At 71.9% G+C, this 113,112-nt stretch carries 105 protein-coding genes and 5 pseudogenes (1 of these 110 only partly in view); 42 read left to right on the plus strand and 68 right to left on the minus strand.

The window, feature by feature from the left end; genetic code table 11:
• The 9 genes from IE207_RS24570 to IE207_RS24610 form a co-directional block, all read left to right on the plus strand.
• A partial coding sequence (locus tag IE207_RS24570) for a zinc-binding dehydrogenase (RefSeq protein ID WP_190186473.1) occupies window positions 1-423 on the plus strand: 423 nt, incomplete at its 5' end.
• 45 nt (window positions 424-468) lie between these two features.
• Complete coding sequence (locus IE207_RS24575; RefSeq protein ID WP_190186474.1) at window positions 469-2,520, plus strand: ethylmalonyl-CoA mutase; 2,052 nt, start codon at window positions 469-471, stop codon at window positions 2,518-2,520.
• Entirely contained in the window at window positions 2,517-3,491 is a 975-nt protein-coding gene (locus IE207_RS24580) for an HpcH/HpaI aldolase/citrate lyase family protein (protein WP_190186475.1), read from the plus strand. The genes IE207_RS24575 and IE207_RS24580 overlap by 4 nt, the downstream gene beginning before the upstream one ends.
• Before the next feature lie 16 nt (window positions 3,492-3,507).
• Window positions 3,508-4,020, plus strand: coding sequence for a MaoC family dehydratase (locus IE207_RS24585; RefSeq protein WP_190186476.1), 513 nt, complete (start codon window positions 3,508-3,510; stop codon window positions 4,018-4,020).
• Window positions 4,021-4,025: 5 nt separating this feature from the next.
• On the plus strand, window positions 4,026-5,231 hold the full coding sequence (locus tag IE207_RS24590) for an acyl-CoA dehydrogenase family protein (protein WP_136212901.1): 1,206 nt from the start codon (window positions 4,026-4,028) through the stop codon (window positions 5,229-5,231).
• A 185-nt stretch (window positions 5,232-5,416) separates the two neighbouring features.
• A complete protein-coding gene (locus tag IE207_RS24595; protein ID WP_136212902.1) occupies window positions 5,417-6,073 on the plus strand; it encodes a phosphatidylserine decarboxylase in 657 nt (218 codons plus the stop codon).
• 25 nt (window positions 6,074-6,098) lie between these two features.
• Window positions 6,099-6,917, plus strand: a complete 819-nt coding sequence (gene pssA / locus IE207_RS24600; RefSeq protein ID WP_190186623.1) for a CDP-diacylglycerol--serine O-phosphatidyltransferase — start codon at window positions 6,099-6,101, stop codon at window positions 6,915-6,917.
• Window positions 6,918-7,198: 281 nt separating this feature from the next.
• A complete protein-coding gene (locus IE207_RS24605) occupies window positions 7,199-8,680 on the plus strand; it encodes an AlkA N-terminal domain-containing protein (RefSeq protein ID WP_190186477.1) in 1,482 nt (493 codons plus the stop codon).
• 15 nt (window positions 8,681-8,695) lie between these two features.
• Window positions 8,696-9,211 carry a methylated-DNA--[protein]-cysteine S-methyltransferase gene (locus IE207_RS24610; protein ID WP_190186478.1) on the plus strand — a complete coding sequence of 172 codons (516 nt, stop codon included), beginning with the start codon at window positions 8,696-8,698 and terminating at the stop codon, window positions 9,209-9,211.
• Window positions 9,212-9,243: 32 nt separating this feature from the next.
• On the opposite strand, the gene IE207_RS24615 is transcribed toward IE207_RS24610, so the two are convergent.
• A complete protein-coding gene (locus IE207_RS24615; RefSeq protein ID WP_190186479.1) occupies window positions 9,244-9,672 on the minus strand; it encodes a hypothetical protein in 429 nt (142 codons plus the stop codon).
• A gap of 45 nt (window positions 9,673-9,717) precedes the next feature.
• Window positions 9,718-10,218, minus strand: coding sequence for an NUDIX domain-containing protein (locus tag IE207_RS24620; RefSeq protein WP_190186480.1), 501 nt, complete (start codon window positions 10,216-10,218; stop codon window positions 9,718-9,720).
• 256 nt (window positions 10,219-10,474) lie between these two features.
• On the opposite strand from IE207_RS24620, the gene IE207_RS24625 reads away from it, so the two are divergent.
• Together IE207_RS24625 and IE207_RS24630 are read left to right on the plus strand one after the other, a co-directional pair.
• A complete protein-coding gene (locus IE207_RS24625; protein WP_190186481.1) occupies window positions 10,475-11,623 on the plus strand; it encodes a glycerate kinase in 1,149 nt (382 codons plus the stop codon).
• A gap of 109 nt (window positions 11,624-11,732) precedes the next feature.
• The gene (locus tag IE207_RS24630; RefSeq protein ID WP_190186482.1) at window positions 11,733-12,257 is read left to right on the plus strand and encodes a GNAT family N-acetyltransferase; all 525 of its coding nucleotides are present in this window, start codon (window positions 11,733-11,735) and stop codon (window positions 12,255-12,257) included.
• A 92-nt stretch (window positions 12,258-12,349) separates the two neighbouring features.
• Here IE207_RS24630 and IE207_RS24635 read toward each other — a convergent pair whose 3' ends face one another.
• Complete coding sequence (locus tag IE207_RS24635) at window positions 12,350-12,955, minus strand: cysteine hydrolase family protein (protein WP_190186483.1); 606 nt, start codon at window positions 12,953-12,955, stop codon at window positions 12,350-12,352.
• Window positions 12,956-13,065: 110 nt separating this feature from the next.
• Between IE207_RS24635 and IE207_RS24640 the strand changes: the two genes are divergently transcribed.
• A complete protein-coding gene (locus IE207_RS24640; RefSeq protein ID WP_190186484.1) occupies window positions 13,066-14,052 on the plus strand; it encodes a GlxA family transcriptional regulator in 987 nt (328 codons plus the stop codon).
• Window positions 14,049-16,841: a SpoIIE family protein phosphatase gene (locus tag IE207_RS24645; RefSeq protein ID WP_190186485.1), complete on the plus strand. Its 2,793-nt coding sequence runs from the start codon at window positions 14,049-14,051 to the stop codon at window positions 16,839-16,841. The genes IE207_RS24640 and IE207_RS24645 overlap by 4 nt, the downstream gene beginning before the upstream one ends.
• Window positions 16,842-16,878: 37 nt before the next feature.
• On the opposite strand, the gene IE207_RS24650 is transcribed toward IE207_RS24645, so the two are convergent.
• The 11 genes and pseudogenes from IE207_RS24650 to IE207_RS34190 all read right to left on the minus strand — a co-directional run.
• A complete protein-coding gene (locus IE207_RS24650) occupies window positions 16,879-18,921 on the minus strand; it encodes a SpoIIE family protein phosphatase (protein WP_373304763.1) in 2,043 nt (680 codons plus the stop codon).
• A 136-nt stretch (window positions 18,922-19,057) separates the two neighbouring features.
• A complete protein-coding gene (locus IE207_RS24655) occupies window positions 19,058-19,540 on the minus strand; it encodes a DUF3574 domain-containing protein (RefSeq protein ID WP_190186487.1) in 483 nt (160 codons plus the stop codon).
• A gap of 72 nt (window positions 19,541-19,612) precedes the next feature.
• Window positions 19,613-20,581: an NsdA family TPR-like regulatory protein gene (locus tag IE207_RS24660; RefSeq protein ID WP_229873945.1), complete on the minus strand. Its 969-nt coding sequence runs from the start codon at window positions 20,579-20,581 to the stop codon at window positions 19,613-19,615.
• The gene (locus tag IE207_RS24665) at window positions 20,578-21,792 is read right to left on the minus strand and encodes an MAB_1171c family putative transporter (protein WP_190186488.1); all 1,215 of its coding nucleotides are present in this window, start codon (window positions 21,790-21,792) and stop codon (window positions 20,578-20,580) included. Before IE207_RS24665 ends, IE207_RS24660 begins: the two co-directional genes overlap by 4 nt.
• The gene (locus IE207_RS24670; protein WP_190186489.1) at window positions 21,789-22,277 is read right to left on the minus strand and encodes a hypothetical protein; all 489 of its coding nucleotides are present in this window, start codon (window positions 22,275-22,277) and stop codon (window positions 21,789-21,791) included. The genes IE207_RS24665 and IE207_RS24670 overlap by 4 nt, the downstream gene beginning before the upstream one ends.
• 339 nt (window positions 22,278-22,616) lie before the next feature.
• On the minus strand, window positions 22,617-23,129 hold the full coding sequence (locus tag IE207_RS24675; protein WP_190186490.1) for an O-acetyl-ADP-ribose deacetylase: 513 nt from the start codon (window positions 23,127-23,129) through the stop codon (window positions 22,617-22,619).
• Window positions 23,129-24,547: a phytoene desaturase family protein gene (locus tag IE207_RS24680; RefSeq protein ID WP_190186491.1), complete on the minus strand. Its 1,419-nt coding sequence runs from the start codon at window positions 24,545-24,547 to the stop codon at window positions 23,129-23,131. The genes IE207_RS24675 and IE207_RS24680 overlap by 1 nt, the downstream gene beginning before the upstream one ends.
• A gap of 91 nt (window positions 24,548-24,638) precedes the next feature.
• On the minus strand, window positions 24,639-25,463 hold the full coding sequence (locus IE207_RS24685) for an inositol monophosphatase family protein (RefSeq protein WP_190186492.1): 825 nt from the start codon (window positions 25,461-25,463) through the stop codon (window positions 24,639-24,641).
• Window positions 25,464-25,560: 97 nt separating this feature from the next.
• Window positions 25,561-27,588 (minus strand): prolyl oligopeptidase family serine peptidase, encoded by a 2,028-nt coding sequence (locus IE207_RS24690; RefSeq protein ID WP_190186493.1) that lies wholly within the window; start codon window positions 27,586-27,588, stop codon window positions 25,561-25,563.
• A gap of 115 nt (window positions 27,589-27,703) precedes the next feature.
• Window positions 27,704-28,765, minus strand: coding sequence for an enoyl-CoA hydratase/isomerase family protein (locus tag IE207_RS24695; RefSeq protein ID WP_190186494.1), 1,062 nt, complete (start codon window positions 28,763-28,765; stop codon window positions 27,704-27,706).
• Window positions 28,762-28,893: pseudogene (locus IE207_RS34190) on the minus strand (acyl-CoA dehydrogenase); the annotation flags it as partial. The pseudogene IE207_RS34190 and the gene IE207_RS24695, both read right to left, overlap by 4 nt.
• 53 nt (window positions 28,894-28,946) lie before the next feature.
• Between IE207_RS34190 and tsaD the strand changes: the two are divergent.
• Window positions 28,947-30,017: a tRNA (adenosine(37)-N6)-threonylcarbamoyltransferase complex transferase subunit TsaD gene (gene tsaD / locus IE207_RS24700; RefSeq protein ID WP_373304764.1), complete on the plus strand. Its 1,071-nt coding sequence runs from the start codon at window positions 28,947-28,949 to the stop codon at window positions 30,015-30,017.
• 55 nt (window positions 30,018-30,072) lie between these two features.
• Here the strand turns inward: tsaD and IE207_RS33415 are convergent.
• The 3 genes and pseudogenes from IE207_RS33415 to IE207_RS24710 all read right to left on the minus strand — a co-directional run.
• Window positions 30,073-30,317: pseudogene (locus IE207_RS33415) on the minus strand (TIGR03842 family LLM class F420-dependent oxidoreductase); the annotation flags it as partial.
• Between the two features lie 176 nt (window positions 30,318-30,493).
• Window positions 30,494-31,924, minus strand: coding sequence for a DUF2252 domain-containing protein (locus IE207_RS24705; RefSeq protein ID WP_190186495.1), 1,431 nt, complete (start codon window positions 31,922-31,924; stop codon window positions 30,494-30,496).
• A gap of 88 nt (window positions 31,925-32,012) precedes the next feature.
• Window positions 32,013-32,219: pseudogene (locus tag IE207_RS24710) on the minus strand (carboxymuconolactone decarboxylase); the annotation flags it as partial.
• Window positions 32,220-32,453: 234 nt separating this feature from the next.
• Between IE207_RS24710 and IE207_RS24715 the strand changes: the two are divergent.
• From IE207_RS24715 to IE207_RS24740, 6 genes are all read left to right on the plus strand, one after another.
• Window positions 32,454-33,800 carry an MFS transporter gene (locus IE207_RS24715; RefSeq protein WP_229873971.1) on the plus strand — a complete coding sequence of 449 codons (1,347 nt, stop codon included), beginning with the start codon at window positions 32,454-32,456 and terminating at the stop codon, window positions 33,798-33,800.
• A 38-nt stretch (window positions 33,801-33,838) separates the two neighbouring features.
• Window positions 33,839-34,141: an amphi-Trp domain-containing protein gene (locus IE207_RS24720; RefSeq protein WP_190186496.1), complete on the plus strand. Its 303-nt coding sequence runs from the start codon at window positions 33,839-33,841 to the stop codon at window positions 34,139-34,141.
• 4 nt (window positions 34,142-34,145) lie between these two features.
• On the plus strand, window positions 34,146-34,661 hold the full coding sequence (locus IE207_RS24725; protein ID WP_190186497.1) for a hypothetical protein: 516 nt from the start codon (window positions 34,146-34,148) through the stop codon (window positions 34,659-34,661).
• A 114-nt stretch (window positions 34,662-34,775) separates the two neighbouring features.
• A complete protein-coding gene (locus IE207_RS24730; protein WP_190186498.1) occupies window positions 34,776-35,111 on the plus strand; it encodes a hypothetical protein in 336 nt (111 codons plus the stop codon).
• Between the two features lie 80 nt (window positions 35,112-35,191).
• Window positions 35,192-36,283 carry a carboxylate-amine ligase gene (locus tag IE207_RS24735; protein ID WP_190186499.1) on the plus strand — a complete coding sequence of 364 codons (1,092 nt, stop codon included), beginning with the start codon at window positions 35,192-35,194 and terminating at the stop codon, window positions 36,281-36,283.
• A gap of 85 nt (window positions 36,284-36,368) precedes the next feature.
• Window positions 36,369-36,689, plus strand: coding sequence for an SHOCT domain-containing protein (locus IE207_RS24740; protein WP_190186500.1), 321 nt, complete (start codon window positions 36,369-36,371; stop codon window positions 36,687-36,689).
• 28 nt (window positions 36,690-36,717) lie between these two features.
• Here the strand turns inward: IE207_RS24740 and IE207_RS24745 are convergent, their stop codons facing one another.
• The 13 genes from IE207_RS24745 to IE207_RS24805 all read right to left on the minus strand — a co-directional run bounded on the left by IE207_RS24745 (window position 36,718) and on the right by IE207_RS24805 (window position 52,283).
• On the minus strand, window positions 36,718-37,182 hold the full coding sequence (locus IE207_RS24745) for a DUF6325 family protein (RefSeq protein ID WP_190186501.1): 465 nt from the start codon (window positions 37,180-37,182) through the stop codon (window positions 36,718-36,720).
• A gap of 109 nt (window positions 37,183-37,291) precedes the next feature.
• Window positions 37,292-37,975 (minus strand): GAP family protein, encoded by a 684-nt coding sequence (locus IE207_RS24750; RefSeq protein ID WP_190186502.1) that lies wholly within the window; start codon window positions 37,973-37,975, stop codon window positions 37,292-37,294.
• 26 nt (window positions 37,976-38,001) lie between these two features.
• Window positions 38,002-39,864 (minus strand): glycoside hydrolase family 15 protein, encoded by a 1,863-nt coding sequence (locus tag IE207_RS24755; protein ID WP_190186503.1) that lies wholly within the window; start codon window positions 39,862-39,864, stop codon window positions 38,002-38,004.
• 38 nt (window positions 39,865-39,902) lie between these two features.
• On the minus strand, window positions 39,903-40,319 hold the full coding sequence (locus IE207_RS24760; protein WP_190186504.1) for an SHOCT domain-containing protein: 417 nt from the start codon (window positions 40,317-40,319) through the stop codon (window positions 39,903-39,905).
• A gap of 61 nt (window positions 40,320-40,380) precedes the next feature.
• Window positions 40,381-41,214, minus strand: a complete 834-nt coding sequence (locus IE207_RS24765) for a class II glutamine amidotransferase (RefSeq protein WP_190186505.1) — start codon at window positions 41,212-41,214, stop codon at window positions 40,381-40,383.
• Window positions 41,215-41,339: 125 nt separating this feature from the next.
• Window positions 41,340-42,554 carry a hypothetical protein gene (locus IE207_RS24770; protein ID WP_229873946.1) on the minus strand — a complete coding sequence of 405 codons (1,215 nt, stop codon included), beginning with the start codon at window positions 42,552-42,554 and terminating at the stop codon, window positions 41,340-41,342.
• 745 nt (window positions 42,555-43,299) lie between these two features.
• A complete protein-coding gene (locus tag IE207_RS24775; RefSeq protein WP_190186506.1) occupies window positions 43,300-44,643 on the minus strand; it encodes a diacylglycerol/lipid kinase family protein in 1,344 nt (447 codons plus the stop codon).
• Window positions 44,644-44,988: 345 nt separating this feature from the next.
• On the minus strand, window positions 44,989-46,005 hold the full coding sequence (locus tag IE207_RS24780) for a TIGR03842 family LLM class F420-dependent oxidoreductase (protein WP_190186507.1): 1,017 nt from the start codon (window positions 46,003-46,005) through the stop codon (window positions 44,989-44,991).
• 49 nt (window positions 46,006-46,054) lie between these two features.
• Window positions 46,055-47,443: a dihydropyrimidinase gene (hydA, locus tag IE207_RS24785; protein WP_190186508.1), complete on the minus strand. Its 1,389-nt coding sequence runs from the start codon at window positions 47,441-47,443 to the stop codon at window positions 46,055-46,057.
• Window positions 47,444-47,535: 92 nt separating this feature from the next.
• Window positions 47,536-48,831 (minus strand): aspartate aminotransferase family protein, encoded by a 1,296-nt coding sequence (locus tag IE207_RS24790; RefSeq protein ID WP_229873947.1) that lies wholly within the window; start codon window positions 48,829-48,831, stop codon window positions 47,536-47,538.
• Window positions 48,828-49,670 (minus strand): nitrilase-related carbon-nitrogen hydrolase, encoded by an 843-nt coding sequence (locus IE207_RS24795; RefSeq protein ID WP_190186509.1) that lies wholly within the window; start codon window positions 49,668-49,670, stop codon window positions 48,828-48,830. Before IE207_RS24795 ends, IE207_RS24790 begins: the two co-directional genes overlap by 4 nt.
• 177 nt (window positions 49,671-49,847) lie before the next feature.
• On the minus strand, window positions 49,848-50,351 hold the full coding sequence (locus IE207_RS24800; protein ID WP_190186510.1) for a hypothetical protein: 504 nt from the start codon (window positions 50,349-50,351) through the stop codon (window positions 49,848-49,850).
• Between the two features lie 1,551 nt (window positions 50,352-51,902).
• Window positions 51,903-52,283, minus strand: coding sequence for a PPOX class F420-dependent oxidoreductase (locus tag IE207_RS24805; RefSeq protein WP_190186511.1), 381 nt, complete (start codon window positions 52,281-52,283; stop codon window positions 51,903-51,905).
• A gap of 52 nt (window positions 52,284-52,335) precedes the next feature.
• Here IE207_RS24805 and IE207_RS24810 point away from each other — a divergent pair.
• A pseudogene (locus IE207_RS24810) lies at window positions 52,336-52,849 on the plus strand (transposase); the annotation flags it as partial.
• Between the two features lie 160 nt (window positions 52,850-53,009).
• Window positions 53,010-54,125, plus strand: a complete 1,116-nt coding sequence (locus IE207_RS24815; RefSeq protein ID WP_190186512.1) for an agmatinase family protein — start codon at window positions 53,010-53,012, stop codon at window positions 54,123-54,125.
• 372 nt (window positions 54,126-54,497) lie between these two features.
• On the opposite strand, the gene IE207_RS34195 is transcribed toward IE207_RS24815, so the two are convergent.
• From IE207_RS34195 to IE207_RS24825, 3 genes and pseudogenes are all read right to left on the minus strand, one after another.
• On the minus strand, window positions 54,498-54,566 hold the full coding sequence (locus IE207_RS34195; RefSeq protein WP_373304766.1) for a hypothetical protein: 69 nt from the start codon (window positions 54,564-54,566) through the stop codon (window positions 54,498-54,500).
• 31 nt (window positions 54,567-54,597) lie between these two features.
• A pseudogene (locus IE207_RS24820) lies at window positions 54,598-55,240 on the minus strand (transposase).
• A gap of 70 nt (window positions 55,241-55,310) precedes the next feature.
• Window positions 55,311-55,562 carry a helix-turn-helix domain-containing protein gene (locus IE207_RS24825; protein WP_190186513.1) on the minus strand — a complete coding sequence of 84 codons (252 nt, stop codon included), beginning with the start codon at window positions 55,560-55,562 and terminating at the stop codon, window positions 55,311-55,313.
• A 64-nt stretch (window positions 55,563-55,626) separates the two neighbouring features.
• Between IE207_RS24825 and map the strand changes: the two genes are divergently transcribed.
• On the plus strand, window positions 55,627-56,394 hold the full coding sequence (gene map / locus IE207_RS24830) for a type I methionyl aminopeptidase (protein WP_190186514.1): 768 nt from the start codon (window positions 55,627-55,629) through the stop codon (window positions 56,392-56,394).
• 8 nt (window positions 56,395-56,402) lie between these two features.
• Here the strand turns inward: map and ggt are convergent, their stop codons facing one another.
• A complete protein-coding gene (ggt, locus tag IE207_RS24835) occupies window positions 56,403-58,208 on the minus strand; it encodes a gamma-glutamyltransferase (RefSeq protein WP_190186515.1) in 1,806 nt (601 codons plus the stop codon).
• A gap of 113 nt (window positions 58,209-58,321) precedes the next feature.
• Between ggt and IE207_RS24840 the strand changes: the two genes are divergently transcribed.
• Entirely contained in the window at window positions 58,322-59,047 is a 726-nt protein-coding gene (locus tag IE207_RS24840) for a hypothetical protein (protein WP_190186516.1), read from the plus strand.
• Here the strand turns inward: IE207_RS24840 and IE207_RS24845 are convergent.
• Entirely contained in the window at window positions 59,007-60,299 is a 1,293-nt protein-coding gene (locus tag IE207_RS24845; protein ID WP_190186517.1) for a cytochrome P450, read from the minus strand. The two genes, IE207_RS24840 and IE207_RS24845, sit on opposite strands and share 41 nt — an antisense overlap.
• A gap of 355 nt (window positions 60,300-60,654) precedes the next feature.
• On the opposite strand from IE207_RS24845, the gene IE207_RS24850 reads away from it, so the two are divergent.
• Window positions 60,655-60,846, plus strand: coding sequence for a DUF1059 domain-containing protein (locus IE207_RS24850; protein ID WP_190186518.1), 192 nt, complete (start codon window positions 60,655-60,657; stop codon window positions 60,844-60,846).
• A 12-nt stretch (window positions 60,847-60,858) separates the two neighbouring features.
• Here IE207_RS24850 and murJ read toward each other — a convergent pair whose 3' ends face one another.
• On the minus strand, window positions 60,859-62,529 hold the full coding sequence (gene murJ, locus IE207_RS24855) for a murein biosynthesis integral membrane protein MurJ (protein ID WP_229873948.1): 1,671 nt from the start codon (window positions 62,527-62,529) through the stop codon (window positions 60,859-60,861).
• Between the two features lie 194 nt (window positions 62,530-62,723).
• Between murJ and IE207_RS24860 the strand changes: the two genes are divergently transcribed.
• Entirely contained in the window at window positions 62,724-64,322 is a 1,599-nt protein-coding gene (locus tag IE207_RS24860) for a CocE/NonD family hydrolase (protein ID WP_190186519.1), read from the plus strand.
• A 35-nt stretch (window positions 64,323-64,357) separates the two neighbouring features.
• Here the strand turns inward: IE207_RS24860 and IE207_RS24865 are convergent, their stop codons facing one another.
• The 12 genes from IE207_RS24865 to IE207_RS24920 form a co-directional block, all read right to left on the minus strand.
• A complete protein-coding gene (locus IE207_RS24865; RefSeq protein WP_190186520.1) occupies window positions 64,358-65,245 on the minus strand; it encodes an amino acid ABC transporter permease in 888 nt (295 codons plus the stop codon).
• On the minus strand, window positions 65,242-65,886 hold the full coding sequence (locus IE207_RS24870; RefSeq protein ID WP_190186521.1) for an amino acid ABC transporter permease: 645 nt from the start codon (window positions 65,884-65,886) through the stop codon (window positions 65,242-65,244). The genes IE207_RS24865 and IE207_RS24870 overlap by 4 nt, the downstream gene beginning before the upstream one ends.
• A gap of 17 nt (window positions 65,887-65,903) precedes the next feature.
• Entirely contained in the window at window positions 65,904-66,833 is a 930-nt protein-coding gene (locus tag IE207_RS24875; RefSeq protein ID WP_229873949.1) for a glutamate ABC transporter substrate-binding protein, read from the minus strand.
• A 12-nt stretch (window positions 66,834-66,845) separates the two neighbouring features.
• Window positions 66,846-67,589 carry an amino acid ABC transporter ATP-binding protein gene (locus IE207_RS24880; protein ID WP_190186522.1) on the minus strand — a complete coding sequence of 248 codons (744 nt, stop codon included), beginning with the start codon at window positions 67,587-67,589 and terminating at the stop codon, window positions 66,846-66,848.
• A 105-nt stretch (window positions 67,590-67,694) separates the two neighbouring features.
• Window positions 67,695-68,135 carry a DUF6278 family protein gene (locus tag IE207_RS24885; RefSeq protein ID WP_190186523.1) on the minus strand — a complete coding sequence of 147 codons (441 nt, stop codon included), beginning with the start codon at window positions 68,133-68,135 and terminating at the stop codon, window positions 67,695-67,697.
• Between the two features lie 71 nt (window positions 68,136-68,206).
• Entirely contained in the window at window positions 68,207-68,986 is a 780-nt protein-coding gene (locus IE207_RS24890) for an exodeoxyribonuclease III (protein WP_190186524.1), read from the minus strand.
• A 30-nt stretch (window positions 68,987-69,016) separates the two neighbouring features.
• Window positions 69,017-69,649 carry an MBL fold metallo-hydrolase gene (locus IE207_RS24895; protein WP_190186525.1) on the minus strand — a complete coding sequence of 211 codons (633 nt, stop codon included), beginning with the start codon at window positions 69,647-69,649 and terminating at the stop codon, window positions 69,017-69,019.
• A gap of 77 nt (window positions 69,650-69,726) precedes the next feature.
• Window positions 69,727-70,320: a hypothetical protein gene (locus tag IE207_RS24900; protein ID WP_229873950.1), complete on the minus strand. Its 594-nt coding sequence runs from the start codon at window positions 70,318-70,320 to the stop codon at window positions 69,727-69,729.
• Window positions 70,317-71,489, minus strand: coding sequence for an ROK family glucokinase (locus IE207_RS24905; protein ID WP_190186526.1), 1,173 nt, complete (start codon window positions 71,487-71,489; stop codon window positions 70,317-70,319). Before IE207_RS24905 ends, IE207_RS24900 begins: the two co-directional genes overlap by 4 nt.
• The gene (locus IE207_RS24910) at window positions 71,486-72,388 is read right to left on the minus strand and encodes an ATP-binding cassette domain-containing protein (protein WP_229873951.1); all 903 of its coding nucleotides are present in this window, start codon (window positions 72,386-72,388) and stop codon (window positions 71,486-71,488) included. The genes IE207_RS24905 and IE207_RS24910 overlap by 4 nt, the downstream gene beginning before the upstream one ends.
• Window positions 72,358-73,389, minus strand: a complete 1,032-nt coding sequence (locus IE207_RS24915) for an ABC transporter permease (protein ID WP_190186527.1) — start codon at window positions 73,387-73,389, stop codon at window positions 72,358-72,360. The genes IE207_RS24910 and IE207_RS24915 overlap by 31 nt, the downstream gene beginning before the upstream one ends.
• Window positions 73,386-74,396 carry a sugar ABC transporter substrate-binding protein gene (locus IE207_RS24920; protein ID WP_190186528.1) on the minus strand — a complete coding sequence of 337 codons (1,011 nt, stop codon included), beginning with the start codon at window positions 74,394-74,396 and terminating at the stop codon, window positions 73,386-73,388. The genes IE207_RS24915 and IE207_RS24920 overlap by 4 nt, the downstream gene beginning before the upstream one ends.
• A gap of 207 nt (window positions 74,397-74,603) precedes the next feature.
• Here IE207_RS24920 and IE207_RS24925 point away from each other — a divergent pair, with 207 nt between their 5' ends.
• Window positions 74,604-75,608 (plus strand): Gfo/Idh/MocA family protein, encoded by a 1,005-nt coding sequence (locus tag IE207_RS24925; RefSeq protein WP_190186529.1) that lies wholly within the window; start codon window positions 74,604-74,606, stop codon window positions 75,606-75,608.
• 85 nt (window positions 75,609-75,693) lie between these two features.
• Here IE207_RS24925 and IE207_RS24930 read toward each other — a convergent pair whose 3' ends face one another.
• From IE207_RS24930 to allB, 5 genes are all read right to left on the minus strand, one after another.
• The gene (locus IE207_RS24930; protein ID WP_190186530.1) at window positions 75,694-76,884 is read right to left on the minus strand and encodes a cytochrome P450 family protein; all 1,191 of its coding nucleotides are present in this window, start codon (window positions 76,882-76,884) and stop codon (window positions 75,694-75,696) included.
• A 55-nt stretch (window positions 76,885-76,939) separates the two neighbouring features.
• The gene (locus tag IE207_RS24935; RefSeq protein ID WP_190186531.1) at window positions 76,940-77,854 is read right to left on the minus strand and encodes a DMT family transporter; all 915 of its coding nucleotides are present in this window, start codon (window positions 77,852-77,854) and stop codon (window positions 76,940-76,942) included.
• A gap of 154 nt (window positions 77,855-78,008) precedes the next feature.
• Window positions 78,009-78,626: a dihydrofolate reductase family protein gene (locus IE207_RS24940; RefSeq protein ID WP_190186532.1), complete on the minus strand. Its 618-nt coding sequence runs from the start codon at window positions 78,624-78,626 to the stop codon at window positions 78,009-78,011.
• A gap of 568 nt (window positions 78,627-79,194) precedes the next feature.
• Entirely contained in the window at window positions 79,195-80,322 is a 1,128-nt protein-coding gene (gene alc, locus IE207_RS24945) for an allantoicase (protein ID WP_190186533.1), read from the minus strand.
• A 3-nt stretch (window positions 80,323-80,325) separates the two neighbouring features.
• On the minus strand, window positions 80,326-81,666 hold the full coding sequence (gene allB, locus IE207_RS24950) for an allantoinase AllB (RefSeq protein ID WP_190186534.1): 1,341 nt from the start codon (window positions 81,664-81,666) through the stop codon (window positions 80,326-80,328).
• 328 nt (window positions 81,667-81,994) lie between these two features.
• Between allB and IE207_RS24955 the strand changes: the two genes are divergently transcribed.
• Window positions 81,995-82,798, plus strand: a complete 804-nt coding sequence (locus tag IE207_RS24955) for an IclR family transcriptional regulator (protein ID WP_190186535.1) — start codon at window positions 81,995-81,997, stop codon at window positions 82,796-82,798.
• Window positions 82,799-82,871: 73 nt separating this feature from the next.
• On the opposite strand, the gene IE207_RS24960 is transcribed toward IE207_RS24955, so the two are convergent.
• Complete coding sequence (locus tag IE207_RS24960; RefSeq protein ID WP_190186536.1) at window positions 82,872-83,555, minus strand: ABC transporter ATP-binding protein; 684 nt, start codon at window positions 83,553-83,555, stop codon at window positions 82,872-82,874.
• Entirely contained in the window at window positions 83,552-84,637 is a 1,086-nt protein-coding gene (locus IE207_RS24965) for an ABC transporter permease (RefSeq protein ID WP_190186537.1), read from the minus strand. Before IE207_RS24965 ends, IE207_RS24960 begins: the two co-directional genes overlap by 4 nt.
• A gap of 134 nt (window positions 84,638-84,771) precedes the next feature.
• Between IE207_RS24965 and IE207_RS24970 the strand changes: the two genes are divergently transcribed.
• Window positions 84,772-86,001, plus strand: a complete 1,230-nt coding sequence (locus tag IE207_RS24970) for a sensor histidine kinase (protein ID WP_190186538.1) — start codon at window positions 84,772-84,774, stop codon at window positions 85,999-86,001.
• Window positions 86,001-86,630, plus strand: coding sequence for a response regulator (locus tag IE207_RS24975; RefSeq protein ID WP_190186539.1), 630 nt, complete (start codon window positions 86,001-86,003; stop codon window positions 86,628-86,630). Before IE207_RS24970 ends, IE207_RS24975 begins: the two co-directional genes overlap by 1 nt.
• Before the next feature lie 8 nt (window positions 86,631-86,638).
• Here the strand turns inward: IE207_RS24975 and yczR are convergent, their stop codons facing one another.
• The gene (gene yczR / locus IE207_RS24980; RefSeq protein WP_190186540.1) at window positions 86,639-88,126 is read right to left on the minus strand and encodes a MocR-like transcription factor YczR; all 1,488 of its coding nucleotides are present in this window, start codon (window positions 88,124-88,126) and stop codon (window positions 86,639-86,641) included.
• A gap of 87 nt (window positions 88,127-88,213) precedes the next feature.
• Here yczR and IE207_RS24985 point away from each other — a divergent pair, with 87 nt between their 5' ends.
• The 5 genes from IE207_RS24985 (at window position 88,214) to IE207_RS25005 (ending at window position 93,130) form a co-directional block, all read left to right on the plus strand.
• Window positions 88,214-88,459, plus strand: coding sequence for a hypothetical protein (locus tag IE207_RS24985; RefSeq protein WP_190186541.1), 246 nt, complete (start codon window positions 88,214-88,216; stop codon window positions 88,457-88,459).
• Entirely contained in the window at window positions 88,408-89,037 is a 630-nt protein-coding gene (locus IE207_RS24990) for a nucleotidyltransferase family protein (protein ID WP_190186542.1), read from the plus strand. Before IE207_RS24985 ends, IE207_RS24990 begins: the two co-directional genes overlap by 52 nt.
• A gap of 261 nt (window positions 89,038-89,298) precedes the next feature.
• Complete coding sequence (aceB, locus tag IE207_RS24995) at window positions 89,299-90,927, plus strand: malate synthase A (protein WP_190186543.1); 1,629 nt, start codon at window positions 89,299-89,301, stop codon at window positions 90,925-90,927.
• Between the two features lie 304 nt (window positions 90,928-91,231).
• Window positions 91,232-92,422, plus strand: a complete 1,191-nt coding sequence (locus IE207_RS25000) for a GDSL-type esterase/lipase family protein (RefSeq protein ID WP_229873952.1) — start codon at window positions 91,232-91,234, stop codon at window positions 92,420-92,422.
• A 75-nt stretch (window positions 92,423-92,497) separates the two neighbouring features.
• Window positions 92,498-93,130 (plus strand): ATP-binding protein, encoded by a 633-nt coding sequence (locus IE207_RS25005; protein WP_190186544.1) that lies wholly within the window; start codon window positions 92,498-92,500, stop codon window positions 93,128-93,130.
• Here the strand turns inward: IE207_RS25005 and IE207_RS25010 are convergent.
• A complete protein-coding gene (locus tag IE207_RS25010; protein WP_190186545.1) occupies window positions 93,078-94,190 on the minus strand; it encodes a saccharopine dehydrogenase in 1,113 nt (370 codons plus the stop codon). The two genes, IE207_RS25005 and IE207_RS25010, sit on opposite strands and share 53 nt — an antisense overlap.
• Before the next feature lie 121 nt (window positions 94,191-94,311).
• Window positions 94,312-96,342: an ATP-binding protein gene (locus tag IE207_RS25015; protein WP_190186546.1), complete on the minus strand. Its 2,031-nt coding sequence runs from the start codon at window positions 96,340-96,342 to the stop codon at window positions 94,312-94,314.
• 128 nt (window positions 96,343-96,470) lie between these two features.
• On the opposite strand from IE207_RS25015, the gene IE207_RS25020 reads away from it, so the two are divergent.
• Entirely contained in the window at window positions 96,471-97,544 is a 1,074-nt protein-coding gene (locus IE207_RS25020) for an Lrp/AsnC family transcriptional regulator (protein WP_190186547.1), read from the plus strand.
• 126 nt (window positions 97,545-97,670) lie between these two features.
• Here the strand turns inward: IE207_RS25020 and IE207_RS25025 are convergent, their stop codons facing one another.
• From IE207_RS25025 to IE207_RS25055, 7 genes are all read right to left on the minus strand, one after another.
• Window positions 97,671-99,062: a nucleobase:cation symporter-2 family protein gene (locus tag IE207_RS25025; protein ID WP_190186634.1), complete on the minus strand. Its 1,392-nt coding sequence runs from the start codon at window positions 99,060-99,062 to the stop codon at window positions 97,671-97,673.
• A 286-nt stretch (window positions 99,063-99,348) separates the two neighbouring features.
• On the minus strand, window positions 99,349-100,752 hold the full coding sequence (locus IE207_RS25030; RefSeq protein WP_190186548.1) for an 8-oxoguanine deaminase: 1,404 nt from the start codon (window positions 100,750-100,752) through the stop codon (window positions 99,349-99,351).
• A gap of 188 nt (window positions 100,753-100,940) precedes the next feature.
• Complete coding sequence (pucL, locus tag IE207_RS25035) at window positions 100,941-101,864, minus strand: factor-independent urate hydroxylase (RefSeq protein ID WP_190186549.1); 924 nt, start codon at window positions 101,862-101,864, stop codon at window positions 100,941-100,943.
• A gap of 5 nt (window positions 101,865-101,869) precedes the next feature.
• A complete protein-coding gene (gene uraH / locus IE207_RS25040; protein WP_190186550.1) occupies window positions 101,870-102,289 on the minus strand; it encodes a hydroxyisourate hydrolase in 420 nt (139 codons plus the stop codon).
• Window positions 102,286-102,798: a 2-oxo-4-hydroxy-4-carboxy-5-ureidoimidazoline decarboxylase gene (gene uraD / locus IE207_RS25045; protein WP_190186551.1), complete on the minus strand. Its 513-nt coding sequence runs from the start codon at window positions 102,796-102,798 to the stop codon at window positions 102,286-102,288. Before uraD ends, uraH begins: the two co-directional genes overlap by 4 nt.
• 156 nt (window positions 102,799-102,954) lie before the next feature.
• Window positions 102,955-103,353 carry a helix-turn-helix domain-containing protein gene (locus IE207_RS25050; protein WP_190186552.1) on the minus strand — a complete coding sequence of 133 codons (399 nt, stop codon included), beginning with the start codon at window positions 103,351-103,353 and terminating at the stop codon, window positions 102,955-102,957.
• Entirely contained in the window at window positions 103,350-103,604 is a 255-nt protein-coding gene (locus IE207_RS25055) for a hypothetical protein (protein WP_190186553.1), read from the minus strand. The genes IE207_RS25050 and IE207_RS25055 overlap by 4 nt, the downstream gene beginning before the upstream one ends.
• A gap of 126 nt (window positions 103,605-103,730) precedes the next feature.
• Here IE207_RS25055 and IE207_RS25060 point away from each other — a divergent pair, with 126 nt between their 5' ends.
• The 3 genes from IE207_RS25060 to IE207_RS25070 all read left to right on the plus strand — a co-directional run bounded on the left by IE207_RS25060 (window position 103,731) and on the right by IE207_RS25070 (window position 107,212).
• Complete coding sequence (locus IE207_RS25060) at window positions 103,731-104,564, plus strand: TIM barrel protein (protein WP_190186554.1); 834 nt, start codon at window positions 103,731-103,733, stop codon at window positions 104,562-104,564.
• A gap of 75 nt (window positions 104,565-104,639) precedes the next feature.
• A complete protein-coding gene (locus IE207_RS25065) occupies window positions 104,640-105,539 on the plus strand; it encodes a 2-hydroxy-3-oxopropionate reductase (RefSeq protein ID WP_190186555.1) in 900 nt (299 codons plus the stop codon).
• A gap of 215 nt (window positions 105,540-105,754) precedes the next feature.
• Window positions 105,755-107,212 (plus strand): catalase, encoded by a 1,458-nt coding sequence (locus IE207_RS25070; protein ID WP_190186556.1) that lies wholly within the window; start codon window positions 105,755-105,757, stop codon window positions 107,210-107,212.
• A gap of 344 nt (window positions 107,213-107,556) precedes the next feature.
• Here the strand turns inward: IE207_RS25070 and IE207_RS25075 are convergent, their stop codons facing one another.
• On the minus strand, window positions 107,557-107,790 hold the full coding sequence (locus tag IE207_RS25075) for a hypothetical protein (RefSeq protein ID WP_190186557.1): 234 nt from the start codon (window positions 107,788-107,790) through the stop codon (window positions 107,557-107,559).
• 65 nt (window positions 107,791-107,855) lie between these two features.
• On the opposite strand from IE207_RS25075, the gene IE207_RS25080 reads away from it, so the two are divergent.
• A complete protein-coding gene (locus IE207_RS25080) occupies window positions 107,856-108,467 on the plus strand; it encodes a TetR/AcrR family transcriptional regulator C-terminal domain-containing protein (RefSeq protein WP_190186558.1) in 612 nt (203 codons plus the stop codon).
• Between the two features lie 105 nt (window positions 108,468-108,572).
• Here the strand turns inward: IE207_RS25080 and gcl are convergent, their stop codons facing one another.
• Window positions 108,573-110,351, minus strand: a complete 1,779-nt coding sequence (gene gcl / locus IE207_RS25085; protein WP_190186635.1) for a glyoxylate carboligase — start codon at window positions 110,349-110,351, stop codon at window positions 108,573-108,575.
• Between the two features lie 267 nt (window positions 110,352-110,618).
• Here gcl and IE207_RS25090 point away from each other — a divergent pair, with 267 nt between their 5' ends.
• Both IE207_RS25090 and IE207_RS25095 read left to right on the plus strand, forming a co-directional pair.
• Window positions 110,619-111,419 (plus strand): hypothetical protein, encoded by an 801-nt coding sequence (locus tag IE207_RS25090; protein WP_190186559.1) that lies wholly within the window; start codon window positions 110,619-110,621, stop codon window positions 111,417-111,419.
• 45 nt (window positions 111,420-111,464) lie between these two features.
• Window positions 111,465-111,953, plus strand: coding sequence for a glutathione peroxidase (locus IE207_RS25095; RefSeq protein ID WP_190186560.1), 489 nt, complete (start codon window positions 111,465-111,467; stop codon window positions 111,951-111,953).
• 55 nt (window positions 111,954-112,008) lie between these two features.
• Here IE207_RS25095 and IE207_RS25100 read toward each other — a convergent pair whose 3' ends face one another.
• Window positions 112,009-113,112 carry the 3' portion of an AMP-binding protein gene (locus tag IE207_RS25100; RefSeq protein ID WP_190186561.1) on the minus strand. The gene runs 576 nt beyond the window's last position, so only the last 1,104 of its 1,680 coding nucleotides appear in the window; the start codon falls outside the window, past its right edge — the gene reads right to left on this strand; it ends in the stop codon at window positions 112,009-112,011.

Genomic DNA, 113,112 nt, shown 5'->3' on the forward strand with positions numbered 1-113,112 from the left:
ACCGGCGGCGAGGACATCGACATCGTCTTCGAACACCCCGGCCGCGAGACCTTCGGCGCGTCGGTCTACGTCACCCGCAAGGGCGGCACCATCACCACCTGCGCCTCCACCTCCGGCTACATGCACGAGTACGACAACCGCTACCTGTGGATGTCCCTCAAGCGCATCATCGGCTCCCACTTCGCCAACTACCGCGAGGCCTGGGAAGCCAACCGCCTCATCGCCAAGGGCAAGATCCACCCCACCCTGTCGAAGGTCTACTCGCTGGAGGACACCGGCCAGGCCGCCTACGACGTCCACCGCAACCTCCACCAGGGCAAGGTCGGCGTCCTCGCCCTCGCCCCCGAGGAAGGCCTGGGCGTGCGCGACCACGAGATGCGGGCCGAGCACCTGGACGCCATCAACCGCTTCCGCAACATCTGACCGCCGACCCGTCCGATCGTTCAAGGGCCAAAGGGACAGCCTGAGATGACAGAGCGCCAGAAAGACCGACCGTGGCTCATGCGGACGTACGCCGGCCACTCCACGGCCGAGGCGTCCAACGAGCTGTACCGCCGCAACCTCGCCAAGGGCCAGACCGGCCTGTCGGTCGCGTTCGACCTGCCGACGCAGACCGGCTACGACCCGGACCACATCCTCGCCCGCGGCGAGGTGGGCCGGGTCGGGGTCCCGGTCTCCCATCTGGGCGACATGCGGCGGCTGTTCCAGGACATCCCCCTGGAGCAGATGAACACCTCGATGACGATCAACGCCACCGCCATGTGGTTGCTGGCGCTCTACCAGGTGGCCGCCGAGGAGCAAGGGGCGGACGTCTCCAAGCTCCAGGGCACCACCCAGAACGACATCGTCAAGGAGTACCTCTCGCGCGGGACGCACGTCTTCCCGCCCGGGCCCTCGCTCCGCCTGACGACGGACATGATCGCGTACACGGTCAACCACATCCCGAAGTGGAACCCGATCAACATCTGCTCGTACCACCTCCAGGAGGCCGGGGCGACCCCGGTCCAGGAGATCTCGTACGCGATGTCCACCGCGATCGCCGTCCTGGACTCGGTGCGCGACTCCGGGCAGGTCCCGGAGGAACGTTTCGGTGAGGTGGTCGCCCGTATCTCCTTCTTCGTGAACGCGGGCGTCCGCTTCATCGAGGAGATGTGCAAGATGCGCGCCTTCGGCCGGATCTGGGACCAGGTCACCCGCGAGCGCTACGGCATCGAGGACGCCAAGCAGCGGCGCTTCCGGTACGGCGTCCAGGTCAACTCCCTCGGGCTGACCGAGGCGCAGCCGGAGAACAACGTCCAGCGCATCGTGCTGGAGATGCTGGCGGTCACCCTCTCCAAGGACGCCCGCGCCCGCGCGGTGCAGCTGCCGGCCTGGAACGAGGCGCTGGGCCTGCCCCGGCCCTGGGACCAGCAGTGGTCGCTGCGCATCCAGCAGGTCCTCGCGCACGAGAGCGACCTGCTGGAGTACGAGGACATCTTCGCCGGCTCCCACGTCATCGAGGCCAAGGTCGAGTCCCTGGTGGCCGAGTGCCTGGAGGAGATCGACCGGATCCAGGAGATGGGCGGCGCGATGGCCGCCGTCGAGTCGGGGTACCTCAAGTCCCAGCTCGTCTCCTCGCACGCCGAGCGGCGCGCCCGGATCGAGGCCGGCGAGGACAAGATCGTCGGCGTCAACTGCTTCCAGCAGACGGAGGAGAACCCGCTCACCGCCGACCTGGACGGCGCCATCATGACGGTGGACGGGGCCGTGGAGGCGCAGATCGTCGAGCGCATCGGCCGCTGGCGCGCCGAGCGGCAGGAGTCCTCGGACCGGCAGGGCGGCGGCGACCCGTTCGTCTTCCCGACGGTGATGCAGGCCCTGGACCGGCTCAAGGAGGCCGCTGCCGGGACCGAGAACCTGATGGAGGCCACCTTGGAGTGCGCCCGCGCCGGTGTCACCACCGGGGAGTGGGCGAACGCGCTGCGCGAGGTGTTCGGCGAGTTCCGCGCGCCGACCGGCGTCTCCTCGGCCCCGGTGGCCGTCACCGCCGAGGAGGGCACCCCGATGGCCCTCGTCCGCGAGAAGGTCGCCCGTACGGCCGAGGAGCTGGGCTCCGGGCGGCTGCGCCTGCTGGTCGGCAAGCCCGGCCTGGACGGGCACTCCAACGGCGCGGAGCAGATCGCGGTGCGGGCCCGTGACGCCGGCTTCGAGGTGGTCTACCAGGGCATCCGGCTGACGCCGGAGGAGATCTCCTCCGCCGCGCTGGCCGAGGACGTGCACTGCGTGGGACTGTCCATCCTGTCCGGCTCGCACTGCGCGCTCGTCCCCGACGTACTGGAACGCCTGCGCCTGGCGGGGGCGGGTGACATACCCGTCATCGTGGGCGGCATCATCCCCAACGCCGACGCGGTGACACTGAAAGCCGCCGGAGTGGCCGCCGTGTTCACACCCAAGGACTTCGGCATCACGGAGATCATCGGCCGTATCGTCGACGAGATCCGCAAAGCGAACAAGCTCGACCCCATGGAGGTTCCCGCATGACCACGCCCGCTTCCCCGGTGAACCGGCTGCGGCCGCGCCGCTCCTGCCTCGCGGTGCCGGGTTCGAACCCGCGTTTCCTGGAGAAGGCCCAGGGCCTGCCGGCCGACCAGGTCTTCCTCGACCTGGAGGACGCCTGCGCCCCCCTCGCCAAGGAGGGCGCGCGCCACACGATCGTGGACGCGCTGAACAACGGCGACTGGACCGGCAAGACCCGTGTGGTGCGCGTCAACGACTGGACCACCCACTGGACGTACCGTGACGTCATCACGGTCGTCGAGGGCGCCGGCCAGAACCTCGACTGCATCATGCTGCCGAAGGTGCAGGACGCCCAGCAGGTCGTGGCGCTCGACCTGCTGCTGACGCAGATCGAGAAGACCATGGGCTTCGAGGTCGGCAAGATCGGCATCGAGGCGCAGATCGAGAACGCCAAGGGCCTGGTGAACGTCGACGCGATCGCCGGCGCCTCGCCCCGGCTGGAGACCATCATCTTCGGCCCGGCCGACTTCATGGCCTCCATCAACATGAAGTCCCTGGTCGTGGGGATGCAGCCGCCCGGCTACCCGGCGGACGCCTACCACTACATCCTGATGCGGATCCTGATGGCGGCCCGCATGCACGACCTCCAGGCGATCGACGGCCCCTTCCTGCAGATCCGCGACGTCGACGCGTACCGCGAGGTCGCCGGGCGCGCCGCGGCCCTCGGTTTCGACGGCAAGTGGGTGCTGCACCCCGGCCAGGTCGACGCGGCGAACGAGGTCTTCTCCCCGTCCCAGGAGGACTACGACCACGCCGAGATGATCCTCGACGCGTACGACTGGTGCACTTCCGAGGCCGGCGGCAAGAAGGGCTCGGCGATGCTCGGCGACGAGATGATCGACGAGGCCAGCCGCAAGATGGCCCTGGTCATCGCGGGCAAGGGCCGCGCCGCCGGTATGCAGCGCACCACCAAGTTCGAGATCCCCGCCAACTAGAAGGGCCCTGAGCACCATGCAGTTCGGACGCACGTACGAGGAGTTCGAGGTCGGGGCCGTCTACAAGCACTGGCCCGGGAAGACGGTCACGGAGTACGACGACCACCTCTTCTGCCTGCTGACCATGAACCACCACCCGCTCCACATGGACAGCAATTACGCCGAGAACACCACCGACTTCGGCAAGAACGTGGTCGTCGGCAACTACATCTACTCGCTGCTGCTCGGCATGTCGGTCCCCGACGTCTCGGGGAAGGCCATCGCCAACCTGGAGATCGAGTCGCTGCGCCACGTGGCGCCGACCTTCCACGGCGACACCATCTACGGCGAGACCACGGTCCTCGACAAGACCCCCTCGAAGTCGAAGAACGACCGCGGGATCGTCTACGTGGAGACCAAGGGCTACAACCAGGACGGCACCCTCGTCTGCGTCTTCCGGCGCAAGGTGATGGTCCCGACGGAGACGTACATCAAGGAGCGCGGCGGCGAGCAGCCCGGGCGCCCGCAGCTCAAGGAACAGGGGAAGTAAGAGCCATGACCCGACTTGCCCAGACCGCCGGCCTCAACGAGGTCCAGCGCGAGATCCTCAAGACGGTCCGCGAGTTCGTCGACAAGGAGATCATCCCGGTCGCGACCGAGCTGGAGCACCGCGACGAGTACCCGCAGCAGATCGTCGACGGTCTCAAGGAACTCGGCCTGTTCGGCCTGATGATCCCGGAGGAGTACGGCGGTCTGGGTGAGTCGCTGCTCACCTACGCGCTGTGCGTCGAGGAGATAGCGCGCGGCTGGATGTCCGTCTCGGGCATCATCAACACCCACTTCATCGTGGCGTACATGCTCAAGCAGCACGGTACGCAGGAACAGAAGGACCACTTCCTGCCGCGCATGGCGCTGGGCGAGGTCCGCGGCGCGTTCTCGATGTCCGAGCCGGGCCTGGGCTCGGACGTGTCGGCCATCACGTCCAAGGCGGTGAAGGACGGTGACGAGTACGTCCTGAACGGCCAGAAGATGTGGCTCACGAATGGCGGCACGTCCACGCTGGTGGCCGTTCTCGTCCGGAGTGACGAAGGACACCCTGAGGGCACCGCCCCCCACAAGTCGATGACGACGTTCCTGGTCGAGAAGGAGCCCGGCTTCGGTGAGGTCCGTCCGGGCCTGACCATCCCGGGCAAGATCGACAAGATGGGCTACAAGGGCGTCGACACGACCGAGCTCATCATGGACGGACTGCGCATTCCGGCCAATCGCGTCCTCGGCGGCCAGACGGGCCGAGGGTTTTACCAAATGATGGACGGGGTCGAGGTCGGCCGCGTGAACGTGGCGGCGCGTGGCTGTGGTGTCGCTCAGCGTGCGTTCGAGCTGGGTGTCTCCTATGCCCAGCAACGTCACACTTTCGGTAAGGCGATCGCCGAGCACCAGGCCATCCAGTTCAAGCTGGCCGAGATGGCTACCAAGGTCGAAGCCGCCCATGCGATGATGGTCAATGCAGCACGCAAAAAGGACTCCGGGGAACGAAACGACCTCGAAGCGGGGATGGCGAAATACCTCGCCTCCGAGTACTGCAAGGAGGTGGTGGAGGACGCCTTCCGCATCCATGGCGGCTACGGATTCTCGAAGGAGTACGAGATCGAGCGCCTCTACCGGGAAGCCCCCATGCTGCTGATCGGTGAAGGTACCGCCGAGATCCAGAAAATGATCATCGGGCGACGCCTGCTCGAGGAGTACCGACTCCAGGGCTGAAAGTCCCTTTTGCGGCGGATCGCCAGAAGATTTTCCGCACGAGGATCACTGCCAGTCACTGGCCGACGGTCATCGACTCGGCTTCTGGCTTGCCCAGTTGTTGCGTGCAACCGATAGCATTCCAGTAAAGCCGCCGTCCCGTCCCCCCGTTTGCGGCGCGGCATCACCCGCTACGAAGGTCATCCATGCCCCACAGCCAAACCTCTGCACCTCGCGTCGGCCTCCTCGGTGGACGCCTCGCGCGCGGAGCATCGCCGTGGCTCCTGCCGACCGTCGCCACCGCGGCGCTCAGCCTCACCCGGGCCCGCAAGTCCGGACGCTGGGCCGCGGCGGCCGTGCCCGCCACCGCTCTCGCGGCGGGCATGCTGTGGTTCTTCCGCGACCCCGAGCGCGAAATCGCCCAGGGCCGCGTCATCTCGCCCGCCGACGGCGTGGTGCAGAGCATCATGCCGTGGAAGGACGGGCGCACTCGCGTCGCGATCTTCATGAGCCCCCTGAACGTCCACGTCAACCGTGCGCCGCTGGCCGGCACGGTGACGTCCGTGGAGCACATCCCCGGCGGGTTCGTCCCGGCGTTCAACAAGGAGAGCGAGAACAACGAGCGCGTCGTCTGGCACTTCGACACCGAGCTCGGCGACATCGAGATGGTGCAGATCGCCGGTGCCGTCGCGCGTCGCATCGTCCCCTACCTGCCGGCCGGCACCAAGGTGGAGCAGGGCGAACGCATCGGTCTGATCCGCTTCGGCTCGCGCGTCGACATCTACCTCCCCGAGGGCGTCGAGGTCGCGGTCGAGGTCGGTCAGGCCACCACCGCGGGGGTGACCCGAATTGACCGTGACTGACCCCGAGACTCCCGCCACGGGCTGGGTGCCCGAAGCCAAGGACGAGGACGCGGACGCGGAAGACATGCCGCTCTCCCTGCGGCTGTCGATAGCGGACACCCTCACCCTCGGCAACGCGACCTGCGGATTCATGGCGGTGTACTTCACCACCACCGGGATCCTCATCCCGCACCTCACCGGCAGCGGCGAGTCGGGCATGGCCCGGCACAGCGCGGCGACCGCGGTGATACTGATGCTGCTCGCGGCGGTCTTCGACCTCTTCGACGGCATCGTGGCCCGCAAGCTGCGCAGCTCGCCGATGGGCGCGGAGCTGGACAACCTGTCGGACCTGATCAGCTTCGGGCTGGCGCCGGCGTACTTCGTGCTGGTGTACGGCATGGTCGCGGATGACGCGCACCAGAAGATGTCGGCGCTGGCGGCGATCGTGGTCCTCCTCGCCGTCGTCCTGCGCCTGGCGAGATTCAGCTGCGTGACCATGAAGGACGGCATGTTCCAGGGCATGCCGAGCCCCTTCGGAGCGCTGACGGTCGTGTCCGTCGTGCTGCTGGGGCTCCCCTTCATCCCGACGCTGCTGGCGATCATCGGGGTGGCGTGGCTGATGGTGAGCCGCGTCGAGTACCCCAAGCCGCGGGGTGTCCTCGCGGTGGCGATGCTCAGTTGGATCGTCGGGGCGATGGGGCTGCTGGCGGCCTGGGCGTTCGACGCCCCGGGCGGTCAGCTGCTGCTCCAGACGGGGTGCGCGTTGCAGATCGCCTTGGCGGCGACGATCCCGCTGTTCGCGACGACCCGTCGCGCGAACACATTCCGGCACAACCGGCGCGAGGCGCGGGCCGCCACGCGCTGACGCCGGCCGCAGTTTCGGTGAAGGGCCCCCGGGCGCCGTCAAGGCCCCGGGGGCCCTTCCGCGTCCCGCACGCCGCGAAGCTGCGGGCGCCGAGGGGCCGGGCTGAGCCCGCGCCCCCCGTGGCTCAGCCACCGGCGGGGCTACGCCCGGGGGCCCGCCCTCCGGCCCGGCGGCGTCGTGGGCGGCAGCCGCCGGCCCGGCGCCGCGCGCCCGGTGGGGCCCGTACGCTTGATGTCGGAAAACTGCCAGCCACGGCACAGGGCGGACGGGATGCTGGAGGCATGTACACCGACACCGACCGCTGCGTCAGGGCCGTGCAGTCGAAGGACGCCCGCTTCGACGGGTGGTTCTTCACCGCCGTCCTGACCACGCGGATCTACTGCCGGCCCAGCTGTCCCGCCGTGCCGCCCAAGGTCGAGAACATGACCTTCCTGCCCAGCGCCGCCGCCTGCCAGCAGGCCGGGTTCCGGGCCTGCAAACGATGCCGGCCCGACACCAGTCCCGGCTCCCCCGAGTGGAACGCCCGCGCCGACGCCGTCGCCCGGGCCATGCGGCTCATCCAGGACGGCGTGGTCGACCGCGAAGGCGTACCGGGGCTGGCCACCCGGCTCGGGTACTCCACGCGGCAGGTCGAGCGGCAGCTCAATGCCGAGCTCGGCGCCGGCCCGCTCGCCCTCGCCCGGGCGCAGCGCGCGCAGACCGCCCGGCTGCTCATCGAGACCTCCGCCCTCCCCATGGGCGACGTCGCCTTCGCCGCCGGGTTCGCCTCCATCCGCGCCTTCAACGACACCGTCCGCGAGGTGTTCGCCCTCTCCCCGAGCGAGCTGCGCACCCGCTCCGCCCGGGCCCACCGCGATCAGCCCCGGATCCCCGGCTCGATCAGTCTGCGGCTCCCCTTCCGGGCACCCCTCAACCCGGACAACCTCTTCGGCCACCTCGCCGCGACCGCCGTCCCCGGGGTCGAGGAGTGGCGCGACGGCGCGTACCGCCGGACGCTGCGGCTCCCCTACGGCACCGGCGTGGTCGCACTCGCCCCGCGGCCCGACCACATCGCCTGCCAGCTCGCCCTGACCGACCTGCGGGACCTCACCATCGCCATCAGCCGCTGTCGCCGGCTGCTGGACCTCGACGCCGATCCCGAGGCCGTCGACGAGCAGCTCCGCTCGGACCCGGTGCTGGCCCCGCTCGTCGACAAGGCCCCGGGGCGCCGGGTTCCCCGTACCGTCGACGCGGCGGAGTTCGCCGTACGGGCCGTGCTCGGCCAGCAGGTGTCGACCGCTGCGGCCCGTACGCATGCGGCCCGGCTGGTCAGCGCGCACGGCGAGCCGGTCGCGGACCCCGACCCCGAGGGCGGGCTGACGCACCTGTTCCCGTCCGCGCAGGCCCTGGCCGCGCTGGATCCGCAGGCGCTCGCCCTGCCCCGCAGCCGCCGCGCGACCCTCACCACCTTGGTGTCGGCGCTCGCGGACGGCTCCCTCCCGCTGGGCGTCGACAGCGACTGGGAGGCGGCCCGCGCGCAGCTGGCCGCGCTGCCCGGCTTCGGCCCGTGGACCACCGAGGTCATCGCGATGCGGGCCCTCGGCGACCCGGATGCCTTCCTCCCCTCCGACCTCGGGGTCCGCCGGGCGGCCGCGGGGCTCGGGCTGCCGTCCACGCCGGCCGCGCTCACGGCGCGGGCGGCCGGCTGGCGGCCCTGGCGCGCGTACGCCGTCCAGTACCTGTGGGCCACCGACGGCCACCTCATCAACCACCTGCCCGTCTGAGGAGTACGACCCGCCATGAACAGCAGCAGCAAGCAGCACGCCGTCGTCGACAGCCCCTACGGCCCGCTCACCCTCGTCGCCACGGACGGCGTTCTCAGCGGCCTCTACATGACCGGCCAGCGGCACCGTCCGCTGGAGGAGTCCTTCGGCGAGCGGGTCTCGCCCGCCGAAGAGCCCTTCCCCGACGTCGTGCGCCAGTTGACGGCGTACTTCGCCGGGGAGCTCACCGAATTCACCGTTCCCGTGCGGCTGGAGGGCACCGCGTTCCAGCGCAGCGTGTGGGAACAGCTCGTGCGCATCCCCTACGGACGGACGTGGTCCTACGGTGAACTCGCCGCGAGGCTCGGCAAGCCGGGGGCGTCCCGGGCCGTGGGCCTGGCCAACGGCAAGAACCCGGTCGGCATCATCGTCCCGTGCCACCGGGTGATCGGCGCCTCGGGTTCGATGACCGGCTACGGCGGCGGTGTCGAGCGCAAGGTCCGGCTGCTGGCCTTCGAGGCCGGCGAGCGGGCCCTCACGGACGGCGTCTAGTGCTGTGGCCGGGAACCTTCCCGGTCACAGCACTAGATGACCGCGAGCGGCACCAGCAGCGCGAACCCGGCGCCCGCCTCGACGGCGTAGCCGTACAGCGAGGGGTGCTGGACGGGGGCGGCGAGCAGGACCACGCTCCGCTGGTCGGCCGCCGCCGCCACCCATTCCTTGTCGGCGCCGAGTTTGCCCTGGTACCAGCCCTCGCAGCTGCCGGGGCCGGTGACGGCGAGGAGGTCGTCCTCACGCCGGTAGAAGGCCTGCCAGTCGGTCGCCGGGGTCGACCAGGCCTCGAAGTCGGCGAACTCGGCCCAGCCGCCGTCGCGTATCGCGCCGTCGAACATCCAGACCGGCGTCCCGTCGGGGGTGACCTCGCCACTGGTCTGCTCGTCGGTGGTGAAGTGGACCATGGGGAGGGCGTCCGGTCCGTCGGCCGTGCTCGGCCAGGCGTACATCGTGATCATGCGCTGCATTCTGTCCTGGTCGAAGTAGGCCTCGGATAACCGGCGTTACGCGTCCGCCGGGCGGCGGCCGTTCTCCAGCTCGACGGTGCTCCCGCCCGACTCCAGGACCCGGTAGGCCTCTTGGACCCGGCGGCCGAGCGAACCGAGGAGGTACGTGGTCACCTCGGCGGGCGCGACCAGCTTCCAGGAGAGGAGCTCCTCTTCCTGGAGCCTGATGGAGGCGAGCTGTCCGGCGTCGAGCACACCGCCGTCGTAGAGGTACGCGACCAGCGGGGGACGGCCCGCGTCGACGCTCCAGTCCACGGCGAGCAGCCGGCCGAGCGGCTGGTCGATGCCGATCTCCTCGGCGCTCTCGCGCCGGGCGGCGGTCCGCGGCGACTCGTTCCGGTCGGACTCGATGGTGCCGCCCGGCAGGGCCCACCCGTCGCGGTAGTTGGGCTCGACGAGGAGCACCCGGCCCTCGGCGTCCCGGAAGAGGGCGGCTGCGCCCGCCAGCACCCGGGGCAGGCTCGCTATGTAGGTGGCGTAGTCATCCGTGGTGGTCACGCCGCCACCCTACCCAGACGCCCCGGGCCGCGTGGATCATGCCTCCGGCATGGCGGGACGCGCCGTACGCGCCGTCTCGCCCTGTGGACTGCGCGAGGCGTGCCACCTCGGGCGACCGGCCCGGATCAAGCCCTATGTACCCGTTTGGGGGCATAGGGCGCCCGGTGTGTCCCAGGCCACCCATGGGCATAGGAGGATCCTCCGGATAGGCTCATGGCGGCGCGACTGCACTGTTCGATAGCAAGGGATTAGCAAGGTGACGGACGGAGCAGTAACTGAGACCGCGCGCGTGCTCATCGCCGCGGACAAATTCAAGGGCTCGCTCACGGCCGTACAGGTCGCGGAGCGGGTGACGGCCGGCCTTCGCAGGGCCGTACCGGGCGTGGAGATCGAGACCCTCCCCGTCGCGGACGGTGGCGACGGTACGGTCGCGGCCGCCGTAGCGGCCGGTTTCGAACGCCGTGAGGTACGGGTCACCGGACCCCTCGGCGACCAGGTCACGGCCGCTTTCGCGCTGCGCGGGGCGACCGCCGTGGTCGAGATGGCGGAGGCTTCCGGGCTCCAGCTGCTGCCCCAGGGCGTCTTCGCGCCGCTGACCGCGACCACGTACGGCTCGGGCGAGCTGCTCAAGGCCGCGCTGGACGCGGGCGCGCGCTCGATCGTCTTCGGCGTGGGCGGCAGTGCGACCACGGACGGCGGCGCGGGCATGCTCGCCGCCCTCGGCGCCGTGTTCCTGGACGCGAACGGTGAACCGGTCGGTCCGGGCGGCGGCGCCCTGGCCTCCCTGGCCTCGGCGGACCTGTCCGGCATCGACCCGCGCTTCGCGGACGTGGACTTCGTCCTGGCGAGCGACGTGGACAACCCGCTGACGGGCCCGAAGGGCGCTCCGGCGGTGTACGGACCGCAGAAGGGCGCCTCCCCCGAGGACGTGGCGACGCTGGACGCGGCGCTGGCGCACTTCGCGGTGGTCCTGGAGAAGGCGATCGGCGCGAAGGCCGCCGAGTGCGCGCTGCTGCCGGGCGCCGGCGGCGCGGGCGGCATCGGCTACGGGGCGCTGCTGCTCGGGGCCACGTTCCGTCCCGGGATCGAGCTGATGCTGGAGGTGCTGGGCTTCGCGCCGGCGCTGGAGCGGGCCACGCTGGTCATCACCGGCGAGGGGTCGCTGGACGAGCAGACCCTGCACGGCAAGGCCCCGGCCGGTGTCGCGGCGGCGGCGAGGGCGGCGGGCAAGGAGGTCGTGGCGGTGTGCGGCCGGCTGCTGCTGGAGCAGGAGGCGCTGCGGGCTGCCGGGATCCGGCGGGCGTACCCGCTGACGGAGATCGAGCCCGACCCGGCGAAGTGCATCGCGAACGCCGGTCCGCTGCTGGAGCAGGTGGCGGCCAACATCGCGGCCGAGGTGCTCTGAGGAGTCAGGACACGCGCAGAGGGCCGGTCCCGGTGGGCCGGCCCTCTGCCCTGTCCCGGCGGGGGAAATCCGGGCGCGGCCGGGGGGTCGGCAGTGGTAAGGAGGGCACATGGAGGACCCGAGCACCGAACCGAGCACGGACACGATCCGGACCCCCCGTCTGCTGCTGTGCCCGCTCGATCCGGCCGGGGCGGCCCGGATCATCACCGGCAGGCCCGGTCCGGCGGAGCGCTGGGGGCCCGGGTATCCGGACGACGGGGACCGGGCGGGTGCGGAACGGTTCCTGCGGGTCGTGGCGGAGCAGGGTGACCCCGCTCCGTTCGGGGCCTACGAGATCCAGCTCCGCGCCGACGGGCAGACCGTCGGCGGGGCCGGTTTCCACGGCCCCGCCGACGCCCGCGGGCGGGTCACCGTCGGCTACGGACTGATCCCGGCCGCGCGGGGGCACGGATACGCCGCGGAAGCCCTGCGCGGGCTGCTGGAGCATGCCCGGCGACACGGGGCGCGCGGGGTGGACGGTGACACGGACCTGGCCAACAGCGCCTCCCAGCGGGTCATGGCCGCCGCGGGGATGCGGTGCGTGCGCGAGGACGGGCGGCTGCGGTACTACGCGGTGAGCTGGCCCGCGCGGTGACCCGGACCCCGCCGTGCCCCGCACCCCGCGATGACCCGGGGCCCCACCGTGAGGGGGCTCACGGGCGGACCGGCACCCCCGGGGAACCCCGGCTACGCCGGGAGCCGGGTCCTGGCCGCCGCGAGCACGAGAGCGGTGGTGACGACGCGGGCGAAGCCTCCGCCGTGGAGGTTGACGGCGGTGGCGCCGGCCAGTTCGTCGGCGCTCAGGCGGGTGCCGCCGGGTCCCGCGAGGTCGAAGGTGTGCGTGGCGTCCAGGGGGACGAGGACGTCGTAGCCGAGGTTCCCGGCCATCCGGGCGGTGGTCTCGACGCACATGTTGGTCTGGATCCCGGCGACGACGAGCTGGCCGATGCCCTGGGCGGTGAGCCACTCGGCCAGGTCGGGGGTGCCGTAGAAGGAGGAGTTCACCGTCTTGGTGATGTGCAGCGCGGCCGCGTCCCGGCGCTCCTCGACGAAGTCCTGGAAGGCGTAGCCGGGCTCGTCGGCGGCCAGGACGGAGCCGGGGTTGCGCGAGGCGTGCTGGACGAGCACCAGCGGGCGCCCGGACTCCTGCCAAGCGTCCATCAGGGCGGCCGCGTTGGCCTCGAAGGCGGGGTTGTTGCGCGGCCCCCAGAAGGTCGCGTCGTCGAAGCCCTTCTGGACGTCGATGACCAGCAGGGCACTGTTCGGGGCGATCTCGATCTCGTTCGTCGTCATGACCCCATCGTTTCCCGGCCCACCGCGGTACGACAGGGCCGCCGACGCCCCGGACCGATGGGATCCTGCCAGCTTGGCAGTCATGGGCGCGACTCTGCGAGGATTGCGGCATGCAGCGCGTCGCGATCGTCGTCCAGTCCGGCATCCGGGCCTTCGACCTGGCCGTGATCACCGAGGTCTGGGGTCCCGACCGCAGCCGCTCCGGGGTCCCGCCCTTCGAACTGCGCCGCTGCGCGCCGACGCCCGGACCGGTGGCACTGCCCGGCGGGCTCACCCTCACGCCCGACCGGGGCCTCGACTGGCTCACCGAGGCCGATCTGGTCGTCGTCCCGGCGCTCGCGGAGCCGGACGATCCGAGCCCCCCGGCCGTGCTGGCCGCCCTGCGCGAGGCCCACGCACGCGGCGTGCCGGTCGCCGCCCTGTGCGCCGGGGCGTTCGTCCTGGCCGAGGCGGGGCTGCTGGAGGGCCGGCGGGCGGTGACGCACTGGTGGCTGGCCCCGCGGCTGGCCGCCCGCTACCCCGGGATCCTGGTCGAGGAGGCCCCTCTGTACGTGGAGGACGCGGGGGTGTGGACCTCCGCCGGGGTGGCCTCCGGCATCGACCTGTGCCTGCACCTGGTGCGCGAGGCACACGGCTCGGAGGCCGCCGCGGCGATCGCCCGCTCCATGGTGACGGGCCCGTTCCGCACCGGGGACCACGCCCAGTACCTCGACCGGCCCACCCCGGCCGCCGACCGGACCGCCGAGGCGCTGGCAGCCGTACGGGAGCGGGCGCTGCGACGGCTGCACGAACCGCTGGACGTGGCCACCCTGGCCCGCTGGGCGGGGATGTCGCCGCGCTCCTTCGCCCGGCACTTCGCCGCCGCCACGGGCACCACCCCGCACAAGTGGCTGCTCGGCCACCGCCTCGACGCGGCCCGCCGGCTCCTGGAGCGCACCGACCATCCGGTCCCGGAAGTGGCCCGCCGGACGGGGTTCGCCAGCGAAGTCACCTTCCGCCAGCACTTCACCGCGTACGTCGGCCAGAGCCCGCGCGCGTACCGCGCGGCGGCCGCCGCCATTCCAAATCACCGCGACAGTGTTAGAAATGGCTCATGACCGGACGTTCGGGTCGACCCAGGGAATCGCCGCCGGCGGGCCGGCCCCCGGGCCTGCTCGCGCGCTTCGCCCACGTCCCCGGGAGCGTCGCCGGCCAGGTGTTCCTCCTCCAGGCCGTCATCGTGCTGGTGCTGATCACCGCCGCGACGCTGGCGCTGGTGTTCCAGGCCCGGTACGACAGCAGCCGTGACGCCCGCAATCGTTCCCTCGCTGCCGCCGAGGCCTTCGCCCATGCGCCCGGTCTGCCGGCCGCCCTGCGCTCGCCGAACCCCACGGCCGTGCTCCAGCCCCTGGCCGATGCGGCGCGCCGGGCCTCCGGCGTCGACTTCATCGCCGTGTTGGACACGAAAGGCATCCGCTACACCGACGCCCGGCCCGACCTCATCGGCAAGCGCGCCACCGGTGACCTCTCGCGCGCCGTCCACGGGGCGCCCTTCACCGAGACGTTCAAGGGCGCCCCCAGCGACGCGGTGCGCGCGGTGGTCCCCGTACGCGACGCCTCGGGGGCCGTCGTCGGGCTCGTCTCCACCGGCATCGAGGTCGCGAACGTCGGCGAGGCGGTCGGCAACCAACTCCCCCTGCTGCTCGGCTCGGCGGTCGGCGCCCTGCTGCTGGGCACCGGCGGGGCGGCCCTGGTCAGCCGCAGGCTGCGGCGCCAGACCCGGGGTCTGGGCGAAGCGGAGATGTCCCGGATGAACGAGCACCACGAGGCAGTCCTGCACGCGGTGCGCGAGGGGGTCCTCATCATCGGCGCGGACCAACGGCTGGTGCTCGCCAACGACGAGGCGCGCCGGCTGCTGAACCTGCCGCCCGACGCCGAACAGCGGCACGTCACCGACCTCGGTCTGGACCCCCGCACGGCGGACCTGCTCGTCTCCGGGCGGATCGTGACGGACGAGGTCCACCTGTCGGGGGACCGCCTGCTCGCCGTCAACGTGCGTCCCACCAAGCCGTACCGGGGCATGCCCTCGGGCAGCGTCATGACGCTGCGCGATTCCACCGAGCTGGCCGCGCTCTCCGGCCGCGCCGAGGTGGCCCGCGGACGGCTCCAGTTGCTGTACGACGCGGGGGTACGGATCGGCACCACCCTGGACGTGGTGCGCACCGCCGAGGAGCTGTCGGAGGTCGCCGTTCCGCGCTTCGCGGACTTCGTCACCGTGGAGCTGCTGGAACCGGTGCTGCGCGGCGAGGAACCGTCCGCGCTGTCCGGGGTGTACACCGAGATGCGCCGGGCGGCCATGAGCGGGGTGCGCACCGACCAGCCGTTGCAGCCGGTCGGGGAGATCATCCGGTTCGTGGTGGCGACCGCGCCGATGGCCTCGGCGCTGGCCGCCGGACGGGCGGTGCTGGCGGCGGACCTGAACACCGCTTTCGGCTGGCGGGCGCAGGACCCCGAGGGCACCCGGCTGGCCCTGGAGTACGGGCTGCACTCGCTGATCTCGGTACCGCTCCAGGCCCGTGGCGTGGTGCTGGGCATGGCCAACTTCTGGCGGGCCGACACCCCGGACCCCTTCGACGAGGAGGACCTGTCCTTCGCCGAGGAGCTGGGGGCGCGCGCCGCCGTCTCGATCGACAACGCCCGCCGCTTCACCCGGGAGCACGCCACCGCCGTGACGCTCCAGCGCAGCCTGCTGCCCCGGGTGCTGCCCGAGCTGAGCGCGGTGGACGTCGCGTTCCGGTACCTGCCCGCGCAGGCGGGGGTGGGCGGCGACTGGTTCGACGTGATCCCGCTGACGGGCGCCCGGGTGGCCCTGGTCGTCGGCGACGTCGTCGGGCACGGGGTGCACGCCGCGGCGACGATGGGCCGGCTGCGCACCGCCGTGCACAACTTCTCGACCCTGGACCTGCCGCCGGACGAGCTGCTGGGCCACCTGGACGAGCTGATCGACCGGATCGACCGCGACGAGACCGGCTCCGCCGAGGACACCGGGGACGGCGGCGACGACCCGGCCGGCGTCACCGGCGCGACGTGCCTGTACGCGGTCTACGACCCGGTCTCCGGACGCTGCTCGGTGGCGAGCGCGGGTCACCCCGGCCCGGCGCTGGTCCACCCCGACGGCCGGGTGGAGTTCCCCGAGCTGCCGACGGGGCTGCCGCTGGGCGTGGGCGGCATGCCCTTCGAGACGGCCGAGTTGCGGCTGCCGGAGGGCAGTCGGCTCGCGCTCTTCACCGACGGGCTGCTGGAGGACCGCGACCGCGACATCGACACCGGCCTGGACCTGCTCAAGGGGGCGCTGTCGACGACCGGACGCAGTCCCGAGCAGGCCTGTTCGGACGTGCTGTCGGCGCTGCTGTTCCCCTCGCCCAGCGACGACATCGCGCTGCTGATCGCCGACACCCGGCGGCTGGACGCGGACCACATCGCGGAGTGGGAGGTGCCGGATGACCCGGTGGCCGTCTCCCGGGTGCGCAATGCCGGTTCGGCGCAGCTCCAGGCGTGGGGTCTGGAGGACGTCGCCTTCACCGCGGAACTGATCCTCAGCGAGCTGGTCACCAACGCCATCCGGTACGGGTCCGAGCCCATCAGGGTGCGGCTGCTGCGCGACCGCACCCTGATCTGCGAGGTGTCCGACGGCAGCAGCACCTCCCCGCACCTGCGGTACGCGGCCTCCACCGACGAGGGCGGTCGCGGCCTGTTCCTCGTCGCGCAGTACGCGGAACGCTGGGGCACCCGGTACACCGAGCGGGGGAAGGTCATCTGGGCGGAGCTGCCGCTGACGGACGGCGGCGCGGAGCCGCTGGCGGCGCTCACCCTGGACCTGGACGAACTGGAGGGGCTGGCCTGGTGACAGGGGCCTGACGGCGGCCGAGCCTCGCGGGAGGGGCTCAGGGGGCCTCCGTGCGGGCCAGGAGCACCGCCACGTCGTCCTGCGGAGCCGTCGGCAGGAGCCGCTCCAGGATCTCGTCGCACAGCTGCTCCAGCGGCCGCGCCGGCTGCCCGAGGGCCTGCGCCAGCTGGTCCAGCCCCTGGTCGAGGTCCCGGTGGCGGGCTTCGATCAGCCCGTCCGTGTAGAGCGCCAGGAGGCTGCCGGGCGGCAGCGGCACCTCCTCGGTACGGAAGTCCGTGCCGCCCGCTCCGAGCGGTGTCCCGGGCGGGCCGTCGAGGAAGGTCACCTTCCCGGTGGCGCCGACCACCGCGGGCGGCGGGTGCCCGGCCCGGGCGATCAGGCAGCCGCCGGCCGCCGGGTCGTGGACGGCGTAGACGCAGGTCGCCATCTCGTTCTCACCGAGATCGGCCACCGTGGCGTCCAGCGACCGCAGCATCCACTCGGGCGGTACGTCGTGGCGGGCGAGCGTCCGTACGGCCGTACGGAGCTGGCCCATGACGGCCGCCGCGTGGATGCCGTGGCCCATCACGTCCCCGATGACCAGTCCGGTCCGGCCCCGGGGCAGCTGGATGACGTCGAACCAGTCGCCGCCGACGTCGTGCGCGCTGGCGGGCAGGTATCGGCCGGTCAGTTCCAGGCCGTCGACCCGGGGTACGGCGCTGTTGGTGAGGCTGCGCTGGAGGGTGAGCGCCGCCCGCCGCTGGGCGGTGTACATGCGGGCGTTGTCGATGTTGAGCGCCGCGCGCGCCACCAGCTCGTCGACCAGGACGCAGTCCTGCGCGTCGAAGGGCTCGCGCTCGCCCAGCCGGGTCACGGTGACCGCGCCGAGGACCGTGCCGCGCGCCACCAGCGGGACCAGCCGCGCCGACCCGAGGCCGGCCAGGTACCTGCGCAGGGGGTCGGCGCGCGGGTCGGTGATGAGTGCGGGGACGTCGTTCGCGTACAGGTTCATGGGCCGGCCTTCGGCGATGACCCGTTCGTAGACGGTCCCGGCGGGGATCTTGAAGGTCTGGCCGGGGGCGAGGGCGGCGGTCGGCGCGGACGGGTCGGGAAAGGTGACGGCGAGCCGGCGCAGCACGCCCCGGTTGGAGAAGGCGGCGTCGTCGGGGCCGAGGACGGCTTCCAGCAGCTGCACGTCGGCGGAGTCGGCGAGCTGCGGAACGAGCAGGTCCACGATCTCCCGGGCGGTCTGGTCGAGGTCCAGCGTCGTCCCGATGCGGGTGCCGGCCTCGGCGAGCAGGGCGAAGCGGGTACGGGCCCGCTCGGCCTCCAGCTGCGCCCGCTGGCCGTCGGTGATGTCGATGAGGGAGGCGATCACGCCGAGGGGGCGGCCGCCCGGGTCGAGCAGCGGGGCGTACGAGCATGACCAGGTCCGGTCGTGGTCGGGGTCGGCGGGGGTGCGGCCGGTGCGGCGGACGTCGACGACGGGGGTGCCTCGCTCCAGCACCTGTCGCATCATCGCCTCCAGCGCGACGGCGTTGACGCCAGGCACCACCTCGGTGAGCCGTTTGCCCAGGTGGGCGGCGGCCGGGACACCGTTCATCCGGGCCAGCGCGTCATTGACCCGCAGGAAGCGCAGGTCGGGGCCGAGGGTGGCGAGCCCGATCGGCGACTGGGTGAACAGGCTCTGGAGGGCGGCGAGGGAGTCCCGCATGTGGAGGACCTCGGAGGTCTCCACGGCGACGAGCATGGCGCCCGGACGGCCCTGCGGGTCGATGGCGGGCACGATCCACATCTCCATCGTGACGCGGTGCCCGTCGCGGTGGCGTACCGGCAGCGTCCCGACGACGGTCTCGCCCGCCTGGACGCGGCGGGTCAGGTCGGCGGCGAGCTCGCGGTTGGCGTCGGGGACGAGGACGGCGTTACCGGGCCGGCCGATGATCTCCTCGGGGCGGTGGCCGAGCAGGTCCTGGGCGGCCAGCGACCACTGCACGACCCGGCCGTCGGCGTCTTCGCGCCACAGGGCGATCGGCAGCAGCTCCCGCAGTACGCCCGCGTACCCGACGACGCCCGGCGGCTGATCGGGGACCTCGCTCGTCAACCGGTATCTTTCCAACGCACCGACCTCACCCCGGGTGGGCCTGTTTCCTACCGATTCACCCTAGCCGAGTGCCCGGCGCCGGGCGCTGCGGTCGCCGTGCGGCGGACGGCCCGGGCGGGCCGCCCGCCGGGGCGGGTCAGAAGTCGACCTGGACGCGGGCGTCGGCGCGGCCCACGGACTCCAGCTCCCACATCGCGCAGTAGAGGTTGCGGATGTACTCGATGTCCGTGTCCCGGGCGCGCGCCTCCGTCACGGGGTAGAGCACGGTCAGCTCGTACGACTTCTCGCGGTTGATGTCACCGTCCTTGTCCCTCCATTGGCCGCGCCCTTCCTGGAGGGTCAGGCCGGCCGGGAAGCGGGGGGTGACGACGTCGGCGATGAACTTGTTGAACTGCTCGTCGGTGATGGGCGGCTTGCCGTCGTGCCGGCCGGTGCCGAAGTACAGGCTGGTGGAGACGTACGGTCTGCCCCGTTCCGCGGCTCCGTCCTGGTGGACCGCCGAGGCGGCGGCGGGTGGCTGGAAGGTGGCGTTGGACGCCGGGCTCGCGGAGGCGAAGAACAGCACGGCCGCCGTGAGTACGGCGGCGGCCGCGGGCAGCGATATACGTATGGGGCGCATGGGGTCCCTATCTGTGGCAGTGGTCTTGGGGGGGTGGTGTCTCGGGGGAGTCCCGGGTCCGGCCCGGGCGGGCTACGGGGTGCGCGCGGGTTCGGGACCCGGCAGGTGCTCCTGCAGGAAGACCGCCGCGTCCCGCAGCCCTGCGGGGACGCGGGGTGCCCGGCGCAGGAGGCGGACCGTCCCCCCGAGCGACCCGGCCGTCCGGGCGGAGCCGATGCGGGCGGCGCGGGGGGCGAGGTCGGTGATCAGGTCCTCCGCCTCGCGCCAGGCCCCGGCGCGGGCCAGGGCCCCGAGGAGTTCCGCGGCGAACAGGTGGCGGTAGGAGGGGCCGGGGGCCGTGGCCGCCCGGTGCAGGAGGGGCAGGGCCCGGTCCCACTGGCGCAGCCGGGCCAGTACCCAGCCCTGGTGGCCGGTCAGCTCGGCCTGGTCGATCCACCACGCCCAGTGCGGGTCATGGCGGGACACACCGTCCAGGAAGCGGCTCTGGGCCCGGGAGATCAGCTCCAGGGGCTCGCGGTGGGCGCCGAGCAGGGCGGTCGCGTGTGCCTGGCGGATCAGGACGAGACTGCTGACGCGGGCGGGCAACGGGCGAGCTCCGGCGACGCGCGAGACGGTCTCCAGGGCGGCGCGGGCGTGCCCGGTGTGGGTCTGGAGCATGCTGTGGTTCAGCCGGACCAGCCGGGCGGTCCAGCGGTCGCCGCAGAGTCCGGCGAGGGCCAGCGCGCGGGCGTTGGCCCGGTGCGCGTGCCGGTGGAGGCCCGCGTCGAAGAGGATCCAGCCGATCACCTCGGACAGCTCGGCCAGCACCGCGATCCGGTCGCCGCTGTGGCCGCGCAGGCGGTCGGGTCCGGCGGAGAGTTCCGGGTGGCGGCGTACGGCCTCACGGGCGGCGGGGACCGCGGCGCGGGCGCCGTGCGTGGCGTCGAGGTGCACGAGCCGCTCTATGGTGCGCGCGGCGTCGGCGATGCGGGCGTCATCCTGGGCGCGGGCGTCATCCGCGGCGCGGCCGCCGCCCGCGGTCGGCGCGGCCGGGGCGCTCACGAGGTCGCCGTCCACGCCTCGGGCGGCCGGCCGCTGCGGCCGAGCGCGGTGAAGGAGGAGGCGACCTCGGTCAGCCACTCCACCTCGTCACGGAAGTCCTCGTAGGGCGGCCGTGCGGGGATCTCGGAGGACTCCGCCTCCTCGGCCCCGTCCTCGGCGGCCCGGCTCAGGGCGGCGCGGACCTGGAGGGCTTCGCCGAGGGGCGAGGTCGGGTCCTCCGGGAGGCCCAGCGAGCGGGCGACGCGGGAGAAGTCCGCGAGTGAGAGCGAGGTGCGCAGGATCAGCTGCCCGTCGCGGATCTCGATCACCCGCCGGTACAGGCTGTAGTGCAGGTCCCTGGGCGGCAGCAGGTCGCGCGCCCAGGAGCGGGGCGGGTCCAGCGCGATGTCGGGGGACGCCTGGTGCAGGGCCCACCACAGGGGGCGCAGCCGGAGGTAGGCACGGTAGCTGCGGCCCCAGGCCCGGGCGCGGGTGAGGTGGATGCCCCAGGCGGGGATGGTCCATCCGGTGACCTGGAGCAGTGCGCCGATGCTGCCGCAGGCCCACTGGACCGGGTCGAGCCCCGCACCGTCGAAGTGCAGCCGGGTGCCGGCGATCTGGATGCCCCGGGTGACGCAGTAGACGAGGATGAGCGTGGCGCCGACGGTGACGGTCCGCATGCCGGCCGCGAGCCACTGGCGGTTGGCCACCTTGGTGAAGCGCAGCGACAGCCGGACCGTCTCTGCCTGTCCCACGGCGCATATGAGCAGGTAGAAGGTCATGTAGAGGGCGTACCCGCCGTGGTGGATGCTCAGCAGGATCGTCGACGTCGCCGTGTCGGAGTGCGCCACCGGGCCCACGACGAAGGAGGAGGTCACGAGCACGCAGAGCGCGGCGCCGAAGAACAGCAGGCGCCTGCGGGCCATCCGCCGGGCCTGCGCGGGCGGCGAGGACCAGTGGACGAGGACCACTTGCTGCGCGGCGGTGAGCACGACCACCGCCACCTGGGTGATCAGCGAGGTGATGTTGGGGACGCCGAAGAACCCCGAGATGTGCAGCCGCAGTTGGTCGAGGTCGACGAGGAAGCTGATCCCGGAGCACAGGAAGTACACGCACAGGGCCCACAGCGCGATGTCGTGCTTGCGGCGCACCAGGTCCGGGAGCCGGTACGCGAAGGCGGCGAGACCGACGAAGGTGCAGATCCAGGCGAGGGCCGTGTAGAGCGCCGTCACTGCGGTTCCGCCTTGCCGAGGCCCTGCTCGATGCGGGCGACGACGTCGGCGGCCTCCTCGGGTACGGCCCACGCGGGTTCGACCCAGCGCTTGGTGGCCCGGGCCAGGATGAGCGAGGCCATGGTCTCGGCCTCCTGCTCCTCGTCGTCGCTGTAGCGGGAGCGCATGAGCAGCCCCCGTACGCCGGCGGGGTCGACATTCGACAGGAGCGGGCCGGAGGAGGTTTGGTCCAGTGGTACGGACCCGCGGTGCTCGAAGGCGATGTGGGCGAGTTCGTGGGTGATGATGTGTTCTTTGTGTGCGGGCGAAGCGGACTTCTCGAACGCGACGACATCGAAGTCGTCCAATTTCAGCCACAGGCCCAGCAAATGGCGCTCGGGGAAGGAGGTCGGAATCAGATGAATGGTGCGGCGGCGGCTCTCGCTGAGATAGCGGTGGAGTTCGTCGATTCCGCAGCCGTGCTCCATCCCCCACTCCACCAGCATCGCCTCGCAGGTACGGCGGACCTTTTTGAGCCGGCGCCTACGCCGTCTGTCCTCCGATGCCGGCGACGCTGAGCCCGGTATCTTCATCCCTCAGTCCTCCGGCGGAACTCGTCGGCTGCCCTCCCCTGCCCGTGCCCGATGATCTCCGGGGCAGACGACGCGGTCATGATGTCACACGCCAACTCCCTTCTGTCCGTTGTGGGTTCTATCCGGCCACGCCCCGCCGGTTTCCGCCGAAAGCGAGCGGGGGTGAATACTGCGTCCGGGATATGCCTTGCGGAAATTCAGTACGGAGCCTTATGCGCGACCCCTGCGCGCTGCCGCACGCGGGCGCTCCCGTCAGCCCAGGGCGGCGGCGAAGACGGCGTGGGCGGCGGCGTCGAAGAGGACGAAGCGGACCTCCTCCACCGCGGTCGGCGTGGTGCGCACCGTCTCCACCGCGATCCGGGCTCCGTCGTCCATCGGCCAGCCGTAGATCCCCGTGGAGATGGCCGGGAACGCGACCGTACGGGCTCCGAGCTCGTCCGCGACGCGCAGGGATTCGCGGTAGCAGGAGGCGAGCAGCTCCGATCGGTCCTCGTGGCGCGAGTACACGGGCCCGACGGTGTGGATGACGTGCGTGGCCGGAAGCCGGCCCGCCGTGGTGGCGACGGCCCGGCCGGTGGCCAGGCCCTTGCCGTAGTGGGTGCGGCGCAGCTGCTCGCAGGCGGCGAGGATCTCCGGTCCGCCGCGCCGGTGGATGGCGCCGTCCACTCCCCCGCCGCCCAGCAGCGAGGAGTTGGCGGCGTTGACCACGGCGTCCGCGTGCTCCGCGGTGATGTCGCCCTGGACGAGGGTGATGCGGGGGCCCATCAGGAGCCCTGCCGGAGGTGGCGCCAGACGGCCTTGGCGGCGTTGTGGCCGGACATGCCGTGGACTCCCGGTCCGGGCGGGGTCGCCGAGGAGCACAGGAACACCGCCGGGTGGGCGGTGGTGTACGGGGACAGGGTGATCTTCGGGCGGAGCAGCAGCTGGAGCCCGGAGGCGGCGCCGCAGGCGATGTCCCCGCCGACGTAGTTGGGGTTGCGCGCGGCGAGCTGCGGCGGCCCGGCGGTGGCGCGGGCCAGTACGAGGTCGCGGAAGCCGGGTGCGAAGCGCTCCAGCCGGCGTTCCATGGCTTCGGTGAGGTCGCCTTCCCAGCCCGCCGGTACGTGCCCGTACGCCCAGAAGACGTGCTTGCCCTCGGGCGCCCGGCCGGGGTCGACGAGGCTCGGCTGGGCGGTGATCAGGAACGGGTTGCGGGGGGCACGGCCGCCGGAGGCCAGTTGCAGGGCGGCGTCCACGTCGCGGGTGCGCGGGCCGATCTGCACGGTGCCGGCCCGGCGCGCCTCCTCGGCGGTCCAGGGGACCGGGCCGTCCAGCGCGTAGTCGATCTTGAAGACGGAGGCTCCGTAGCGGTAGCCGTCGTACGCCCGGCCCAGCCGGGCGATCCGCGCCAGCGCGGTCGGCGAGGTGTCGAAGACGTACGCGCGGGCCGGGGGCAGGTCGTCGAGGCGCTTGACCTCGAAGTCGGTGTGCACCGTGCCCCCGAGGTCGCGCAGGTAGGCGGCGAGGGCGTCGGAGATGGACTGCGAGCCGCCGCGCGGCATCGGCCAGCCGCCGGCGTGCGCGGCCAGCGCGAAGACAAGGCCGACGGCGCCGGTCCCGATCCCGTTCAGCGGTGCGATCACGTGCGCCACGAGACCGGCGAACAGCGCACGGGCCCGGTCGTCTCTGAAGCGGCGCATCAGCCAGGTGGCGGGCGGCAGCCCGCGGAGCCCGAAGCGGGCCAGGGTGACCGGGTCCCTGGGCAGCGCGGTCGAGGGCAGGGACATGAAGTCCCTGGACAGGGTGTCCCATCTGCCGAGGAACGGTTCCACCAGGCGGCGGTAGGCGCCCGCGTCGCGCGGCCCGAAGGACGCCGCCGTCTGGGCGACCGAGCGGGCCAGCACCGCGGCCGTGCCGTCGTCGAACGGGTGCGCCATGGGCAGCGGGGCGTGCAGCCACTCCAGCCCGTACCGTCCCAGCGGCATCGTCGCGAACACCGGCGAGCCGATGCCGAGCGGGTGCACCGCGGAACAGGGGTCGTGCCGGAAGCCGGGGAGGGTGAGTTCCTCGGTACGGGCCCCGCCTCCGACGCCGGCGGCCGCTTCGAAGACGGCCACGGACAGCCCGCGCCGGGCCAGTTCGACGGCGGCGGTCAGCCCGTTGGGCCCCGCCCCCACGACGACCGCATCGAGAATCGAGGGCACCTTACGACTCCTTCGTCCGGCGGTGGCACCGCGTGTGAGGCGGCGGTGCGTCCAGGCGGCACTGTATTGAACACACGGCGGGGGCGGCCCGTCATTCGCCGCGTAGCAGCTCGCGGATCCGGACCGCCGTCGCCTCGTCGCGGCCCACGGCGAAGGGCAGCGCGTTGTCCCGGTCCACCCGGAAGGGCACACCGGCGACGGTGCTCTGCGCGCCGCCCGCCTCGGCGACCAACAGCAGCCCGGCCGCGTGGTCCCACGCCGAGGGCCAGGTGAAGGCCAGTCCGTCCATCTCGCCGCGGGCCACCTTGAGGTACTCCAGGCCGGCCGATCCGCAGGGGCGGGCCGCGACCCCGGGCACGTCGAGCCGGGCCAGGGCGCGCTTGTCCTCGTCGGAGGTGTACAGCGGGTGGGCCATGGCGACGCGCAGCACGGCGCCGGGCTCCGGGGAACCGCTGTGGATGCGCTCGCCGTTGACGTAGGCGCCTTCGCCTCGCACGGCGGTCGCCAGCTCGTCCAGCGCCGGGGCGTAGGTCCAGGAGGCGAGGATCTCGCCTCGGTGGGCCAGCGCGACCAGGGTGCAGAAGCCGGGGTCGCCGCCCACGAACTGCCGGGTGCCGTCGACGGGGTCGACGATCCACACGGGCGCGTCGGCGCGCAGCGCCGCGTACACCGTGGGGTCGGCGTGCACGGCCTCCTCGCCGACGACGGCGGAGCCGGGCAGCAGACGGGTCAGCGAGGCCGTGAGGTACTCCTCGGCCTTGCGGTCGGCGACGGTCACCAGGTCGTGCGGGCCGCTCTTCTCGTCGACCTCGTGCTCGGCGAGCTGCCGGAATCTCGGCATGATCTCGACCGCGGCCGCCTTGCGGACGGCTTCCTCGACGGCGGACAGGTCAGGGGCCGGGAATTCTGTGATCATGCCTCCATCACACCACGTCCGGCTGACAAACCCCACCCGCTGTCCCGGCGGCCCGGAGCACTCCCGGTGGACGGCAGGTGTCCGTGCCCGGCCGTGCTCAGCCGAGGTGCTGCCACAGGAAGGTGTGGGCGAGGGCCTGGTTGAAGGCGGCCTGCGCATTGTCGGTGGCGCCGCCGTGGCCGCCGCCGGTGTTCTCGTAGAAGTGGACCCGGTGGCCGAGTTCGCGCAGGCGCGCGGCGGTCTTGCGGGCGTGGGCGGGGTGGACGCGGTCGTCGCGGGTGGAGGTCATCAGGAGCAGCGGCGGGTACGGCCGGCCGGCGGCCAGCTGGTGGTAGGGGGAGATCGCCCGCAGGTGGGGGCGGTCGGCTTCGTCGTCCGGGTCGCCGTACTCGCCGGTCCAGGAGGCGCCCGCCAGGAGCTTGTGGAAGCGCAGCATGTCCAGCAGGGGGACCTTGGCGACGATCGCGCCGAACAGCTGTGGGTAGCGGGTGAGCATGGCGCCCATGAGGAGGCCGCCGTTGCTGGCGCCGACGGCCCCGAGCTGTGCGGGGGTGGTGGTGCCTCGGGCGGTCAGGTCGCGGGCGACGGCGGCGAAGTCCTCGAACGCGCGGGGCCGGTCGGCGCGGAGGGCTGCCCGGTGCCAGGCCGGCCCGTATTCGGCGCCGCCGCGGATGTTGGCCACGGCGTAGGTGCCGCCGCGGGCGAGCCAGGCCCGGCCGGTGACCGGGCTGTAGCGGGGTGTCTGCAGGTCCCGGAAGCCGCCGTACCCGTACAGCAGCACCGGCCGGGGGCCGGGCCGGCCGTCGGGGCCGACGACGAAGTACGGCACCCGGGTGCCGTCCGCCGAGGTGGCGAAGTACTGCCGCGCCGTCATTCCCGTGGCGTCGAAGTGGGCGGGGGCCTGCTTGAGGGTCTCGGTGGCTCCGCCGATCTCGCCCCGGTAGAGGGTGGACGGCTGGAGGAAGGAGTCGACGTCGAGGAAGTACTCGTCGCCGACTTCGGGGTCCGTGTCGGTGATGCCCGCGGACGACAGGGGCGCCACGTCCGCCAGCGGTCGGCGCGCCCACTGCCCGCCGGGGCCGGGGGTGAGGATCTCGATCCGGGTCGCGACGTCGGACAGGGTCTCCAGGATCAGGTGGTGGCGGGTCCAGCTGTGCCCGGCCAGGGCGGTGCGCCCGTCGGGGGCGAACAGTACGGATGCGGTGCGGTCACCGGTGAGGTACGCCTCGAAGTCGAAGGCGAGGAGGGAGCCGGCCGGGTGCCCCAGCCACGGGGACTCCGGGGTGACGACGAGCCACCGTTTCCAGGCGTACTTGCCCGCGTCGTCCGGCACGTCGAGGCGTACCGGCGTGTCGTCGGCGGCCAGGAGGAACAGCTCGTCGTGCCAGAAGTCCCGGGTCCTGGAGACGAAGTCCCGTTCGAATCCGGGCGTGGGGTCCCGCCAGCCCGTGGCCGCGATGTCACCCGCCGCGGCCTCGAAGACGGGCTGCGCCTGTGCCAGGGCGGTGCCGCGGCGCCACCGGCGTACGGTGCGGGGGTAGCCGGCGTCGGTGAGGGAGCCCGGTCCGGTGTCGGTGCCCACGTACACGTGGTCGGCGTCGATCCAGCCGATCCTGGTCTTCGCCTCCCCCACCTCGAACCCGCCCGGGACGAACGTGCGCGTGCCGAGGTCGAACTCCCGGACCACGACGGCGTCCGCGCCTTGCCGGGACAGGGTCACCAGCGCCCGCCGGTAGTCGGGGTAGCGCACCTGCGCCCCGTCCCACACCCACTCCACGCCTTCGTCGGCGCCGAGCGCGTCGACGTCCAGGAGCACCTCCCACTCGGGCGCGTCCTTGCGGTACTGCTCCAGTGTCGTACGCCGCCACAGGCCCTTCGGGTGCGCCGCGTCGCACCAGAAGTCGTAGAGGAACGCGCCACGGCGGACGGTGTAGGGGATCCGGTCGGTGGCGTCCAGGGCCTCCTGCACCTCCCGCCGCATCGCTTCGAAACCGGGCCCGCGGGTCAGCGCGGAGAGCGTCTCCGCGTTCCGCTCCGCCACCCAGGCGAGCGCGTCCGCGCCCTCCACGTCCTCCAGCCACAGGTACGCGTCTTCATCCGTCACGTCGACCGATTGTCCTCGCATCACGGCCGGTTGGGACGCAGAAGAGCCGGCCCCTCACCCCGGGAGGAGTGAGGGGCCGCACCGGTGACGACGTCGGGGGCGGGCGGCGGCGTTCCGCCCGTGGTCACCAGGGCGTCTACCGCGGGGAGCCGGGTGCGGACAGGGCCAGTTCGCGGCCGGGGCCGAGCGGGGCGAAGTAGCGGGCCACGTCCTCGTCGCGGACCTGTGCGAGGTCGGCGGGCGACCAGCGGGGGCTGCGGTCCTTGTCGATGACCTGGGCCCGGATGCCCTCGACCAGGTCGGGCGAGGCCAGGGCGGCGCAGGACACGCGGTACTCCTGCTCCAGTACGCGCTCCAGCGGTCCGAGGCTCCGGGCCCGGCGCAGCGCCGCCAGGGTGACCTTGAGCGCGGTCGGGGACTTCGCGGCCAGCGTCTGCGCGGCCTCCTTCGCCGCGGGTACTCCGCTGCGAAGGAGCCGGGCGACGATGTCCTCCACCGTGTCGGCGGCGTAGCAGTCGTCGATCCACTCGCGGTGGGCCGCCAGTTCACCGGCGGGCGCCCGGTCCGCGTGCGCGGCGAGGGCGTCGGGTACGGGCCTGCGCGCGAGGTCCGCCACCAGCGCGCCGAGCCGCTCGGCGGGCGCGAAGTGGTCGGCGAGGCCGCACAGCAGTGCGTCGCCGGCGCCGACGGCCACACCCGTCAGGGCGAGGTGGGTGCCGAGCTCACCCGGTGCCCGCCCGAGGAGGTAGGTACCACCGACATCGGGGACGAAGCCGATGCCGGTCTCGGGCATGGCGACGCGGGAGCGCTCGGTGACGACGCGCACGGTGCCGTGGGCCGAGATCCCGACGCCGCCGCCCATCACGATGCCGTCCATCAGGGCGACGTAGGGCTTGGGGTAGCGGGCGATCAGCGCGTTGAGCCGGTACTCGTCCCGCCAGAAGTCCGCCGAGGCCGTGCCGCCCGCCCTTACGTCCGCGTGGATCGCCCGGATGTCCCCGCCCGCGCACAGGCCGCGCTCCCCCGCTCCGGAGATCACCACCGCCTCCACGGCCGGGTCGTCGCGCCACGCGGTCAGGGCCTGCGCGATCCGCAGCACCATGGAGTGGCTGAGGGCGTTGAGTGCCTTCGGACGGTTGAGGACCAGCCGGCCGGTGCGGCCCTCGACCTGGACGAGGACGTCTGCTTCCCCGGTCATCGCGGGTCCTGCATGAGGCGGCGGACGACGGTGACGCGCATGATCTGGTTGGTCCCTTCCAGGTTCTGGTGCACACGGAGATCGCGGACGATCTCCTCGCCACCGTATGCGCTCCGGCAGCCACCCCCTCTTGTTGCACATATATTGCAGTTGCGGGTTCAAGGCGAGAAGGAGTGACGGAGTGGGCGGACCAGTGGTGCTCGGGATCGAGTCGTCGTGCGACGAGACCGGGGTGGGGATCGTGCGGGACGGGAAGCTGCTCGCGCACGTGGTGGCGTCGAGCATGGACGAGCACGCACGGTTCGGTGGTGTGGTCCCGGAGATCGCCGCCCGGGCGCACCTGCACGCCTTCAACCCGGTGGTACGCCGGGCTCTGGACGAGGCCGGTCTGCGGCTGAGCGGGATCGACGCGGTCGCCGTCACCACCGGGCCCGGTCTGTCGGGTGCGCTCCAGGTGGGCCTGGCGGGGGCGAAGACCCTCGCCTACGCGGCCGGGGTGCCGTTGTACGGGGTGCACCACCTGGCCGGTCACGTCGCCGCCGACACCCTGGAGCACGGGCCACTGCCCGAGCCGTGCGTGGTGCTGATCGTCTCCGGTGGCCACACCTCGCTGCTGCTCGTACGGGACCTGGTGCGCGAGCCGATCCTGCACCTCGGGGACACCCGGGACGACGCGGCGGGCGAGTGCTTCGACAAGGTGGCACGGATCCTGGGGCTGCCGTATCCGGGCGGCCCGGCGATCGACCGGGCCGCCCGGGACGGCGACCCGAAGGCGGTGGTCTTCCCGCGCCCGCTGACCCGGCCGGGGGACGACCCGTACGCCTTCTCCTTCTCCGGCCTCAAGACGGCGGCGGCCCGCTGGGTCGAGCAGCACCGCCTGCGCGGTGCGGAGCCGTCCGTGGCGGACGGGGCCGCCGCGCTGCAAGAGGCCGTCGCCGACGTGCTGACCCGCAAGGCGCTCGCCGCCTGCCGCGCGTACGACGTGAAGACGCTGGTCGTGGTCGGCGGCGTCGCGGCGAACTCGCGCGTACGCGCCCTGGCCGAGCGGCGGTGCGCCTCGGCGGGGATCGGACTGCGCGTGCCGCCGATGACGCTGTGCACGGACAACGGGGCCATGATCGCGGCGGTGGGAGACCTCCTCGTCCGCGCCGGAGCCGAACCCGCGCCGTTGGACGTGACCATCGACCCGTCCGCGCCGCTGGAGTACGCCTGCCTGACCCCGCTGCCCGCCGCTTCGACCAGAGCCGCCTGACCCGGCCCGGCCCGGCCCCGCTCGCCCCGCGACCACCGGGTGGTCGGCGCGGGTTCGGGACGACCTTCTGTCCGTAGACGTCGATCGTGTCCTCGTCGATGTGGGCGCCGGGCGGCCCCAGCAGGCAGAAGCGGTCCACGATCCCGTCGGGGACGAAGTCGGCCGACGGGTCACCGGCGCGGCGTGGCGGCTGTGGTCGTAGCCTTCACGGCACTTGATGCGCCCGGTGAGGGCGTCCGGGACCATCGAGGAGTGTTCGCCGTAGCGGGAGACGAGGTCGGCGACGTGGTTGCCGACCAGTACGGGTGCACCCTCCGGTATAGGCACGCCGTCGCCACCGTTGCCACGGGCACGGCCCCATCCGCCTGCTCCGCCCGCCGAGCAGCCGCCCGCGCACCCGGGCGGCGCCACGACGGCCGGCGCCCCCTGACATCAGGTCAAGGGGCGCCGGTGGCGCGGTGCACGGTGGCACGCGGTCAGAGCGCCGGAAGTTCCTCCGCCGGCAGCCGGTTCGCGCGCACCGCGTCGACCAGGGCCTGGTGGTCGCGCTCGTTCTGGTCGGCGTACGCCTCGGCGAAGGTGACGAGCGCCCGGTCGAAGGCCTCGCCGCGGCCCAGGTAGGAGGCGATCGCGATCCGGTCGCCCGACCGCGCGTGCGCACGGGCGAGAGTGAGACCGCACAGTTCGGCGAACACCGCCAACTGTGCGGGCGGCATCGTCTCCGGCATGGCGATCCCCTTCCAGTCGCGCAGCTGCCGGATGTAGAAGTCGCGCTGCCTGCCGTCGATCCCGTCCACGCGCTCCCAGCCCAGGAACATGTCGCTCGCCGCCTGCATCAACCGCTGTCCCGAGACGACGCGCTCGCCCTGGTTGAGGTACCGGCTCGCACCGAGGTGGTCGGCGAGCACGGAGGGGCCGGCCTCCTTGGCCTGCAAGAGGAGCGGGTCCCGGCCGTCGCGGCCGAGCAGCAGCAGGATCCAGCAGCGGGTCCCGACGCTGCCGACGCCGACCACCTTGCGGCTCATGTCCACCAGCCGGTAGTCCTCCAGGAGGACCCGCCGGTCACTCGTCATCGAGCGGCCGTAGGTTTCAATCAGGCGCTCGAACCGGTCCTCCATCTCGGTGCGCTCGGCGTCCGGCAGCAGTTCCGTGAGCGGCACCAGCAGCGGGGGGGCCGCCGCGATGCGCGGACGGCCGTCGACCAGCTCCGTGAGCTTGTCGAAGGCCTGCAGCCCGTCTCGCGTACGGGCCTTCGCCATGGCACGGGCCAGTTTCCTCCGGCCGCCCTTGTCGAGCTGGTCCGTGCCGAGGGCCTCCAGACGGTCCTGATCGATCTTCGTGTACCAGACGTCGAGGTTGCCCATGCCGGCGAAGCCGCGCATCGCCTCGCGGTACGAGCGCACGGCGGCGCCCACGATGCGCGCGCGCTCGGCGTCGTCGAAGCCGTTCGCCCGGGCCGCGATCACGAAGCTCGCCGACAGCCGTTTGACGTCCCACTCCCAGGGGCCGGGCAGGGTCTCGTCGAAGTCGTTGATGTCGAACATCAGCCTCCGCTCCGGAGAGGCCAGCAGCCGGAAGTTCAGCAGGTGCGCGTCCCCGCACAGCTGGACCGTGATGCCCGAGTCGGGACTGCCCGCCAGGTCGGAGGCCATGATCGCGGCGGCTCCCCGGTAGAACCGGAAGGGCGATTCCACCATCCTGCCGTAGCGGATCGGGATCAGCTCGGGTACCCGGGCCTCGGACTGCTCTTCCAGGATGGCCAGCGGGTCCGGCCGGTCCGGAGACGGCCGGTACACGGCGTGCCCCGAACGGGGTGAGCGGCTGCGGGCCTCCTTGCCCTGGGCAGCGCGTTCTTGGGGTGTGCTGCCGGGCACCGCGCGCATCGCGGCGGTCCTGCTCTGGGACATCAGTCTGCTCCTGCCTGGACCTGCATCCTCAGCACTCGAACAACGCCCTGTCCGCGCGGCGTTCCCGTGGTGGCCCGGGGCGTCCGCGTCAGCCCCGCATCTCGATCCCGGCCTCGGCGACGGCGACGGCGATGCCCGGCGCCGTGGCGATGTCGCCGGCTGCCGTCATGACGCGGGCGGGGCCCACGACGGGGGCGATCGCGACCAGCAGGTCCTCCAACGGCTCGGCGGTCAGCCCCGCCTGGAGGGCGGGATCGATGTGGGCTGCGCAGGAGATCGGCGGGGCGTCCGATGCGGTGGACATGCCTCTGTCCTCCTGAGTGCCCACGGGTGTTCCTTCGTTTCAACCCTAGGACCTCACCCGGTGCCCCGCGCGGGGCACCGGCCTCCCGGTCCGGAGTGCGGCGGTCCGGGCCGGGGCGCAGTCTTGAGGCAGGGCACGCCGATGGCGGCGGCCGACGCGGCGGAGGGAGCGGCGCTGGTGGCTGAAGCGGACACCACGGGACGCACGTCCGGCGCCAAGCGCGGCGTGCTGGCCCCGCTCGCCCTCGCCCAGTTCATCTGCAGCTTCGCCGGTTCGAACATGAACGTGATGATCAACGACATCAGCAGGGACCTCGATACGACCGTGCAGGGCGTGCAGGTCGCGATCACGATCTTCCTCCTGGTCATGGCGGCGCTGATGATCCCCGGCGGCAAGCTGACCGACCGCTACGGACGCAAGCGGTGCTTCCTGACCGGTCTCGCCGTCTACGGTGTCGGCGCCCTGCTGAGCGCGGCCGCGCCGGGCCTGGGCGTCCTCATCCTCGGCAACTCGATCCTCGAAGGCATCGGCACGGCGCTGCTCATCCCGCCCGTCTACATCCTGACGACGCTGCTCTTCGCGGACATGACCTCACGCGCCCGCGCCTTCGGGACCATCATGGCCCTGGGTGGCATCGGCGCGGCCGCCGGGCCGCTGATCGGGGGGCTCATCACCTCGGCCATCGGCTGGCGCGCGGCCTTCGTGTTCCAGGCCGTGGTGATCGCTCTGATCATCATCCTGAGCCGCCATATCGAGGACCCCGTTCCGCCCGATCCGACGCGCCCCTTCGACACCGGTGGAGCGGTCCTCTCCGCCGTCGGGCTCATCCTGCTCGTCACGGGAATCCTGGCGGCCGACGACAACGTCTGGCTGATGCTCGCCCTGATCGTCCTCGGTGCGCTCGTCCTGCTGTGGTTCTTCATGTCGGTGCGGGCCAAGGAGCGGGCCGGCAAGGAGCCGCTCCTGCCGACGAGCCTGTTCCGCAGCCGCACGTCCAACCTCGGTCTCGTCACGCAGAACATCCAGTGGCTGGTGCTCATGGGGACGTCGTTCGTCGTCGCCGCCTATCTCCAGGTCGTACGCGGATACGACGCGATCCAGACCGGCGTGATCTTCACGGCGGCCACGCTCGGCCTGCTGGTGTCGTCCCTGGCCGCCGCCCGCCTCGCGCAGCGGCACGCACAGCGCACTCTGATCATGACGGGCTTCGTGCTGACGACCGCCGGTATCGCCGTCCTGCTGGCTATGGTGGGCGGCTCGCCGAGTCCCTGGGCCTTCGCGCCCGGGCTGCTGCTGATCGGCCTGGGGCTCGGCGTGATGCTGACCCCGTCGGTCAACATCGTGCAGTCGATCTTCCCGGAGGAGCAGCAGGGCGAGATCTCCGGGCTGTCGCGCAGCGTGTCCAACCTCGGCTCGTCCCTCGGCACCGCGATCGCCGGCACCATCCTCGTCGCCGGCCTTACCACCCACGCCTACGCCGCCGCGATGATCACACTGGCCGTCTTCGGGCTCGCCGGTCTCGCCGCAGCGGCGTTCCTACCCCGGGGCACGGGGCCAAGCACCGTTCCCTAGCCGTCGAGAGCTGTCGGGGCAGCGGATTGGTGACATCCGTGAAGGACCTCACGTTCGAACAGAAGAGTTCCCTGTCGCGCCTCGAGGCCGCGGACCAGCTCTCCGCGCTCGCAGAGGCACTGAGGCAGGGCGGCGACGCCGAACTGGAATTCGGCTCCGGGACGCTGAGCCTGCGGATCCCGGAGGAGCTCCGCACCGAGATCGAGGTCGAGGTCGGCGACGGGCAGATCGAGCTGGAGCTCGAACTCAAGTGGCCCACCGTACCGGCCGAGGCCGCGGTGCCGCGGACCAAGCGGCCGGCACGGGGCAAGGGCTCGGCGTCCCGGTCCCGGGCCTCGTGATCACGTGTCGCACCGCCTGCCGCCCGGCCGGCCACGGGCGATGGTCGCGGCCGCCTTCCTGATCGCCCTCGCCGCCGGGGCGACCGGGCCCGCGGTCGCGTTCACCGGCGGCAACCACGAGAAGATCACCCGGGCGGCCCTGCCCTGGGAGCCGGTCACCCTGTCCGAGATGGCCGACGCCCGTGACGGGGCGGTCAATGCCGACGACCACGGCGGATACTTCCTCCTCGGCCCCCTGCACTGCGACAACGCCGACTACCTCGCCCCCCGCTACGTCCCGCACTATCCCCGCAGCCGGGACGGGGCCGACACCGAACTCCTCGCCTGCGTCCGTACCTCCGTGGCCCGCTTCCGGAACGCGCTCCGGGCGGCCGACGGCCTCGTCGACGCGAACGGCGAGGTCCGGGCCGGAGAGAGCGACCTGTCCTCCCACTGCACCTGGAAGGAGACGTCCGACCGCGCCAAGTGCGAGGTCCTGGAGCAGCTCGGCCGCGGGTGGCACACGATCGAGGACTTCTAAGCGCACTCCAACTGGTCCGACCGTGCCGCCCCCGGACCGGTCGGCCTCGACGACCCTCCCGGACTGGCACGCACCGGTGTCGCCCCCTTCCTCGACATCCGCCGTTACAGCGCCATGAGTGACGCCGACTGGACCCGGGAGGCCCGTGCCCGCATACCCGCGGACCTCACGACCGGCTGCTACTCCGATTTCGACTCCACCGGCGTCAAGGACGACGACTGCGCCGGCCGTGTCACGCACGACCGGGTCCTGAACAAGGACACCCCCGCGTCCCCCCGCTCGAAGACCGGCGACAACTTCGACCACGCGGTGACCGGGGCCACCGCCGAGATCACCCGCCAGTGGAACGACTTCAAGGCCGAACTGCTCGCGACCTATCCGGACCACCGGCGCGGCGAGCAGATGGTCTGCGCCCTGGTCCATGACGACCCGCAGGCGAGCTGCCCCTGACACGAAGGGCGGCTTTCCCCTATTGCGGCGAAACGCCCCATCACCTGGGTGATCACGACGGGTTCGGGGTACCAACCAGCATGATCACTGTTGGGGTCGAGGAGGAATACCTGCTGGTCGACCCGGAGACGCTCCTGCCCCTGCCGCTCGTGCAGGAGGTGCGTGCCACGGCCAGCCTGGCGCCGATCGCGGACGAGCGGGAGGTCCAGGACGAACTGCTCCAGGCCCAGATCGAAGTCGCGACCCCCGTCTGCACGGGCCTGGAGGAGATCGGGGGCCATCTCCTGCGGCTGCGTCACGCGGTCGCCTCCGCCGCCCAGGCCAACGGCTGCCGCATCGCTATCTCCGCCACCGCGCCGGTCCGGGACGTCGTCCCCGTGCCCGTCACCAGCACGGCGAGGTACGTGAAGATGCGGGGAGAGGCGCGGCTGCTCGTCGACGAGCAGCTGATCTGCGGAATGCACGTGCACGTGGGGATTCCCGACCCGGAGACCGCGGTGGCCGTCCTGAACCGGCTGCGCGTCTGGCTCCCGACCCTGCTGGCGATGTCCGCGAACGGGCCGCTGTGGGACGGGCGGGACACCGGCTTCGCCAGCTGGCGCACGATCATCTTCGGCCGCTGGCCGGTCAGCGGCCCGCCACCCCACTTCGCGGGGTTCGCCGACTACGAGGCGCGGGCCGACGCGCTGGTGGAATCCGGGCTGATCCCCGATCGGGGACAGCTGTACTGGCAGGCCCGGCTCTCCGAGCGCTACCCGACCGTCGAGGTGCGCTGCTGTGACGTGCAGCTGGAGGCGGACGACGCGGTCATGCTCGCCGGCGTCATCCGCGGGCTCGCCGCCACCGCGATCGCCGAGGAGAAGGCGGGAGCCGCCCTCGCGCCGTGCCCTCCGGAGATCCTGCAAGCCGCGACGTGGCATGCGGCCCGGCACGGGATGAGCAGCACGTTGATGGACCCGGAAGGCCGGCTGCGCAGCAGCGGGGACGTCCTGTGCGCGCTCCTGCGGCACATCGGCCCGGCTCTCGAGGAGAGCGGTGACTTCCGCGAGGTGAGTTCGCTCGTTCACCGGCTCCTGCGGCACGGCACGGCGGCCGACCGCCAGCGCCGGGCCCTGGCCGGTACCGGCCTGCCGGCGCTCGCGGACCTCATCACCACGGGAGCCACCGGGTGAGTCGTCTGCCGAGGTGCGATGCTGGAAGCAGTGGAGGGCCGGCGGCTGGACTTCCGGGCCGGCCCCGTCAGCAAGGGAGAACGACGTGCCCGGTCTTCTTCGAGGAGTAGCGCGCACCGCGGTGGTCGCCGGTACGGCGACGGCGGTGTCCAACCGCGTGTCGCGGCGCCAGGCGGGCCGGTGGGCCGCGCAGGACGAACAAGCCTTCGCGCAGCAGCAGCAGCAGTACGCCGCCCCACCCGCCCCCGCTGCCGCCCCTGCTGCCGCCCCCGCTGCCGCTCCGGCGATGGTGGATGACATGAGCAGCAAGATCGACAAGCTCAAGGAACTCGGAGCGCTGAGGGAGCAGGGAATCCTGACCGACGCGGAGTTCGAGCAGCAGAAGAGCAGGGTCCTCGGAACCTGATCCTCCTGAGGCGGCCCGGCTGGGCTCACTACGACGGCCGGCCGCCTTCGGCCGCGTCTTCCTCCGCATCGAGGGAGGCGAGCAGGGCCTGCACGGGGATGCGTCCACTCGCCACCATCTGCGCGCCGCTGCGGCGCAGGGCCCGGGCGAAGGGGGCGGCCCACCGGTTCTCGTAGACCAGGATCGCTGCCGCGTTGCCCGGCTGGAGGGCGTTGCCCGCCTCTTCGAGGTCTTCCTGGTCGAGCATTTCGGACGACGCGCCTTCGAAGACGGACAGGCCGAAGGAGTTCTCGTCACCGTCGAGGTCCGTGAGTTCCAGGGCGGTGACGGTCCCGTCGGCGTCCTTCATCACGAACCGGAGGTCGAGGATGTGGATGATGCCCTGGTCGACCAGGTCGACCAGCAGCGGGAACGCCTCGCCCGTCATCCGGTTTCCGGGGAACTCCACGACCAGGTAGTCGACCGGGCCCATGTCTTCGATGTCGTCGCTCATGAGCGCTCCTCGCGTGTGGCTCGACGGGCCGGCGCGTGGGCCGGACAACGCATCGGCGGCCTGACACGGCCGTGTTCTCATTGCAGCATCCGCCGCCGGGCCCCGCACCTCAGCCGGTGAGCTGGTAGAGGCTCCTGCCGACGAGCCACAGCCCCAGGAGCAGGCACACGACGACGATCGCCGGGTCCTTGTGCAGTTCCAGCCAAGCCCGCAGGCTCAGCAGGGCGCGTTGGGCCTTCTCCGGTGAGAACACCATGTACAGCTCCATGGCCAGCAGGGTGGAGGTGGCCAGGACGCAGAAGCCCATGAGGGCCAGGAAGGACTCGGCGTGGGAGAGGTCGGCCTGCACGACGGTCGCGGCCGCGGCGGCGACCATCCCCCAGGGCTGGAGGAGCACGGCGAGGGCCGCCGCGGACCATCCGGTGGCCTCGTCCACCCGGGACGCCATCGACGACCCGGAATCGTCGGCCCCCTCCTGCGCGGAGGGAGCCGCCGCCGTGGCGCCACGGCGGCTCCGGCGCCGCCGGTGCTCGCTGTACACGACCAGGCCGACACCGGTCACCAGCGTGGCCACGAGCGCCGCGATCGACGGAGGAGAGCGGGGCGGGGGCGGTTGCCCGCCGGTGAAGAGGAGGACCATCGCCATCACGGCCACCAGGCACGCCAGCCAGGCGAGGATGAAGGCCAGGCCCTTGCGCACCCCGCGCGGTGCGGACACCGCCAGGATGAAGGCCATGATGGGCAGTGGGAACAGGGTGACCGCCAGGCCGATGAGGAGCAGGTCGAGCACCATCGCGGCGCACCCCCTCGGGGGCAGGCTCAGGCCGCGCCCACGGCCTGGTCGAGTTCGGAGTCGAGGGCGAGGGCGGCGGTGATGAGGGCCAGGTGGGTGAATGCCTGGGGGAAGTTGCCCAGCTGTTCTCCGGTGAGTCCGACCTCTTCGGCGAAGAGCCCGACGTGGTTGGCGTAGGTGAGCATCTTGTCGAAGGAGTAGCGGGCCTGATGGACACGGCCGGCCTTGGCGAGGGCGTAGACGTGCAGGAAGGAGCACAGGGAGAAGGTGCCCTCGGAGCCCTGCAGACCATCGGGAGAGGCAGCGGGGTCGTAGCGGTAGACGAGGCTGTCGGAGACGAGTTCGGTCTCCATGGCGTCGAGGGTGGACAACCAGCGCGGATCCTTGGGGGTGATGAAGCCGACCAGTGGCATGAGCAGCAAGGAGGCGTCCAGGACGGTGTTGTCGTACTCCTGGACGAAGGCCTGGCGCTCTTCGCTCCAGCCGAGGGTCATGACCTGGTTGAGGATCGCATCCCGCGCCGCCGTCCAGCGGGCCAGGTCGCCGGGGCGGGCGGTGGCCACGGCCTGGCGGATGCCGCGGTCCAGGGCGACCCAGCACATGAGGCGGCTGTACGTGAAGTCCTTCTGGCCGCCGCGGGTTTCCCAGATGCCCTCGTCGGGGCGGTCCCAGTTGTCGCACAGCCAGTCCAGCAGGGCGACGCAGCGCAGCCAGTCGTCGTAGCCGATGACGTTGCTGACCTGGCCGGCCTGGGCAAGGGCGTAGACGGCCTCGCCGTAGATGTCCATCTGGAGCTGATCCGCGGCGCCGTTGCCCGAACGTACCGGGCGGGAACCGCGCCACCCTTCCAAGTGGTCGAGGGTCTCCTCGGTCAGGTACGGGTCGCCGTCGACGCGGTACATGATCTGCAGGGGTTCGCCGTTGGGAGCGCCGCCGTCCCGCAGCCGCCGGAGCAGCCAGCTGCGGAAGGCGTTGGCCTCGTCGGTGAATCCGAGTGCGCGCATGGCGCGGACCGAGAGGGAGGCGTCGCGGACCCAGGTGTAGCGGTAGTCCCAGTTCCGCTCCCCGCCCTCCTGTTCGGGCAGGCCCATGGTGGCGGCGGCGATCGGCGCGCCGGTCGGTGCGTACGTCATCAGCTTGATGGTGATCGCGGAGCGGTTGACCATCTGCTGCCAGCGGCCGCGGTAGGTGGAGCGCGAGATCCAGGCGTGCCAGAAGTCGCGGACGTCGTTGAACTCCTCCGTCGTGTCCTGCACGTTCGCCGCCGGTGGGGGCGCCCCGTCGGCGTCGCAGACGGTCAGGAGGACGGCCGCGCGTTCGCCCTCGGCCAGGGTCACGCTCGCGCGCACGTCCGCCCCGTCGGCCTCCAGGTCGACCGGCCCCAGGGCTTGCAGGTACGCGGTGATGCCGGGGCCGTCGAAGCGGGCGGTGACGCCGTCGAACGCCAGGTCGTGCCGTGCCCTCCCGTAGTCGAAGCGCGGGCGGCACGCCAGGCTGAAGCGCGCGGTCCCGCGCACGCCCCGCATGACCCGTACCACCTGGTGCCGGTCGGTGACGGTGTGCGGATCGCGCACGGGCATGAAGTCGATGACCTCGCCGACGCCTTCGGGGCTGAGGAAACGGGTCACCAGGACGGCGGTGTCGGCCAGGTAGAGCTGGTGGCTGACGGCCTCGGCGTTGCCCGCCGGCCCGTCGTCGGAGACCGCGGACGCGTCGGCGGTGATGGCGAAGTAGCCGCCCCGGCTGTCGTCGAGCAGGCTGGCGAAGATGCTGGGCGCGTCGAAGCGGGGTGAGCAGAACCAGTCGAGCACGCCCTCGGAGGAGACGAGGGCACACGTCTGCAGGTCCCCGATCAGACCGTGCTCTGCGATGGGCGGGTAGGGGAGCATCGGCCTCACCTTCCTGTGAGTCCCGGTCCGGCCCGGTATCAGGAACTGAGGATCTTGGCCTTGGCCTGCTCGTACTCGGCCGGCGTGAGGTCGCCGCGGTTCTTGAGCTCGGCGATCTTCGCCAGCTCATCGGCGTGACTGGGTCCGGCGCTTTCGCGTACGTAGGAGCGGAAGGCCTGCTCCTGCTGCTGGGCCCGGCTGAACTCGCGCTCGCCCATCCCGCGGCCGCGGGCGATCAGGTAGACGAAGACGCCCAGGAACGGCAGCAGGATGACCAGGACCGTCCATCCCGCCTTGCCCCAGCCGCTCAGCGCGTCGTCGCGGAAGATGTCGGCGATGACGCGGAAGAGCAGCATGAACCAGAGCACCCAGAGGAAGATGAGCAGCATGGTCCAGAAGAAGTTCAGCAGGGGATAGTCGTAGGACTCAGCCAGGTCGATCAGTGCGTTCTGCATGGCCAGGTCTCCTGTGGTCGGGTCGGCCGGGTCGGCCGGTCGGGTCGGTCGCTCGGGTCGGTCAGGCGGGCACCGGGGCGAAGGTGTACATCTCGTCGGCGCCCGGCTGCACGACGCCGTAGCTGCTTTCCGGTACCTCGTTCCAGGCGCCGGGCAGATCGCCGAGGGGTTCGGACACGATGAGGCGGGTCTCGTCGGAGATCTCCCGCAGGAACGTCACGTCCGGGTGCAGCCTGCGCAGCGAGTCCACCTTGCTGCTGTAGAAGAGCGAGCGGGAGGCGTGCGCGCTGGAGTAGCGGAAGGCCCATACGCGTTCGCCGTCGGTCATGGCGAGCGTCATCTGGAGCGGGAACTCCACGCCGTGCTCGTGCCCGACGCGTTCCACCACTCCCGCCATCGTGGCGATGGCGGTCGGCGGGTCCTGTTCCAGGCCGTACGTGAGGGCCAGGTAGAACATCACCTCGGAGTCCGTCGTCCCGTCGATGTCGGCGTAGAGGGCCGGATCGACGAGCAGGGTGAGGTCCCGGCGCATCAGGTGGAAGCCGGAGATCGCTCCGTTGTGCATGAACATCCAGCGGCCGTGCCGGAAGGGATGGCAGTTCGACTGCTGCACCGCCGTCCCGGTCGACGCCCGGATGTGCGCGAAGAACAGCGGTGAGCGAACGTGGTCCGCCATCTCCCTCAGGTTGCGGTTGTTCCAGGCGGGACCCACGTCCCTGAGGAGCGCCGGAGATTCGATCTCGTCCGTGTACCAGCCGATGCCGAACCCGTCGCCGTTCGTCGTCTCCACTCCGAGCTTGGAGTGCAGGCTCTGGTCGATCAGCGAGTGAGCCGGTCTGTACAGGATGGTGTCGAGCAGCATGGGCGTACCCGAGTACGCGAGCCATCGGCACATGGGGCATCACCTGCGTCTCTACGGCACTGCGGGAAACGAACCGCCGTCCCACGCGCCCCCGCGATGGACTGCCGTGCTGTCCCACCGCGCTGCGGTCGACGTCATGTGGATCTTTTCCGGCCATCTCATTGTCGGGTCCCTCCTCCGGGAGCGCCACGCGGAGCGCCGGCCCCGCCACCGAGCCGGCCACCGGCCGCCAGCAGCGCGAGTACGGCCAGCACCGCCAGCAGGATGAGCACCAGCAGCAGGACGGTGAGCACCGTCGGGTGGTTCCACAGGGCGAACACCAGCGCGAGGACGAGCAGCACACCGGCGGTGAGCCAGCGCCGGTGGTCCTGGACCCAGGTCCCGACGCGCCCGGTGTGCACTCCGTGGTCCGCTCCCCAGCCCGCGGCGGAGTCGGCCGCGCGCTCCGCCGTACCGCGCACGCCGCGCGGCAGCCGGCCGGCTCCGGACAGGTAGGCGCCGAGGGCGACGACGATCCCGAGGACGATCGCGGTGCGGATGCTGACCCTCAGGAACCGCACGAGCGTGTCGAAGATGGCCGCGGCCGCCGAGGGCGACTGGACCTGCTCCGGGAGGTGGTCGAGGTAGTAACGGCGGGCGATGACCAGACCGATGGCCAGGACGAGGCAGGCGGCGGCCGCGCACAGCATGGCGGTCACCAGAGCCCGGCGCCGGCGCCGGGCGAGCAGGACTCCGGCCACCCCGAGGAGCACGGTGAGCACGGGCAGCCAGTTGCCGAGGACGTCGAGGAGATGGACCAGGCTCCTGATCTTCGCCAGTTTGTCGGACTGGAAGAGCACCATCTGCTTGTCGACCTCGGGAATCTTCTCGGCCGGGGAGATACCGGCCTTCACGAGGTCCTCCTTGACCTTGTCCACGGCCTCGCCGATGTTCAGGGTGACGGTGCCGCTCTGGACCTCCAGCGCGCCTCGGCCTTCACCGGTGAGCGCGTGGCCCACCGCGTTGTGGGCGGCCCGGTTGGCGGTGGTCCAGATCTTCTCGAACCGGTCGCCCTCGACGAACCGGGTCGCCACCTTGGAGACGGCCGCGTCGGCGGCGGAGTCCAGCTGGGGGCCCAAGGCCTTGACGGCATTGCCGACACGGGGCGGCAGCCCCTGCGATTCGAGCCACTTCGCCAGGTCGGAGGTGACCTCGGCGCCGTCGACTCGGACGTCGGCCGCCTCGGTGATGCGGTGGACGGCGGCGGCCTGGACGTCCGGGTCCGAGGCGAGCGGGGCGACCGTGGAGACGTACCGGTCGGTGTCCAGCACGATGTCGTGGACCCACACGGTGAGCAGCGAAAGCGGGACGAGGATGCACGTGAGCGTGATCAAGACGGCCGAAACGGTGCTCGCCGCGATCCGCCGGGAACGCGAGGGCCGCCGCCCCGCAGCGGGCGCCTCAGCGGGCGGCTCGGACGGCAGACTCATAGCACTCCCTCGGGACGACTGAGGTGAAAGGCCGCTTCCCGGTCATTCGACACGTCGCACCGCTGGTCCGCGCGTTGAGTTGGGCTCATCGTGTGAGGCGGGTGCGGCCGGTGAGGCGTGTGCGGCGTGTGAGCGGGGCGCGGAATGCGAGGTGTGTCTCCTCCGGCCGGCCGTCGTGGCGCTCCTCGTCGCCGCCGCGGTGGCGGCACGCGTTGTGCAGGCCCGGAGCGACGCCATGCGCCCGGCGCCGCCCGCTCGCCGCCGCCGGTACCTTCGCGGAATCGCCGTGACAAGGCCTCGGCCAGGCGCTGCTTGCGCCGGCTGGTGACCACCACCAGGCGGGTGCCGGGGTGATGGTCACCGACGAACTCCTCCTACCGGGCTGCGACGTGAGGTGATGCCCTCGGTGGAGCACCGCTCCCCCAGAGGGATCGACAACCGGGCGCAGCCCAGGCGGGGCGCATCCCACCGCCATCGCACGACTCGGAGGGCGACCTCGTCCGGACGAGCAGACGATGAGAGGCAGGGACCTTCTCGTGGCAACGGCGAGACGGGCCGTCCTGCGGTCCGGAGGTCGTGGTCGTGGAACACGGGACGGGTGCCGCGACGACGGACGAAGAGCGGACCCCGGCCGGGCACCGGACGCCCGTCAGGAGGCAGCCTTGCGCCCTGCCGCGGCGGGCCCCATCGTCAGCGCCAGGCGCCACACCCGGCGCCAGTCCATCGGCGGCGCGGCACGCGGCACGCCGGGCCTGTTCCGGGGCACCCACACGCGCAGGGCGCGGGGCTCGAGGCGGCAGCGCACCGGAGTGGGCAGCAACAGGGCCTCGCCGTCGACACCGACCGGGATGACGGGGACGTCGGCGTGGACGACGACCTCCCGGCCGGTGGCCTCGGTCAGCCCGCGGCCCTGCCCGTTCTGCAGCAGGAGTTCGGTCGCCTCGGCCGCGTTGGCGACGTGGACGCACAGCACCCCCAGCGTGCCGGAGTCCAGCCGCTCCCGGCGCCCGAGGCCCGCCGGGTCGCCCCTGTGGTAGGGATTGTTGCTCACCAGGACGGCCTGGGGGCCCTCCACGGCCAGCGGACCGGCACGCACGCCGAGCAGGGCGCCGGTGTTGTGCGCCAGCAGGTCCGGCAGCATCTCCAGGATGGTGCGGGCCTTGTCGTCGCGGTAGGCGGGACTCTGCACGACTTCCGCATACACGCCGAACGAGGCGTTGTTGATGAAGACGCGCCCCGGGTTGCCGTCCCCCGGCTCCCCGGTGTGGAGGTAGCCGATGTCGATGCGCTGTTCGACGCCGTCGGTCAGTGCCTCCAGACAGGTGGACGGGTCCTGCCGGTCCAGGCCCAGGTCCATGGCGAAGTGGTTGCGGGTGCCGGCGCTGATCACCATGAAGGGGATGTCGTGTTCCGCGGCCACGCCGGCGACGAGGGCCTGCGTACCGTCACCTCCCGCGACGCCGAGCAGGTCGGCCCCGCGCCTGACGGCCTGCCTCGCCAGCTCTTCCACGTCCTGGTGGCTCTCCGGATCCAGTACGACGACCTCGGCGCCCAGCGCCTCGGCCTGCTCCGTCAGCCGGAACTTCTCGACCTTGCCGCCGCCCGAACGCGGATTCATGATCAGGAACGGGTGCCCGGCCCGGCCCGCGGAGCGCTCGGGCATGCCCTGCGGGCGGTCTTCCACCAGCGCGGCCCGGCCCAGCCAGACGGCAAGCATCCACAGGGCGAGGGAGACCAGCACGGCCCACATCAGCCCGACGGCCGCGTACAGGATCAAGACGGTGGTCGGCGCGGCGACCATGAGCAGCACGGCGGCCGCCCTGATCCAGCCGGTGTGGGTGAGCATCCACCACGCGGCCGCCACGGCGACGACCAGCCCCGCCCATCCCACGGCCATGAGCAGGAGGCTGCGGAGCCCGCCGAAGAGCACCAGGACGAGGACGGCCGCTGCGCCCGCCGCCACGGCGAGACGCGCGGCCCAGCGCGTGCTCATGGGGCGACCTCCCACCGCTTCACGCAGGCGTCCACTTCAGGGTACGAGCGGCCACCCTGCCCGGCATGTCCCTCGTCGGCGCCCAGGCCCGACCCGGATGGCAGGACCGGCCGGACCTTGGGACGATCCCCCTGGAGGCGGGCCGTGCTCGGTGACCCGCCGGGGTCCGCGTCGTCCGAGTCGTCCCGCCGCCCGAGCGGTCCCCCGGCTGATCTGCCGGATCAGCGCGGCGGCGCGTGGTGCGTACAGCACGACGGGCGAAGGAGGCGACCGTCTCAAGGCCCACGTGCTCGCTGCCGAAGCAGCGGTAGCGGAGCAGGTCGATGGCGTCCCGGTGGTCGGGCTTCAGTCATTCAGTGCGGGGATGACGTCCGAGCCGTAGGAGTCGACAGTTGCTTCGCGGGCGTCGTGCATGTCGTAGAGGGCGAACTGGTCGACCCCGAGGCCCCTCAGGGCGCGGAGCTTCTCGATGTGGGCCCCGGCCGGGCCCAGGAGGCAGAAGCGGTCGACGATCTCGTCGGGGACGAAGTCGGTGGACGGGTTCCCGGCCCGGCCGTGGTGGCTGTAGTCGTAGCCCTGGCGGGACTTGACGTACTCGGTCAGCTCTTCGGGAACCACCGAGGAGTGCTCGCCGTACCGGGAGACGAGGTCGGCCACGTGGTTGCCGACCATCCCGCCGAACCACCGGCACTGGTCGCGTGCGTGGGCCAGGGCCTGCGGCGAGTCGTCGGCCGTGACGTACGCCGGGGCCGCCACACAGATGGTGATCGAGTCGGGATCGCGGCCGGCCTCTACAGCAGCCCGACGGACCGCCTTGACCATCCACTCGGTGAGGTAGAGGTCGGCGAGCTGCAGGATGAACCCGTCCGCCTTCTGCCCCGCCAAGGCCAGGGCCTTCGGCCCGTAGGCCGCCATCCACACGGGCAGTTTCCCGTCCCGGATCCACGGGATCCGCAGCGGCTTCCCGTCAACCTCGGCTTCACGCCCCTCTGCGAGGTCACGGATCACGTCGATGGCCTCGCCGAGCCGGGCGAGCGTGTTGGGCGCGCGCCCGGCGACCCGCATCGCCGAGTCCCCGCGGCCGATCCCACACACCGTCCGGTTGCCGTACATGTCGTTCAGCGTCGCGAATGTGGAGGCGGTCACCTCCCAGGTGCGGGTGCCCGGGTTCGTAACCATCGGACCCACGTGCATCCGCTGCGTGTTGGCCAGGATCTGGCTGTAGATGACGAACGGCTCCTGCCACAGCACGGCGGAGTCGAAGGTCCAGCCGTAGCGGAAGCCATTGCGCTCCGCGCGTTTCATGAGACTCACGACCTGGGAGGCCGGCGGGTCGGTTTGCAGGACGAGGCCGAAGTCCATGCATGGCTCCTTGCTGCTGCGTGCGGGCTTACGGCTTACGGCTTACGGCTTACAGGTACTGGCAGGTGGAGCGGGGGATGAAGGCCCCGTGTCCGGCGTGGCCGGTGTATTCGCGCCGGTCGATGACGAGTTCGCCGCGCGAGAGGACCGTGTCGACGCGTCCGGTGATCCGCCTGCCCTCGTACGCCGAGTAGTCCACGTTCATGTGGTGCGTCTCGGCGGAGATGACCTGCTCGGCGTGCGGATCGTAGAGGACGATGTCGGCGTCGCTGCCCGGCGCGATGGTGCCCTTCTGCGGATAGAGGCCGAACATCCGGGCCGGGGTCGCGCAGGCGATCTCGATCCAGCGGCGGCGGGTGATGTGTCCGTCGAGGACGGCCTGGTGGAGGAGGTCCATGCGGTTCTCCACGCCCGGCAGCCCGTTGGGGATCTTCGAGAAGTCCCCGCGGCCGAGCTCCTTCTGACCGCGGAAGCAGAACGGGCAGTGGTCGGTGGAGACCACCTGGAGGTCGTTGGTGCGCAGGCCCCGCCACAGCGCCGCCTGGTGCTCGCGCGGCCGCAGCGGGGTGGAGCAGACGTACTTGGCGCCCTGGAAATCGGGCTCCTCCAGGTTGTCCGTGGACAGGAACAGGTACTGCGGGCAGGTCTCCCCGAACACCGGGAGCCCCTTGTCGCGGGCGGCGGCCAGCTCCGCGACCGCCTCCTCGGCCGAGACGTGGACGACGTAGAGCGGGGAGCCGGCCACCCGGGCGAGCTGGATCGCCCGGTGCGTGGCCTCCGCCTCCAGGAGCACCTTGCGGACCTCGCCGTGATGACGGGGATCCGTCTCGCCGCGGGCCAGGGCCTGTTCGACGAGCACGTCGATCGCGATGCCGTTCTCCGCGTGCATCATGATCAGCCCGCCGTTACCCGACGCCCGCTGCATCGCCCGCAGGATCTGGCCGTCATCCGAATAGAAGACTCCCGGATATGCCATGAACAATTTGAACGAACTTACGCCTTCTTCGACGAGTCCGTCCATTTCCTTGAGGGAGTGTTCATTGACGTCGGACACGATCATGTGGAATGCGTAGTCGATCGCGCATTTGCCGTCGGCCTTCGCGTACCAGGTGTCCAAGCCCTGCCGGAGGGAGTGCCCGGGTGTCTGCACCGCGAAGTCCACGATCGTCGTCGTCCCGCCCCAGGCTGCGGCTCGGGTCCCGGTCTCGAACGTGTCCGACGCGAAGGTGCCACCAAATGGCAGCTCCATATGCGTGTGCGCATCGACCCCGCCCGGGATCACATACTTTCGCGAGGCGTCAATCACCCGGTCAGCGGTCCACTGCTGGCTGCCCGCCGTCGCCATCGCCACGACACGGCCGTCCTCGATCAGAACATCCGCGCGCAACTCGTCGGAAGCCGTAATTACAAGGCCGCCGGTAATGATGGTTCTAGTCATGCCCGAGGAATCCCTTCGCCTTGCTGTTCCAAACCAGGAAGGGCGCCGACCGGAACACCACAAGCAATGCGGCGGTCCGGTCGACGCACAAGCTAGCGCAGGCTCCGCAGGGCCTGTTCGAGGATCTCGGCGCCCTCTTCCGCCTCCGCGACGGTGAGGGAGAGCGGCGGCGCGATGCGCAGCACGCTGGTGTTGTATCCGCCGCCCTTGCCGAGCAGCAGGCCGCCGGCGCGCGCGGCCTCCAGTACGGCGGCGGCCGCTTCGGGGTCGGCCGTGTCGGTGCCCGGCTTCGTCAGCTCCAGTCCGGCCATCAGGCCCCGGCCCCGTACCTCCCGTACGGCGGGCACGGCGGCGGAGATGGCCCGCAGCCGCTCCAGGAGCATGCCGCCGACGCGGCGGGCGTTGCCCTGGAGGTCGTGCTCCAGCAGGTAGGCGAGGTTGGCGACGCCTGCCGCCATGGTGACCGGGGAACCGCCGAAGGTGGAGATGGAGTTGGAGTCCAGGCAGTTCATCACTTCGGAGCGGGCCACGACCCCGCCGATGGACATGCCGTTGCCGATGCCCTTGGCGAAGGTGAGGATGTCCGGCGGGCCGTTCTGGGCGTGGGCCTGCCAGCCCCAGAAGTGCTCGCCGGTGCGGCCCCAGCCGGTCTGCACCTCGTCGCTGATCCAGAGGATGCCGTGCCGGTCGAGGACCTCGCGGAACTCGCCGTAGAGGCCGTCGGGCGGGGAGGTGAACCCGCCGACCCCCTGGAAGGGTTCGGCGATCAGCGCGGCCACCCCGCCCCGGGCCTGGCCCAGTACGTCTTCCAGGTCGGCGACGGCCGCGGCGGTGAACTCGGCGTCACCGAGGTGGGCGAAGGGGCCGCGGGTGCGGACCGCACCGTGGACGTAGAACGTCTGGAGCGGCGAGAGGCTGGTCGGGGACCAGCCGCGGTTGCCGGTGATGGAGACGGTGGAGAACGACCGGCCGTGGTAGCTGTTGCGCATCGCCAGGATCTGGTTGGAGCGGCGGTACGTGGTCGCGAGCAGCAGGGCGGTGTCGTTGGCCTCGGTGCCGGAGGTGGTGAAGAAGACCCGGGCGTCGGGGATGCCGGAGAGGGCGGCGACCCGTTCGGCCAGTTCGACCATCGGGCGGTTCAGGTAGAGGGTGGAGGAGTGGATGATCCGCCCGGCCTGTTCGGAGACGGCCTTGGTGACCTCGGGCAGGGCGTGGGCGGTCATCGTGGTGAGGATGCCGCCGAAGAAGTCGAGGTAGCGGTTGCCTTCGGCGTCCCAGACGTGGCGGCCCTCGCCGTGGGTGAGTTCGATGGGGCGCTCGTAGTAGAGCGTGAGCCAGTCCGGCAGGACTGCGCGGTGGCGGCTGTGCAGGGGAATCGGGTTGCTCACGGCTGTACCAGTCCTCCGTAGGCGTCGGGGCGGCGGTCGCGGTAGAAGGCCCACTGGTCGCGGACCTCCTTGATCAGGTCGAAGTCGAGGTCGCGGACGAGGAGTTCCTCCTCTTTGTCGCTCGCCGCCTCTCCCACGAACTGGCCGCGGGGGTCGACGAAGTAACTGCTGCCGTAGAAGTCGTTGTCGCCGTACTCCTCCTGGCCGATGCGGTTGATGGCTGCGATGAAGTACTCGTTCGCGACGGCCGCGGCGGGCTGTTCCAGTTGCCAGAGGTAGGCCGAGAGACCACGGTGGGTGGCGGACGGGTTGTAGACCAACTGGGCGCCCGCGAGCCCGAGTTGCCGCCAGCCTTCGGGGAAGTGGCGGTCGTAGCAGATGTAGACGCCGACGCGGCCGACCGCGGTGTCGAAGACGGGCCAGCCGAGGTTGCCCGGGCGGAAGTAGTACTTCTCCCAGAAGCCCTTGACCTGCGGGATGTGGTGCTTGCGGTACTTGCCGAGGTAGCTGCCGTCGGCGTCGATGACTGCGGCGGTGTTGTAGTAGAAGCCCTCGGACTCCCGCTCGAAGACCGGTACGACGATCACCATGCCGGTCTCGCGGGCCAGGTCCTGCATCCTGCGGACGGTGGGGCCGTCGGGGACGGCCTCGGCCCAGCGGTAGTGCTCGGGCTCCTGCACCTGGCAGAAGTAGGGGGCGTTGAAGACCTCCTGGAAACCGATGACCTTCGCGCCCTGGGCCGCCGCCCGGCGGGCGTGCTCCTCGTGTTTGGCGATCATCGATTCGGTGTCTCCGGTCCAGGTGGCCTGGACGAGCGCGGCACGGACGACTTGGGCCATGAGGTGCCTCCTCGCGACGGGAACGCCGACTTCTACGACTTCTACGCACGTAGACGGCATCCGTAGGGAGTAGAACGTAGGCCCCGTCACAGCGTGGGGCAAGAGCGCCGTGCGCTGTTGGAGTAGTCGATCACGTTACGTCGATACGCGATCGTTTGCGATCAGAAGGCGGGCGGTTCAGGGCAGCGGGATCCCCGCCACGCGGAGGGCGTGGGACAGGTCCCGGTGTTTGCCCCCGGCGAGGGCGGCGGCCGCGCGGAGCAGGCGGGGGGCGAACCACTGCGGGTCCCGCCGGGCGAGGGCGGCGGCCTCCTCCGCGGTGCGGAGCCGGACGAAGGCGGCGAGCAGCGCGTCGGCCTCCCGGTCGCGGCCGGCCGCGCCGAGAAGGAGGGCGGCCTCGGCGATCTCGGCGGTGGGGCGGGCGGCGCCCTGGCGCAGCAGCGCGTCGGAGTCGGCGTCGCGCCCGGCCTCGCCGAGGGCGGCCGCGGCGGCGGCGAGCCGGTCGGGCGGGAGCGAGGCCGCCTCCCAGAGCAGGGTGGCCCAGTCGGCGCCGAGCCCGGCGCGGCCCAGCTCGGCGGCGAACTCCGGGAGCAGCCCGGCGGGCCACCCGGCGGCCTCGCACAGCAACGCGTGCGCCTCGCCTCCGCGGCCCTGCGCGCGCAGCCCGACCAAACGCGCCACGGTCTGCGGCACCTCCGGCGGTGCGGCGGCGTCCCCGTCCATGGGCGGCGGGACGGGAACGCCGGGCTCCGCCCCGGGCCCCCCGCCCCGGGGTGGAGCCGCCGGATCGACGCCCAGCCAGGGCGAAACGGCCGGACGCCCTACGGTGGCCCCCGCGGCGTCGTGCCGGGACGGGGCCACCGGACGGTCGGCGGGAGCCTCCGGCGCAACCGCTGGGGCGGCATCGGACCGAGACGGCCCTGCCGAGTCGATGCCGGGCCGAGGCGCGGTCGCCCCCGGCGGGAGTGGCGGGCGGGTGTCGGGCCCGGGCGGGGCCGCCGAAGCCTCCGGCGGGAGTGGCGGGCGGGTGTCGGGCCCGGGCGGGGCGGAGTCGCGGGTCGCCTTGGCAGGGGCGAGGTGGGCGAAGCGGGCGCCGCGGGGGGCGGCCTCCGGGGCCTGCGGGGTTTCGACCGGCAGGGACGGCGGCCCTGCCTCGGCAGGCGCACCTGCGTACCGCGCGCCCCCGGTTCGGCGCCCGCCGCGCAGCCACCGCCCCTCGGCCCGCCCCACCGGCCCCGCACCCCGCCGCCTCGGCACACCGCCGAGCGGCACCCCCGTGCCCGGCACCGGCGGATCCGGCTCCGAGGGCGCCCCGTCCGACTCCACAACCGGCCCGGCGGCCCGGGCCTCCGGAAGCGCCCAGGACGGCTCATCCTCCGGAGCGGCCCACGCACCCGGTGCCTCCGGACCAGCCCCCGGATCGTCGTAGCCTGCCCCCGGCAACGGCCCGGGCGGCTGCCCCAGCGGACCGGCCCCCGGGTCCGCACCCCGGGGCCCCGGAACCAGCGCCATCGGCTCCCGCACCGAGCCGGTTCCCGAAGCGTCGTACCGGGCCCCCGGAAGCGCCCAGGACGCCTCATCCTCCGGAGCGGCCCACGCACCCGGTGCCTCCGGACCGGCCCCCGGGTCCGCACCCCGGGGCCCCGGCACCCCCGGGAGCGGCGGTCCGGACGGCGGTGGCGCCGGCGGGTCCGTGTCCCGGGCCGTCGACAGCGTCCGCAGGCGGGTCGTCAGGTCCTTCTGGCGGGCTCGGGCGCGGGACGTGTCGTCCTGGAGCCAGGACAGCTCCCGTGTCAGTTCGGCCGCCTGCGCCGGGTCCGTGGCCCGGTCCCGTAACCGTGTCATCCTCGCCAGGGCCGCCTCTGCCGCCGACCGCTGCTCCGCCGCCCGGGCCAGCATGTCCCGCAGCTCGCGCGCACCCCCCGGCGCCCGGTCCCACGCCGCGGCGGCCGCGTCCCGCAGCCGTGCCGCGTACTCCGCCTCCCCCGCCACCGCCCCCGCATCCCGCAGCAGGGACGCCAGCACGTCCCAGGGGGGTATCGCGGCGCCGTCCAGGCAGGCCCGCATCCCCTCCGGGTCCCGCCGCAGGAACTCCCCGTACCATCCCGCCCCGGGATCCAGTCTCCGCGTCAACCCACGTAAGTATTCCGCGAGTTGCCCGATCAGCAGCGAGGTCGCCGTCTCCATCCCCGCATTGGACCCCACCCGTGTTACGGGCGGGCTACGGGAATCTCAAAGCTTGACGGCGATCCCGGTGTGCGGCCGCTTGCCCCGCCGCGCCAACGCGGCCGGCAGGTCCACCACCCAGAACTGCCACGTGTACTTGCGCGACATCAGCTGCCGCACCCGCCGCAGCCCCGTCTCGTCCAGCAGCCGCGCCTGCCCCTCGACCGCGACCGCACCCTCCGGCACCCGCCCGCGCACATCGCAGGCGGACACGGTGACCTTGCCGTTGTTGCGGATCCGCTTGACCTTCCACGAATCGCTGCGGGTCCACACGTACAGCTCGCCCCCGTCGGCCACCGCCCAGACGGGAGTGGCGACGGGGGTGCCGTCCTTGCGGAAGGTGGTCAGGCTGACGTACTTGCCCCGGCCGAGCTCCTCGAGAGTCATCCCCCGACACTACGCCCGCGTCCTCTGTGGAGCTGGGTCGTTGGGCTCGGTTATGGGGCGGGGTATGTGGAGTTGGATTGTTCCGGATGGGTTGTGGGAGATCGCGGAGCCGCTGATCCCGCCGTCGAGGGTGCGGCCGCAGGGTGGCGGGACGCAGGACACGCCTGAGGAGACGCTCGCGGCGATCATCTATGTGCTGGCCAGCGGTTGTGCCTGGCGGGCGTTGCCGCCGTGCTTCGGGATATCGAAGTCGACCGCGCATCGCCGGTTCCTGATCTTGTCGCGGGCGGGTGTGTGGGGCCGGCTACACGAAGAGATCCTGCACCGCCTGGACGACGCCGGTCTGCTCGACCTCTCCCGAGCGGCAGGTCCGAGCCCTGCACGCCGACAAGGCCTCGGACATCCCCCACCTGCGGAAATGGCTATGGGGCAAGCACATCGGTGTCCGTATCGCCCGCAAGGGAGTCGAGTCCAGCGAACGGTCAGGGCGCCGACGATGGGTTATTGAGCGGACCATGTCCTGGCTGACCGGTTACCGCAGACTGAACCACCGCTACGAACGGCACCGAGCGGCCATCAGTGAGCGCTATGCGCCGCCCGGTCGGGCACAGAACAGGCATGCCGCCTCGTTGACGCGCATCCTGGATGTATGTCCATGCGCGACCAGAGGCTCTGCCCATAAGCCAGTCCTCTGACAGCAACGCAGGGCGCAGAAGGGAGTCGGCCGTGGCAGGGATACCCTCGGATGCCTGGAAGATGGAACTCGACCGCTCACGTGACCCCAAGCGCGAACCCGGGCCGATCAACCTGCAGCGGTACGCCTTCGTCCCCACCTACGCCGGCATCGCCACGTTCTTCGGGGTGCCGCTGTGCCTCAACCAGGACGACCTGCGCGCCGGCGACGTCGACGTGGCGGTCCTCGGGGCGCCGGTGGACATGGGCCTGGGGCACCGGGGGACGGCCTACGGGCCACGTGCGCTTCGGGGCGACGAACGGATCCTGCCCAACGTTCCGCAAGGGCTGGTCAACCCCAGCACCCGCATCCGGCCGTTCGACGAGTTGACGGTGGTCGACTATGGAGACGCCGCGGTCGACCCATTCAGCATTGACAACTCCATGGAGCCGATCCGCGCACTGGTCCGTGAGGTCGCCGAGACCGGCGCGATTCCGGTCGTGCTTGGTGGGGACCACTCGATCCTGTGGCCGGATGCCGCGGCCCTGGCGGATGTGTACGGGCCCGGCAAGGTCGGAGTGGTCCACTTTGACGCACATCCGGACTGCCACAACGACATGTTCGGCCACCTGGTCACGCACGCCACACCGATTCGTCGGTTGATCGAGGATGAGCACGTCCCCGGGCGGAACTTCCTCCAGATCGGCCTGCGTAGCGCGATGGCACCCGATGACGAGCTGTTCGGCTGGATGCGCGAGCACGGGATGCGCACACACTTCATGGCCGAGATCGACCGACGCGGATTCGACGTCGTTCTCCAACAGGCCATCGACGAGGCGCTGGACGGGCCGGAGTACCTGTACGTATCGCTCGACATCGATGTGCTGGACCCGGCCTTCGCACCCGGTACCGGAGCCCCGGAGCCGCCAGGTCTGACCAACCGGGAGCTTCTACCCGCCTTGCGTCGGATCTGCCACGAGACGCCCGTGGTGGGAGTGGAGGTCGTCGAGGTCGTCCCGGACCTGGATCCCGGTTACACCACCACGATGAACGCCCGTCGGGCCATCTTCGAGGCGCTGACCGGTATTGCCATGCGCCGCAAGGGTCTGCCCGGAGCCGCCTATGTGGACCCGGCCGTCTTTGGACCGCCGCCTGTCCAACACGCGTAGCACCACCTGCGAAAGCGGCACACCGATCGGGTCCGCCTCGCCGGTCCTGACCTCATTCGATACCGAAGCAGGTCTTGATCCCGCCGAGCACGAGCTGGATCCCGATCGTGACGACGGAGAGGCCGCCGAACCGCGTCAGGATGGCGGTGCAGGTCGGGGAGCTGGAAGGGGTGGCCGCCGGGAACGAACTGGATGGCGGTGACGAACGGCGGCACGGCGGGGCTCCTGGTCGGCGCTGGCGGGTGGCGGGTGGTCTCGGCCGGAACGTCGGCCTTCGGGTCCTCGATGACGATCGTGGGGTCGGTATGGCCCGTCGCGGTCACCGCCGGCGGGCCGGGGCCGGTCAGTAACTCCGCTGTCACGCACGGGGCCCTAGCCGGGCGTGCCGAGGGAGGCGTCCGGGGAGCAGTAGGGGCAAGGGTCGACGCCGTCGGCCAGCATGCGGCGGCCCTGGTCGCGATGAGAGGTCGTTTTATTTGGTGAGGCGGCGGTGGCAGATGAGGGCGGCGGCTATGCCGACGAAGGCGAGGAAGTGTTCGGCCTTGCGCTCGTAGCGGCGGTGGAGTCGCCGGCAGCCGGCGAGCCAGGACACGGTCCGCTCGACGACCCATCGGTGGCGGCCAAGCCGCTGCGAGGACTCGAGCCCCTTGCGGGCGATGCGGTGGCGGATGCCGCGTCTGCGAAGCCATCGCCGCAGGTGGCCGTAGTCGTAGCCCTTGTCTGCGTGGAGCTTGCCAGGTCGCCGTCGACGCGGGGAGTCCCCCTTTTGCCGCCCGCAGGCTGACCGAGTCGATCGCACACCGGGACCAGTCCAACTCGCCGCGGGCACCGAGTTCGTCAAGGATGACGCGGTGGAGCCGGGCCCGGACACGGGCCCGGCTCCATTGGGCGAAGCGCCGGTAGACCGTCTGCCAGCTCGGCCCGAACACCGGCGGCAGCTGCCGCCACGTGCAGCCCGAGGTCGCCACGAAGACGATCGCGGCCAATGCCTCACGGTCACCCACCCGACGCCGGCCGCCCCCCCCCTGCGGACGTATCACCTCCGTCGGAGGCACCACCCGCCGGAACAACACCCACAACTCGTCCGGCACAAGCCGCTCAACCAGATCCGCCATGCACGGTTCAACGGACGATTGAGCCATAAGAATCGACGTCTAAGCCCTGCCGCGACGCCCCGGGCCCGGGTCAGACGGGACTGAGGGCACAGCGGCGCAGGACCTCGTCCAGGGACAGGCCGAGCGCCTCGGCGAGGGCGGCGACCGTGAAGAAGGCGGGGGTGGGGGCGCGGCCGGTCTCGATCTTGCGCAGCGTCTCGGCGGAAAGACCGGCGCAGGCGGCGACCTCGACCATGCTGCGCGTGCCGCGCACCTCGCGCAGCAGCGCGCCCAGCCGTTCACCGCGCTCGCGTTCTTCGGGGGTGAGAGGGGTACGGACCATCCCTCCACCTTACCCCGGCCCGCAATAACTATCCCGGTAAACTTATACCGGTATAGTTATTGGCGTGATTGAACTCAAGACGGACCAGGCCATCGACGACATGCGCACGACCGGGCGGGTGGTCGCACGCGCCCTCACGAAGGTGCGGGAGGCCGCCCGCGTCGGTGTCTCCCTGCTCGAACTCGACCGGGTGGCCCGCGAGGTGCTGCGGGACGCCGGCGCGACCTCCCCCTTCCTCGGCTACCGGCCCCGGTTCGCGCCGGTGCCCTTCCCCGCCGTCATCTGCGCCTCCGTCAACGACGCGATCGTGCACGGCGTCCCCGACGGCTACCGGCTGCGCGACGGCGACCTGGTCAGCATCGACTGCGGGGCGCAGCTGAACGGCTGGGCCGGGGACTCGGCCGTCAGCTTCACCGTCGGCCGGGCCCGCCCGGCCGACCTGCGGCTGATCGAGGCCGCCGAGGCCGCGCTGGCGGCCGGCATCGCCGCCGCGGTGCCGGGCAACAGGATCGGCGACATCGCCCACGCCATCGGTACGGTCTGCCGCGCCGCGGGTTTCGGCATCCCGGACGGGTTCGGCGGTCACGGCATCGGCCGCAGCATGCACGAGGATCCGGGCGTGCCCAACGAGGGCCCGGCGGGGCGCGGCATGAAGCTGCGCCCCGGCCTGGTCCTGGCGATCGAGCCGATGGTCATCGCGGGCGGCACGGACGACTACCGGTGCGACGGGGACGGCTGGACCCTTCGAACCGTCGACGGCAGCCGCGCCGCGCACGCGGAGCACACGGTGGCGATCACCGCCGAGGGTCCGAGGATCCTCACCTTGCCGTGAGGCGGGGCCTACGGCTTCCCGTGCGGGTGCACGACCATCGCCGATCCGCCACCACGGCGGCTGGTCTCGGCCGCCGCCAGCCAGCGGCCGTCCGCGAGCCGCTGTACGCCGGTGGCGGCGCCGATCTCCGGGTTCTGCTTGAAGACGTGTCCCAGTGCCTCCAACTGGGCGCGGACCGGGCTGTTCCACAGGCCCGGCTCCAGCTCGGTGGCGCTCTGGTTGCGCTGGCTGGCTCGCGGCGCGGCGATCGCGTCGACCAGCGGCATGCCCCGGTCCAGGTGCCCGAGCAGGGTCTGGAGCACGGTGGTGATGATGGTGGCGCCACCCGGGGAGCCGACGGCGAGCACCGGGCGCCCGTTCTGCAGCACGATGGTCGGCGACATGGACGAACGCGGCCGCTTTCCGGGGCCGGGCAGGTTCGGGTCCGGTACGCCGGGCGCGGCGGGGGCGAAGGAGAAGTCGGTCAGCTCGTTGTTGAGCAGGAAGCCGCGGCCCGGCACGGTGATGGCGCTGCCGCCGGTGGACTCGATGGTCAGGGTGTAGGAGACCACGTTGCCCCAGCGGTCGGCGACCGTCAGGTGGGTGGTGTTCTCCCCTTCGTAGGTGGTGGGCGCCGCCGGGCCGGTGGTGGCGCACGGCGCCGGCTTCCGCGGGTCGCCGGGGGCGAGCGGGCTGGTCAGCGCCCGGTCCGGCGTGATCAGGCAGGCGCGGGTGTCGGCGTAGCGCTGGGAGAGCAGCTCGCGGGTGGGGACCTGCTCGGCGGCCGGGTCGCCGACCCAGCGGCCCCGGTCGGCGAAGGAGATCCGGGACGCCTCGATGTAGCGGTGCAGGTACTGGGCCTCGGAGAGCGCGCCGAGGTCGGTGCCCTCGAGAATGTTCAGCGCCTCGCCGACGGTGGTGCCGCCGGAGGAGGAGGGGGCCATGCTGTAGACGTCCAGGCCCCGGTATCCCACCTGAGTGGGAGCCTGCCGTTTGGTCTCGTAGGCCCGAAGGTCCGCGGTGGTCAGGTCGCCGGGACGGACGTTGCGGGTGGCGGCCGGATTCACGGGGGGCTTGCGTACGGCGCGGACGATGTCCTCGGCGAGCGGACCCCGGTAGAGGGCGCCGGTGCCCTTGCGGCCGAGTTCGGCGTACGTGGCCGCCAGGTCCGGGTTCTTGAAGGTGGAGCCGACCACCGGCAGCGCCCCGCCCGGCAGGAAGAGCTTCGCGGTGTCCGGGAAGTCCTTGAAGCGGTCCTGGTTGAGTTCGGTCTGCGCCCGGAAGGTGGCGTCGACGGTGAAGCCGTCCCGGGCCAGTTTCTCGGCGGGCTTCAACAGCTGGCCGAGCGGCCGGCTGCCCCAGGCGTCGAGCGCGCTCTTCCAGGTCGCCGGGGTGCCGGGGACCCCGACGCCGCGGCCGCTGGTCTGGCCCTCGGCGAAGGGGATGGGGACGCCGTTCTCCTGGAACAGGGTGCTGGTCGCGCTCGCCGGGGCGCTCTCTCGCCCGTCGATGGTCTGCACCCGGCGGGAGGCGGCGTCGTAGTAGACGAAGTAGCCGCCCCCGCCGACCCCGGCGGAGTACGGCTCGGTGACCCCGAGGGCGGCGGCCGTGGCGACCGCCGCGTCCACGGCGTTGCCGCCCGACCGGAGCACCGCGATGCCGGCCGCCGAGGCGTCGGCGTCGACGCTGGCGACGGCCCCGCCGTAGCCGACGGCGACCGGGACCTTCGCCGGGGCGGCGGGGGGCGCCGCGGAGGGCGGGGCAGCGGCTCCGGTGGACAACAGCGCCCCGGCGAGGGCGACGAGCGCGAACTGACGTGCGGCGGGACGACGCATCCGTACCTCCAGTCGACAGCCCGTCAGATCCCCTGTGACGGGCCCGGTCCGGCACTGTAGCTTCACCGCACCCCCCGCGTCAGGACCGCCCTGGGCGGGTTAACATCCGCGCCATGAACGACGACGTGCGCAACATCGTGCTGGGAGTGGTGGCCACCGCCATCAGCGGCGGATTCGGCTGGTTCTCCCGGACGTACCTGTGGCGCCGCAAGTTGCGCCGCAAGCAGGCCTTCTTCGGCCTGCCCACCGGCTCGGACTGCATGTTCGTGGTCAACCGGCAGATGGGCGGCACGGAGGGGTCGGTGCACCGCAACGACGCCTTCGCGCTGCTGGAGATATCCGCGCTGATCAAGGACTGCTCGGCGAACCTGCAGATCGTCTCCCACGACACGGTCCGCCAAGGCTTCGGCGAGCGCGCCGAGTTCTGCGTGGGAGGGCCCGTCTCCAACGCGCGTACGGCCGCGCACCTGGCGTCCATGCTGCCCGGGGTGCGGGTCGACCTCTCCACCGAGGCGGGTCCCGACCGGGGGGCGATCCAGGTCGGCGGGGAGACGTTCCGCTGGGACAAGGGCCAGGTGGACCACGTGCTGCTGGCCCGGCTGACGACCGGGCCGGGGACCCGGCCGGTGTTCCTGATCTCGGGACAGACCGCGATCAGCAACCAGGCGGGGGCCCGCTACCTGGCCCGCAACCACGAGGCGCTGGCCCGGAAGTACGGCGGCGACTCCTTCTGCGTGGTGCTGAAAGTGATCAACTCGGCTGCCTACGGCCCGGACGTGGCCGAGCTGCTGGCCGATGTCACGCGGGCGGCCCGGACACCCGCAGCGGCAGCCGCGTGATCCCGTTGATGAAGTTGGAGACCAGCCGCCTCGGCGGCGCCGCCAGTTCGGGAGCGGGCATGAGGTCGCGCCACTGCTCGTAGAGGGTGCGCAGCTGGAGCCGGGCGAAGTGGGCGCCGAGGCAGACGTGCGGGCCGTCGCCGAAGGAGACGTGCGGGTTGGGGTCGCGGCCGAGGTCGAGGCGGCCCGGGGCGGAGAACACCCGCTCGTCGTGGTTGGCGGAGGCGTGGAAGACCACCACCTTGTCGCCGGCGCGGATCGGCTGTCCGGCCAGTACGGTGTCGACGGCGGCGGTGCGGCGGAAGCTGAGCACCGGCGGGTGGACGCGCAGGAGTTCCTCCACGGCCCGCTCCACGGGCACTTCGCCGCGGGCCAGTCGCCGGTAGGCGTCGGGGGCGCCGGCCAGGGCGAGCAGGCCGCCGGGCGCGGCGCTGCGCACCGTGTCGTTGCCGGCGACGGTCAGCAGGAAGAAGAACATCTCCAGCTCGCCCGGGGCCAGTTCCGATGCGGCGAGGGCCGTCATCACGTCGTCGGCGGGGTGCGCCCGTTTGTACGCGGCCAGTTCTCGGGCGTAGTCGAACATCTCGACGAGCAGGGCCGGGGAGCGGGGGTTGAGCGGTTTCCCGTCGGGGCCGAGCTGCGGCGCGGGCGCGTCCTCGGGGTCCTGGTAGCCGATGATCCGTACGGTCCAGTCCAGCAGCAGCCCCCGGTCGGCCGCCGGGATGCCCAGCAGGTCGGTCAGGTTGAGCAGCGCGTACTCGTCGGTGACGGCGGTGACGAGGTCGGCGGCGCCGTCCACGGCCGCGTCGCGGGCCGCGCACAGCAGATTGCGGGCACGGTCGCACACGCGGTCGGCGAAGGCGTCGACCCGGGCAGGGGTGAAGGCGCGGGCGACGAGCCGGCGCAGCCGCCCGTGGTCGCCGGCGCTGCGGCGCGGGTCCTGGTTGAGCATGGTGCGCCGCAGGAACGGCAGATCGGCCGGGTCCGGGTCGCGGATCTGGGTGGCGCCCAGCCAGGAGGAGTACGTGGCGTGGTCGCGCAGGACCCGTACGGTGTCGGCGTGCCGGGTGACGGCCCAGAAGCCGGGGCCGGCGGGCCAGCCCAGGACCTCCGGTTCGGGCTGCCACGCCACCGGGTGCCGTTCGCGCAGGAGCCGGTAGCACTCGTGCGGGATGCCGGCGGCGTAGCGGCGGGGGTCGAAGACGTCGAGGCCGTCGGGGACGTCGGCGCCGGGCGCGGGGGCGTCGGTCATGGGGGCCACGGTGGCCCCGGCCCGCCCCTCCCCGCAAGGGGACGCCGCCGGCCGGGCCGGTCACGGGCCGGGCCGGGCCGGATCACCGGGGGGTGGGTCGCGATCGCCGGGGGCGGGTCCGCTGCACATCGGCCGGGGGTGGGCGAAATTCGGTGACTGGGCCGGCCTGCGACCGCCGGGCGTCGGCGCTCCCCCTCGAACCCGGCCGGCTCCCCCGTCGACGGGGTGCCCCGGCCGGGCCGGCGGCCCGGCGCGGGGAGCATTCGACCTCGGCACGAGGCCCCGGCTTTCGTTCCGGGCGGAAGCGGAGGATCGTGGTGAGTGACCCGTAGGCATCGCCACTGGGAGGCGCGTCATGCGCAAGGTCATGGACTGCAGGGAATACCCCAGCGAGATCGGGTGCACCCTGATGATCACTGGTGAGGAAGACGAAGTCATGGGGGCGGCCGTGCAGCACGCCGTCACCGTGCACGGCGAAGAGGACACTCCGGAGTTCCGTACCGCGCTGCGCGAGATGCTGAAGCCGGAGGTGCCCCAGCACGCCTGAGCCGGACGATGGTCAGCCCCTGCGACGCAGGCGCAGTGCCGCTGTCAGGGCGGTGATCTCCGTCAGGCGCAGCGGCGCGGCCAGCAGGAGGACGACGAGCACGAGGACGGCGGCCCCGGCGCCGGTGGCGGCGAACCGGCCGGCTCCCTCACAGGCGCGGGCGGCGCCGTACCCGGCTGCGGCTGCGGGCAGGCACGCGGCCAGCAGCCGCAGGTGGGTGCCGACGGCCGTGGCGTGGCGTCCGCTACGGCCCTGCGTGCGCGGGCCGAGCCGCCGGGCGAGGGCGTACGCGGTGACAGCGGCGCCCGCCGTGAAGGCGACCGAGGAGGCGGCGGCCATGCCGGTCACGATCCAGCGGACGGGCAGCAGTTCGTAGGCGGCGTAGGAGAGCCCGGCGTTCAGGGCGACGATGACCAGGTTCAGGAGGAACGGGGTCCGGGTGTCGGAGAGGGCGTAGAAGCCGCGCGAGAGGACGTACTGGGCGCAGAAGGCGATCAGGCCGGGGGCGAACGCGACGAGTATCCCCGCCATCACCTCGGCGTCCGCGGCCCTGACCTCGCCGTACTGGAAGACGCAAGCCGTCAGCCAGGGCGCGAGCGCCGCGAACAGCGCGGCGGCGGGCACGATGAGCGCGGCGCCGGTGCGCAGGGCGTAGGAGAGGTCGCGGCGGACGGCGCCGAGGTCGCCGGAGGCGGCGGCCGAACTCATCCGGGGCATCAGGGCAGTGACCAGGGAAACGGTGACGATGCCCTGGGGGACGATCCACAGCTGGTAGGCGTTGGTGTAGGCGACGTAGCCGACGCCGCCCGCCACCCCGTCGGCTTCGGCGAGTTTCCCGGCCGTGGTGGAGAGCCGGGTCACGACCCAGTAGGCGAACTGGTTGGAGAGGACCAGCAGGACCAGCCAGCCCGCGTTGCGCAGGGGGCGGGCGAGGCCGCTGCCGCGCCAGTCGAAGCGGGGGCGCCAGCGGAAGCCGGCGGAGCGCAGCGACGGGATCAGGGCGAGGGCCTGGACGACGATGCCCGCGGTGGTGCCGATCCCGAAGAGCCGGGTCTCGCCGGGGGTGAAGCCCTTGCCGCCGCTGTGCGAGAGGACGAGGAAGAGCCCGAACACGGCGATGATAACGAGGTTGTTGACGACCGGGGTCCACATCATCGCCCCGAACTTGCCCCGGGCGTTCAGGACTTGACCGAGCAGGGTGAACAGCCCGTAGAAGAGTATCTGCGGCAGGCAGAACCGGGCCAGGGCCACGGTGGAGTCCACCTCGGCCGGCGTGTAGGCGGCGGGGGTGTACGCGGAGATGATCACCGGGGCGGCCAGGACCGCTACGGCGGTCAGCGCGAGCAGCGCCGCGGTGCAGGCGGTGAGCAGCCGGTCGGTGTACGCGGCTCCGCCGTCGGGATGTTCGCGGGCGGCCCTGACCAGTTCGGGCACGAAGACGGCGTTGAGCGCCCCGCCGATCAGCAGCATGTAGATGATGTTGGGGACGGTGTTGGCCACGGCGTAGCTGTCGCCGCGGATCTGGGTGCCGAGGGCCGCGAGGACGACGGCGGAGCGGACGAAGCCGGTGGCCCTGGAGACGATCGAGCCGGCCGCCATCAGGGCGCCACTGCGCTGCACCGAGGTCTTGGGCGGTGCGGTCGCCGGGCGTTCGGTGAGCGGCACCGCCCCGGTCGTCGTCACCGGCTGCCCGTGTCGGTGTGTCGGCCCATCGGTGGTTCCCCCGCTCGTCGTCGATCGGGACCGAGGGTAACCCGCGCCCGCTGTTGACACGAAGTCAATCGTTACCCCTACGTAACTTACTCACGGGTTACCTTCGGTAAGCCGCTCCCGTTACCGTCGGCACACTTTGTCACCGGCGCACGCGAGGAGCATCGATGCCCCGCACCACCAGCACCGCAGCAGCCGTGGCGGCCCTGCTGGCCGCAGCCGCCCTGGGCCTGTCCCCCCACCAGGCCCAGGCCGCGGCCACGGACACGGCCGCCGCGGCCGGCTCCGCCGCCTCCCCCTCGTCGGAGCTGCGCTTCTACGACATCCCCGGCTCCGGCGGGATCACCCTCAAGGGCAACGTCTTCACCCCGGCCGACGCCCAGAGCGGCCGGACCTACCCGCTGATCGTGCTCCCCACCAGCTGGGGCCTGCCGCAGATCGAATACATCGCCCAGGCGAAGAAGCTCGCCGACTCCGGCTACGTGGTGGTCAGTTACACCTCCCGCGGCTTCTGGCTCTCCGGGGGCCGGATAGAGGTCGCGGGGCCGCCCGACGTCGCCGACGTCTCCGCCGTCATCGACTGGTCCCTGGCCCATACCCCCGCCGACGCGCAGCACGTCGGCCTGGGCGGGGTCTCGTACGGGGCCGGCATCAGCCTGCTGGCCTCCGCGCACGACCCGCGGATCAAGGCCGTCGTCGCGCTCAGCGGCTGGGCCGACATCGTCGACTCCATCTACTCTGGCCGCACCCAGCACCTCCAGGCCGCCGGGCTGCTCGGCGCCGCCGGCTACCTCACCGGCCGCCCCGGTCCCGAACTGCAGGGAATCCTGAGCGACTTCCTCGGCTCCCGGCTGGACCGGGAGCCGCAGATGATCGAATGGGGCAAGGCCCGCTCGGCGGCCTTCCAAGTCGACCGGATCAATGCGAACGGCCCCGCCGTCATGATGGGCAACGCCTGGGGCGACACCATCTTCCCGCCCAACCAGTACGCGGACTTCTTCGAGAAGCTGACCGGCCCCAAGCGCCTGGAGTTCCGTCCGGGCGATCACGCCACCGCCGAGGCCACCGGCCTGCTGGGACTGCCCAACGACACCTGGACCAACGCCCGGCGCTGGTTCGACCGTTACCTCAAGGGCGAGCGCAACGGCGTCGACACCGAGGCTCCCGTCCAGATCAAGTCCCGCAGCGACAACGGATACGAGGGCTACGCCGACTGGAAGTCGGTCGGCTCGGGCGGCTCCGAGAATCTCGCGCTCGCCGACAGCGAGCACGTCTGGGCGAACGTCGACTCCGGCGCCGACGGTGGGGTGGTCTTCCTCTCCAGCGTCCTCGACCAGCTCGCCAAGGCGCCCCCGGCCGCATCGATCCCGCTGCTCCCCCGCGCCTTCGCCGCCGTCTGGCAGTCGCAGCGCTACGACGCCGACCGGCGCGTGCGCGGCACCGTCGCACTGCACACCACCGTGACGCCCACCGCGGCGGACGGCACCTTCGTCGCGTACCTGTACGACGTCGGCCCCCTGGGCATCGGGAAGCTGATCACCAACGCCCCGTACAGCTTCCACGGGAAGACGCCCGGCGAGGCCTTCGGAGTGGACCTGGACCTCTTCTCCACCGCCTACGACGTGCCCGCGGGCCACCGGCTCGCCGTCGTCATCGACACGGTGGACCCGCTGTACATCGAACACAACCCGGCCGGCGCACAGCTGACCTTCTCCTCGCCGCGCACCGATCCCTCGTACGTCTCGGTGCCGTTGCGCGAGCAGTGATCCACGGCTGCTGCCGGCCGGGCCGGTTCCAGGGGTTACCTCAGGGGCGCACCCGGCAGCAGCGTGCCCGGGTCGGCCGGGACGACGTCGACCGCCTCCGTCTTGGGGTTGCGGCGCTGGCGTCTGGCCACCCAGGTCGCCAGCCAGGACAGCAGCATGCACATCCCGATGTAGACGGGGGAGATGACCAGCACCACCGGGATGAAGGGCAGGTCGTAGTCCAGGTTCGAGGCGATCAGCTTCCCGGCGTGCAGGAACTCCTCGTACGTGATCAGGAAGCCGAGCGAGGTGTCCTTGAGGGCCACCACCAGCTGGCTGATGATCGCGGGGAGCATCGCCCGTACCGCCTGCGGCGCGAGCACGTGGACCATCACCTGCGTCTTGCGCATGCCAAGGGCGTACGCGGCTTCGCGCTGGCCCTTCTCCACCGCGTTGACGCCCGTACGGAAGACCTCGGCCAGGACCGAGCCGTTGTACAGGGTCAGCCCCGCCACCAGGGCGGGCAGGGGCTGCACCTTGAGGGCGACGAAGATGAAGAAGATCATCACGAGGACGGGCATGGCCCGGAAGAACTCCACGAACAAGGTGGCGAGCCAGCGCACCGGGCGGTGGACGGACAGTCTCCCGGTGGCGAGCACGGCGCCCAGGGCGAGGGAGAACACCGAGGCGTAGGCGAAGGCCTTGAGGGTGTTGCCGAGGCCGGTGAGCAGCAGGTCCTGGATGCCCTCGTACTCGAAGGGCCGCCACTTGGCCGCGGTGAACTGGTCGGTGTCGAAGAGCAGGTAGACGAGCCAGCCCAGCAGGGCCAGGACCAGCACGGTCGAGACGATCCCGTAGAGGAAGTGCCGGCGCCGGGCGAGCGGGCCGGGGATGTCGTAGAGGGCGGTGGACTGCGTGTCCCCGTGGAGCGCGTGCGCGGTCATCGGGCGACTCCCCAGCGTTTCTCCAGCACGTTGAACAGCGCGCTGATGGACAGGGTGATGATCAGGTAGCCGACGGCGATCCAGACGAACGTCCAGATGATGCTGTAGCCCATCTCGTTGAGGGGCTTGTAGGTGCCCAGCAGCTCGGTGACGCTGAACGCGCCGGCGATCGCGGAGTTCTTGGCGAGGGCGATCAGGGTGGAGCCGATCGGCGGGATGACGGAGCGGAAGGCCTGCGGCAGGACCACCGCGCCCAGGGTCTGGGTGAAGGACATGCCGAGGCTGCGGGCCGCCTCGCCCTGGCCCTTGGGGACGGTGTTGATGCCCGAGCGCAGTACCTCGCAGATGAAGGCGGAGGTGTAGCAGCCGAGCGCGAGGACGGCGAACAGCTGGAAGGGCAGGACCAGCCCGAAACGGGGCAGGCCCAGCAGGACGGCGAAGAACAGCAGGGTGAGCGGGGTGTTGCGCAGTACGTTCACCCACACCGCGCCGACGACGCGCAGGGAGCCGATGGGGGCGACGCGGAAGGATGCCATCACGAAGCCCAGGGCGAGGGCGAGGAGGGAGGCGTAGACGGTGAGTTCCAGGGTTCCGAGGAAACCCTTGGCGTAGAGGGAGAAGTTCTCGGTCAGTACGTCCATGGCGGTGCGCTCTCCCCTCAGCCCGCCGGGTAGCGGTCGATGGCGGGCGGTGTCGGGGCCGGCACGCCGGAGACGCCGAGCGTGGCCTCGTAGGCCTTCTTCCAGTTCCCGTTCTTCTCGTTCTGCGCGAGGGCGTCGTCCAGGGCGAAGCGCAGGGCGTTGTCGGAGCGCGGGACTCCGATGCCGTAGGGCTCCTCGGAGAAGGGTTTGCCGACGACCTTGAGCTCTTCGGGGACCTTGGCGGCGTAGCCCAGGAGGATCGAGTCGTCCGTGGAGACGGCGTCGACCTGGTAGGTGAGCAGGTTGTCGACGCACACGGAGTACGTGTCGTAGGCGACGAGCACCGCCTTGGGGTACTCGCGCTGGAGGCGCTGGTAGGGGGTGGAGCCGGCGGCGGAGCAGACCTTCTTCCCGGCGAGGTCGGCGGGGCCCTTGATGTCCTTCTCGTTCTTGCGGACGAGCAGCGACTGACCGGCCATGAAGTAGGGCCCGGCGAAGCCGACCTGCTTCTTGCGGTTGGCGTTGATGGTGTAGGTGCCGACGTAGAAGTCGATCTGGCCGTTCTGGAGGGCGGTCTCGCGGTTGGCGGAGGCGATGGTCTTGAACTCGATGGTCTTGGGGTCGAAGCCGAGGGCGGCCGACATCATCTTGGCGATCTCGACGTCGAAGCCGGAGTACCGGCCGCTTGAGGGGTCCTTCTCCCCGAGGTACGGCTGGTCCTCCTTGGCGCCGACGACGAGGTGGCCGCGGCGCTTGGCCCGCTCCCAGGTGGGGGAGTCGGGCAGCTGGAAGCCGGTGGCGACGTGGTACACGGGCAGGGCCTCCGGCGGCGGTCCCTTGACCGGGGGGCTGCCGGACCGGCCGCAGCCGGTGGCGGCGCCGAGCAGGGCGAGCAGGAGCAGGGCGAGCAAGCGTACGGGCGTGCGGGAGCCGATGCGTCGTTTCACGGGCCGTCCCCCTCAGTGCTTGAGGATCTTGGAGAGGAAGTCCCGGGCCCGGTCGCTCTCGGGTGCGGTGAAGAACGCCTCCGGGGTCCGGTCCTCGATGATCTTCCCGTCGGCCATGAACACGACGCGGTTGGCCGCGGAGCGGGCGAAGCCCATCTCGTGCGTCACCACGACCATAGTCATGCCCTCGGCGGCGAGTCGCCGCATGACCTCCAGCACCTCGTTGATCATCTCGGGGTCGAGGGCGGAGGTGGGCTCGTCGAAGAGCAGTGCCTGCGGGTTCATCGCGAGGGCGCGGGCGATCGCGACCCGCTGCTGCTGGCCCCCGGAGAGCTGAGCCGGGTACTTGTCTGCCTGGTCCGCCAGGCCCACCCGCTCCAGCAGTTCGCGGGAGCGCTTGTCGGCCTCCTCCTTCTTGCGCTTCCTGACCTTGGTCTGCGCGAGGGAGACGTTGGCGAGGACCGTCTTGTGGGCGAAGAGGTTGAATGACTGGAAGACCATGCCGACCTCGGCCCGCAGTCCGGCGAGCTCCTTGCCCTCGTCGGGCAGGGGGTGGCCGTCGAGGACGATCGAGCCCGATTCGATGGTCTCCAGCCGGTTGATGACCCGGCAGAGCGTCGACTTCCCGGAGCCGGAAGGGCCGATGACCACCACCACCTCCCCGCGGCCGACGGTGAGGTTGATGTCCTGGAGGACGTGCAGGTTCCCGTAGTACTTGTTGACGTCCCGCAGCTCGATCAACGGATCGACGGCCATACGCTGCCCTGCCCACTTGTCGGTGTCGAGGTCAGCGCAAACTATCCAGCCGCGGAAGGGCACTTCGCCTCGACACGCCTAAAGCCGACATAAAGGCCTCCGAGATCAGCCCTCCGAGGCCTCGGCGTAGGCCTGGGACAGTTCCGGCGATCCCGTCATGGCCCAGGACACGCCCGTCTCGATCACGTTCAGCTCCCGGCCGGAGGCGAGCCGGATCACGGGCTGGCCGTTCGGCCACACCTGCCAGCGGGCCCCCTCGGCGGCCCGGACGATCACGGTCCCGAGGTAGAAACCGGCGTCGTTCCCCAGCCAGGGCACGGCCTCCGGGTCCCGTCGCCACCGCGGCATCAGCTGGTCCAGCGCCTCCAACGACGCCGGGCTCCCGTCGAGTTCGAGCCCGGCGGACCTCGCCTGGGAGCGCAGCATCTCGCACTCCGCGAACAGCTCGGCGACGCCCTCGGGATCGTCCGCGAGGGCCGAGGCCAGTGCCGCGCCCTGTACCGCCCCGTGCCGGTTCCGCCAGTTGGCCAGGAAAGGGATGTTCATACCGACCAGCCTCGCACCGCCGTCCCCGCCTGGCCACAGGGCGCGCAGGACCGAGGTCGCGGCCGGCCGGGTCAGAGCTCCAGGTCGACGACGACGGGGGCGTGGTCGGAGGCGCCCTTGCCCTTGCGCTCCTCGCGGTCGACGTAGGCGTCCTTGACGGCCTTGGCGAAGGGTTCGTTGCCGTACACCAGGTCGATGCGCATGCCGCGGTTCTTGGGAAAGGCGAGCTGGCGGTAGTCCCAGTACGTGTACGGGCGGTCGTACTTGAGCGGGCGGGGCACGACATCGCTGAGCCCGGCGGCCCGCAGCGCCTCCAGGGCGGCGCGCTCGGCCGGGGTGACGTGCGTCATTCCGGCGAAGACGGCCGGGTCGAACACGTCCTCGTCGGTCGGCGCCACGTTGTAGTCGCCGAGCACCGCGAACGGGCGCGGGCCGGCCGCGTCTTCCGCGACGGCCGCGGCCAGGGCGCGGAACCAGTCCAGCTTGTAACCGTAGTGGTCGTGGGCCACCTCGCGGCCGTTCGGCACGTACACCGACCACACGCGCACGCCGTCACAGGTCGCGGAGATGGCGCGGGGCTCCTCGACGCCCTCGTACGCGGGGCCGTCGGGCAGGCCCACGACCACGTCCTCCAGGCCGACCCGGGAGATCACCGCGACGCCGTTCCACCGGCCGGTCGCGTTGACCACGGCCTCGTAGCCGAGCTCGCGCAGCTCGGCGTGCGGGAACTGCTCCGCTGAGCACTTGGTCTCCTGGACGCACAGGACGTCCGTGCCGGAGCTCTCCAGCCAGGCCAGCAGGCGCGGCAGCCGGGCGGTGATCGAGTTGACGTTGTACGTGGCGATACGCATGCCGACCAACCTACCGCTCGGCACCGACAGTCACAGGTCCCTGGCCTCCCCGGCGGTGAGCCGCCCGTGGTCGGTGCCGCCGAGGGCGCCCAGGACGTTGTCGTAGACGGGCCGGGCCAGGTCGGCGAGGTAGGCGTCGTGGATGTCGATGGCCCGGCGGGGCTTGACCTCGCGGAGGTAGTCGATCACTTCGGCGATCTTGTTCCAGGGCGCGTGCACCGGCAGCATCAGGGTGTCGACGGGGACCCCGGGCACGGTCAGCGCGTCCCCGGGGTGAAAGAGCGAACCGTCCACGAGGTAGCCGACATTGGTGATCCGGGACATGTCCGGGTGGATCTCGGCGTGCAGCTCGCCGTGCACCCGGACGTCGAAGCCCGCGGCTTCGAAGGCGTCCCCGTGGCCCACGGTGTGCACCCGGCCCGGGTAGGAGCCGGCCAGCTTCTCGGCGACGCTGCGCAGGGTCCACAGCGCGGCCCCCGGATTCGCGTCGAGCGCGGCGCGCAGCCGGCCCTCCTCGTAGTGGTCGGGGTGCTCGTGGGTGACCAGCAGGACGTCCGCCCCGAGCCCCGCGTCGGGTTCGCTGAAGGCGCCCGGGTCGATGACGAGAACGCGCCCGTCCTTCTCCAGCTGAACGCACGAGTGCAGGCGCTTGGTGAGTTTCATGATCCCAGGCTAGTGCTGTGACCGGAAAGGTTCACCGGGTCGCGACGCCCGGCACACCTTCCCGTTGCACCGGGGGCCTACGGGACGGCCGTGGAGACCACGTACACCCGGGGATGGGAGGGCTTGGTCAGGTCGACCGTGACGTCCCGGGTGGGGCGGGGGTCCTTGGCGTCGAGCGTGATCCCGTACCAGTCGTGCTGGGGGCTCCAGCTCCAGCCGGCGACCTTCGCGTCGTGCTCGGAGATGGACACGCCCGGCGTCAGCCTCTGCCTGCTGGTGCCGATGTCGGCGAGGAAGGTGTCGAGCTCCTGCGGGGTCAGCGCGAACTGGGTATAGAGCCGGCTGGTGTGCCAGTTGTTGGTCTCCAGGTACCCGACGAGGGAGGCCATCATCGGGATCGGGACCTCGTAGATGCTGCGCTGCACGGCGGACGGCCAGGCCGTGCGCACCTTGACCGCGCCGACCTTGGCGGCCTTGTCGCGGCCGCTCTCGCGGCTCTGCTGCGCGGAGACGGCGAGGTAGCCCGCGGGGACGCCGACGAGCAGCAGGATGATGATCGCGGTGATCCAGCGGCGCCGGACCACGTGCCTGCGGTCCTCGGCCGGGGACGCGGGCGCGCCGCCCTCGTCGGGGGCGGGGGCCTGGCGGGGCAGGAGGGGCGGTGGGTTCACGGCTGCCGGTCCTGCTCCTCGGGGCCTGTCGCACCGGGGACGTCGCGCAGGCCGAGGCGCGCGTAGCGCTCGTACCGCTCGACGCGCCGGCGCGTGGCCCGGCGGAAGCGGCGGGCGACGAGCCGGGCGAGGTCGGCGGCGCCGACCATGCCGGCCTCGGGGCCGAGCTGGGCCTTGGCGATCCTGGCTTCGGGGCGGTAGCCGCGGCCGGTGAGGTGGCGCCGGAACGCGTCCCGGGCGGGGCCGATCAGCAGGTCGTCGGCGGCGCTGACGCCGCCGCCGATGACGAAGCAGGACGGGTCGAGGGCGGCGGCGAGGTTGGCGATGCCGACGCCCAGCCACTGGCCGATGTCCTGGAGCAGCTCGACGCACATCGCGTCGCCCTCGCGGGCCAGCTCGGTGATGAGCGGCCCGGTGATCTCCGAGACGTTCCCGCCGACCTTCGCGATGATGTTGTACGCGACCGGCGAGTCGGCGGCGGCCAGCTCGCGCGCCTCGCGGACCAGGGCGTTGCCGGAGCTGTACTGCTCCCAGCAGCCGCGGTTGCCGCACGGGCAGCGGTGGCCCCCGGGCACGACCTGCATGTGGCCGAACTCGCCGGCCACCCCGTAGCGGCCGCGCTTGACCTGGCCGCCTTCGAGGATGGCGCCGCCGATGCCGGTACCCAGCGTGATCATGACCAGGTGGTCCTCGCCCCGGCCCGCGCCGAAGCGCCATTCGGCCCAGGCTGCCGTGTTGGCATCGTTGTCGACCATGACCGGCACCGCGAGGCGGGACTGGAGGGCGTCGCGCAGCGGCTCGTCGCGCCAGGCGAGGTGCGGGGCGAAGAGCACGCGGGAGCGGTCCGCGTCGACCCATCCGGCCGCGCCGATGCCCACGGCGTGCACGTCGTGCCGGTCGGAAAGGTCCAGCACCAGCTCGACGATGGTGTCCTCGACGACCTTGGGGCTCTTGGACTTGTCCGGGGTCTCGGTGCGGATCTTCTCCAGGATGACCCCGTCGGCGTCCACGACACCCGCCATCACCTTGGTGCCGCCGATGTCGATGCCGACGGTCGGGACGCGCGGGGCGGTCAGCAGCGACCGGCGCTCACGGGTCCCGACGGTCCGCAGGACGGTGCCCCGCGCCGACCCGCGGTGGGTGAGCGTGAAGTCCCGGTACGTGCTCATCGAGTCGTGTCGTCCCTCGGGGTGCGGGTGGTGCCGGACGGGCGGTCAGGACCTGATTCTGCCACCCGCTCCAGCTCGTGGCTCAGCTCGTCCAGCTCGGAGCCGCCCGCCATCTGCCGGGTGAGCTCGTCCAGCGTGATCGAGTCGCGGGTGTGACTGCCCGCCATGGCGCCCCGCTTGAGGAGCACGAAGCGGTCCCCGACGAGGTGGGCGTGGTGCGGGTTGTGGGTGATCAGGACCACCCCGAGACCCGCGTCACGGGCCGCGGCGACGTACTTGAGGACGACACCGGACTGCTTGACGCCGAGCGCCGCGGTGGGCTCGTCCAGGACCAGGACCTTCGCCCCGAAGTAGACGGCCCGGGCGATGGCCACGCACTGCCGCTCGCCGCCGGACAGGGTGCCGATCGGCTGGTCCACGTCCCGCAGGTCGATGCCCATCCGCAGCAGTTCCGCGCGGGTGGTCTCCCGCATGAGGTCCACGTCGAGGCGGCGCAAGGGCCCGCGGCCGCGGGTGGGCTCGGAGCCGAGGAAGAAGTTGCGCCACACCGGCATGAGCGGGACGACGGCGAGGTCCTGGTAGACGGTGGCGATGCCGTGGTCCAGGGCCGCGCGCGGGTTGGCGAGCACGGTCTCCTCGCCCTCGATCTCGAAGCTGCCGGAGTCGTGGCGGTGCAGACCGGCGATGATCTTGATCAGGGTGGACTTGCCGGCGCCGTTGTCGCCGAGGACACAGGTGATCTCGCCGGCCGAGACCTCCAGGGACACGCCCTGGAGGGCGCGGATGTTGCCGTAGTACTTGCTGACGTCGGTCAGCCGCACCAGGGCCGTCGCGTCCTTCACCGTCACGGCGCTCGTGTCGTTCACGGTCACTTCGCCTCCGCCCGCTTGCGGACCCATGCGTTGAGCAGCGTCGCGAGCAGGAGCATCGCGCCGAGGAAGAACTTGAACCAGTCCGGGTTCCACTGGGCGTAGACGATGCCGTTGCTGGTCATGCCGAAGATGAAGGCACCGACCGCCGAGCCGATGGCGGATCCGTAGCCGCCGGTCATCAGACAGCCGCCGATGACCGCCGCGATGATGTACAGGAACTCGTTGCCCACGCCCTCGCCCGACTGGACGACGTCGAAGGAGAACAGGATGTGCTGCCCGGAGATCCAGGCGCACAGGGCGACCCCCATGTAGAGGCCGATGCGCGTCTTGACGACCGGGACGCCGGTGGCGCGGGCCGCGTCGGCGCCGCCGCCCACCGCGAAGATCCAGTTGCCGGCGCGGGTGCGCAGCAGGATCCAGGTGGCCACCGCGACCAGGGCCAGCCACCACAGGATGGTGACCTTCAAGGTGACCGAGCCGACGTTCCACTGCGAGGCGAACAGGGCCCGGGCGGAGGTGAAGCCCTCCATGTCGGCGATGGTCTTGGTGGAGACCGAGCCGCTGATCAGCTTGGTGAAGCCGAGGTTCAGGCCGGTCAGCATCAGGAAGGTGCCCAGCGTGATGATGAAGCTGGGCAGCTTCGTCCGGGTCAGCATGAACCCGTTGAAGAAGCCGATGGCCAAGGTGATGAGCAGGGACACCAGGACGCCGACCCAGACGTTGGCGGTCATCTGGTAGCTGAACATCGAGCTGATCAGCGCCGAGGTGGTGACCATGACGCCGGCGGACAGGTCGAACTCGCCGCCGATCATCAGGAGCGCCACCGGGACCGCCATGATCCCGATGGTGGAGGCCGAGTACAGGATCGTGCTCAGGCTGGAGGCCCGCAGGAAGCTGTCCGCGGCGAAGGAGAAGAAGACGAAGACGGCGGCGGCGCCGACGACCGCGCCCAGCTCGGGGCGGCCGAGGAGGCGGCGCACCAGGGAGGTGGGCGCGAGCCGTTCGTCGGCCAGGGCCGGTGCGCTCATCGGGTGCCCCGCTTGATGTACTCCTCCAGCTTGGCCGCCTCGGCGCCGGTGACGATCTGCGGGCCGGTGAGCACCGGGCGTCCGCCGCCGAGCACGTCGGCGTTGTAGCGGCTGAGCCACAGCAGGTCGATGGCCTCGTACCCCTGGAGGTAGGGCTGCTGGTCGACGGCGAAGCCGAGGGCGCCGGATTTCAGGTCGCGGGCCACGGACTCGTTGAGGTCGAAGGTGTCCACCTCGGCCTTGCTCCCGGCCGCGTCCTTGGCCTTGATCGCGGTGGGGGCGAAGGGTGCGCCGAGGGTGACGATCGAGTCGACGGACGGGTCCGCCTGGAGCTTGGCCTGGACGGCCGCCTGTACGGAGGGCATGTTGGTGCCTTCCACGTACAGGTTCTCCATGGTTCCGCCGAAGGTCTTCTTGGCCCCCGCGCAGCGCTGCTCGTGGCCCACGTTGCCCTGCTCGTGCAGGACGCAGACGGCCTTCTTCCTGCCGCGCCTGGTCAGCTCGGCGCCGACGGCCTCGCCCGCGATCTGCTCGTCCTGGCCGATGTGGGTCAGGGCCCCGTACTCGGCGGACTGGGCGGAACCGGAGTTGACGGTCACCACCGGGATGCCGGCCTTGACGGCCTTGGCGATGACGTCCTTGAGGGCCTCGGGCTTGGCCAGGCTGACGATGATGCCGTCCGCCTTCTGGTCGATGGCGTTCTGGACGAACTGGGCCTGCTGCTGGGCCTGGTCGTCGTGGGCGTAGACGAAGTTGATGTTGTCCTTCGCCGCGGCCTCCTTGGCGCCCTTCTGGACGATGTCCCAGAAGGTGTCGCCGTCGCCCGCATGGGTGATCATCGCGAAGGTCCAGCGCGGGGTGTTCACGGCGGGCCGGCCCGCCTGTGCGGTCTTGGCCCGCTCCTCGGCGCGCTTGCCGCCCGTACTGCTGCAGCCCACGAGGGAGGCCCCCAGCACCGCCGCGAGCACGGCGCCCACGACGCGCACCCCTGTCCGAACCCTAGCCACGTCGCCGCGCCTTTCCCTTGTCGTGCGTCCCGTCGGGCATCTTTTCGCGCATCCCGTCGTGCATCTCGTCGCCGTCACAGCCGATCGTCGTCAAAGCGGTCCATTCCGGTTCCAGCCGCCCAGTATCCGCCACAGTGGACCATGGGAGCCCATCGGGGCACTCCCGGGCAGATTGACAGGCCTGCGGTACGGGGTCACGTTGAGTGCATGCGCATCGGGATCATCGGAACGGGCCGGATCGGCTCGTTCCACGCGGCGGCCCTGGCCCGCCACCCGGACGCCGGCTCGCTGCTGCTGGCCGACGCCGATCCCGGGCGGGCCGTGAGGCTGGCGGACCGGCTCGGGGCCACCGCCGCGCCGAGCGTGGACCAGGTCTTCACCTGGGGCGTGGACGCCCTGGTCGTGTCCTGCTCGACCGAAGGGCACGCCGAGCTCGTCGTACGGGCGGTGCGCGGCGGGCTGCCGGTGTTCTGCGAGAAGCCCGTCGCGCCGGGCCTGGAACGGACGCTGGACGTGCTGCGCGAGGTCGGCGCGGCGCGCGGAGTGCTCCAGCTGGGCTTCATGCGCCGGTTCGACGCGGGGTACGCCGCCGCGCGGGCGCTGGTGCGCTCCGGCGCGCTGGGGCGGCTGCACAGCGTACGGACGACCACGGCCGATCCGGCGCCGCCGCCGGCGGGCTACCTGGCGGCTTCCGGGGGGCTGTTCCGGGACTGCCTGGTGCACGACTTCGACATGGTGCGCTGGGTGACCGGCCGCGAGGTGGCCGAGGTGTACGCGGCCGGGTCCGACGAGGGGCTGCCGGCCTTCCGGGAGGCGGGCGACGTCCACACCGGCGCGGCCCTGCTCACCCTGGACGACGGGACGCTCGTCAGCAGCACCGGAACCCGCTGCAACGGGGCCGGCTACGACGTGCGCATGGAGCTGGCCGGGGAGCTGGACCAGGTGTCCACGGGGCTGGACGACCGCACGCCCATCGCCTCGACCGAGCCGCACGGGCCGCCCCCGGCGGGCAAACCGTGGACCGGCTTCCTGGAGCGGTTCGGTCCTGCCTACGAGGCGGAGCTGGCGGCCTTCGTACGGCTGGTGCGCGGCGAGGGCCCCAATCCGTGCGACGGGACGGAGGCTCTCGCCGCGTTCCGGATCGCGGAGGCGTGCGAGCGCTCGCGCCGGGAGCGGCGCCGGGTACAGCTGGATGAGCTCCCCGGTCTGTGACGGGCCGCCCCGTGGGGCGCGGGCCCGGGACCGGCCGGCCCGCGCCGGGGCGTGTGATCCGCCGGACATCCTCGGACGCCCGCCGCTACCAGCGCACCGGGTACCGCCGCACGCCGCGGACCATCGCGCCGGGGATCCACTCCAGGGGCCCGTCGGTGTCCTCGGCGAGGTCGGGGAACCGTTCCACGAGCGCCCGGATCGCCACCCGGCCCTCCAGCCGGGCCAGCGGGGCCCCGATGCAGTGGTGGATGCCGTGCCCGAAGGCGATGTGGCCGCCCCCCTTGGCGGGGCGGCGGATGTCGAAGCTGTCGGGCTCGGCGAAGCGGGCGGGGTCGCGGTCGGCCCCGGCGAGGGAGACGAGCACGGGCGAGCCGGCCTCGATGAGGACACCGCCGATCTCCAGGTCGGAGCGGGCGAAGCGGAAGGTGGCGGTCTCCACCGAGCCGTCGTAGCGCAGTATCTCCTCCACCGCCCCGTCGATGAGGCCGTCCGGGTCCGCCCGCAGGGCCGCGAGCTGCTCGGGGTGGGCGAGCAGCGCCCGCATGCCGTTGGTGATCAGGTGCACGGCGGTCTCGTTGCCGCCGAGCATCATCAGCAGGGCCATCGCGACCAGCTCCTGGCGGGTGAGCCGGTCCCCGCCCTCCTCGCGGCTCATCGTCCAAGCGCTGAGCAGGTCACCGCCGGGGTCGGCGCGCTTGGCGTCGGTCAGCTCGCTGACGTAGGCCGTCATGTCCCGCCAGGCCGCGCCCTCGGACTCCACCCCGGTCGGCGCGACGATCTCCGCGGTCCAGGCGCGGAAGGCGTCCTGGTCGCTCTCGGGGACGCCGAGGATCTCGCAGATCACGATCATCGGCAGGGGCTGCGCGAAGGCTTCTATGAGGTCCGCGCGGCGTTCGGTGCGGGCGGCCATCGCATCGAGGAGTCCGTCGACGATCCGCCGGATCCGGGGCCGGAGGGCCTCGATCCGGCCGGGGGCGAAGGAGGGGGCGACGAGTTTGCGCAGCCGGGTGTGGTGGGGCGGGTCCGAGCGCATCATGTTGGCGCTGGCCTCGGTCGTCTCGCGGTCGCTGTAGAGGCCGCTGCTCAGCCAGTTCTTGGACACCTCGGGGTGGGTGAGGGCCTGCCGGGCCTCCTCGTGGCCGACGATCAGCCAGACCTCCTGCCCGTCCGCCGCTTTGACGCGGTGCACCGGGCCGCTCTCGCGCAACCGCTTGTAGTGCGGATACGGGTTTTCGTCGAAGTCTTCGGCGATCGTACTGAGGTCCAGAATCGGCATGGGGTCACCCTAGACCGGCAGTTGACCATGGGTGGGGCGGCTTTTGGCCAATCGGTCAGCTTCCGGCTCGCCGGCCCCAGGCGGTGCCGGCGAGGACCAGCGCGGCGCCGGCGATACCGGCCGGGCCGGGGCGGTCCCCGCCGAGGGCGATCCCGGCGGCGGCCGCCCACAGGGGCTCGGTACCGAGCAGCAGGCTGACACGGGAGGGCGAGGTGGCGCGTACGGCCCACATCTGCACGAAGAAGGCGAAGAGGGTGCACAGCACGGACAGGAAGGCGAGTCCCGCCCACTCGGCGGGCCCGAACCCGGCGGCGGCCCGCCACGGACTCGCGCCGGTGCCCGGCAGCGCGGCGAGTACGGCGAACACCGCCACGGCGCTCGTCAGCTGGACGGTGGTCAGGGACAGCGGGTCGGCATCCTGGACGGCCTTCATCCGGGCCATCAGCAGCACGTGCGCGGTCCGCGCGAGGGCGGCCGCGAATATGAGCAGGTCGCCGGCGCCGGGGGCGGTGAACCCGGCGCCCTGCGTCAGCAGCACCACCCCGGCGACGGACAGGGCCGCGGCGCCGAGGAAGCCGCGCGAGGGCCGGACCCGGCGCACGGCGGCCTCGGCGAGCGGGGTGAACACCATGGTCAGGCTGATGATCAGCCCGGCGTTGGTGGCGGAGGTGTGGACGACCCCGTAGGTCTCCAGCAGGAAGATCCCGCCCAGCACGAGCCCCAGGACGCCCGCACCGCCCAGTTGGGCCCCGGTCAGCGCCCGCAGCCGCCGCCACCCGGCGAGGGCGAGGACCGGCGCCACGAGCGCGAAACGCAGTACGAGCACGGCGACCACGGTGTGCGGGGCGGTGATCTGCTTGGCGGCGAGGTAGCTGCCGCCCCAGACGACGGCCACGAGCAGCACCGGCAGATCGGTGGGCCAGGCCCTGCGGGGCGCGGTGGCGGGAACGGCGGCGGCGAGTGCGGACACGGGGTCTCCAACGGCGGGAAGCGGGTGGAGACTTCGGCGGCTCCCACGGAACGGGGCCCACCGTAGCGGAGCGGATCACGCCGGGACGAAGCGATTCGGCCGGGCGAAGCGATTCGGCGGGGCCGCCGGCCGCGGGTCCGCCGGCCGCTCCCGGTCAGACCGCGAACGTGCCGAAGGCGGCGCGGCCGGTCGGACGGTAACTGTTGATGACGACCCCCTTGGGGGTAGCGCGGTGGCCGGTCAGTTCGCAGGCCGTGGGGAGGCTGCCCGTGGGGAACAGCCGGCGGCCCGCGCCGAGGAACACCGGGAACACCATCAGGTGCAGCTCGTCCACCAGGTCCCGGGCGAGCAGCCACTGCGCGAGCTGTCCGCTGCCGTGGACCTGGAGTTCTCCGTCCAGCTTGTCCTTGAGCCGTACGACCTCCGCCTGGAGGTGTTCGCCGTCGATGACCGTGGTGTTCTCCCACTGCGGTTCGCGCAGCGTGGTGGAGGCGACGTACTTCGGCAGGCGGTTGAGCCGGCTCGCGACGGGGTTCGCGGGGTCGTCGTGGTTCGGCCAGTAGCCGGCGAAGATCTCGTAGGTGCGGCGTCCGAGGAGGAACGCCTCGACCCGGCCGAAGTTCTCCGTGATGAACTCGCCCATGACCTCGTCGTCGAAGGGCACGACCCAGCCGCCGTAGCGGAAGCCGTCGCCGGGGTCCTCCTCGGGCCCTCCGGGCGCCTGCATCACGCCGTCGAGGGTGAGGAAGGTGGTGAGGGTCAGCTTGCCCATGGTTGCGCGCTCCTTGTTCCGTCCGGTCGGCTCTTCACGGTTCAGACTCCCGGGCCGCCGGAAACTCATCGCCGCGGCGCGCGGGGAAGACGGCGCGGAGCACGCGGAGGAAGGCCGTGGCGGCGGGGCCGGCCGGACCGCCCGTCCGCCGGGCGGCGGCGGAACCCGGCCTGCGCGCGGGCACGCTCCAGGACGCCGCGAAGTCCCGTTCCCCGTGGCGGGCTGATCGGCGGCCGGTCGCGGACTCCGGCCGGCGCGATGCCCTCGCCGCCGCCGAGCGTGGACACGGGGTGGTCCGGGGCGACGGCGGCCACCACGGGGTCGTCGATCATGCTCCGCAGGGAGGTCCCCGGCGCCCGGGGACCGCTTGCGGATCCTCTTTCGCTACCGGGACGCCGCTGTCGGGCGCCGCGCAGGGCCGGCTCCTTCCGGCGTGCGGCCGGCGGCTGCCCGCGGGGCACCGGCACGGCGAACGGCTCGGTCGCTTCGTCGCCGGGGGGGCCGGGAAGGGGCGCGCCCCGGGGGTGTCGGCCCCCGGGGCGTTCTTCGGTGCGTCAGGAGGGGCCGGTCAGCCGCCGAGCTCCTGGTGGCGGGCGGCGTGGGCGGCCGCGCCGGCCTCCGTCAGGGAGCCGAACAGGCGCAGGCGGGAGAAACCGCCGTCCGGGAAGATGTCGATCCGCACGTGCGTGCCGACCGCAGGCGTGTCCAGCACGAAGCGGTGGTTGGTGTCGGGCTGGAGGCGGGTGCGCGGCAGGAACTCCGTCCACTCGCCCTCCTCGCCGGACTTGACGGACAGCGACGCCCAGCCGGCCGAGTTGCCCTTGAGGTAGGCGGTGTCGATCTCGACGGCGCGGATCTCGGAGTCCGCGACCAGCTGGTAGCGGATCCAGTCGTTGCCGTTGTCCCGGCGGCGGGCGGTCTCCCAGCCGTCGTCCATCTTGCGGGAGCGGCCCGGGTTGATGGTGTTGGTCGGCGGGGAGTAGAAGCGGTTGGACGCGTCCTCCACCGAGCCGCCGTTCTCCAGGGCGACGACGTCGAACGTGCCGAGAGCGGCGAGCCACTTGGGGTCCGGGCGGACCTCTCCGTAGACGCGCAGCCGGGCGACGCCGCCGTCCGGGTGCTGGTTCAGGCGCAGGTGCGTGAAGCGCTGCTCGACGTCGATCTCGAAGCCGTTGGCCGCGTGGCCGCCGACGGGGGTGCGCTCGACGAGGGTCGTCCACTTGACGTCGTCGGAGAGCAGTTCCTCCGCGGTCGGGGAGCCCTCGACCGCGGTGCCCTGTACGGAGACGGCCTGCGGCATGTTGCCGCGGAAGTGGGCGGTGTCGACGACGATGCCGCGGATGACGCCGGGGGCTCCGAGGCGGATCAGGGCGTAGTCGTGGTCCTCGGCGGTGGGCCAGGGCTGCTCGGCGGAGACGCCGCGGCGGCGGCGGGTCTCCCAGCCGTCCATGACCTTGCCCTTGTGCCCGAAGTGCTCGGGGTCGAAGTGCGCGGGCTCCTCGATGAGCAGGTTCTCGCGCTCGGCGAAGAACTCGTCGTTGGCGGCGATGACACCGGCGCCGAGCGCACGCGCGGCGAGGTTCGCGTACTGGGTGAACGGGAAGTCCGCGGTGCGGTAGTCCGCGTACGGGTCGCCGCCTCCGTACGGGTTCGCGTTGCCGGTGAAGGTGGCCAATCCAGTTGAACGCTGTGCCACTTGTCAGTTCTGCCTTTCGAGGAGTCGGCCCGTGGGCTCGGTCGGGGTGCCGTGGTCGGCGATCTGCGTGCCGCGCAGCCAGGTGGACTTCACGACGCCGTGCAGGGTCTTGCCCGCGTACGCCGTGACCTGGTTGCGGTGGTGCAGGTGGGCCGGGTCCACGGTGAAGGTCTCTTCGGGGGCCAGGACGGCGAAGTCGGCGTCGCGGCCGGCCTCGATGGCGCCCTTGGCGGCCAGTTCTGCCAGGGCGGCCGGCGCGGTGGACATCCAGCGCGCGACATCTTCCAGGGTGTGGCCGCGCTTCCTCGCCTCGGTCCAGATCGCGGGCAGGCCCAGCTGGAGGGAGGAGATGCCGCCCCAGGCGGTGGCGAAGTCGCCGGTCTTGAGGTCCGCGGTGGAGGGGGAGTGGTCGGAGACGATGCAGTCGATGGTGCCGTCGGCGAGCGCGTCCCACAGGAGGTCCTGGTTGGCGGCCTCGCGGATGGGCGGGCAGCACTTGAACTCGCTGGCGCCGTCGGGCACTTCCTCGGCGGTCAGGGTGAGGTAGTGCGGGCAGGACTCGACGCTCACCCGTACGCCCTCGGCCTTGGCGGCGGCGATCAGCGGCAGCGCGTCGGAGGAGGACAGGTGCAGGACGTGGACGCGCGCGTTCAGCCGGCGCGCCTGGGCGATGAGGTTCTCGATCGCGGTGTTCTCCGCGTCGCGCGGCCGGGAGGCGAGGAAGTCCGCGTACTTGGGGCCGGGCGTCTGGGGCGCGGATTCCAGGTGGTGCGGGTCCTCGGCGTGCACGATCATCAGGCCGCCGAAGCCGCTGATCTCGGCGAGGGAGGTGGCCAGCTGTTCCTGGTCGAGTTCGGGGAACTCCTCCACACCGGAGGGTGACAGGAAGCACTTGAAGCCGTAGACGCCGGCGTCGTGCAGGGGGCGCAGGTCCTTGACGTTGTCGGGCAGCGCGCCGCCCCAGAAACCGACGTCGACGTGTGCCTTGCTGCGGGCCACGTCCTGCTTGACGCGCAGGTTCTCGACCGTGGTGGTCGGCGGAAGGGAGTTCAGCGGCATGTCGACGATCGTGGTGATGCCTCCGGCCGCGGCGGCGCGGGTGGCCGTCCAGAAGCCCTCCCACTCGGTGCGGCCCGGGTCGTTCACGTGGACGTGGGTGTCCACCAGGCCGGGGAGCAGGACGTCGTCACCGAAGTCCTCCAGCCGGGCCCCGGCGGGCACTTCGGCCTCGTGCGGCAGTACGGCGACGATCTTCCCCGCGGCGACGGCTACCGAAGCGGCGCGCGTCCCCTCGGGGGTGATGACGCGAGTCGAGCGCAGTACCAGTTCCACGTCGTCGGACACGCCGGAACCTCCCCATCTACTTCCACAGAGCGAAATTCAACGTTCTGTTGACGGAGTCTTCACCGCGATCCAGAGCCAGTCAAGAGCCTCCGGACGGACCACTGACACCCTTGCACCCCTCTTGGACGTTTCCACGAGATGGAATTAAGATTTCACTATCCAGAATGTAGCTATCACCATCGAGGGGCGACCGGTACCTTCGCAACCACGTCCGCCTCCCGGACAAACCGCCTCTGACCGGCGGGGAAGGCGTTGCCCGGCTCTAGGGCCGACGCCGACCGCCCGGTAGGCTGCTTCCTTGCCTGCCAGCACCGAAAGGACCGCGCCCGTGCCGACGTCCAGCGCCAGCACCACCGACGCTTCCGCCAAGCCCACCGCCGGCGGCGGTGGCGTCCAGTCCCTGGAGCGCGCCTTCGACCTGCTCGAACGCATGGCCGACGCGGGGGGCGAAGTCGGCCTCAGTGAGCTCTCGGCCGCCAGCGGTCTGCCGCTGCCGACGATCCACCGTCTCATGCGGACCCTCGTGGCGTGCGGGTACGTCCGCCAGCAGCCCAACCGGCGCTACTCCCTCGGCCCCCGCCTGATCCGCCTCGGCGAGTCGGCCGCCCGGCTGCTCGGCACCTGGGCCCGCCCCTACCTCGCCCGCCTCGTGGAGGAGACCGGGGAGACGGCGAACATGGCCCTGCTCGACGGCGACGAGATCGTCTACGTCGCGCAGGTTCCGTCCAAACACTCCATGCGCATGTTCACGGAGGTCGGCCGCCGGGTGCTGCCGCACTCCACCGGGGTCGGCAAGGCGCTTCTCGCGTACACCCCCGCCGACGAGGTGCGGGCCCTGCTGGCACGCACCGGGATGCCGGCCGCGACCGAGAAGACCATCACCACGCCCGAGGGTTTCCTCGACGCCCTGGAGCAGGTCCGCAAGGTCGGCTACGCCGTCGACGACAACGAGCAGGAGATAGGAGTCCGCTGCCTGGCGGTGTCGGTGCCCAATTCGCCGACGGCCGCGGCGATCTCCATCTCGGGCCCGGCGGGCCGGGTGACGGAAGCCCTGACCGAGTCGATCGTGCCGATCCTCCAGGGCGTCGCCGCCGAGCTGTCGGTGGCCCTCCAGAGCCAGAGCCCCGCGTAGGGCGCCTGCGGGGTCCGTACGCCCGGGAGCCCCGGCGCCGCCCGCGAGGGAGGGTGCCGGGGCTCTCGCGCGGTCAGCGGGCCGGGAGCGTCTGCGTGAGGCGGCCGTCGGCCATCCGCGCCGTGCGGTCCACCCGCTCCAGGTGGGCGGGGTCGTGGGTGACCAGCACGGTGGCCGTGGACCGCTCGCGGGTCAGGGTGACCAGGAGGTCGAGCACGGCCGCGCCGCGCTCGAGGTCCAGCGCGCTGGTGGGCTCGTCGACCAGCAGCACGGCGGGCTCGTTCATCAGGGCACGCGCGATGTTGACCCGCTGACGCTGGCCCCCGGACAGCTGGTGCGGACGCTTGCCGGCCTTGTCGGCCAGGCCCACCGCGTCCAGCAGCTCCAGCGCGCGCCCGCGGATCCGCCGGGCCGGGCGGCCGGCGAGGTGGGCCATCACCTGGAGCTGTTCGACGGCGGTCAGGGACGCCGGCAGATTGGGCTGCTGGAAGACGATCCCGATCTCCTCGCGGCGCAGCGCCGCCTTCTGCGCCGCGGTGAGGCCGGCGGTGTCCCGGCCCGCGACGACCACCCGCCCCGAGTCCGGGGTGACGAGGGTGGCGGCGACGGCGAGCAGGCTGGACTTGCCGGATCCGGAGGGCCCGATCACGGCCGTCAGGGTGCCGCCGGGCACCTCCAGGCGGACGCGGTCCAGCGCGGTGAGCCGGCCGTCGCCGTCGGGGTAGGTGAGGGTGACGTCGTGGACGAGCAGGGTCATCGGGCGCTCCCCAGGGCGGTCAGCGGGTCGACGGCGGTGATCCGCCTGATGGACAGGGCCGCGCCCAGGGCGCCGAGTGCGATCATCACGGCGGCGGGGACGAGGACGGTGGCCGCGTCGAGTACGAACGGCACCTCGCCGCCGCTGATCAGTACGCCGACCCCGGCCGCGAGCGCCGTGCCGAGCCCGGTACCGGCGGCCAGCATGACGACGGCCTGCCCCAGGGCGTCGCGCAGCAGGTACCCGGTGGAGGCTCCCAGCGCTTTCAGCACCGCGATGTCGCCGCTGCGCTGAATGGTCCACACCGTGAAGAAGGCCCCTATGACGAGCGCCGAGATGGCGAAGAGGAAGCCGCGCATCAGCTGGAGCGAGCCGTTCTCGGAGGTGTAGGAGCCGATGGCGCCCAGTGCGCCGTCGATCGTCTCGGTCCTGGTGCCGGCCGCCCGGTCACCGGCGGCGAGGCCGGCGCCCGGGGCGTCCAGGGCGACGACGGTGGCAACGGTGCCCGCGCCCCCGCCCGGGTTCCCGACGCGTTGCCAGTCGCCCAGGTCCATCCACACCACGGGGGTGTGGCTGAACGCGGCGGCACCGCACACGGCGGCCACGGTCAGGTCGAGCGGGCCGGCCCTCAGCCGGGCTCCGGCGCTCAGCCCGCCGAGTTCCCGCGCGGCCTTCTCGGTGAGGACCACCCGGCCCGGGCCGAGACGGCAACCGCGGGGTGCGAGCCGGCCGGCCGGGTCGACACCGAACACCGAGACGGCGGCGGTGCGCTCACCGGCGGCGGCGTTGACGGTGCGGATCGCGAGCGGGTCCGCCGAGCGGACCCCGGGCCGCGTGCGCCAGGTGCGCCAGGCGCTCTCCGGCAGCTGCGAGCTGGTGAAGGACACCTTCTGGCCGGCGGCGGGCGCGGCGAAGGACAGGTGGGTTGCGGGCAGTGCGGTGACGGCCGAGACGTTCTCCCGGGCCAGTCCGGACGTGAGCCCGGACAACAGGCCGACCAGCAGCGTGATCAGCAGGACGACCGCACCCATCAGGGCGAAGCGTCCCTTGGCGAACCGTAGGTCTCTCCAGGCGACGAACATGATCCCCAGCTTGGTGCGGGCACCGGGCGCGGGGCATCGAGCCGCAGTGCGGTTCCCGGTATCGAAGGACTGGGCCCGGGATCAAACTTTCGGTTGACCGGAGCCCGCCGGGCCGCGCTTACGCTGGTCAGGCCATGTCTGCTCCCCGCTCCCCCGCCTCCCGCCCCCTGACCCCCGTCTCCCGCGTACTGCGGCTGTGCCTGCACGCGCTGTTCGCCGGGCTGCTCGCGCTGGCCGCCGGGCGGGCCGTCACGGACGGCGCCCCCCGCGCCGGGTGGGTGGTGGCCGTCTGCGCGCTGCTCGTCGCGCTCTACATGGGCGGGGTGCTGACCCCCGCGGTGCACCGGTCGCCCCGGGCCGGGGCCGCGTGGCTGGCCGCGCTGGGCTCCGCGTGGGCGGCACTGCTCGTGGTCTCCCCGGACGGGCTGTGGCTCGCCTTCCCCCTGTACTTCCTCGAACTGCACCTGCTGCGGCTGCGCTGGGGTATCGCCGCCGTCGCGGTGACGGCCTGCGCGGCCATCGGCGGTTTCCTCGGGCACAGCGGCCCGGCGGACGGCATCGTGGTGACGCCCGGGGCGTTCCTGGGGCCGTTGCTCGGCGGCGCCGTGGCGGTGGCCACCGTACTGGGCTACCAGGCGCTGTACCGCGAGAGCGAGCGCCGGCGGCAGCTGATCGAGGAGCTCATCGCGACGCGGGCCGAACTGGCCGCCGCCGAGCGGAGCGCGGGGATCCTCGCCGAGCGGGAGCGGCTCGCGCGGGAGATCCACGACACCCTGGCGCAGGGGCTGTCGTCCATCCAACTGCTGCTGCGGGCGGCGGAGCGCTCGCTCCCGCAGGACGCGGCGGTGCGCCCGGCGGTACACGCGGTGGCGCTGGAGCACATCGGCCGGGCCCGCGAAGCCGCCCAGGACAACCTCGCCGAGGCACGCCGGTTCGTGCGCGCCCTGACACCGCCCGATCTGGAACACGGGTCGCTCGCCGCCGCGCTGGAGCGGCTGTGCTCGGCCGCTCCCGGGCCGCGGGTGCGGTTCTCGCTGAGCGGCACGCCCCGGGCACTGCCCACCCCGTACGAGGTGGCGCTGCTGCGGATCGCCCAGTCGGCGCTGGCCAATGTGGTGCGGCACGCGCGGGCCGGGCGCGCCGAGATCACCCTCACCTTCATGGACGCCTCGGTCACGCTGGACGTCGTCGACGACGGCCACGGCTTCGACGTCTGCTCCGCGCCTTCGGGCGAGGGCGGGTTCGGCCTGCCCGCGATGCGCTCGCGCGCCGAGACGCTGGGCGGGCTGTTCACGGTGGAGTCCGCCCCCGGCCAGGGCACCGCCGTGGCCGTCACCCTGCCCCTGCCCCTGGAGGCGCTCTGATGACGATCCGGCTGCTGCTCGCCGACGACCACCCGGTGGTGCGGGCCGGGCTGCGGGCCGTACTGGAGGCCGAGCCGGACTTCTCGGTGGCGGCCGAGGCGGCGACGGCGGAGCGGGCGGTGGAGCTGGCCGCCTCGGCGGGGGTGGACGTGGTGCTGATGGACCTCCAGTTCGGGTCCGGCATGCACGGCTCGGCGGCGACGGCCCTGATCACGGCCCGCCCGACGGCCCCGCGGGTGCTGGTGCTGACCACGTACGACACGGACGCGGACATCCTGGCGGCGGTGGAGGCGGGCGCCTCGGGCTACCTGCTCAAAGACGCCCCGCCGGAGGAGTTGGCGGCGGCCGTGCGTACGGCGGCGGCCGGCCAGTCGGCGCTGGCCCCGGCGGTGGCGCTGCGGCTGATGGACCGTATGCGGACGCCCGCGCAGGCCCTGACCAAGCGGGAGCTGGAGGTGCTCCAGCTGGTCGCGGACGGGCTGTCGAACCAGCAGATCTCCAAGAAGCTCTTCCTCAGCCAGGCCACGGTCAAGTCCCACCTCGTCCACGTCTACGCGAAGCTCGGTGTCGACTCCCGCACGGCGGCCGTGGCCGCGGCCGCCGGGCGCCGCCTGATCCGCACCCGCTAGGTCCCCGCCTACGCCACCCAGTGCGGCCGCCGCACGGCCGGGGTCAGCGGGACGCCCTCGTGGAAGGCGGCCGCGAGACGGCGTACCGCCTCGTCCAGGCGGTCGGCGGGGAGCGTGTACGGGATCCGCAGCCGGTGTTCGAAAGTGCCCGGGTCCACCCCGAAGCGGGCGCCGCGCCCGATGTGGACGCCGGCGGCCGCGGCGCGCTCCGACAGGGCGGAGCTGACCGGCTCCCCGAGGTCCACCCACAGGGAGAGGCCGCCCGGCGGCAGCTGCCACGACCACTCGGGGGTGTGCCGCTGGAGCGCGCGCACCAGCGCCGCGCGCCGCACGCGCAGTTCGGCGAGCCGCTCGGGCAGGGACCGGTCCAGCCCTTCCAGCAGCGGCAGCGCGACCAGCTGGTCCAGGACCGAACCGGTCATGTCGGCGGCGACCCGGACCGCGGTCAGCTCGGTGATCATCTTGGCGGTGGCGCGGATCCAGCCGACCCGCAGCCCGCCCCAGTGCGTCTTGCTCAGGGAGCCGATGGTCATCACGTGGTCGGCTCCCCCGGGCGGTGCCAGCGAGGCCAGGGGCGCGGGGGCCGCTACGTCCAGCGCGATGTCGGCGATGGTCTCGTCCACCACCAGCCAGGTGCCGGTGCGCCGGGCGGCCGACAGCAGGCGCACCCGCTGCTCCGGCGGCATCAGGGCGCCCGTGGGGTTGTGGAAGTCCGGGATCACGTAGGCCAGCCTCGGGACGGTCTGGCGCAGGGTGGACTCGGCGATCTCCATGTCCCAGCCCGCGTCGGAGACCGCGATCGACCCGGTGCGCACCCGGGCGTGGCGCAGTGCGTCGAGCGCGTTGGCGTAGGTGGGGCTCTCGGTGACGACCCGGTCCCCGGCCCGGCACAGCAGGCTCACCACCAGTGCGAAGGCCTGCTGGGCGCCGGCCGTCACCAGGATCTGCTCGGGGCGGGTCGGCAGTCCGCGCCGGGTGAACCGGTCCGCGACGGCCGTCCGCAGGGCGGGCAGCCCGAACGGGTGGTAACCGGGGGTGCGGGCCGCCTCGGGCAGCTTGGCCGCGGCCCATGCCAGCGCCTCGGTCAGCGCCGCTCCGGGGGCGCCCATGGCGGCGATGGCGAGGTCCGTGCCGCAGTCCGCGTCGGCGCCGTGACCCCCGGCGCCGAGGAGGGCGTGGGCGCCGACGGGGCGGTGTCCCTCGGGGAGGTCGGTCCAGGTGCCCGAGCCGCGGCGGCTGTGGGCGTAGCCGCTCTCGCGCAGCAGGTCGTAGGCGCCGGTGACGGTGGCCCGGCTGGCGCCGACCGCCTCGGCCAGTTCCCGCTCGGCGGGCAGGCGCACGTGCAGGGCGATCCGGCCGTCCAGGATCAGGGTGCGCACGGCGTCGGCGAGGGCCCGGTAGCCGGGTCGGGCCAGCAGCCCGGGGGGCAGGAGCGCCGCGAGCTGGCGGCTGCCGATGGCCCTGTCCGCGGTCTGGACTATTCGCCCGTTCGCCATGCCAACCTCCCCTGATTGGCTCTGCCTGCCAGGCCAATCAGGGACCACACTCGCCGTATTGGCCACCGCTTGGCAAGGAGAGCCGGTATGTCGACCCACCGTGACGCAAGGCTGCTGACCGACCGTGACGAGCGAGCCCTGCTGGCAGCCGTGGAGCAGCGGATCTCCGCACCCCTTCGGCCCGCGGCCGCGCAGCGGCGGCTCGCACGGGGCCGCTCGTCACTGTGGCGGTTCGCTCCCGGGCGCCCGCGCGGCTCCGCGCAGGGGCGAGAATCGCTGTCATGGCAGCAGACACCCCGCACGCCCTCCGGCCCGGCGCCGACCGGCCGGTGATCGCCGGCCTGCTCCTCGCGGCGGGCGGCGGCCGTCGCCTGGGCGGGCGCCCCAAGGCCCTGCTGTCCTACCGCGGCCGCCCGCTCGTCGAGAACGCGGTGCGGGTGCTGCGCGCGGCGGGCTGCGGTCCGGTGCACGTGGTGCTCGGCGCGTCCGCGGCGGAGGTCCGTGAGCGCACCGACCTGACGGGCTGCGTGGTGGTGGACAACCCGGACTGGACCGAAGGCATGGGTTCCTCACTGCGGGCCGGGCTGCGCTCGCTGGCCGGCACGGACGCCGTCGCGGCCCTGGTGTCGCTCGTGGACCAGCCGGGGATCGGGGCGGCGGCGGTCGCCCGGGTGCTGGCCGCGTACCGCTCCCCCGACAGCCTCGTGGCGGCGGCCTACGACGGGGAGCGCGGCCATCCGGTGCTGTTCGGGTCCGCCCGCTGGAGCGACATCGAGAGGACGGCGACCGGCGACCAGGGCGCGCGGACGCACCTGCGGGAGCACACCGGGGCACTCACGCTGGTGGAGTGCGCGGACATCGCCGAGGCGTTCGACATCGACACCCCGCCCGATCTGGCGCGTCTCGCGTGAGGTGGCTTGTGCGCGGGGTGACCGACGTGGCACCCAGGGCCACCTCCCGGCGGAATATGTCGACCAGGAGAATCTCGACATCAACAAACCATTGAACTTCCACCATGAGGAAATTACTATCCACTGGTCAGAAGCGCCCTGAACCACAGACGGCGCCCGCGACCGTACCCCGGAACTCTCCACACCCGGCGGCACTGCGTGCCGTCTCGCGCGAGCATTCCCCCGCGGCCGCCAGGCACCGCCGCTGAAGGAGTGACAGATATGTCCGCACCAGCGCCGTCCCCGCTACCCGTCGTCGACGCCGCACCCCTGCCCCGGCAGGACGAAGTCCTCACCGAAGCCGCCCTGGCCTTCGTGGCCGAGCTGCACCGGCGGTTCGCCCCCCGCCGCGCCGAGCTCCTCGCCCGGCGCGCCGAACGGCGCTCCGAGATCGCCCGCACCTCCAGCCTCGACTTCCTCCCGGACACCGCACAGGTCCGCGAGGGCGACTGGAAGGTGGCGCCCGCCCCGGCCGCCCTGAACGACCGCCGCGTGGAGATCACCGGTCCGACGGACCGCAAGATGACCATCAACGCCCTCAACTCGGGCGCCAAGGTGTGGCTCGCCGACTTCGAGGACGCCTCGGCTCCCACGTGGGAGAACGTCGTCCTCGGCCAGCTCAACCTGATCGACGCCTACGAGCGGCGGATCGACTTCACCGACCCGCGCACGGGCAAGTCGTACGCCCTCAAGGCCGCCGACCAGCTCGCCACCGTCGTGATGCGCCCGCGCGGCTGGCACCTGGAGGAGCGCCACCTGCGGATCGACGGCGCCCCGGCCTCCGGCTCCCTCGTGGACTTCGGCCTGTACTTCTTCCACAACGCGCAGCGCCTGATCGACCTCGGCAAGGGCCCGTACTTCTACCTGCCCAAGACGGAGTCGCACCTGGAGGCGCGCCTTTGGAACGACATCTTCGTCTTCGCCCAGGACTACGTCGGCATCCCGCAGGGCACCGTCCGCGCGACCGTCCTGATCGAGACGATCACGGCGGCGTACGAGATGGAGGAGATCCTCTACGAGCTGCGCGACCACGCCGCCGGCTTGAACGCCGGGCGCTGGGACTACCTCTTCTCGATCGTGAAGAACTTCCGTGACGGCGGCGGCAAGTTCGTCCTGCCGGACCGCAACGCGGTGACCATGACGGCCCCGTTCATGCGGGCGTACACCGAACTCCTCGTCCGGACCTGCCACAAGCGTGGCGCACACGCCATCGGCGGCATGGCGGCCTTCATCCCCTCCCGCAAGGACGCGGAGGTCAACCGGATCGCGTTCGAGAAGGTGCGGGCCGACAAGGACCGCGAGGCGGCCGACGGCTTCGACGGCTCCTGGGTCGCCCACCCCGACCTCGTCCCGATCGCGATGGCCTCCTTCGACGCGGTGCTCGGCGAGAAGCCGAACCAGAAGGACAGGCTGCGCGAGGACGTCTCGGTGGCCCCGGGCGACCTGATCGCGATCGACTCCCTGGACGCCAAGCCCACGTACGAGGGCCTGCGCAACGCGGTGCAGGTGGGCATCCGTTACATCGAGGCATGGCTGCGGGGCCTGGGCGCCGTCGGCATCTTCGGCCTGATGGAGGACGCGGCCACCGCCGAGATCTCGCGCTCGCAGATCTGGCAGTGGATCAACGCGGGCGTGGTCTTCGAGCACGACGGCGCGCCGGTGCCGGCCACCGCCGAGCTGACCCGTGAGCTCGCCGCCGAGGAACTGGCCGCGATCCGCGCCGAGGTCGGTGACGAGGCCTTCGCGGCCGGCAAGTGGCAGCAGGCCCACGACCTGCTGCTCCAGGTCTCGCTCGACGCCGACTACGCGGATTTCCTCACCCTGCCCGCGTACGAGCAGCTGACCGGCTGACATCCCCGCACTTCGGCTGAAACGCACAGCAGTCGAAAGCACAGCGGTCACTGCGGTCGATCGCACCAGCTCCGCCCCCGTCGCCCCAACGCGCCGGGGGCGGAGCCGTGTCCGGCTCGCGGCGGACTCGACTCCCGACCGACTGGTCGGTCGTTACGTCATCGTAATATGCGTGTACCTAGCGGTAACATCCGGCCGCGTGTCACCTTTCCGATGCCACCGGCGCCGGCGGTAACCCCCACTTCCAAGCCACGTCACGCCAGTTGCCCCTGGCATCCGCGTGGCCGACCGCAGGAGTTCCGCAGTGATCGGATTCCGCAACGTCAGCAAGGACCGGGCCCGCAGCCGCGTGCGACGACTGGCCGGTGCCGGGTTGGCCCTGCCGCTCGCCGTGACGGCACTGGTGGGCGGCGGCGCCGGCCCGGCCGCGGCGAGCCCCGGGAACGGGCCCACCGCGGTGGTGTCCATGGGTGACAGCTACATCTCCGGCGAGGCGGGCCGCTGGAAGGGCAACAGCCTGACCAACAGCGGCAGTCGCACCGGTACCGACCGGGCCTGGACCAGTGGCAGTACCTACGACCCCGCGAAGGTGTACGGGACAACGGCCGGCGGATGCGACCGCTCGGACACGGCCGAGGTGCTGAGCGCCGGCGCGGTGGCCGACGTCGCCGTGAACCTCGCCTGCTCGGGGGCCGTCTCGGACAACGTGTTCCGGGCGTCCAACGGCGGGGTGTCCTTCAAGGGCGAGGCGCCGCAGGCGGATCAGCTCGCGGCGGTGGCCGCGGCGGACGACGTCAAGGTGATCGCGCTGTCCATCGGCGGGAACGACCTCGGCTTCGCCGACATCATCAAGGAGTGCGCGTACGACTTCGTCCTCTGGAACTCCTACTGCTACGACGACCAGCAGGCGGGCGTGGACCAGAAGATCGACGGGGTCATGGCCAAGGTGGGCAAGTCGGTCGACGAGATCAGGGCCGTGATGCGCGGGGCCGGGTACGCGGACTCCTCCTACCGGATCGTGCTGCAGTCCTACCCGTCGCCGATCCCGCGCGGCGCGGAGAACCGGTACACCCAGAGCGACTGGAGCCGGCTCAACACCGGCGGCTGCCCGTTCTGGAACCGGGACTCGGACTGGGCGCGGGACTCCCTCGTGCCGCAGATCGCGGGCGGCATCAAGGCGGTCGCCGCGGCCAAGGGCGTCCAGTTCCTGGACCTGCGCGACATGCTGCAAGGGCGCGAGGTGTGCGCGAAGGCCAGCAAGCAGGTGACGGCGGCCGCGCCGGCATCGGCGAAGACGAGCGAGTGGGCGCGCTGGATCGACAACAACGCGTCGCAGGGCCTGGTCCAGGAGTCCATGCACCCGAACTACTTCGGCCAGCTGGCCGTCGGGCGCTGCCTCGCCCTGGCCGTGGCCCAGCCCGCGAACTCGTCATCGGGCTGCAAGAACACCCCGGGCGGCGACCAGAGCGGCATGTACCTGACTCCCGCTTCCTGACCGGCCCGGCACGGACGGTCCGCCCCGCCCCCGGGCGCGGCGGACCGTTGCGTCCGTGATCGGGATACTGGTTCCATGGACAGGACAACGGCTTCTTGGCGCAACACTACGCATGACTGGGCGGCCACCGTGGACACCGGTCACCTCGCTCTCATCCGCAGCGACCCGGCCTGCTTCGCTCCCGGCGGGCTGAGCCACCTGGCCTTGGAGGTCATCGCGTACGCGGCGGACGAGGCAGAGGCCCGGGAAGGCGGCGGGCGTTGCACCGTCACCTTCCACGAAGACGGCTCGGTGTCCGTCGCCGACGACGGGCGGGGCACCGACACCCGGCTCGACGCCGAAGGCCGGCCCGTGAAGAAGCCGGTCATGGCGACGAAGGACCTGCGGTTCTTCGACCACCCCGGGGCGCAGCTGCTGCCGGACGGGCAACCGCGCCGGGGCATGTCGGTGGTCGCGGCGCTCAGCGAGTGGCTCCTGCACACCAACCGCCGGGCGGGCGGGGCCTGGACGCAGCGGTACGAGCACGGCGTTCCCGCCACCGGTCTGAACCCGATCGCCGGCGACGGCACGACCGGGACGGTCGTCCACTTCCGCCCCGGCCCGGTGGAATTGCGGTCGCCGGACGAGGGGACGGTCACCGGGCTGGCCCGGCTCGTCACGGCATGGCCGTACCTGTCCGTCGACTTCGCCGACCGGCGGAGCGGCTGACTCCCGCCAGCGCCCGGGTGAAGGCCGCCCGGCAGCGGAGCCAGTCCGGGTCGGGCGTGCCCGTCCCCAGGGCCAGCAGCTTGGGCATCAGGTCCGCCGAGAAGGACCGGGCCGCCTCCGCGGGGACCAGGGACGGCAGGTTGTCGATGGCGATCACGTCCAGCGGGCGGGGGCCCGCGCGCAGCCTGCGGACCGGGACCGCCCAGTCGGTGAGCCGGTCGTAGACGGGCAGCAGGTGCAGCGGGGAGCCGGTGTCACAGGTGATGTCGGCGATCACCGTGAGGCGCCGTTCCCGGTCCGGGTCCAGGTCGGCCGGGGTGAGGAACGGCGGGACCGGGCGGGTGGTGAGGACCGCGTTGACGAGGATGTCGTGTCCGAGCAGGGCGGCCCGGTCCAGCCGGACGGTGTCACCGCGGTCCCACCGGCTCACCTGTACCCCGGCAATCGTCAGGGCGTCACAGGCGCCCCGGGCGCTGCGGCCGTGGCCCCCGATGACGACGGCGCGCAACTCCCCCGCCGGAGCCGGGACGGCCCGCGAGGCCCGTAATCGGGCGTCGAGCTCCTCGCGCGGGAGGGGGACCAGCGGGGCGGCGAGCCGGCCGCGGGCGTGCAGGACGGCCAGGGCGGCGCCCGCGTACCCGGCCCAGTAGCCGAAGGCCGCCAGCCTGCGCCCCTGCGCATCGGCCAGGTACTCCAGGTCGAGCAGGGTCCCGCCGCCCGCGGCGAACCGGCGCAGCAGTGCGGGGGCTTCCTCCTGGCCCTTGTAGGCGTGCCCGAAGTAGACGTGCCTGTGCCGCAAACGCTCGGGCACGGGCGGGAGTTCCTTCAATCCGAGGACGAAGGCGGAGCCCGGCGCGGAGGCGGCCCAGGCGCCGGCGGGCGCGGTACGGCAGCCCGCTTCCTCGTACTCGGTGAGCGGGAAGACCCGGTGCGCGGACTCCTCCACAGTGATCCGTACACCCTGGCGTACGAGCTGCTCGGCGTCCTGCGGGGTGAGGGGGGCGCGGCGCTCGGTGGGCCGGGTCTCTGCGCGCATCCACAACTGCGGTGACTCTGCCATCGGCGGTACCACCTGTCTGCTCAAGGACGCCCTCGGGGCGCCCGCGTGCACCATGTGACCGGGCCTCAGGATCAGTTCGCCGACCGGGTTCGGCAAGGAGTACGACAGCGCGGACGGGAGCTCACAGTTCGGGCAGCAGGGCGCGCAGGGCGGTCCGCGCGCCCTGCGCGTACGCGGCCCGCAGGGTCCCCGGGGGCATTCGGTCGCGCAGGATCCCGAGGGCGCGCGGCGCGCACGCGGCGGCCGGGCGGGTGCGGCGCACCGCGCCCAGCAGGAGCGCGGAGCTTTCGTAGTGGCCCTGGGCGGCCTCCAGTTCGGCCAGCAGCTCGGCCGAGAAGGACTGTCCCAGCCGGTCGTCCAGGGCGAGCTGGGTCTCCAGCGCGCGCAGCAGTTCGGTGCGCGCCCGCTCCGGCCGGCCCGCGCGGGACTCGGCGACGGCCCGGGCGTACCGCTCCCAGGAACGGGCCCACGGGTCGGCGTCCGCGGCAGGCGGCGCGCCGGCCTCCGCGGGAGGGGCGCCCTCCCCCGGACAGATGCCCTCCCCCGGCCCGCTCTTCGCCCGCGCTCGGGTGCCCGGAGGGCCGGTGCGGGCGAGTGCCAGCGTCCGGGCGGCCCGGAGCACCTCCCGGCCGGGCCCGAACCCGGGGTCCGGGGGCAGCAGTTCCAGTGCCTCGGCGTACTCGGCGGCGGCGTCCTCGTACCGCTCCCCCCACAGGGCCACCGTGCCGCGCACGTGGGCGAGGTAGGCCAGGCAGGCGTCCTCGCCCTCCTGTACGGCGGTGCTCCAGGCCTCCACCAGCAGCGGGTCGCAGGTGTCCGCCTCTCCGAACCCCGCCACCAGCCAGGTCGCCAGCCACAGCGCCCGGGCCGGCCGGGGCGCCGGGTGCAGGGCCAGGGCCCGTTCCAGATGGCGCCGGCCCTCCGCCACCAGCCCGCACGCCGACCACAGGAACCACAAGTCCACGGCGATCTCCAGCGCGGCCCCCGGCCCCGCGGCGGACAGCGGGTTCATCGCGGCCCGCAGCTCCGGGAGTTCGCGCAGCGCCAGTTCACGCGCCTGTGTCTGCGCCCCCTCGCGCCACAGCCCGGCGGCCTCCCGGGCGAGCCGGCGCCAGCGCTCTTGGTGGCGCAGGGCGGCGGTGTGCCCGTCGCCGCCGGAGCCGTGCGCGAGCCGCCGGGCGGCGTACACGCGCACCGAGAGCGGCAGCCGGTACCGGCCGGGTCGCTCACCGTCGGCCAGCAGGGCCGGAGCCAGCCGGGCGAGCACCCGGGCGGCGGCGTCCGGGGGGAGCTCCCCGAAGCCGCAGACCTCGGTGACGGCGGCCGCGTCGAAGGGCCCGGCGAAGACGGAGAGCCGCTCCCACAGCAGCCGCTCGGCGGGCGAGGAGAGCCGCAGGGAGCGCTCGGCGTCGACCAGGGTGGCCCGGCCGGCGCCGCCCGCGAGGAAGGCCAGGGGTTCTGCGGTGAGCCGCCGCAACGCCTGGAGGGGCGCGTACTGGTGGGCGCGCCCGGCCGCCAGCTCCAGCGCGCCGGGTATCCCGTCGAGGCTCCGGCACAGGGCGGCGACCGCGGCGGCGTTGCGTTCGGTCAGCTCGAAGAAGGGGTCGGCGCCGCGCGCCCGCTCCTCGTACAGCCGCACGGCCGCGAACCCGGCGATCGGGTCGATCGGGAGCGGTGCGGCGGGATCGGGCGGGGCGGGCGGCAACGGCAGAGGAGGTACGGCGAGTTCCGCTTCCCCGGGCAGCGCGAGCCGGCGCTGCGAGGTGATCAGCACGCGCACCCGGGGCAGCCACCGCAGCAGGTTCTCCACCAACGGGGCCGCGGCCTCGCCGAGCTGTTCGCACCCGTCGAGCACCAGCAGCACCTCGCGCCCCGCGAGCCCGTGGATCAGCCGGTGCTCCAGCACCACTCGGCGGAAGCCCGGCAGGGCGGAGACGTCCACCCAGACGGTGTCGAGGCCGTCGGCGCCCGTGACGGTGCGGACCGCGCGCACGGCGAGCCGGGTCTTGCCGATGCCCGCCGGCCCGGTGAGGGTGACGAGGCGCTCGGTGGCGAGCAGGGAGGCGGCGCGGGCCAGCTCCCGGCGGCGGCCGACGAAGCTCGACAGCTCGGCGGGCACCGCCTGACCCACGTCCGCGACGGGATCCCCCACACGTCCTCCCGCGATGTGCCGAAGCTGCGCACAACCGGCTGGTTCACCGGTTGGGGACACAAAGAGAGATGATCGGCCGAAAGCCCGGTTGACACGCCACTGACCGGGAGATCCGCCAAGGGGAGGACATGGATTCGGCCGTTTCCGCCGTGGACGACACCGACCGGGCGCTCGTCCACGCACTCCAGCTCGCGCCCCGTGCGAGCTGGGAGCGACTGGCGCCGGTGCTCGGCACGCGCCCCGACACCCTCGCGCGCCGCTGGGAGCGGCTGACCGGCGCCGGAGAGGCCTGGATATCGGGGCTCGGACTGCGTACGGGCACCAAGGCGCCCTGCATGGCGTGGGTGGAGGTGATGTGCGACGCGGGGGCCTCCCCGGCCGTGGGCGCGGCCTTGGTGGCCGATCCGCACTCGCTGGGGCTGGAGCACACCACCGGCGGCCGGGACCTGCTGGCCTTCGTGGCCGTGCCGGACCTCCACGCGCTGTACCGGTACCTGTCCTTGCGGGTGCAGCGGATCCCCGGGGTGGTCGGCACCCGTTCGTCGATGGTGACGGCGGTGCACTACGCCCCCGACCGCTGGCGCCTGGACCAGCTGACGCCGGCGCAGATCGGTTCGCTGACGGGGCGCAGCGGGCGCTCCCCGGCGCCGGGCGCGGCGGTGGCGCCGGCCGTCACCGCCATGACGCAGGAGGACCGGCCGCTGGCCCTGGCGCTGGCAGCGGATGCCCGGCGCAGTGTGGCCTCGCTGGCCCGGGAGTTCGCGATGAGCGAGTCGACCGTACGGCGGCGGCTGAGCCGGCTGGAGACGGGACAGAGCCTGCGCTACAGCTGCGCGATGGCGTCGGGGCTGTCGGGGTGGCCGGTGGCGGCGACGTTGTGGGCGGAGGTGCCCGAGTACGAGGTGGCCGAGTGTGCGGCGGCCGCCGTGGGGTTGCGGGAGACCCGGACCTGCATGTCCGTCAGCGGGCCCTGGAACTTCATGATCACCGCACGGCTGCGCACCGTCGAGGGGCTGTCGCGCTACACCTCGGAGCTGTCCCGGCGGCTGCCGGGGATGCGGATCACGGACTCCGCGGTGGCGCTGCACGTACGCAAGTCGGAGGCGCAGGTCCTGGACGAACGGGGCCGGCGGACCCATACGGTCACACCCGACATCTGGGCGGACCTGCTCCCACCGCCGGACGCTGACGACCCGGCCTGACAGCACTGAAGCACTGAGCCGGGGTACCGCGCGCGACGCCGCGGACGCCACACCCGCAGTGGGTGACGTCCGCACCGCCGCACACGGTGCCCCGGCTCGCGGACCCGGCCGTGCCGGGTCCTGCCGTCAGTGCACGAACACCGGTTCCGCGGCCGCCTCCGCGGCCGGTTCCTTCTTGGCACCGAGGTGGTTGAAGGCCAGGTTCAGCACGATGGCCACCACACAGCCCGTGCTGATTCCCGAGTCGAGGACGACCAGCATGTCCTTGGGGAAGGCGTGGTAGAAGCCGGGCGCCGCGATGGGGATCAGGCCGATGCCCACGGAGGCGGCGACGATCAGCGCGTTCTCCCCCTTCTCCATGGCCGCGCCGGCCAGGGTCTGGATGCCACTGGCGGCGACGGAGCCGAACAGGACGATGCCGGCGCCGCCGAGGACCGGCAGCGGGACCACGCCGATGACCGAGGCCGCCATCGGGCACAGGCCCAGCAGGATCAGGATTCCGCCGCCGGCGGCCACCACGAAGCGGCTGCGCACCTTGGTCATCGCGACGAGGCCGATGTTCTGCGCGAAGGCGCTGCACATGAAGCCGTTGAACAGCGGGCTGAGCGCGCTGCCGAGGGTGTCGGCGCGCAGTCCGCCCTCGATGGTCCTGGCGTCGGCGGGCCGGCCGACGATCCGGCCGAGGGCCAGGATGTCGGCGGTGGACTCCGTCATGCAGACGAGCATCACGATGCACATCGAGATGATGGCGGCGACCTGGAACTGCGGGGCGCCGAAGTGGAACGGCGTGGGGAAGCCGATGATGTCGGCGTTGCGGACGGCGTCGAAGCTGGTCATGTTCAGCGGGATCGCGATCAGCGTGCCGGCGACCAGGCCCAGCAGGATGGATATCTGCTGGAGGAACCCGCGCAGGAACTTGCGCATCACCAGCACGATCACCAGGGTGAGGGCGGCCATGCCGATGTTCTTCATCGAGCCGTAGTCGGTGGCGGTGCGGTTGCCGCCCTGCGACCAGTTGAAGGCCACCGGGAGCAGTGAGACACCGATCAGGGTGATGACCGTACCGGTGACGACGGGCGGGAAGAAGCGGACGAGTTTGCCGAAGTAGGGCGCCGCGAGGAAGCCGACGAGTCCGGCGACGATGATCGCGCCGAAGATGATGGGGATGGCGTTCGCGCCTTCGCCCTTGCCGATGGCGATCATCGGGGTGACTCCGGCGAAGGAGACGCCGTTGACGAAGGGGAGTTTGGCGCCGATCTTCCAGAAGCCGAGGGTCTGGAGGAGGGTGGCGAGTCCTGCGGTGAAGAGCGAGGCGCCCATCAGGAAGGCGGTCTCGGTGGCGGAGAGACCGACGGCGGGGCCGACGATCATCGGCGGGGCGACGACACCCGCGTACATGGCGGCCACGTGCTGCAGACCGCTCGTGAACATTTTCAGCGGAGGGAGGGTCTCGTCGACCGGGTGCTTCTCCTGCGGTACTGCGACTGCGTCTTTGCGAAACCTGGGCGCCTTGGCCACGGCTTCCTCCGGTCGGTTGAACACGTCGGCAGGGACGTGGTGTGTCAGGGAGGGGGGGCGAACGCTGTGCGAGTCGAGCCTGTCTTCGGTTGTGGCGGTGCCGTTGGTGTGGCGGTGCCGTGGCGCGGGCGCGTGGGCGGGGTGGGTTCAGCGCGGTGCGTCGTCACGTTTCACCGTGCCCGGGAGCGCCTTCGGAATGGTCCTCGGGCGCTTCCCGGGTACGGCTGCCGCGGACCCCGCTCGGGTCCGCGGCCACCGGCCGGGGGCCGTCCCCCCCGGCCGGGAATCAGGCCTGGGCGGAGATGCGCGCCAGGCGCTGCGCCTCTTCCCGAGTGGACGCGGCGATCGCGTCCTCGTCGGCGAAGAGAAGTCGGTTGTTGTCGACGATCTGCTGGCCGTTGACCAGCGAGAGGGTCACCGGGGCGGCCGCGCCGAACACGAGCGCGATGACCGGGTCGGCGATGGAGGAGTGGGCCAGCGTGCCCATGTTCCACATCACCAGGTCGGCGAGCTTGCCGGCCTCCAGCGAGCCGATGCTGTCGGCGCGGCCGAGGACCTGGGCGCCACCGTACGTGCCCAGGCGCAGGGCCTGGCGGGCATTGAGGGCCCGCTCGCGGTGGACCGGGTTCAGCCGGTTGATGAGCAGCGCGTTGCGCAGTTCGGTGTGCAGTTCACCGGACTCGTTGGAGGCGGTTCCGTCCACGCCGAGGCCGACCGGTACGCCGGCGGCGAGCATGTCCGGGACGCGGGCGATGCCGGCGGCCAGGCGGGCGTTGGAGGACGGGCAGTGCGCGACACCGGTCTTGGTGCGGGCGAACGCGGCGATGTCGGAGTCGTTCATGTGGACGCTGTGCGCCATCCACACGTCCTCGCCGAGCCAGCCGGTCGACTCGAAGTAGTCGGTCGGGCCCATGCCGAACAGTTCCTTGCAGAACTGCTCCTCCTCGACGGTCTCGCTGCCGTGGGTGTGCATGCGCACGTCCAGGCGGCGGGCCAGCTCGGCGCCCTGCTTGAGCAGTTCGGTGGAGACCGAGAAGGGGGAGCACGGCGCGACGGCGACCTGGGTCATCGCGTCGAAGGAGTGGTCGTGGTGCTTCTTGACCGTCGCCTCGGTGTCGGCGAGCGCCCCTTCGAGGGTCTCGACGGCGTGGTCCGGGGGCAGGCCGCCGTCCTTCTCGCTGCGGTCCATGGAACCGCGGGCGAGGGTGAAGCGGACGCCCATCTCGGACGCGGCGCGGATGATCGCGCCGGAGAGGTCGCCGGAGCCCTTGGGGAAGACGTAGTGGTGGTCCATGGCGGTGGTGACGCCGCCCTTGGCCATCATGGCCAGGGAGCCCTGGGCGGCCGTGTACGCCATCTGCTCGTCGATGCGCGCCCAGGTCGGGTACAGCGCGACGAGCCAGTTGAAGAGGTTGTGGTCGGTGGCCAGACCGCGCGTGATCCACTGGTAGAAGTGGTGGTGCGTGTTCACCAGACCGGGGGTCACGAGGTGCCCGGTGCCGTCGATCCGGCGGACGACGTTCTCCAGGTTCCCGGGAGCCCTGCCCGCGCCGATGGACTCGATCCTGTTGCCGGCGACGACGATGTGACCCGAGGCGTATTCGGTGTCGTTGGCGTCGACGGTCGCGATCGCACAGTTCTCGATGACGATGCGCTCGGCGGCGCTGTCCGGGGCTGCTGATGCTGCCATGGGACGTCCTCGTGCTTTCAGTGGCGGTGCGGGCCGGCAAACCCAGGGGAATTGAGTGCCGGAGCCGGGGGCCTGACAGCTGACAGTACTGCCGCCCCGTGTGATGCGTCCGGGTGCCGATTCGGGAAGCTGTGGAGTGTCGCGCCGTCCCGGGGCCACTGCGGAGCCCCGGGACGACGCGTCCCGCATCAGAGGTTGGTCATGTCCACGGGGATACGGGCGTCGACGCCGTCGCGGAGGACCGTCGCCTCGATCAGACCGTACGGCCGGTCCGCGGCGAAGTAGACCTCGTTGTCGTTCTTGAGGCCGAAGGGCTCCAGGTCGACGAGGAAGTGGTGCTTGTTCGGGAGCGAGAAGCGGACCTCGTCGATCTCCGAACGGTGGTTGATGATGCGCGAACCCATCTGGTACAGGGTCTGCTGGAGCGACAGGGAGTAGGTCTCCGCGAAGGCCTCGAGCATGTGCTTGCGGGTCTCGGCGTAGGACTTCTCCCAGTTCGGCATCCGCTGCTCGTCATCCGACCAGTTGAAGCGCCAGCGGGCCGAGACCTGGGTGGCCAGGATGCGGTCGTAGGCCTCCTTCAAGGTCGTGTACTTGTCCTTCACGTACCCCCAGAACTCGGAGTTCGTGGAGTTCATGACGACGAGGTCCTTGAGGCCGGAGATGACCTCCCAGTTGGTGCCGTCGTACGTGACCTGCGTGACCCGGGTCTCCTGGCCCTGGCGCACGAAGGAGTGCTTCACCTCGTCCGACCCGATGAACTTCGAGTTGGCGTCGGAGGTGGGGATCCGGTCCCAGGCGTACTCCTCGATCCGGATGCGCGCACGCTGGATCGGCTCCTGGCTGTTGACGAACCAGCGCGCCAGGTGGATGCCGAACTGCTCGGCGGACTCGATGCCGTGCTCCTTGGCGAAGGCGTACACCGTGTTCTTGGTGGTGTCCGTCGGGAGGCAGTTGGCGTTCGAGCCGGAGTAGTGGACGTCGTCCATGTCGCCCGAGAGGGCGACGGAGACGTTCAGGTCCTTGATGTGGTGGGTGTCGCCGTCCCGCGTGATCTTGACTACGCGGTTCTCTGCTTTGCCGTACTGGTTCTGGCCGAGAATCGTGGGCATGTCTGCTAGCTCCCTCGGTAAACGGAGTAGCCGAACGGGTTGAGCAGCAGCGGTACGTGGTAATGCTCGCCCGGGTTCACCGCGAAGGTGATGGTGACCTCGGGGAAGAACGCACCGCTGTCCCTTACGCGGGGGGCGTCCTGCTGCGCCTCGGCTTGCTTGTTCGAACTGTTCTCGCCCAAGCCGTTCCTGGACGAGAAGTACGTCTCGGTCTCGAAGTCGAGACGCACGTGGGTGGTGCCCTCCGGCAGGGCCGGGAGGTCCTTGCAGCGGCCGTCCGCGTCGGTGGCGGAGCCGCCGAGGTCCTTCCACTCCCCGTCGAGGCCCGTGCGGGCGGACAGGGAGATGGCGACGCCCTCGGCGGGGCGGCCGATGCTGGTGTCCAGGATGTGCGTGGACACCGAAGCCGTGGTGTCGGTGCTCATGCGCTCTCTTCCTCCACGAGTCGGGTCAGACGGATCCGGTTGATCTTCACGAGCTCGCCGCGGGCGGTCTCCCGCTCCTGCTCCGGCGAGTTGCCGATCCGTACCTTGACCGCGTCCCGCATGAACTCGCCGGTCGCGCCGGTGGCGCAGATGAGGAAGACGTGGCCGAACTTCTCCTGGTACGCCAGGTTGAGTTCGAGGAGCTCGGCCCGCAGCTCCTCCGAGGCGCCGGCCATGCCGCGCTGCTCGCGGGCGGAGGTCGGGTCTCCCGGCTTCGGGCGACCGATCGGCGCGTGTCCCGCCATCGCCTCGGCCAGGTCCTCGGCGGTGAGCTCCGCCATGGCGGACTCGTTGGCCGAGAAGAGCGCCTCGACGGTGGTGAAGGGGCGCTGGGCGAGCAGCTTGCTCCCCCATGCCGAACTGGCGCACACCTCGTGCAGCACGGCCGTGGCCGCACTGTCGTCCAAGGCGTTGAACCGGGTGAGACCCGGGGTCGGACTCGAAGTCACGGTAGGCCTCCGTGGCCTGTTGTTGCTTTTGACGGGCTGCGCATAGCTAACGCCCTCGACAACACCCCGTCAACACTTTGTTGAAACTTCCCGTACACAAAAGCCGCCGCCCGGGTGAATCGGGGCGGCGGCTCGTCACGGCGGGTCAGCGGGTGTTCACCGCGGGCTGTCCTTCTCCGCCGCCTTGGCGGGGCTGGAGTCCCTGTTCAAGTAGTTGTAGACGGTGAAGCGGCTCACGCCCAGGGCGCTCGCGACCGTCTCCACGCCGTGCCGTACGGAGAAGGCACCGCGCGCCTCCAGTATGCGCACCACGTCCTGCTTGGACTTCCGGTCGAGCTGCGCCAACGGTACGCCGTGCCGGCGCTCCAGCGCCGCCAGGATGTGGTCGAGCGAGTCGGAGAGCTGGGGCAGGCGCACGGCGAGCAGCTCCTGGCCCTCCCAGCTGAGCACGACGTCGTCGGGCTGCGCCTGGGCCGGGTCCATCAGCTCGCCGCCCATCGCGTCCACCAGCGGCTTGACGGCGGCGACGAAGGGGTGGTCACGGGGCTCGGTCATGGCGTGGTGTCCTCCGCGATCACATTGACCTGGAGCGACACTCGCGTGGCCCCGGCCTCCAGCGCGTTGCGCAGCAGCGCGGCCACGGCCGTCAGCACCTCGCCGGACTCCCCTTCGGCGGTGTTGCCGAAGGGACCGACGTCCACCGCGTCGAGCCGGGCCTTCTGGATGACCTCGCGCGCGGCCACGGCGTGATCAGGAGCCTCTTCGAGGTCGAAGGGCTCGGTCGTGAACTCCACTCTCAATCGCACGCGGGCCAAGCTACCCCGCAGCTGGGACTTTTCGGCAGTGCGCACTTGACAGCCACGCGAACCTCGATGCAGTCTTCCATCAAGCAGAAACTAACTTCCGCAATACGGAAGGAGCGCACACCCCTCATGGGATACACGGACCAGCGCTTCGATGTGAACCTTTCGATCCTCTTCACGGAACTCCCGCTCCTGGAGCGTCCCGCGGCTGCCGCCGCGGCGGGCTTCACGGCGGTCGAGCTGTGGTGGCCCTGGATCGAGACCCCCACTCCCGCCCAGGCGGAGCTCGACGCCCTCAAGAAGGCTCTTGAGGACGCGGGCACCCAGCTGGTGGGCCTGAACTTCTACGCCGGCCGGCTGCCGGGCCCGGACCGCGGCGCGGTCTCGGTGCCCGGTGAGGAGTCGGACCGCTTCAACGCCAACATCAACGTGGCCGCCGACTTCGCGGCCTCGGTCGGCTGCAAGGCGCTGAACGCCCTCTACGGCAACCGCGTCGACGGCGTGGACCCCGCGGTCCAGGACGAGCTGGCGCTCGAGAACCTGGTCACGGCCGCCAAGGCCGCGGACCGGGTGGGCGCGATCCTCCTGATCGAGACCCTCAACAAGCCGGAGTCCCCGCTCTACCCGCTGGTGAGCGCCCCGGCCGGCATCGAGATCGTGGACAAGGTCAACGAGGCCACCGGTCTCGGCAACGCCAAGTTCCTTCTCGACCTGTACCACCTGGCGATGAACGATGAGGACCTCAGCGAGGTCATCGAAAAGTACGCCGCCAAGACCGGGCACGTCCAGATCGCCGACAAGCCGGGCCGCGGTGCCCCCGGCACCGGCGAGCTGCCCCTCGAAGAGCTCCTCGACCAGCTCAAGAAGGCCGGATACGAGGGCTACGTGGGCCTGGAGTACAAGGCAGCGGACGCCGCCGCGTCGTTCGCATGGCTGCCGGCCGAGGCCCGCGCCGCCAAGTAGGCGGACCAAGTCCGGGCGATCAGCCAGGCACTCCCCGCACTTTTCGTACAAAGCATTAAGAGAAGGACCCTCATCATGAGCACCTCCACTGCGCTTCCCTCGATCGCCTGGATCGGCCTCGGCATCATGGGCTCCCCCATGTCCGAGAACCTGATCAAGGCCGGCTACTCGGTCACCGGCTACACGCTGGAGCAGGACAAGCTGGAGCGCCTGGCCGCCGCCGGCGGCACCGCGGCCGGCTCGATCGCCGAGGCCGTCAAGGACGCCGACGTGATCATCACGATGGTGCCCGCTTCGCCGCACGTCGAGGCCATCAACTACGGCCCCGAGGGCATCCTCGCGAACGCCAAGTCCGGCGCGCTGATCATCGACATGTCGTCGATCACCCCGCAGACCTCGGTCGACCTCGCGAAGAACGCCGCCGAGAAGGGCATCCGCGTCATCGACGCCCCGGTGTCCGGCGGCGAGGCCGGCGCCATCGAGGCCGTCCTGTCGATCATGGTGGGTGGCGAGCAGGCCGACTTCGACGCGGCCCTGCCGATCCTGGAGACGCTCGGCAAGACCATCGTGCTGTGCGGCCCGCACGGCTCCGGCCAGACGGTGAAGGCCGCCAACCAGCTCATCGTCGCGGTGAACATCCAGGCGTGCGCCGAGGCCGTCGTCTTCCTCGAGAAGTCGGGCGTGAACCTCCAGGCCGCGCTGGACGTCCTCAACGGCGGTCTGGCCGGCTCCACGGTCCTGACCCGCAAGAAGGACAACTTCCTGAACCGCGACTTCAAGCCCGGTTTCCGGATCGACCTGCACCACAAGGACATGGGCATCGTCACCGACGCCGCCCGCAACGTCGGTGCGGCCCTCCCGGTCGGCGCGGTCGTCGCCCAGCTGGTCGCCTCGCTGCGCGCCCAGGGCGACGGCGGGCTGGACCACTCCGCCCTGCTCCGCGCGGTCGAGCGCCTCTCCGGCGCGCAGGTCTGATCACGGCCTGAACCCTCCCCCTCAGGGGGACACGAGTTTCGGATGGTGCCGGTGCTGACACCTGTCCTGTCGCGCCCAAGCGCCGGCACCGTCCGGATCACCTCCACTCTCTTTCTTTCAACAAACTGTTGACGTCGTGTTCACGCCGAAATTAGGCTGTTCCGCATGACGGAAGACGCCTTCCGTCTCAGCAGTCACCCGTACGGAAGGTCACCATGTCGAAGCGCACGCTGACGACCGAGTCCGGCGCCCCGGTCGCCGACAACCAGAACTCCGCCACCGCCGGCGTCGGTGGCCCGCTCCTGATCCAGGACCAGCAGCTCCTTGAGAAGCTCGCCCGCTTCAACCGCGAGCGCATCCCGGAGCGCGTGGTGCACGCCCGCGGCTCGGCCGCGTACGGCTACTTCGAGGTGACCGACGACGTCACCGCGTACACCAGCGCCGCATTCCTGGACACGGTCGGCAAGAAGACCGAGACCTTCCTGCGGTTCTCCACCGTCGCCGACTCCCTCGGTGGCGCGGACGCCGTCCGCGACCCGCGTGGCTTCGCGCTCAAGTTCTACACCGAAGAGGGCAACTACGACCTCGTCGGCAACAACACCCCGGTGTTCTTCATCAAGGACCCGATCAAGTTCCCCGACTTCATCCACTCCCAGAAGCGCGACCCCTTCACGGGCAAGCAGGAGCCGGACAACGTCTGGGACTTCTGGGCGCACGCCCCCGAGGCGACGCACCAGATCACCTGGCTGATGGGTGACCGCGGCATCCCGGCGTCGTACCGCCACATGAACGGCTACGGCTCCCACACCTACCAGTGGACGAACGAGAACGGCGAGGCCTTCTTCGTCAAGTACCACTTCAAGACGAACCAGGGCATCCGCTGCCTGTCGTCCGAGCAGGCCGCCGAGCTCGTCGGCAAGGACGCCAACTCGCACCAGACCGACCTGCTCCAGGCCATCGAGCGCGGCGTGAACCCGAGCTGGACCCTCTACGTCCAGATCATGCCGGCCGCCGAGGCCGCGGACTACCGCTTCAACCCGTTCGACCTCACCAAGGTGTGGCCGCACGCCGACTACCCGCTCCAGCGAGTGGGCCGTCTGGTCCTCGACCGCAACCCGGACAACGTCTTCGCCGAGGTCGAGCAGTCCGCGTTCTCGCCGAACAACTTCGTCCCGGGCATCACCGCCTCGCCGGACAAGATGCTCCAGGGCCGCCTGTTCGGGTACGCCGACGCCCAGCGCTACCGCCTCGGTGTGAACCACACCGTGCTGCCGGTCAACGCCCCGAAGGCGACGAAGGCCGACAACTACGGCCGCGACGGCGTCATGGCGCTGCGCAACGGCTCGCGCCACGACAAGAACTACGAGCCCAACTCGTACCAGGGTCCGGCCGAGACCGGTCTCGCGCTCGGCGCCCCGAAGGCCGTCTCCGGCTACACGGGCACCCACGAGGCCCCGGCCCACACGAAGGACGACAACTTCTTCCAGGCCGGCGAGCTCTACCGGCTGATGTCGGAGGCCGAGAAGCAGCGTCTGGTGGCGAACATCGCCGGAGGCCTGTCGCAGGTCACCCTCGAAGACGTCATCGAGAAGAACCTGGCTCACTTCCACGCCGCGGACGCCGACTACGGCCGCCGCGTCGAGGAGGCCGTCCGCGCCCTGCGCGACGCCTGAGCCACCCAGTTGTACCGGGGGCCTGACGGGAGGTCATGCCCCGGGTGCTGAGCCCGAACCGCGTACCCGGATGAGGGGTGGTGCGCGGTGAGGGCGGACAGCGCCGGCCCTTGCGGCCGGCGCCGCGTGAGGACCGTGGCGAGCGTGCGAGCCAGTGCGGTGGTAATGGGTTCCGAGGCCCGTCTCTTGACCTGAGGGAGACGACGCCGGAGTTCTCGTCGCCCGCCCGCCACGGTCCCGGCAACTCGTGTACAGGGGCTACGCACAGAGCCCCCTGTACACGAGCCCCGACTCCGCCCGGCGGTGCGAACGTCCTGTCGCGCCAGCCTCGCACCGTCGGGCGGTCACAACCCAAAGCGCCGAGTCACGGACGGTCCCGTGGCTCGGCGCTTTGTCATGCTCGGGCGTACCGGGGGCCATGGGGGCGACGCGTACCCCGCCCCCTGCGGCGAGAGGCCGAGCGGCCCCTGGAGGAAGAGGGAGAGCACCAGCACGAGGCCGGTGAACGAGGCGAAGAAGACGAGGGCGACCACGATCCCGCAGGTGTAGCCGCGGTTGACCAGCGGGCCGGGCGCCATGAGCGTCGAAGGGGATGCTGCAGGACGCGGCCATGCCGTGTAGACCGAGATTCGTGGAGAGCCCGATGAGGCAGGCGATCAGGTCGGTGGCGACCTTCTCCAGCAGCGAGACAACACCCGACGCGTCCTTGTACGTCTACGTCCCGCAGCGCGAGGTACTGCTGCGGCTGATGCACGACGCGGTGATCGCGACCGTGCCGCTGCCCGGGCTCCCGGCCGATCCCCCGGGGGACTGGCGTACCCGGCTGACCGCCCTCGTCACCGACGTGGTGCACGCCCTCAACGCCCACCCCGGCATCGGGCGGGTCTCCCTCGGCTCCATCCCCGCAACGCCCGCCTGGCTCGGCCTCTTCGACCGCATCCTCGGCCTGCTGCTGGCCGGGGGTGTGGAACGTCGACGGGCCGCCTGGGGACGCGACCTGATCGCCCTGTACATCGGCGCGGTCACCTACGAGGTCTCCGTCGCCACTCCCCATGCGGGCGGCGAACCGGACGCATTGCAGGAGGCCCTCGAACACCGGCACGCCCGTGTCTCCATCGAGGAGCGGCTGGCCGGCCTCGACCCGGCCCGCTATCCGCATCTCGCGTCGAGCGCCGCGGAGTTGGCCGCCGGTCCGGCCGCGGCGCGGCTCGCCCTCGGCGTGGAGGTACTGATCGACGGCCTCGCCCTCGGCTGAGCCGGGGACGGGGAACTGAGCCGGGGACGGCGAACGGCCCCTGGAAACCGGGCGGATTCCAGGGGCCGTTCGTTCGTGCGTGCGTGCGTCAGGGGGACTGTGGGATCAGACCGTGATCGGGCGGATCGCGGTCGGGGCGTGGCCCGGCTCGGTCGCCAGCTCCTCGAACTCGGTGACGTCGCTCATGTCGACCGTCTTGCTCATCGAGATGTTGGTGACGCGCTCCAGGATCGCCTCGACGACGACCGGGACGCTGTACTCGGCGGCCAGCTTCTTGGCCTCCTCGAAGGCGGCGCCCAGCTCGTTCGGGTCGGTGACGCGGATCGCCTTGCAGCCGAGGCCCTCCACGACCTTGACGTGGTCGACGCCGTAGACGCCCAGCTCCGGCGCGTTGATGTTCTCGAACTCCAGGTTGACCTCGAAGTTGATGCCGAGACCACCCTGCGCCTGGCGGATCAGGCCCAGGTAGGCGTTGTTCACGAGGACGTGGACGTACGGGATCTTGTGCTGCGCGCCGACGGCCAGCTCCTCCAGCATGAACTGGAAGTCGTAGTCGCCGGAGAGCGCGACGACCGGGTTCTCCGGGTCGGCGGAGGCGACGCCCAGCGCGGCCGGGATGGTCCAGCCGAGGGGGCCGGCCTGGCCGCAGTTGATCCAGTGGCGCGGCTTGAAGACGTGCAGCATCTGCGCACCGGCGATCTGGGACAGACCGATGGTGGTGACGTAGCGGGTCTCCGGGCCGAACGCCTTGTTCATCTCCTCGTAGACGCGCTGCGGCTTCATGGGGATGTCGTCGAAGTGCGTACGGCGCTGCAGCGAGCCCTTGCGCTCCAGGTGCGAGGCGACCCAGGTGCTGTAGTCGGGGAGCTTGCCCTCGGCCTTGAGCTCCTTGGCGATCTCGATGAAGAGCTCCAGCGCCGCCTTGGCGTCGGAGGCGATGCCGAAGTCCGGGGCGAAGATCTTGCCGATCTGGGTGGGCTCGATGTCGACGTGGACGAACTTGCGGTCGCCGAGGTAGGCGTCCAGGTTGTAACCGGTGTGACGGTTGGCCCAGCGGTTGCCGATGCCGAGGACGAAGTCCGACTCCAGGAAGGTCGCGTTGCCGTAGCGGTGCGAGGTCTGGACGCCGACCATGCCGGCGCTCAGCTCGTGGTCGTCGGGGATGACGCCCCAGCCCATCAGGGTGGAGATGACCGGGACGTTGGTCAGCTCGGCGAACTCGACCAGCAGGTCGGAGGCGTCGGCGTTGATGATGCCGCCACCGGCCACGATCAGCGGGCGCTCGGACTCCAGCAGGAAGCGGACGGCCTTCTCCGCCTGGGCGCGGGTGGCGCGCGGCTTGTAGACCGGCAGCGGCTCGTAGGTCTCGGGGTCGAACTCGATCTCGGTCAGCTGGACGTCGATCGGCAGGTCGATCAGGACCGGGCCCGGGCGGCCGGAGCGCATCAGGTGGAAGGCCTCCTGGAAGACGCCCGGAACCTGGGCGGCCTCCAGGACGGTCGTGGCCTTCTTGGTGACCGGCTTGGCGATCGAGGCGATGTCGACGGCCTGGAAGTCTTCCTTGTGGAGCTTGGCGACCGGGGCCTGGCCGGTGATGCACAGGATCGGGATGGAGTCCGCGATCGCCGAGTACAGGCCGGTGATCATGTCGGTGCCGGCCGGGCCGGAGGTGCCGATGCAGACGCCGATGTTGCCGGGCGCGGTGCGGGTGTAGCCCTCCGCCATGTGCGAGGCGCCCTCGACGTGGCGGGCGAGGGTGTGCTTGATGCCACCGACGTTCTTGAGCTCGCGGTAGAACGGGTTGATCGCAGCGCCGGGAACGCCGAACGCGTGCGCGACACCCTCGCGCTTGAGGATCTCCACTGCAGCGGCGGCGGCTGTCATACGAGGCATCGAGGTCTCCTGCGGTGTGGCGGTCAGGCAGTTTCCGTCATACGGAAGTTTTGTTCTGCTATACGGAACAAACTAAGCGGCGAGTTCTGCGCACGTCAAGGCGCTTCGGCACCCCGGAAACCACCAAAAGCCGCGTCTCGGTCGGTCGGTCGCACAAATCGCCGTCCCCGCGGCGGGAAATCGGAGCGACGCCGCCCGGGCCCGTCGCGCGTCGTGGACCATGGACGTACGCACAGCGACGGAGGGGGTCCTTGTCCCATGGCGGAAGCGGTACCGGTGCGGTGTCCGGCGTGCCAGCGCGAGAACGGCTATACGGCGCCGGTCTATCCGTGCGCGTGCGGGAGTCCGGTCACCCCGGCGCTGGACCTCGCGGCGCCACCGCAGCCGCTGACGCACCGGACGTGGACGGACGGCTGGGTCACGGTGCGGTGCGCGGCCTGCGGGCGCGAGAGCGAGTGGCCGCACCCGGAGGTGGGGTGCGCCTCGTGCGGGACGGTGGTGCTGATCCCGGTGCACGCGCCGGAGCCGCCGCGGGCGGCCGCCGGTCCGAGGGGTGCCGCGGGCGCGGGTGAGGACGTACGCCCGGACGGCACCGGGACCCTCGATCCGGGCCCGGCCGCTCGACGGCGGACGGGGCCGGATCCCGCTTCGCCGCCGGCCGGGCCGGTGTCGCGTCCGCCGTTCCGGCCCGTGACCATCCGTACGGCCCGGGACGCGGTGGCGACGGCCGCGCTGTACCTGCGCTGGCTCGGCTTCCAGGACGTGCGGCAGCCGGACGGGCCGCCGATACCGTCGGCGGCGGTGGACCTGCGGGCTCCAGGGGTGGTCGCCCAGGTGGACCCGAGTACGGCGCCGGCCGGGCTGCGGGCGGTGGAGTGCGTATGGCTGAACGGGCTGACGGCCTCCGCGACGAGCGTCTACTTCTCCCTCGCCGGGTACACCTCGGACGCCCTGGCGCGCGCCGACGACCTGGGGATACCGCTGTTCGTCATGGACCTCACGGGCATGCCGCAGCCCGTCAACGACCCGGCGGACGCACTGGTCGGCACGGGGCCATAGGCTCGGGTCATCGCGTAGTCGCGTCCGCTGAGGAGAACGAGCCCGATGAGCCTGTACGACATCCCGCTGACCACCCTGTCCGACGAGCCCACCAGCCTGGCCGCCCACAAGGGCAAGGCGATCCTGCTGGTGAACACCGCCTCGCAGTGCGGCCTCACCCCGCAGTACTCGGGGCTGGCCCGGCTGCAGTTCAAGTACGAGGAGAAGGGCTTCACGGTCATCGGCGTGCCGTGCAACCAGTTCGGCGGCCAGGAGCCGGGCTCGGCGGACGACATCCAGACGTTCTGCGCGGCGGGCTTCGGCGTGACGTTCCCGATGCTGGAGAAGTCCGAGGTCAACGGTGAGAACCGGCACCCGCTGTACCAGGAGCTGGTGAAGACCCCGGACGCGGACGGGGAGGCGGGGGACATCCAGTGGAACTTCGAGAAGTTCCTGATCTCCCCCGCCGGTGAGGTCGTGGCGCGCTTCCGCCCGCGCACCGAGCCCGAGGCGCCCGAGGTGATCGCGGCGATCGAGGCGCAGCTGCCGGCTTGATCGCCTGATCGCCTGATCGGCGTCAGGCGGGGCCGGGCCGGGGCCCGGCACGGCCTTAGCGGAGGTCGGCCTCGTCGTACTCCGCCGTCGAGCCGGCCTCGGTCAGCTCCCGCAGCTCCACCCGGCGGATCTTTCCGGACACGGTCTTCGGGAGCGGGCCGAACTCGATCCGGCGGATCCGCTTGTACGGGGACAGCACGGCCCGGGAGTGCTCGAACAGCACCCGGGCCGTCTCCTCCCCCGGCTCCCAGCCGGCGGCGAGCGTGACGTACGCCTTGGGGACGGCGAGCCGCAGCGCGTCCGGGGCCGGGACGACGGCCGCCTCGGCGACTGCCTCGTGCTCCAGCAGGGCGCTCTCCAGCTCGAACGGGCTGATCTTGTAGTCGGAGGCCTTGAAGACGTCGTCGGACCGGCCCACGTAGGTCAGGTAGCCGTCGGCGTCGCGCGAGGCGATGTCACCGGTGCGGTAGAGGCCGCCCGCCATCGCCTCGGCCGTCCGCTCGGGGTCGTCGCGGTAGCCCGTCATCACCCCGGCGGGCCGGGTGCGCAGGTCCACGCAGATCTCGCCCTCGTCGGGGGACTCCTTTCCGGTGACGGGGTCCAGGAGCACGATCTCGTAGCCGGGCGCCGGGCGGCCCATCGAGCCGGGCTTGACCGGCGCGCCCGGGAAGTTGCCGATCTGCAGCGTGGTCTCGGTCTGGCCGAATCCGTCGCGGATGGTCACGCCCCAGGCCTCGCGGACCTTCTCGATGACCTCCGGGTTGAGCGGCTCGCCCGCGGCGACGGCCTCGCGCGGCGGGTTGCGCAGCAGGCCCAGGTCGGACTGGATCAGCATCCGCCAGACCGTCGGCGGGGCGCAGAAGGTGGTGACGCCGCCCCGGTCCATCTCCGCCATCAGCCGCTCGGCGTCGAAGCGGGCGTAGTTGTACACGAACACGGTCGCGCCCGCGTTCCAGGGCGTGAAGAGGTTGGACCAGGCGTGCTTGGCCCAGCCGGGCGAGGCGATGTTGAGGTGGACGTCGTCGGGGCGCAGCCCGGCCCAGTACATGGTGGACAGGTGCCCGATGGGGTACGACGCGTGCGTGTGCTCGACCAGCTTGGGGCGGGCGGTGGTGCCGGAGGTGAAGTAGAGCATCAGGGGGTCGCCCGCCAGGGTCTC

The organism is Streptomyces cirratus (assembly GCF_014650775.1).
GTDB lineage: Bacteria > Actinomycetota > Actinomycetes > Streptomycetales > Streptomycetaceae > Streptomyces > Streptomyces cirratus.

What these genes read in the sequence shown, in the direction of transcription:
- IE207_RS24890 (WP_190186524.1), bottom strand. Translation starts at nt 68,986, where the DNA reads ATGCGTATCGCCACGTACAACGTCAACTCGATCACCGCCCGGCTGCCG.
- IE207_RS24915 (WP_190186527.1), bottom strand. Translation starts at nt 73,389, where the DNA reads ATGAGCGCACCGGCCCTGGCCGACGAACGGCTCGCGCCCACCTCCCTG.
- IE207_RS24575 (WP_190186474.1), top strand. Translation starts at nt 469, where the DNA reads ATGACAGAGCGCCAGAAAGACCGACCGTGGCTCATGCGGACGTACGCC.
- IE207_RS24645 (WP_190186485.1), top strand. Translation starts at nt 14,049, where the DNA reads ATGACCGGACGTTCGGGTCGACCCAGGGAATCGCCGCCGGCGGGCCGG.
- gcl (WP_190186635.1), bottom strand. Translation starts at nt 110,351, where the DNA reads ATGACAGCCGCCGCCGCTGCAGTGGAGATCCTCAAGCGCGAGGGTGTC.
- IE207_RS24580 (WP_190186475.1), top strand. Translation starts at nt 2,517, where the DNA reads ATGACCACGCCCGCTTCCCCGGTGAACCGGCTGCGGCCGCGCCGCTCC.
- IE207_RS25050 (WP_190186552.1), bottom strand. Translation starts at nt 103,353, where the DNA reads ATGACCGAGCCCCGTGACCACCCCTTCGTCGCCGCCGTCAAGCCGCTG.
- IE207_RS24805 (WP_190186511.1), bottom strand. Translation starts at nt 52,283, where the DNA reads ATGACTCTCGAGGAGCTCGGCCGGGGCAAGTACGTCAGCCTGACCACC.
- IE207_RS24925 (WP_190186529.1), top strand. Translation starts at nt 74,604, where the DNA reads ATGCGCATCGGGATCATCGGAACGGGCCGGATCGGCTCGTTCCACGCG.
- IE207_RS24880 (WP_190186522.1), bottom strand. Translation starts at nt 67,589, where the DNA reads ATGGCCGTCGATCCGTTGATCGAGCTGCGGGACGTCAACAAGTACTAC.
- IE207_RS25080 (WP_190186558.1), top strand. Translation starts at nt 107,856, where the DNA reads ATGAGGCAGGCGATCAGGTCGGTGGCGACCTTCTCCAGCAGCGAGACA.
- IE207_RS24775 (WP_190186506.1), bottom strand. Translation starts at nt 44,643, where the DNA reads ATGAGCACGCGCTGGGCCGCGCGTCTCGCCGTGGCGGCGGGCGCAGCG.
- IE207_RS24765 (WP_190186505.1), bottom strand. Translation starts at nt 41,214, where the DNA reads ATGTGCCGATGGCTCGCGTACTCGGGTACGCCCATGCTGCTCGACACC.
- IE207_RS24750 (WP_190186502.1), bottom strand. Translation starts at nt 37,975, where the DNA reads ATGGTGCTCGACCTGCTCCTCATCGGCCTGGCGGTCACCCTGTTCCCA.
- IE207_RS25030 (WP_190186548.1), bottom strand. Translation starts at nt 100,752, where the DNA reads ATGGCAGCATCAGCAGCCCCGGACAGCGCCGCCGAGCGCATCGTCATC.
- IE207_RS24695 (WP_190186494.1), bottom strand. Translation starts at nt 28,765, where the DNA reads ATGACCGGGGAAGCAGACGTCCTCGTCCAGGTCGAGGGCCGCACCGGC.
- IE207_RS24635 (WP_190186483.1), bottom strand. Translation starts at nt 12,955, where the DNA reads ATGACGACGAACGAGATCGAGATCGCCCCGAACAGTGCCCTGCTGGTC.
- IE207_RS24590 (WP_136212901.1), top strand. Translation starts at nt 4,026, where the DNA reads ATGACCCGACTTGCCCAGACCGCCGGCCTCAACGAGGTCCAGCGCGAG.
- IE207_RS24670 (WP_190186489.1), bottom strand. Translation starts at nt 22,277, where the DNA reads ATGCTGGTGGAGTGGGGGATGGAGCACGGCTGCGGAATCGACGAACTC.
- IE207_RS24840 (WP_190186516.1), top strand. Translation starts at nt 58,322, where the DNA reads ATGAACGACGACGTGCGCAACATCGTGCTGGGAGTGGTGGCCACCGCC.
- IE207_RS24960 (WP_190186536.1), bottom strand. Translation starts at nt 83,555, where the DNA reads ATGACCCTGCTCGTCCACGACGTCACCCTCACCTACCCCGACGGCGAC.
- IE207_RS24985 (WP_190186541.1), top strand. Translation starts at nt 88,214, where the DNA reads ATGTCGACCCACCGTGACGCAAGGCTGCTGACCGACCGTGACGAGCGA.
- IE207_RS24910 (WP_229873951.1), bottom strand. Translation starts at nt 72,388, where the DNA reads ATGGGTCCGCAAGCGGGCGGAGGCGAAGTGACCGTGAACGACACGAGC.
- IE207_RS24940 (WP_190186532.1), bottom strand. Translation starts at nt 78,626, where the DNA reads ATGGGCAAGCTGACCCTCACCACCTTCCTCACCCTCGACGGCGTGATG.
- IE207_RS24705 (WP_190186495.1), bottom strand. Translation starts at nt 31,924, where the DNA reads ATGTCCCAGAGCAGGACCGCCGCGATGCGCGCGGTGCCCGGCAGCACA.
- IE207_RS24585 (WP_190186476.1), top strand. Translation starts at nt 3,508, where the DNA reads ATGCAGTTCGGACGCACGTACGAGGAGTTCGAGGTCGGGGCCGTCTAC.
- IE207_RS25020 (WP_190186547.1), top strand. Translation starts at nt 96,471, where the DNA reads ATGGATTCGGCCGTTTCCGCCGTGGACGACACCGACCGGGCGCTCGTC.
- IE207_RS24825 (WP_190186513.1), bottom strand. Translation starts at nt 55,562, where the DNA reads ATGGTCCGTACCCCTCTCACCCCCGAAGAACGCGAGCGCGGTGAACGG.
- IE207_RS24605 (WP_190186477.1), top strand. Translation starts at nt 7,199, where the DNA reads ATGTACACCGACACCGACCGCTGCGTCAGGGCCGTGCAGTCGAAGGAC.
- IE207_RS24630 (WP_190186482.1), top strand. Translation starts at nt 11,733, where the DNA reads ATGGAGGACCCGAGCACCGAACCGAGCACGGACACGATCCGGACCCCC.
- IE207_RS24850 (WP_190186518.1), top strand. Translation starts at nt 60,655, where the DNA reads ATGCGCAAGGTCATGGACTGCAGGGAATACCCCAGCGAGATCGGGTGC.
- IE207_RS24870 (WP_190186521.1), bottom strand. Translation starts at nt 65,886, where the DNA reads ATGGACGTACTGACCGAGAACTTCTCCCTCTACGCCAAGGGTTTCCTC.
- IE207_RS24760 (WP_190186504.1), bottom strand. Translation starts at nt 40,319, where the DNA reads ATGCAGAACGCACTGATCGACCTGGCTGAGTCCTACGACTATCCCCTG.
- hydA (WP_190186508.1), bottom strand. Translation starts at nt 47,443, where the DNA reads ATGACTAGAACCATCATTACCGGCGGCCTTGTAATTACGGCTTCCGAC.
- IE207_RS24970 (WP_190186538.1), top strand. Translation starts at nt 84,772, where the DNA reads ATGTCTGCTCCCCGCTCCCCCGCCTCCCGCCCCCTGACCCCCGTCTCC.
- IE207_RS24895 (WP_190186525.1), bottom strand. Translation starts at nt 69,649, where the DNA reads ATGAAACTCACCAAGCGCCTGCACTCGTGCGTTCAGCTGGAGAAGGAC.
- IE207_RS25070 (WP_190186556.1), top strand. Translation starts at nt 105,755, where the DNA reads ATGTCGAAGCGCACGCTGACGACCGAGTCCGGCGCCCCGGTCGCCGAC.
- IE207_RS25060 (WP_190186554.1), top strand. Translation starts at nt 103,731, where the DNA reads ATGGGATACACGGACCAGCGCTTCGATGTGAACCTTTCGATCCTCTTC.
- uraH (WP_190186550.1), bottom strand. Translation starts at nt 102,289, where the DNA reads ATGAGCACCGACACCACGGCTTCGGTGTCCACGCACATCCTGGACACC.
- IE207_RS24795 (WP_190186509.1), bottom strand. Translation starts at nt 49,670, where the DNA reads ATGGCCCAAGTCGTCCGTGCCGCGCTCGTCCAGGCCACCTGGACCGGA.
- IE207_RS25095 (WP_190186560.1), top strand. Translation starts at nt 111,465, where the DNA reads ATGAGCCTGTACGACATCCCGCTGACCACCCTGTCCGACGAGCCCACC.
- IE207_RS24965 (WP_190186537.1), bottom strand. Translation starts at nt 84,637, where the DNA reads ATGTTCGTCGCCTGGAGAGACCTACGGTTCGCCAAGGGACGCTTCGCC.
- IE207_RS25065 (WP_190186555.1), top strand. Translation starts at nt 104,640, where the DNA reads ATGAGCACCTCCACTGCGCTTCCCTCGATCGCCTGGATCGGCCTCGGC.
- IE207_RS24930 (WP_190186530.1), bottom strand. Translation starts at nt 76,884, where the DNA reads ATGCCGATTCTGGACCTCAGTACGATCGCCGAAGACTTCGACGAAAAC.
- IE207_RS24730 (WP_190186498.1), top strand. Translation starts at nt 34,776, where the DNA reads ATGAGTGACGCCGACTGGACCCGGGAGGCCCGTGCCCGCATACCCGCG.
- IE207_RS24780 (WP_190186507.1), bottom strand. Translation starts at nt 46,005, where the DNA reads ATGGACTTCGGCCTCGTCCTGCAAACCGACCCGCCGGCCTCCCAGGTC.
- IE207_RS25010 (WP_190186545.1), bottom strand. Translation starts at nt 94,190, where the DNA reads ATGGCAGAGTCACCGCAGTTGTGGATGCGCGCAGAGACCCGGCCCACC.
- pucL (WP_190186549.1), bottom strand. Translation starts at nt 101,864, where the DNA reads ATGCCCACGATTCTCGGCCAGAACCAGTACGGCAAAGCAGAGAACCGC.
- IE207_RS25090 (WP_190186559.1), top strand. Translation starts at nt 110,619, where the DNA reads ATGGCGGAAGCGGTACCGGTGCGGTGTCCGGCGTGCCAGCGCGAGAAC.
- IE207_RS24610 (WP_190186478.1), top strand. Translation starts at nt 8,696, where the DNA reads ATGAACAGCAGCAGCAAGCAGCACGCCGTCGTCGACAGCCCCTACGGC.
- IE207_RS24845 (WP_190186517.1), bottom strand. Translation starts at nt 60,299, where the DNA reads ATGACCGACGCCCCCGCGCCCGGCGCCGACGTCCCCGACGGCCTCGAC.
- aceB (WP_190186543.1), top strand. Translation starts at nt 89,299, where the DNA reads ATGTCCGCACCAGCGCCGTCCCCGCTACCCGTCGTCGACGCCGCACCC.
- IE207_RS24595 (WP_136212902.1), top strand. Translation starts at nt 5,417, where the DNA reads ATGCCCCACAGCCAAACCTCTGCACCTCGCGTCGGCCTCCTCGGTGGA.
- IE207_RS24755 (WP_190186503.1), bottom strand. Translation starts at nt 39,864, where the DNA reads ATGCTCCCCTACCCGCCCATCGCAGAGCACGGTCTGATCGGGGACCTG.
- ggt (WP_190186515.1), bottom strand. Translation starts at nt 58,208, where the DNA reads ATGCGTCGTCCCGCCGCACGTCAGTTCGCGCTCGTCGCCCTCGCCGGG.
- IE207_RS25005 (WP_190186544.1), top strand. Translation starts at nt 92,498, where the DNA reads ATGGACAGGACAACGGCTTCTTGGCGCAACACTACGCATGACTGGGCG.
- yczR (WP_190186540.1), bottom strand. Translation starts at nt 88,126, where the DNA reads ATGGCGAACGGGCGAATAGTCCAGACCGCGGACAGGGCCATCGGCAGC.
- IE207_RS24690 (WP_190186493.1), bottom strand. Translation starts at nt 27,588, where the DNA reads ATGCGAGGACAATCGGTCGACGTGACGGATGAAGACGCGTACCTGTGG.
- IE207_RS24655 (WP_190186487.1), bottom strand. Translation starts at nt 19,540, where the DNA reads ATGCGCCCCATACGTATATCGCTGCCCGCGGCCGCCGCCGTACTCACG.
- IE207_RS24860 (WP_190186519.1), top strand. Translation starts at nt 62,724, where the DNA reads ATGCCCCGCACCACCAGCACCGCAGCAGCCGTGGCGGCCCTGCTGGCC.
- IE207_RS24865 (WP_190186520.1), bottom strand. Translation starts at nt 65,245, where the DNA reads ATGACCGCGCACGCGCTCCACGGGGACACGCAGTCCACCGCCCTCTAC.
- IE207_RS24990 (WP_190186542.1), top strand. Translation starts at nt 88,408, where the DNA reads ATGGCAGCAGACACCCCGCACGCCCTCCGGCCCGGCGCCGACCGGCCG.
- IE207_RS24735 (WP_190186499.1), top strand. Translation starts at nt 35,192, where the DNA reads ATGATCACTGTTGGGGTCGAGGAGGAATACCTGCTGGTCGACCCGGAG.
- IE207_RS24905 (WP_190186526.1), bottom strand. Translation starts at nt 71,489, where the DNA reads ATGAGCACGTACCGGGACTTCACGCTCACCCACCGCGGGTCGGCGCGG.
- IE207_RS24615 (WP_190186479.1), bottom strand. Translation starts at nt 9,672, where the DNA reads ATGATCACGATGTACGCCTGGCCGAGCACGGCCGACGGACCGGACGCC.
- IE207_RS24975 (WP_190186539.1), top strand. Translation starts at nt 86,001, where the DNA reads ATGACGATCCGGCTGCTGCTCGCCGACGACCACCCGGTGGTGCGGGCC.
- IE207_RS24640 (WP_190186484.1), top strand. Translation starts at nt 13,066, where the DNA reads ATGCAGCGCGTCGCGATCGTCGTCCAGTCCGGCATCCGGGCCTTCGAC.
- IE207_RS24675 (WP_190186490.1), bottom strand. Translation starts at nt 23,129, where the DNA reads ATGGGCCCCCGCATCACCCTCGTCCAGGGCGACATCACCGCGGAGCAC.
- IE207_RS25075 (WP_190186557.1), bottom strand. Translation starts at nt 107,790, where the DNA reads ATGGCGCCCGGCCCGCTGGTCAACCGCGGCTACACCTGCGGGATCGTG.
- IE207_RS24685 (WP_190186492.1), bottom strand. Translation starts at nt 25,463, where the DNA reads ATGATCACAGAATTCCCGGCCCCTGACCTGTCCGCCGTCGAGGAAGCC.
- IE207_RS24745 (WP_190186501.1), bottom strand. Translation starts at nt 37,182, where the DNA reads ATGAGCGACGACATCGAAGACATGGGCCCGGTCGACTACCTGGTCGTG.
- IE207_RS24885 (WP_190186523.1), bottom strand. Translation starts at nt 68,135, where the DNA reads ATGAACATCCCTTTCCTGGCCAACTGGCGGAACCGGCACGGGGCGGTA.